Here is a 115343-nt window from a genome sequence, read left to right on the forward strand (position 1 = left end):
CTCTTTTTTTCAAAAACGTTTTTTTATATTCGGTAAATTAGCAGTAATAGACTTACCTTTGATCAAACATGTTTATAAACCAACATAATGTACAGGAAATCGACTTTTCTCTTGTCGAAATTTACTTAGCATACAGTGGTCATATATTTTCAAGAATAACGGAAGAATATATAGAAAATGCTACATAAACGTGAAGTTTGATCAACTTAGGGGGGACAACCTTGTTCAATCACATAGTAAAAGCTGTACCCAATTTATTTACGATTGGAAATTTATTGTGCGGTGTTTTTTCAATTACCATGAATATGAGTGACTATTTGGAAGTAGCCTCCATTTTTATTTTCTTTTCAGCTGTTTTAGATCTCCTTGATGGAAGAATTGCGAGAAAATTAAAAGTGAACAGTGAGTTTGGTGTACAATTGGATTCCTTAGCTGATATTGTTAGTTTCGGAGTTGCGCCTGCACTTCTATTTCATTCGATAGCAACACCATCTATTTTAACTTCTTTGGCATTTATCCTTTTCCCAACGATGGGTGCTTTAAGATTAGCTAAATTTAGTGTAAAACCAACCATTGGATATTTTAAGGGATTACCTATTCCAGCTGCTGGATTACCATTGGCCTGTATGGGATTGTTTTCATATAGCAATGCATGGATTACATTGATCCTCGCTCTCTTAATGGTAAGTCCAATTAGGTTTAAAAAACTTTAATTGGGATCCCACCTATCGCTTTAATTTCATTTGTGAAACGGTTCGCTAACATCCATCAAGTTGAGGGGGATTGATGTTATTCATCATTTTACGGATTCAGCGATGGGACAGACTTTAAAGAGCTTACCTATTTAATCATAATAGATTGTGAAATTGAATAGCCTCCAGTTTTTGAGACTATTGTTTATATTTCTGATATGTATTTTCACCTCTATATTGAACGAATCCATTTTTCTTCTCTAATACCTCAAACGATAAAAATGCACTTCGTTGCTATAAAAGGCAAAATTTTTTCGTTTTGTGGGTTATCTATTTTCTTAACTTGATAGCGATGTGGTGGTACCTGTTTAAAAGAACTCCTACCTCCCAAAATACTTAGTTACGCCCAAATAACATGACAAAAAGATTAGGAAATCACTCCTAATCTTTTTGTTTATTACTATTCCATTGCCCCAGCAACATCATAATCATTTAAATCTAATTCAATCGGTTGCCCTAACGCAAGTTTCGCAAGTTCTGATCCTAGGTATGGACCTGCTGTTAATCCTGAAGCACCTAATCCGTTTGCAATGAGTATGCCTTCAAAATTAGGTAGTGGCCCAATAACAGGTAAGAACCCTGGTGTAAACGGTCTAAAGCCAACTCTTGTTTCAACCATTGTACCATCTTCTAAACCAGGCGCTACTGTTAACGCTTTATGGAATACTTCATGTAAACCACCTGCAGTTACACGGTGATCGAAACCAGTATCATTCTCATGCGTTGCACCAATTACGACATGGCCATTGTCAAATGTCAAAATATATTGATCGTTCGGCGGCATAACAACTGGCATATTTTCTGTTGCTGTATTTTCCATTTGTAAATGAACAATTTGTCCTTTTTGGAACGTAACTAAGAAATTAATTCCTAATGGGTTCAAGATTTCGTTCGCCCATGCGCCTGCAGTTACCATTACCTTTTCCGCTACAATTGTTTCGTCATTTACTTTAACTCCCGTAATATGATTCCCTTCACGGACTAATACTGCATCACCTTTTATGAAAGTTGCACCATGCTTTTTCGCAGCGCTTATTAATGCGTTGCGTAATAATCTTCCATTTACTCGTGCAGCGCCACTAATATGAACAGAACTATATTCTTCCGATAATGCTGGGAATAATTTTTTCGTTTCTTCAGCTGATAAGCGAGTGATTTCACCAATCTCTGGTGCATCTTCACGGCGTTTATACGCTCGCTCTTCCATTTGATCCAGTTTTTTCTCATCAGTATGTAAACTAATTGCGCCTACACGGTTATAACCTGTATCCGTTTCACCGTCTTCTTCTAATTGCTGAATTAACGAAGAATAGTAACGCGCACCGCCTTTAACGATTTTATACCATGCTTTATTACGACGTTGCGACAGCCACGGACAGACAATACCTGCTGCTGCGTCAGTTGCTTGACCTAAATCTTGACGATCTACAATAGTAACCTTCGCACCAGACTTAGCAAGATGATAGGCAGTAGATGCCCCTAAAATTCCAGATCCAACTACAATATACGATTTCATTTCAAACACCTTTTCTCTTTTGCTAATTATTTAAATATAAGAACATACTTTAGTATACTGAAAGGAATCCTCTTTTCAATGTACTCTTTGCAATTAATTGTTGCATCATTGTGACGTTCCTAATTATTATTTTTTCTTCTTACGGAATAATTCAATTGTTTTATAGCCTTGTGAAAGGATTTCAATCATTTTCTCAAGACGTTTATTGCGTGTTTTTTCTTGTTTCACAGAAAATAAATTACGTGCCCAATCTTTTTGATAACCAGGAGTTAAACTTTGATAAAACTTAAGTTCAACTGGATGATTAGCCAATAATGCTTCGACATCTTGAATACGATCTGCATAATCAGCAACACATTGACTCATAGCAGGCGTTTTCGTCGCTTTTTTCTTTTCGCGCTTTAAGCCTACAACAGTAAAGACGTCATCCATACTTACCATTCTTGCAAATTTAATATCGCTCTGTCCTACATACCCATCTTCACCAACGCTTAATGCAGGAAACATTTCATCACGGTGAATAAACGTACTGTAACGAGAATTACCTTTTTTCGGATATGCGAAGAATATATAGCCTTTTTCAATTAGTAATTCTTCATTACTAATAATAAAATTCGTTTGTTTCACCATTTCATCAAGTGTTTCTACAAAAATAAAAATAGCATCGTGATCTTTGGAAAATGCAGTTTCTTTCCCTGTAAAAATGTCATAATCACTAGGTTCATTAATTACGACCATATTTGTATACTTATTAAGTTTCAATTTATCAATAATTGACATAAAAATCTTCCTTTACATTCAAAATTCATTTTATATACTTCTTTATACTGTTCTAGTGTATTATATCTATTAAGAAAATTAAACTTGAAATCGTATCATTCTGTTTCAATAGACCATAATTTTTTACTATAAGGAGTGGTTTTATGCCGTATGTAATCCGAGATGAAAGGCTAGTTTTGCACGGAGATAATGGAAAAGAGCCAGTTTTTCATACATATGAAGAAGCTGAGGAAACGTTAAAAACATTAACTATACCGCAGTTTCCGAAACATATTAGACGAAAACCATTTAAACCAAAAATAATAAAAATAGCCGATTCTGAGTAAGAACCGGCTATTTTTATATTCACAACTCAATAGCAAATAAAGTATATAAAAGCTCTCTATATTGCTCTTCTGTAACCTCACGCTTAGTTTTTGCTCCATAAATAATTTCAGTTACACTATTATTCGTTAAAGAGACATGGCCAGAGTCCGTCAATTTCACTGCAATTGGTCCCTTATTAAAGATAGATTTCTCATCTTCTATCACTCTTCTTTGAACGTCGTTTACTACTATCTCATCAATAATATGTTTATAAAAAGCATGACAAACTTTCCATTCACCATCAGCATCTATTCTTTCTAGAACATAGTTTCCTTTACTCGTATCTTTTTGTCTTACTCGATACGAACCATTTTTAGAAGAAACAAGTTCGCCAGTAAACGGTACTGGCACAAGAGGTACTAATGAAGCAATACCTACATCAATTAAGTACCTTACGTTTTCGTAATTTAAAATAATTGTTATATGCCCATCTTCAAGTGCCCAAGCGTTTATATCATTTTTATATACGGTACCTAGTGCGAGTTGTACATCATAACCACTATCTTTTAAAAAATAGTAAAAAAGAGTATTTAATTCATAACAAAGCCCACCGCGGGATCTAGTTAAAATTTTTTCTTGTAAGTTTTCCATAGAAATTGTATTCGCATTACTTGTTATTACATCTAAATTCTCAAACGGGATTGTGTGGGCAAATGCAAAGAGTATTGTACTTAATTCTTCAAATTTTATTTCAGTACGTTTTTCAAGGTTTAATCTTGTAAAAAGTTGATCTTGTAACTTTGTCATATTCAGCACCCCTTAATAAGTTATAAGTTAAAACAATATATGCTGATTGTAAATTTGAAGGGATATTGTAACAATGTACATTTGCAGTTACTGTACCGGTACAAAATTTAAATTTGAAAAACATTTTTATATAAAAATACAAATAAGAGGCACCATCACGGATGCCTCTTTCGAAATACATTTTATATCTTTATTTCAATGAGCTTAACTTTTCAATTGCCTGTTGCTCAGTTGCTATGAAAAAAATATCCTTACCTTTATTACATTCATAAATGAAATCTTTTAAGCTTTTACTAGCATACATAGAAAAATCCCCGACGATAGCAATTTTCACGCTGTAATTAATAAACTTTTGAAGAATATCACCGGCAAGACGTGTTTTTAAGTCAAAGAAACTTTCACTTATTAATGATTTATTGATAACAATCCACTTTGAATCCGCTTCATATTGAACTGTTGCCATGAAATCTAATGCAGATTGAACGTCGGATATTAATACTGTATCGTTTCTGACGACCGCAATATTTATTCCGTCAATTACTACTTTCTTTATTTCCATAGTCTCACTCCTCTATAATTAATAAAGTATATATTAAACATACTGTGTAGATCTTCATTAACACACATAAATGATTTGCCCCTGGCTCAATATCATCGTAAGTAAATATTTTTTTAAAACTTCTAATACGGTCAATGAAATTATGGGTAATCTATCTTTTTACTATTTTTGAAAATTTATCTCTCCACAATAACTTAATAAGTTATCAAAAGAAGTAATCTCGGCATATGGTTTTATGTCGGTATTATTCTTAATCATATTAGGATTGAACCATATGCCCTTTATATTTGCATTTTGACAACCAGCAATATCCTTTTCTAAGTCATCTCCAACAAATAGTACATCTTCTGATTGTACATTTAGCTTATTTAATGCTAATTCGAATATACGTTTATCTGGTTTACTAAGTCCCACTTCTTCAGAGATAATGATAGTATCAAAGTAACCGTTTAAATTTGTGTTAATTATTTTAGCCGTTTGCCTTTGAGTTGAGCCATTTGTAATAATACCAACCTTAATATGCATCTTGATACTATTTAAGAAATTGATAGTATTTTGATTTATAGAAAAACATTTAGGGAAATTATTATTCCAAAAATCTTGAATGTAATTGCATTGCAATCTATACTTCGGCGGGAATTCATCAAACAATGATTCCAAAACTATCGTTTTATTACTTATGCCGTATTCCCTTTTATCGTATTCTTTGAATTTCTGTAACATATTGTTTTTGACTGTATCACTAACATCCTCATAACACTTTTCTAAAACAAATAAAAACAATTTATCTACTGCCTTATCCCTATCAAGTAACGTATCATCTAAATCAAACAGTATCGCTTTATAACTCATCAAATAATTTCACAACCTTTCTCACATGATTTAAATAATCCCTAGTTCGCACCTTAGGCCTTTACTAAATTAGCAAAAAAACTCCAAAGTTTGTGGCGTACGCTCTAGAATTTCGCTAGCTTCTTTTATATTTAAATTCATCTCCCTTTCTCCCTTCTAGTAAAGTATCGAAAGTATATTTTCAAACAGTTTAAAAAACTACATGCAATTTACATTATTATACATTAATTTTTCGTAAATATTAATCGTTCAGCTTTTTATATGATAAGTTTTTTCAAACACACAAATATTTCTCCATAAAAAAGGAATATGGGTAATAATACTTTTTTATGGAGAATACACAATCTTGAAAATGGAGCTAATACGTTAATCGTCCCACTGTTTCTCCACATAAACTCCAGATAGTAAGGCTATAATGACTACCAGAGGTGATATTATGAGGAGCTATCATATTCTCGTGGTAGAGGACGATCAAGAAATTCAGGAATTAATTAAACAATTTTTAATGACACAACAGTATACAGTGGTAGTCGCATCAGATGGATTAGAGGGTATGACACAATTTAATAAGCAATCATTTGATTTAATTCTTCTAGATGTAATGATGCCCAATCTGAATGGATTTGAAGTTTCCAAGATGATTCGAAGCCAATCAAATGTACCAATTATTGTGCTAACTGCGTTAGAAGAGGAAGAAGATCAAATGAAAGGGTTTGATCTTGGAATCGATGATTATATAACAAAACCCTTTTCGTTTCATGTTTTGATTAGACGAGTCGAAGCGGTATTGAGAAGGAGTTATGATAAAAATGTAAATAATCATTTGGTATTTAAAGAAGTACGTATCGATGTTGATGCATATAGAGTATATGTAAATGACGTTGAAATTTTATTAACGACAAAAGAGTTTGAAATTCTACAACTACTATTTCAAAATGAGAGAAAAGTACTCACAAGAGAAAATATCGTAGAAAAAGTTTGGGGGTACGATTATTTTGGAGAAACACGAATAATTGATACACATATTAAAAACCTACGGAAAAAGTTAGCTATCCCTTATATTAAAACAATAAAGGGTATTGGTTATAAAATTGATGAATAGTATTGTGAAAATCATGAAGATGAAGCAAATTACTTATAAACTCTTTATGACTACCTCTCTCATTTTGTTATCCTTTGCAGTATTGATTTATTTAACTTTATACTTCTTTCTCCCTACGTTTTATGAGCAATACAAAACAGATCAACTTCAAACAGGGATAAAAGAAATCATTGATAAGTCTAAAAATCTTACGTTTCAAGATGCGATACCACTTTTTGATGAATATGCAAAAAAAAATAATGCGATGCTTTATCTTCAAAATAATGAGGGAATAATTAAATACTCTCCTTCATTTTCTTTTACTCAAAGTGGTTCGCAAACAACAGTAGTTACTAGAGCGACACGGTTCGAGAATGCAGGTACCCTTAGCAATTCATATAACGTTACGAAACCAATTCAATTCCAAGATGGTAGTTTAACGCTTATAGTCTTTGCTACATTTCAACCAATTGATGAAGCTTCACAGGTTTTAGTACGCTTTCTCCCCTATATTAGTATCATTGTACTCGTAATTGGTGTAGGGAGTGCTTATTTCTATTCCAGGTTTATTACAAAACCACTTATTTATATTAATGAGGGTGCACAAAAGATGGCAAATTTAGATTTCTCCGAAAAAATTGAGGTTCGCTCTACAGATGAGTTAGGAGAATTATCTAATAGTTTGAATGACATGTCTATTAACTTACAACAAGCTATGTTTGATTTAAAAAAAGCAAATCAACAATTAAAAAATGATATTGAAAAAGAACGAGAAATAGAAACAAAACGCAGAGAGTTTTTTGCGATTGTAGCACATGAATTAAAGACCCCTCTTACTGTAATGAAAGGATACTTAGAAGGGATGATATACAATATTGGCCCTTATCAAAATCGTGATCAATATTTAAAGAAAAATCATCAAATTATTGAAAGTATGGAACAATTAGTTCGTGAAATTTTAAGCATGTCGAAATTAGAACAACACACCTTTAAACTAAAAGTAGAAGAAGTTAATCTTTCGAAGTTAATAGATACAATCACAAAAGATCTCGAATTTTTTGCTTCTCAAAAAAGCATCCAAATAATAAAAGAAATTGATTCTGACCTTTCTGTTTATACAGATCGTGTTCTTTTTGAAAAAGCATGTAAAAATATTATCCATAATGCGGTTATGTATTCACCATATAATGAAAAAGTCTATATAAAGTTAAGTGAGGATTCTGAACAAGGTCAAATCAAAATGCAAATTATGAATACAGGTGTCAATATTAAAGAAGGAGATATACAACAAATTTTCAAACCATTTTATCGAATTGAAAAATCAAGGAATCGAAATACTGGAGGAAGTGGTTTAGGTTTATATATTGTTAAACAAATTTTCGAAACGCTAGATATAAAATATTCTATAAAAAATATGGAACATAGTGTACAATTTTGCATGAACATTCCATTATCTAAACAAAAAACAAACAAACTCCCCTCTCAGTAGGACGAGTTTGTTTGTTTTTGTAGTAAGTATAAACTTATTAAGAATCAATTGGCTGGATTTTCGTTTTATGACGTATGCTATTTTCCAAATGGCGACCGTAATAAGTAGCGATAACAATTAAGGCTCCCTCAATCCATTGTATCCAACTTAAATATTCTCCCCCTACTTAAGTTGACTCGCTCATTTGTTGCGTATGATCTATTAAGAAAAAGCGCCCTGTACAGGGCGCTTCATTTTTATCTAATGACTAATATTAGCAGTTGGGTATAACGTTGTTCCTCCAATTGAAACCTTTATTTCATTTGTTAATGGAACGTTTTGTTCATTAATAATTGTTCTCCACCATTCCCATGCAAGACCAGTACATTCTCTCGCTACGACTTTTACATTTTTTGAATTCGGTGGAAGCGGTATAACGGTAGAGTAATGAGCCGTTTTGTCTTTGCCGCTTCCATCCCATGTTTTATGTGTTAGTACTTCTTTCCCATTTTCATCATATGAGAATTCATCCCAAGATACATCAAATTGAGCAACATATGCACCGTAATGATCAAGCGTCATTTTAGCACTTGAATATTCTGTAGTTGTAGTCTCAATATAATCTGTATTGTTATGAACAGCAGCCGTTGCATTATCTTTTAAGAAAGTGCTTGTATATGAAATTGGGTATGCTGGATTTTTAAGACTTAATTCCGCATTATCTTTAATAATATTTCGGATTTCATCAAAATCTTTTGTAACAACCTTGTTATGCTCTTTCGCATCTCCGCCTAATACTACAGCAGTAAAGGTACTTTCTTCAAAAATATCTTTATACTGTCCACTCGTTTCGACGCTATTATTCTTAAGTAAAGCTTTAAAGGCAGCTTGTACATCTTTGCTCTTAGACGTTGTTTCTAATTTCACATAAATTGTTCTACCATACGCTACATTTGACACCATAACAGGCGGGGCCACATTACTTACCCCTTTACGAGTTAACTCATCAAAAGTAACACTATTATCAAAAAGATCGGATGGATTGTTAGGTAGTTCAGCACTTACGGTATAAAATATTTGCTTATATGCCGCAACCATCACTTTTTTCTCTCCATTTGCAACCGCATTAAAATCAATGTTCAGCCCATTATCAAGATATTTAGCGTTAACATTAAGAGCACTTGCGATTTGTGATTTACTATACACCATAGATTCTGTATACTGCATTCTTGCAGGTAACGAATGTGTTGATGCATACTTTTCATTCCAAGTAGATACTAAATCATCTACTGCTCCAGCCACATTGCCGTATGTCGGATTTTGGACAGTTACTGTATTTTCTTTTCTCATGCCAGGTAAGTCTATACTAATAATCAAAGGTTTTCTCTTAGCCACTAATAAACTAGGCTGATTATCTGCAAAAGCTTTATTTGCAAGTTGTACGGCTCCTGGATAAGTACGATTAGCCACAGAATCAATAATCGAAATATCGACTGGTGAAGTTGTAAGTGATTTTTTCTCACGTTCAACTACTACAAATTTACCATTTGAATTGATACTTTCTTTCGGAACAAAACTCTCTACTTTATCACCATTTACTGCTAAAATATCTCTACTATCATACTTTAAATTTGCTATGCCAGTATTAATGTCACTAGCATTTTTTGTTGCATCAGTAGCATTATTACCTGTATGTGTTTCCGCGAAAGAAATAGATGAATAATTAATAGTGCATAAACTAACTAATAAACATGCTAGGAATTTTATTCCTTTACTACCTTTTTTAATTTTCAGAAAAATCACTCCATTCTCTTTTATATTAAGATATGATAATGATTGCTAATTAATAAACTTACATAAATGCTTTTAAAAGTTCTTGAACTAATGGAATTACTCCACCTAAAAATTTCAAAACTGCCATTGCGATTTCCATATTACTTCCTCCTCTTTGTTGTATTAAGATGTGTTGAATATTTATGTTTTCATTATAATAAGCTTTTACATTTGCATCAATTCGTTTTCATATGCAATGTTGCATATGAAAATACAGCCAGTTCCCCTAGTTTCTGAATCGTATATATTTTAAATCCCTCCCATTAGGGATCACCATACATGCCTACCAAGTGGAACTTTTCTGCTAATTTGATTATATTGTAGTAAAGTTTTTTCTCCTACTTGACTAAGCCAATTTTTATTGGGAGGATTTAAAAAGTGTTCGATTATTTCATACTCATGATTTCCTTTCAAAAAAGTGGCAAGTGATATGGGTACTGACATACTCGTGACCATAATATGAATGGTACCCCTTTAGTTTTTTAATTGATCTAACACTTCACATAACATAAAAAACCGAGATGCGATTACATCTCGGTTTTTTACGCCCTTTATTTTTACTATCCACCTTATGTTACTTAGAGCGTGGACAAACTAAAAGCTACAATTAAATATTTGTGGTACTCCATTTTTTAGTACCGATATTTTTTGAGATACTTTTTAAGCAATATTGGGATTAGCCTTTTTACCAATCCACATACCTAAGCCCACCATGCCAAGCCAACAGCAAATTGCTAACATAAACATCAATTGTCGTACGGATAACCCTTCAATCTGCATTTGACTCTTCCCTACAATTGTTTGGAAAAGTTGCGACCATTTGACATCATAAAACACCCCTACTCCCACAATCACAATCAATATAAAAAATTGTAAAAATATATTCCCCATATTTCTCCATGTTGTGTAAATGAGTAAAGAAAGTTCTCTATGTGTAGCATTCACCATATATACTTTCATATTATTTTGAGAAGAAATACTATTAATGGCATAGCTCCCAAATGTAACGCTAATGACTATAAATAGTGGAGAATAAAACCCGAATATCATGATTAAAGTACTTACTAAAAACAAATGGATTGGATTAACTTTTTTAGCAGCTTTGATATCTAAAAATATGGACATCAAAACCCCTAATAGGTATGGGGCAACTACAATGAAAATACAGGTTAACATGTTATAGAAAGTAAAACTATAAAAAATACCCATCAAAAATAAATATCCATTTCCTAATCCGAGTAAAAATGATTCTGCCTTTAATCGAATTGGTAAAGAAGATGAAAGTTTATGAAAGAACTTTTCTTTCAACAAACTCAAAAACATGAAACAAATAAGCGCTATAGAGAATAGAAAAAAACAGAAAATATATTGTTCATTATTTATGTTACGACTTGTTCGTATCAAAAGAATAAGCATTGAGACAAAAAGAAACTTTCCTACTACCGATACGATGGAGATAGGTAAAAACCCTTTGGCTAACTCGGTTCTCGGCATCTTTTTTATAGCAAAAAGGATACTGATTAAACAAATCCCATATATGCATGTTATCAGCGGCGGCGATAGAAAACTAATCGCTAACAATATGATGATCAGTAAAAGAAAAACGATACCAATAATAATCGCTTGTTGATTCTTATTATAAATCTTTCCCCCACCTTCAACATGTAGAAACAATAAAGTACTCGTCATGGTAGAAATTGTACTAACTGCAAAACCAGAAACTAACGCACTTATTTCTAGCCATTTTGAACTCCATCCAAAGAAAGTAACACTAAGTAATGATACTATCAGTATAGAAACAGCCCAATATAAGGAGCGTTGAATTCCAGCCTTATTCACAATAGGTATCCAGATAAACACACCCGTCATATAAGTTGTATAAAACAAGATTGATGGCCAGTATCCCTCAAAGCCTTTCGAGATCTGTAATCCATAAACAATGTAAATAAGCATAGGTGTAAAGATAGTCGTTATTAGTAGACTAAATGTAGTTATACTTTGCACCACAAGTCTTTTTTGTTTTGTCGTATGTATCATATAACACCTCACTTAAAATGAAATCAGTAGTTGTTATTACCTATTCTATCCGAAACAAGGTTGTTATATATGCGCCATCCAATTGATATTCCCGTTACGAGGGAAACTTAATCTAAATCCACATAAAATTAAGTAGAGTTCAAAAAAGGAGGATTTTGTGATTCTTATAAAATTAATGGATATATTTAAAACCTTAATCATAAATGGAACAAATGCGTTACTTAGATTGTCTATTACGTATAAAAAAGGTGTTCTTGGTAGTTCTCTCATTTTGTAATGCAAGAAATACAAGAGGAGTGCTATCCTGTACATTTGTTAATTGTATCGGCATGTAAAATACCGATACAAAATCCATAAATTCTTGAAAGAGGTTGAAAATGTATGATAGTTTCAAAGAAGTTTTTTCACATTGCACATTATAAAAAGATGCTACCTGTAGTATTACTTTCATGTGTAACGCTTATAGGCTGTTCCAATAGTAATATTCAATCCGAACCACCGAAACAAACCAAACAAGAACATATAAGTAATCAATCTTTTGTTAAACTTGAAAAAGAATATGATGCTAAACTTGGTATTTATGCATTGGACACAGGTACGAATCAAACTGTTACTTATCGTTCAGATGAACGGTTTGCATACGCATCTACCCACAAAGCACTTGCTGTTGGAGCACTGTTACAAAAGAAATCAATAGAAGATTTAGATCAAAGAATTAAGTATACTAGCAAAGATCTTGTGAATTACAATCCAATTACTGAAAAATATGTAGATACAGGTATGACTCTGAAAGAGCTTGCGGATGCTTCCATTCGATATAGCGATAATACTGCACAAAATCTTATTCTTAAGCAATTAGGTGGGCCAAATGAATTCAAAAAATCACTGAGAGAAATAGGAGATACTGTCACAAATCCTGAACGTTTTGAACCAGAATTAAACGAAGTGCAGCCAGGAGACACTCGTGATACTAGTACCCCAAAGGCATTAGCTACTAGTCTTCAAGCTTACGCGCTAGGCGATATACTTTCAATCGAGAAACGGAACTTTTTAATAGATTTGATGAAAAGAAATACTACGGGGGACAACTTAATTCGTGCTGGAGTTCCAGGAGAATGGGAAGTAGCCGATAAGACTGGCTCTGGGTCTTATGGAACAAGGAATGATATCGCAATCATTTGGCCACCAAATAAGAAGCCAATTGTTCTTGCGATACTTTCTAATCATGCAAAAGAGGATGCGAAATACGATGATAAACTTATTGCAGACGCAACCAAAATAGTGTTAGATGCTTTAAAAGTAACGAATAAATAATAATAGTCATGAATGTAAGCTGCTCCTACTTTACAGTACATATAGTCTGAAAGACATATACGTATCTAAACGCTAAGAAGTATTATTGAATGTATTTAAATTATTCAATACCCAATAATAAGCATCTCTTGTTAAAAGGTTTACTATGTTTTAAATGAGCAAACACTTTAGTATATATAGCTTTTGAGTAATCAAATTTTAGTTTTTTTGAAATTTAGTATGCAGCACTGGAAAACAGATTAATTCACTATAATTGTCGAATATTCTGTGCTTAGTTATCTCCAGGCTGATATACTATAAACACAATCGTTCTAAAAGGGTGATGATATTATGTATGAACAACAAAATAATAGGGATAGAGATCAAAAAATGATGTTTTCTATGCAAGGAGTTCCCACAAATAAAGTTAACATGAATCAATTACCTAAATGGATTAGAATTTTCGGCTATTGTGCGTTTGGTTGGATGATAATATTTAGTTTAATTATGATTGTAGGTTTAATTCTTCAATAACTATACAGATAAACAATTAAACAGTTAAACGGGACAGTATTTAGATCATACATCTAGGTAATGTCCCGTTTTTCATATGTAATTCCTCAATGATATAGGTAACCGATCATAACAAAAAAACCTGTAGAATATACTACAAGTTCTTTTCTAAATATTGTTAAAAAATGGAACAACAAACTATCTTAACATTCAATACAGGGAGACCATTTTGATTATGGCTTGGTTTTATTGTATATCAAATATTAATATTTGAAGGAATAAATTTTCGAAAATTATGTGAATTAAAAAGTTAGTGTGTTTATATTAGATTTCGTTTACTACCAACTTCTTATTACTTAAATAAACTGCACGATCTGATTTTTTAGCAACTTCCTGTGAGTGCGTCACAACAATAATACATTTATTTTCTTTATGTGCAAGTTCTTGAAACAGTTCTATTATATCCATTGCCGTTTCTTCGTCGAGGTTTCCTGTCGGCTCATCCGCAATCAGTAAATCAACATTACAAGATAATGCTCGAGCGATTGCTACACGCTGCTGTTGCCCGCCACTTAGTTGCAGAACGTTTCGTTTCGCTTCTACTTCTGTAAGTCCTACTTTCTCTAATAATTCTAACGCCCTTGCCGTTTTATTTTGCACTTTAACACCTGTAATTTCCATTGCTGTTAAGACATTTTGAAGAGCAGTCATATAGGTAATCAAATTATAAGATTGGAAAATTACAGATACATTTTGATTGCGGTATCGATCCAAACCAATTTTTCGAATATCTTTTCCATTATACAGTACATAACCATTTTTAGGGACATCCAGTCCACAACCTAAGCTCAGAGTTGTGGTTTTACCAGATCCAGATGGTCCTAAAATCGTGTAGAAATGCCCTTTTTGAAAAGAAAAATTAACATTATCTAGTATCGCTACATTTTTCCCATTACTTTCATAATAATAGTCCAAATTTTTAAATTGTAAAATCGTTTCCATATCGAGCCTCCTTATTCATCTTTTAAAAGAATTTGTTTTGGATTTAAACGCAGAATAGATAATGCTGGAAGAAGCGTTGCTAATATAGCAATAGCTAGTCCAATCCCTCCCATTTTCCCTACATCTTCTCCTGTTACACTTACATCAATTTTATCAATCGGATCTTCTTTTTGATTTTGTACAGTTCCACCAGGTCCAGACATCATTACAGTACCATTTTGCGAGGTGTCTGTTTCTTCGCTTGCTGTAGCGACTTCACTTGAAAGTAAATTATCCCCTATATATTGAGAAACTTTAGCTCCTGTTGTTATGGATAATCCAAATGCTAAAATAGCGACACATACTACTTCTACTACGAATTGTGCCATCAATTTCCATTTCTTCTCTCCAATAGATAACAAAATTCCCATTTCCTTACGACGTCCTTTAATTGATAGCATAATGATTAACCCTAAAATGATCGCACCTGCAATCGATACAATATAAATAATCATTTTAGAAGTAGAAGAGATATTTTCGATAGGACCAATCATTTGTTTGTACAATGAATCATGTGCATCTAATTTATAATAATTAAAATTAATATTAGATTTTTCCGCTTCTTTTTTAAATGCTTCAATGTTTTGTGGATCTTTCAAGAAATACACGACTTGAACGCTACTTATACCTTGATCTACTTCTAATTTTTTCATAGTTGAATGCGGCATATATAGTTTATTAGCTGGATCCATTATAGGAGGGGCCTGTTGACCCATTGCTTGCTCATTCGTTTCGTAAATACCGATAATTTCAACCTCGAGGGTTTCCTTCTTATCACCTGATTGCACTTTAACTTTGTCTCCTACTTTCAAATTGTTTAATTCCGCTAATCGTTTTTCCATTAAAGCTACATTTTGATTTTTCATCTGTTCTGTAATTGGTTTCCCATCAATGATTTTACTTTTTCCATTCTTAAAGCTTTCTTGTAATGTAGTCTTACGAACTCCCTCAATCATAAAAGAAGCATTCATATCTATTTCTGTACCAGAGCTTGAACCGCCTCGTACAGCCGCCATTCCCGCTTTACCTTTTCCTTCTTCTTCTCCTTCTGAAGCTCCTACTAGTTTAAGTCCATCCGAAATTCCGAAAGTATTGCTTATGTAATTATAGTCTTTTACATACTTTGACTTCGCTAATTGATCTGCTTCTTTTGTATTAAGCTTTGGCGGATTAGGCATCTCTCCAGTTTCCCTAGCTTGCTGACCTAATTTGTCAAAATCAAGACTTAAAGTAACATCTGCGCCGAGTTTTTTTCTTGCTGCATCAGCAGCTTTTTTTGATGCATTTTGGATTGTGAATCCTGCCAACACTAAATTTGTAACAATTAGGAAGACTGCCATCAAAATTAATGATGTTCCTACTCTTTTTTTCATACTGAGAATTGCTCGTTTCATAAAGTTCATTTTTTCTTACCTCCTTGATAACTTATATTCTATATAGGTTATCTAGAGTCTATATGGAGCTAATCGGTAGTTTATCTAGAGATATAAGGAGTTTATGTGTAGTTATTCAATAAGCTGGTCAAGAAAAACCGGAACACTAATCCAAAAACGTAATCGTTTTTGAATATTGATAAAGAGGCAGTCCTTAGAGTTAGGGTTAAGATTCATTGAATGAGAGCATACAAATCAATGCTTATGTAATTTCTATGCAACAAATAAAAAGCACCCTATTTGAATGGTTATATGTGTGTTTGTTAAATATGAAAATCCATTAATGAATATGGAGTTTTATTGAAGTTGGTCGGATTTTCTAATAATAATATTGTGTTAAAAAGCCTAACTTATAATTTTATAAGTTAGGCTTTTATGCTATCTATAAGAAAAAGCTATAGAGACTCATAATATTTTATAATTTAACCTATTGTATTTAAACAAGTAAAATAAAAGTAACAAGTGCATACATTAAGGAGGGTTTTTGATAGTGACAGAGACTATAACATTTAGGATTGCAACGGTAGATGATTTAGATGAAATTGTAAAAATGCTTGCTGATGATGTTTTAGGAAATAAAAGAGAACGCTATGAAACACCACTTCCTGATAGTTATATAAAAGCATTTCATGCTATTGATTGTGATCCAAATAACGAGTTGATTGTAGCATGTGATGGGACAGAGGTTATTGGTCTTCAACAAATTACATTTACGCCTTACATTGCACGTCAAGGGGGTTGGAGAGCTACAATTGAGGGTGTACGGACAGCCTCATCAAAACGTGGTAAAGGTATAGGAAGTAAACTTATTAAATGGGCTATTCAACGTGCTAAATTACGGGGGTGTCATTTAGTACAGTTAACAACAGATAAAGAACGACAAGAAGCTTTGCAATTTTATAAGAAATTAGGGTTTAGAGATTCTCATGAAGGATTAAAACTCCTTCTCTAATGAATATAGCTATTTATACACCAGAAAGACGCATTTTGTAAGGATAATTGACTATCGGCTTCGAAAATTATGATAACTACAACTGTACAAGGTATACAAAATACCAATTGACAAATTGTCTTTCATAGAAATCACGTCACTTCAAAAGGTGCACCTTTTGAGATATAAAAACCCAATTCATTTATCAATGATCTCCTTGTATATGAATAGAATATAAAAAAGGAAATCGAAATGATTTCCTTTTTCACTTTGTAAGCTGTAAAGTTTTCATATAATCATCCTTTTTCTCAAAGGCCCTTTTTGCCTCTTCAGCCGTTAATACATAATCTACTGCAATATTTTGTAATAAACTCTTATTAGCATTTGGCAGCTGAATCGTTATGTCTTCCACACTACTCTTATTATTTTCAATTGTTTTATTAAATTCCTGAATACTTCTTGCAAGCTCCGCTAATTTTTCCATATGTGCAGGATTGTTTAAATCCAAAAAAATATTACTTCTAAAAACTGCTGTAGCATAAAACTTAGGATGTTTCCTTACTATTTCTTTCTCATACTTTTTATCGAAAACAACTTCTCCCGTCTGCATTTGATCAAGCGTAAATATATCGCTATGCCCTTTTTCTTTATAAAATGTATTAAATTTCCTTTGTAAATCATTCGCTTCTTTTTTTATTTTATAGTTATCATTATTTACTTTTGGAGAGATTCGTCCATCGAAATATAATTGAAATTGCAAATATGGTTCATCTACTTGCTGTACAGAAGCTGTTCGTGTGTCTGGGCCTGAAAAAACCTTACCTTGGTCAGGTATTTCAACTTGGTTTAGTTTAACAGAAAAACCATATTCCGATTTTGTATAATTTTGTGCTTTTTGTTCAATTTCATCATTTGATATATCGCATGATGTTAATAGCAATAAACTAAACATCATGCTATATGTTATTTTTGTTCTTTTTATGCGAAAATTACAGAGTAATAAACCGATTACTAAAGATAAAAATATATAACTTTTTAACATCTTTTTTATTATTTTCATTATAAATAGATTCCTTAACTTATTAATAATATAGTTTCATAGTTTGAAAAACACTTATTGAGTTTTCGTAACCATAATAATTAATAGATATAAACTGAATCAGGTACAGACATTAAATAATAGAAAAAAGCCCCTAATATTCCAGTAATAAAAATAATAAATCCCATATTGCGTATGCTCTTAATTTTTGCTTGTAGTCCATTGAATCCTGCTAATAACCCACTTAAAGGGAATAGGGTAAAGTATGGGACGGGTGAAAGAAGATATTCTGCATCAATCCCCATACCCCAACACACAAAAGGTAGTACGACAAGGGAAAGACTAAGTAATCCCATTACACTTACGAGTAATTTACGATTTTCAATCCCTGCAATAATTAAATAAATCCCACCAATAAATCCACATAACCAGAAAATGGGCATAAAGTAAATCCAAAGAAAGCTCAAGATGATCATATATAATTTTCTCCTAGTTGATAAGTTGTATTTCAACAATTGTGAAATGATACATAATAATAGAAAAAAGCTATGCATCCTACTTCATAGGAACAATAAGACTTTTTAATTGCATAACATAGTCCGTTTAAGAACATGAGTGGTGTTTCCACACATTCCAACGTACAGCAAATTAATTGAGTAATAAATTTATTCTATGTGTAATCATTACTGTAAGCCCAAAGAAAAAGAGAACCCTTCTAATGTAGGTATATATTCCCCTTTCTTCAGTTTTAAGAAATTATTTAATTTTCCGGATCCCCTGTTAATTTATCAAGTTGATCTAGTGCTTTTTCTAAATCAAACGAATTAAACCAACGGTAATCATGTTTGTCTAAAATACGATAATGCTTACTAATCAGATTTTGTTGTAAGCGAAAGTCCCCTTTTTCTTGAATTTGTTTCCACCAGACTTTTCCTCCCAATGTTTTTTCTTTGAAGTTGTTAATACTTTTATGGGCTATTGTTTCGATTACTATTAACGGATCATCTCCTAGAGTGGACTGTAAAACCTCACTATCCCTAAATAATGCACAAATAGCAACGGTATTGGTCCAACCCGTATTAGATCTTCCCTTCTCGATTTGAACAAGTGTTTTCTTTGAAATGCCGAGAACTTCAGCCATTTTATCCTGCGTATACCCTTTTTCAGTACGAATTAACTTTATTTTCGTTGAAATGAGTTCAGTTATAATCTCCTTATTCACTTTCTCTCCCTCCTCCAAAAAGTAACTTATGTATCATTTAGTGTAATTTTACACTTTCTCTCATCTTTTTTCAACTCGATTTTTTTCCTAGACCTGGGAAGGAAAAATCAGCAGTCATCCAATATTTTAATATATGCATATCATCTTCTAATGAAAACACCCCTTTTAATTACGAACAACGTAATGTAGCACAGAAATTGTTTGTAATTAACGAGGGTGGAATTTGGTAGAGGAATATAAATAAAGCAAGAAAAAAGACCACCAGGGTGAGCTGTGTGGTCTTTTTCACAGATGGGAAATTTTGTACATGTAATAACTTAATTAAAACTCAAAATAAGTATAACCTTATGGTGTACCTTTTGATACGAAAATAAGCAGGATAATGTTCTCTTATATTAATGAGGATATTAACTTACTTTTTAGATTTTAGTATAAATTATTTATGGTTTTATTTTATTGCTAGCTTTATAATATAATATACAAATTTATCACCTATTTTTATAATTCAAGCACCTAATATTAGGCAAAAAGAATATTTGATAAATTGGTATTCTTCTAGAAATACATTATTGATTATTCATGATGAATAATCAATAATCCTTTTAATATTTTATAATTAATTTACAGCATAAATAAAACATAAATTTTGTCCATGCTTTAAACAATATGTATTTTGGAGGAGGTTAATTTGATTTTTTCAAAACTCATTGATCGATACGCCTTGTATGATTTGCACAAAAAAAGAAGTGTAGAGTTTCAGTATACTTCTCTTTCTAACACCTTACTAAATATAAAAGACATAGAATTTTTTTATAAAGTACAACCATTTGATATTCATTTTAACATTAAGCATTCAAAACAGGAAAAGGAATACATGGTTGGACAATTCGAATATAAAAGCTCGGTTCAATCTGGTGATTCACACAACGACTCTGTAACTGGGGAATTATTCTTACATAAAAATGAAGATGCACCTCATGTCATCTTTGTTCATGGTTGGAGAATGGATTCTAACGAACGTGTAAAAAAAATATTTCACGACCATATGACCAACTTGAGGTGGAATATGTATTATTTCACTCTACCATATCATTTTGAAAGAAAACCCAACCAATCCTTATTCAGTGGAGAGTACATGGTAAGTGCCAATATTGAACGAACTGTACAAGCAACTAGACAAGCGGTAGCTGATTTACGAACTTTGATCAAATGGATTAAAGCAAATAAAAATGGTCCCCTGATTCTAGTAGGAATCAGTTTAGGTGGGGTTATTACTAACCTAACATCTCTTGTTGAACCAGAAATTGATGTATTAGCATCCATTTTCTACGCGAATCGACTTTCTTATTCAATTTGGGAGACAAATCCAGGTAAATTTATTAGAGAAGACTTGGAACATCATGGTGTAACGTATGATGATTTAATAAATTATTGGAAAATCACTGAACCAAGTCAAGCATTACCAAAAGTGAAAAAAGAAAATATTTTATTAATTTCAGGTAAGCACGATCTATATGTGCATTCTGAGGATACGGACTACTTGTGGGAATCCTGGGAAAGACCTACGCGATATATTTATACATGTGGGCATGCCGGGATTGTTCTTAAACGTAAAAAAATTGCAACTGATACTATCAATTTTATTCGGAATCGATTGAACTCCCCTCACTTACCCAATGTCATGCCTTAATGCGAGAGATTACTAAGTACAGAATCTTATACCTGCAATGTTTCATTTTTTAACAAGCTCATTTTTAAATCTTCTTTTTTTCTGTCATCTCCTTAACTTTACATCATTAGAAAATGATATAGAATTTAGGAAGTAACTATGAAACAAACTCGCCATATGGAAAAGCGCTACTTACCATTTCATCAGTGGCTCCTTTTTATGAAAAGAAATTATTGTTGTTTACCCTTCTTATGCAATATTACATATAAAATCCTTTATTTGTTCTGTTATAATTTAAAGAGTAAATTATTCATCCATTAATTTACACCATCCATATCTACAGTTATGGAAACCCTAATTACACATAAAAAAGAGAAGAACATTGGTGAGTTCTTCTCTTTTTTTTATATTTTTAAGGTTACTATCCAAAATAATTATTGCAATTACTTTAAGTTGGCTTTTGAAATATAAATTCTGATTTTCATACTTCTTCATGAGTCTAGATAAGGAAAAAAGAATCTCCTCCTTTTCTAGCTAACTAAAAGGAATTTTTTTGAAACATTTATTTTAATTTGTACTGTTCTCCTATATTAATGCCTGCGCATGAGCATTTCCCTGAATTATATATTAAGGAATAAAAATGTATTAATCCTTTCCGAGTATGAATTCGAACAGGTATCACTTGCAATATGTCATTAAAATAAAACGGATCACCTCTTGGTTCAATTAGAAAACTAAGTGTAAATAAATACAACGACATGAAAACACTTTGCTCCTAAATCAACTACTTGTATTATTGGTTTCATGAAACTCCTTCTTGAGAAAGGTTTTAATTTCCGAATATTCTGTTGACTATTAAGACATATCCAATTTACAATTTAATTGTGATATTTTATCACAATTAAACTACTTAGAATACACTTCATTTATTTGAAAACAATTACAAATAGAGGTGCTAAAATGAAAACAAGAGTAAATCCAGAGTTATTACAAGGGTTAGAGATGTTTCCAGATCTCGATTTACGCCCGGAAAACTTGCAAGCAATCAGAGAAGGAATAGCTCAAATGAGACCACCTACAGTTGTTGATGAATCCCTTTCGTTAACAGATGAAATCATTGTTGGACCAGATGCTAATCCGTTACCATTAAGAATTTATCGTCCAAAATCAAATAATGAATCTTTACCTGTCTTATTATGGATACATGGTGGTGGTTATATCTTAGGGTCTATAGATGATAACGATGATACTTGTATGAGGTTTGCAAAAGAAGCTGGCTGTGTGGTCGTGTCTGTAGACTACCGCTTAGCTCCTGAACATCCTTATCCAGCACCAATTGAAGATTGTTATTCAGCTTTAAAATGGATTGCTGATAATGCAAATTCATTAAAAATTGATTCGAATCGAATTGGGGTTGCAGGAGTAAGTGCTGGCGGTGGACTAACAGCAGCATTATCATTATTAGCCCGAGATCGAAAATATCCTTCGATTTGTTTACAAATGCCACTCTATCCAATGATTGATGACCGAAATAATACACCTTCAACGAATGAAATTAAAGAGGGATTTGTTTGGAATCAAAAGGCAAATGAAGCTGGTTGGAAAATGTATTTAGGAGAAATGTATGGAACGGATCAAATCCCTGCCTATGCAGCGCCTTCCCGAGCTGAGGATTATAGTGACTTACCATATACTTACACATTTGTTGGTCAATTAGATCCATTTCGCAGTGAAACATTAACCTATGTAAGCAAACTAGCGCAAGCTGGTGTTGATGTCGAATTTCATTTATATCCAAATGCCTATCACTGGTTTGAAGGGTTAAATCCAAATGCCGCTGTATCTATTTATGCTGTAAACGAAATGGTACAAGCAGTAAAGACTGGTTTCAAAAGAGTCTCTAAGGTTGAGGCTTAATCCATTTACAAGAAAAACACTCGTAACTCGTAAATAGTATAAAAATAGCCGATTCTCATTTAGAATCGGCTATTAATATGTAAAATTCACCTAATATATCAAGGTTGAGAAACAGATATAAGATGTTTAGACGATGTGTTTATTTCCTCTGCCAATGCTTTTATGTTCATCATGATTTGAAGTATTTCTTCTATTGTTGTCCTCGGGTTGATAGAGCAAAGTCGAATTACTACTTTTTCTTTTAATTTAGTCGTACTTAGCATAGTAAATCCTCTTTGATTAATTTCTTCCACCAGTTTTTTGTTTATTTCATGAATTGTATCTGTAGATGTTAGCTCACAAGGAATATAACGAAAAGTAACAATTCCTAACTGGGCAGGTGTTACCACTTCCCAATCTTTTTCTTTCCTTAAAAACTCTTCAACTTGTTCAGCCAACATAATGCCATGATCAATTGCCTCGCGAAAAGCTGTGACTCCAAATACTTTAAAAGAAAGCCATACTTTTAATGCCCTAAATCTACGAGAAAGTTCAATTCCACGCTCCCCAAAATTCACTTTCTCTTCTATATTAGTTTCCGTATCCTTAATATACTCTGGGATCATACGGAACGTTTTACTTAAATATTGGCTATTTCGAATAAGTACACAACCAACATCATAAGGCTGAAAAAGCCATTTGTGCGGGTCTAACGTCAAAGAATCGGCACGATGTATTCCGCTTAACAACACACTTCCTTTTTCACTGAGAATTGCTGCAGCCCCATAAGCCCCATCCGCGTGCAGCCATATGTCTTCATCATTACAAAGATCAGCCAATTCATCGAGGGAATCAACCGCCCCAGAATTCGTTGTCCCTGCATTAGCGATAACACAGAATGGTTTTTTTCCTTTTAATCGATCTTCTTTTATTTGCTTTCTTAAAGTACTAACTGAAATTCTTAAATCTTCATCTGTTTCAATTCGGCAAATTTGATGATGTTTAAACCCTAATACTTTAAGTGCTCGATCTACAGAAAAATGAGTTTGGTTAGAAAAATACACAACCGCATTTTCTATGTCATTATTCAGCTTGACCTGTCTCGCTACAGTAAGTGCAGTCAAATTAGCCATGGAACCGCCACTGACAAATAGCCCTTCAGCTGAATCAGGGAATCCTAGCATTGATTTTAACCAGTTGATTGTCGTTAATTCAATTTGTTCAGCACCTGCACCTACTATCCAAGCTGTAGGAAATACATTAAACCCACTTGCTAAAAAATCTGCTACTACACCAACATAATTATTAGGACCTGGCACAAAAGCCATAAAATGAGGATGATCCACATGAGTAATTTGATTAAACACATTGTTATTAAGAAAATGAAGTAACTCTTTCGGATTGGAGCCGTTTTCTGGAATCGTTTCAATTAGCCTGTCTCTAAAAATATTACTATCAATTGTTTCCGAAACTGGTTTACTTTTTAAATGATTCATATGATCAACAATCAAGTCCACCGCTTGATATCCTAACTGACGCATCTCTTCGGCTGATAACTGCAAGTTTTTTGTCATTTGGTTTACTCCTATTCTATTTAAAAAGGCGAGTTCTTGCTCGCCTTTTTATTTTTTATAATTTGTAATCACCGATTGCCTGTATTGGATTTTGAAGAATCGTGTTGATTAACTGATGGATGTGATTCAATATTTCCTGTATTTTCTCCGCTTCATATATGGTTTGATCATATCCAAACTTTATTGTAAGTTTCTCTTCAGGGAAGCACATAATTCCATACTTTACATGCGGTTCATCAACAACTTCTTGATCTGTGATGGCAAAATTTCTGCTTTCATTTGAAGAAAAGATAGCTGAGTTAGTTGGATAGTTTTCAAAAACCCAAAGATGGTCAGTCAACTGATTTTTTAATTCACTTTGTTTTTGTATATCAACAAATGAATAGTATGCATACTCATTACATTTCAATGTTTCTAGTTGTACTTTTTGCAGGAAGTCCACAAAAGATTGCGTTTCTGTCCATGCTAGTCGGATAGGCAAAATATTTGTGAACAGACCGAACATATTTTCAATCCCTTCTACTTCGGGAGGTCTGACTGATACTAGATTAGGTAATACTACTTCTCTCATTCCGTTGTATTTGCCAAGCAATATTCCCCATACAGCTAGTAATGCCGAATTCATAGTTATATTGTTTTTAGTTACAAATGTCTGTAACTGATTAGTCAAATCCTTATCTAATGTTAAATCCATAAATGTGAAATTTAACCCTTCACTTTGAGTTGGTACTTTCTTTTTAGGAATACTAATTTTTCGATTGTATCCTGATAAATAATCCCGCCAAAAATGACGTGCTTTCTCATGATCTTGTGCTAAAGTCCAATCTATGAATGTTTCAAAAGGTTTTACCATAGGTAACGCCGCCGTAGTTCCCGCATTTATTGTTTCATAGAGATGGAATAATTCGTCTATCAAAATGCTGACGCTCCAACCATCACATAATAGATGATGGGAACTCCAAACCACCTTATGCTCATTATTACCTAGTTGGAATATACAGAGGCGGTTCATAAATTCATCATTTTTGAATCCTTGATTTAAATTTTCATTCATCCATTGGTCTAAGAATTTTTGCTGTTCTTGTTTCGTCATCTCAATCAAGTTTTTTATCTCTGAAATCATTTGAACATCATGTAGAACAGCTTGCCAAGGTTTTGCTTGTTCATCTTGCACTATTATCGTTCTTAAAGAATCATGGCGATCAACTAATTGTTGGAAACACTGAATAAAGAGATTAATATCCAGCTCTCCCTCAAGTGCCCAAATTATTTGTTCAAAATATGCATTTGTATCATGTTCAGTCACAGCATGTTCATAAATAACTTCCTGGAAAGGTGCCAATGGGTAAATACGTTCTATTTTTATATCTGGCATTTTTTCTTGTATTTTGGTAAGTGTATGTTGATTAAGTTGTTTATCTTTAACATTTAGTGATGTAACTTTATTATCGTTCATTTTGTTTACATCACTTGTTTGCGAATTTGAAAAATGGTGTAGCTTTTTAACAAATTGAACCATGTCTCCTAATATAGGAAATGAAAATAGATTTTTTGGCTCTAGCTCAAATCCTTGTCTATACAGTCTGACCGAAACTTGAATCGCTTTTATCGAATCTCCACCTAAGGCAAAGAAATGATCATTTACTCCAACCCGATCTACTTTGAGTACTTCTTGCCAAACACTAGTTAATATTTTTTCCATTTCAGTTTTTGGAGCAATAAATATTTCATTTTTTTGTTTCTCTGGAGCAGGGAGCGCTTTTCTATCTAATTTCCCGTTTGGAGTCAAAGGCAATTGTTCCAAATAAACAAAATAAGAAGGAATCATGTAATCTGGCAAGTGGTCTCGCAAATGCTTTCGTAGTTCTGTTGTACTAATATTTTGCTCAGTTACCACATATGCGACTAAAAATCTTATACCATTCTCATCTGTCTGATCAATCACAACAGCGTGTTCGACTTGTTTGTAAGTGAGAAGACAATGGGAGATTTCTTCTAACTCTACTCGATATCCTTGAATTTTGACTTGATAATCTTGGCGGCCTAAAAATTCAATATATCCCTCAGGATGCATTTTGCCACAGTCTCCTGTCTTGTAAATAAGGCCAAAGTCCGGATGTGACACAAATGCTTCATTCGTTTTCTGTTCATCATTTAAATATCCTTTAGCAAGTCCCACTCCCCCGATATATAAATCTCCAATTACACCAACAGGGCACATTTTCTTTTCATAATTCAACACATAATACGTTTGGTTTGCTAAAGGCAGCCCATATGGAATACTATTCCAATGTGATTCCACCTGTTTGACCGGATAATAAATTGACCATATCGATGCTTCTGTTGCTCCTCCTAGTGAAACTACTTCTGCCATCGGGAAATGTCGTTTTATTTTTTCTGGTAAAGAAAGTGGAATCCAATCTCCACTATGTAAAACTAAACGCAAGGAAGAATGTTCAAAATGAGAACCTACTTGCTCCAATGCCAAATCCATGATTGCAGGAACTGTATTCCAAATTGTAATTCCTCTACGTTCGACGGTACGGATTAATTCTTGCATGTCTCTTGGGTCACGAATCATTACCAACATTGCACCTGTGCTTAACGTTCCAAAAATATCGTATACAGATAAGTCAAAACACATGGAAGAAATACCAATAATACGATCATCTTCATTTACCTGATATTTTTGATTAATATCTTGAATAGTATTTGTAACCGCTTGGTGAGTAATAATTACTCCTTTCGGTTTTCCTGTACTTCCTGAAGTGTAGATAATATAGGCAAGATCTTCCGGACCAGCAATAGCAGGCATATCTTCTGTTGTATATAATGACAAATGGTTTTCTTCATAAAGACTAGCTTCTAATAAAAGTTTGCATGAGCTATTTTCTAAAATATATGTTTGGCGATCTAAAGGATGATCGGGATCAATCGGAACATATGCGGCACCTGCTTTTAAAATACCTATCATATTAGCAATGGTCTCAACTCGTCTTTGTGCTAAAAGGCCAACTTTGTCACCTAGACCGATTCCTTGTTCTTTTAAGAAGTGCGCAACTTGATTGGAGCGTTTATGAAGCTCTGAGTATGTTAACCAATCTTTTTCAAAAACTACTGCTACTTCATCCGGTGTGCGTTTTACTTGGTCTGTAAATAATTGATACAGAGTAGTTGAAAGTATTTTTTCCGTTGTCTCATTGTATTGCTCAATTAAAGTTTGATCCGATTCTTTCATCTGCAACGAGGTTACGTCACTTTTTTTCACCAATTGTTCCAATAAGTCAACAAATTGGGAAAACATTGCTTCTATCACATCAACATCAAACAATTCTTCAACATAGTTCCAGCTAATTAATAACTCTCCATTTTTTTCAATTACCACATTATCCAAATACACTTGTGGAGTCCGAGCATGAATATGGCGAAGTGAACCAAGCTGTTCCCAAGCAAAAGCCCCCGCACCTGCTAGCATCGAGGTGAAAACAATTGGCATAACTGCTTTTGGCGTCATTTGATGATATCGAGTGAAATCTCGAATAAAATTAACTCCATCGTAATGACGATGTTCAAGGCCATCTAATAAAGTAGATTGCGTTTCTTTTACTCTAGTAAAGAAAGATTGATCTGGATTCACATCAACATCCAACAAGATGAGTGAAGTGAAATCTCCCACAATTTGCTCTACTTCTTCATGAACAGGATTACGGTTAAATACAGTCAAATTAATTGCCAATCGGCGTTGATTACTCCAGTATGCCAACACATCACCATATATTGTACAAAGCAGAGCCGAAGGAGTTACTTCTTTCTCTTGTGCTAACTTTCGTAGCTTTGTCCATTTTTCATTGTCCAGGATCTTAGTAAGTGATTGGAATTTAGGAGTAGCAATCTCTACCGGATCTTTTTTTAACAGCAAAGAAGGCGCAAACGGAAAGTCCGGAAGCTTACTTGTCCAATAATCTTTTGCTGTTTTATATTCTGAGCTTTGTTCCATTTCATCATAGATAAACATGTAATCTTGAAAATCAAAAGATAGAGGTTCTAATCTTTGCTCTGGTTTATAATAATAATGAAACAAATCATGTCCAACGATGTTCATGCTTGCTCCGTCCATTAATAAAGCATCGTATCGAAAACATAATAAATACGTATCTTCTTTTAAAAGAAAGGCTTTTAATTCAAACAAAGGCCATTGCCCTAAAGGAAATACATGATTAGTCATTCGAGAACGTTCTTCTTGTAAGCGAGCATTTTGATTCCTATCATCTAAATCTATAAGACTCACTATTTCAATCTCGTAATCAGGAACGCTTTGTAATATTTGCTGTTCTCCCTCTGGTAAAATTACAGCTCGTAACATCGGATGACGTTGAATTACCTTTTGAAAACTTTTTGAAAGACGATTGATATTCAATTTTGTTTCATATTCAAAATAAGTTTGAGGTGAAATACCACTTAATTCAAACTGTGAATTCCGTCCTAACATGTACGCTGTCTGAACCTCTGTTAAGGGAAATGGCTTAGACAAATCTTTAACATGGGTTGGTCTATTTTCAAAGTTTTCCGTTTTATGCTCTAACTTTACACAAGTACTAAGTTGAGCAATCGTGGGATGCTTAAAAAAATCTGTTGTACTTATTTTTAAGCAGTCTTTTCTTAATAAATTAATTACCTGAAGTGCTTTAATCGATTCTCCTTTTAAAGCAAAAAAATTATCATGAATACCGATTCCCTCAATCTCCATAACTTTTTCCCATGCATGCACCAATTTTTGTTCAATTTCATTGCGCGGGGCAACGTATGGAATTGATACATAATCTGTTTGTGTTATATCTAATAACCTTTTCCTATCTACTTTCCCATTTGGATTCAACGGAATCTCTTCCACCTGAATCATTTTTTCAGGAATCATAAACTCAGGTAATTTATCACTTAAATATTTTCTGATTTCATCAAAAGAGACCTTATTATCCGATACATAGTACGCAGCTAATAATTTCCTATTTCCATATACTTGATCAACAACGATAGCTTGGTTTATTTCTGGATATTCCCTTAACTGGCTTTCGATTTCTCTTAATTCAATCCGATATCCCCGAATTTTTACTTGATGATCCATTCGACCTAGATATTCAAGTTCTCCATTAGGCAACCAACGAACGAGATCACCCGTATGATACATCATTTCTCCTGCCGTAAAAGGACTCGGTACAAACTTTTCATCTGTCAGTTTAGATTTCCCAAGATACCCTCGTGCTACCGCCACGCCACCAATGCAGAGTTCACCCGGAATTCCAAATGGTTGTAATTGACCATACTTATTCAATATATAGGAATGATAATTCGGGTTGGGACTTCCAATCGTAACTTCTTTGGCAGAGCTCAAATCCTTTACTGTTGCACAAATGGTTGTTTCTGTAGGACCATAAATATTTAAAATTGTCGCTTCACTGATGCATCGAATTTTTTCAACCAAATCAATGGAAAATGCTTCTCCTGCTAACAAAATAGATTTTAAATATTTCAGAAAATTCGCCCCTTCTGGATCACTCAAAATCACTTCCATTCGCGATGGCGTTGATTCCCATAAATCCACCTTATGTTCTTTGACCAAATAAGCCAATTCTTTTGTTGCAAACTGGTCCTCTGTAGCAATGACTACTTTCGAACCTTGCGTTAAAGGAAGACATATTTCTAACAAGGAAATATCAAAAGATACACTAGCAAGAAACAAGAATGACTGATTATCTTTTACTTTTTCTCTCATTACACTTAAAAAATGGACAAGTGATTTCTGTTCCACCATTACCCCTTTTGGATTTCCTGTCGATCCTGATGTGTAAATAACATAAGCCAAATCATTAGGATCACTTTCTCGAACTAAGTTACTTTCCTCACCTTGGAAGAGATATTCCTCATCAAGATACAGCACTTCACCCGCAAATTGCGGCAATTCTACTTCTGTTCGCTTGCTCAGTAAACATTTTGCTTGACTATCTTGTAACATATATTCAATTCGTTCATTTGGATAGTTAGGATCGATTGGTAAATACGCTGCTCCTGCTTTTAAAATCCCCACCATGCCAATGATCATTTCCAATGACCGATCTACCATAACCCCAATAATACTTTCTTTCGATACACCTTTACTTTGAAGAATAGAAGCTAATTGATTTGCTTTCTTATTCAATTCTCTATATGTCAAAGATTGATCATTACAAACAACAGCAATTTGATCTGGGGTTTTTAACGCTTGTTCTTCAAACAAATCTTGAAATGATTGAGACAATTCTATGTCCGTCTGACCTTGATTCAATTCTTCTAGCAACTCTTTCTCTTCTTCTGAAATGATACAAATATCTTTCACAGCCAAATTCGAATTTCTTGACACTTGCTTTAAAACATAAAGGTACGAATTTGCAAACTGTTGCAAAGAAGAGAATGAATGAGATTTAAAAGAAATTTGAAATTCAAATTCATTATGTATTTCATTCCATTTTTTTCGTATCCATATGGCTAAATTATTCTCTGCGTATTTTTCTATCGAATTTTTATTATGTAATCCTTCCATCCCAATAACAATTTGAAAAGGAGTTAAATGGTGTTTCGCTAATAATTCAGAGAGTGGATAACTCTGATTGTCATACCCGAATAAAGTCGATTGTTCAATCTGATTTACTACTTGTTTAAAGCTGTGATGCGGATGGATTTCACTTCCTAAAGGAATCAACTTATTAAGATTCTCGCTTTGTTCAAGATTTTTTTCGATTACAGGAATACCAATAGTAATTCTTTCTTGATCTGTATAGTGTGCCAAACAAATCCTTAATGCGGCCTGTAACCAGCTAAATAATAATAAATCTTGAGACTTACTTACTTTTTGTATACTTTTACTAAACTCTACATTCATTATGACTTGAACGTGTTCGCAAGGATTTTCTTTATTTAGTTGGTAACCGCTATTGAATACAGAAAAATCGAGAACCTCGGAAGATAATTGCTCCTTCCAAAACGCCTCTACCCCTTTATTCTCATGAATCGAACTTCGATCTTTAATGTGCATTTTTATCTTTATCCCCCTAATATTCATTTCATCTATTCGTTAATTTTCAAGCCAACTTCAAGTCCATGGAGAAATACTTGATGGTTATCCAAACATAAAAATTGCTGAATCTCTTCAAATTTCATATGACCAACTGAACAAACGCCTAAATTCAATGTCTCAGCCACCATATTTAAGGTAGCAGTGATAATACCAGACTCAATACAAGCAAATAAATATCCATCTGAACCGTATTTCGGGATGGAAGCGTTCGCATTATAAACCAAATAAACTGAAAAGGCAGACTGAGTAAATAAATCTTGGTTAATTAACTCATGATCACTTTTGATTACTTGATCAATATTATTTACAATTACAAGACAGTTTTTTGATGGGTTATAATAATAAAATCCAGCTTTCATACCTTCTATACGTTTTGGTTTTATGTAAATAAAGATATCAATAGGGTAGAGTCCGCCTGCACTTGCGTAATGATAGTATATTTTTTCTTCCCCAACCTGTTTTAGAGTTGATATGAATTGGGAAAATTCTAAAAAACTAATATGTTTTTTCATATCAAATTGGCGACAAGACCTACGTTCCTTGATTATAGTGGGTAGCTCATTTGTTGTTTCAAGTTGAATTTCGGTTGACCGCGTAGCAACGTGCGTTCGATTCAATTGTTCACTCATATACATATCTAAATCTTCTTTAGAAAAGCGAATCTGGTCGCTATATGGATTTGGAAAAATCTTTTCTTGTGTGGAAAATACTTCTCTTGGGTGTAATATGTTACTTACTAACACACGATTTTTTATCATAAGCTCTATTGTTTTTTGTGTCTCTTCTACATTTCCTAACGAAAAGCGCTCTACTAGTTCACTAATTTTCACACCTTTTTGAGTCAAAAAATAAAACTCAGGAAACCACTCAGACAGAATACCTGTAAATCGCATTTCCCCTACCAAAACTTCATTATGCAACTTCTCCCAATGCTTAATAGGAGACCAGTAATAAGTTTTCTCGCTCATATAACCCTCCATAAACTTTTAACTTAATTTTTAAATACACTTTTCTAATCTCTAAAAATAATTTTTAGATTCTTCCCCTTGTCTCGTAGTGATTATAAATACATGTACTTCAACAAAGCTTGAGAATAATAAAATAACTTTTTCTTCATTAAAATTTTTTATTTCATCATAAAAAATGATTTTTTATTAGACATTTCACATCCTTTCCCATAGTAATCCTATAAGGTATAAACCATTTAGAACATTGAGAATATTCATGTATTTCCAATGTGAAATTATTGTAATGGATTGGAAAGCAGATGGATATAGTTATTAAACACAATAATATTGAGAAAGTTTTATTTGTTATAGCGATAAAATTTTCTAATGAGATTTATTACACTTAGATTAAGTAAAGAATTTAATATTCTTCTTTTGAAGTTAGTGTAAAAATGCAACTTACTTTTACATACAAGTGAGCTACTAACATATCGTATTTAAAATAGAGAAAAGACACCATTTAAGGTGTCTTTTCTCTATTTTAATTCCATATACTTTTGCATCTTTGCTATTTTTTAAACGATTTGTAGGAATTAATACAACTCGAACATCTAGCCCGTTAGATGTTCGAATATATAATAAAAATTATATAAATTAAGAATGTGCTTCAGATAATTTTATAAATAAATACAAAGATTTCTTCTCCTCCTACTGTTACAATAGCAATAATCTCTTGTCTATTTTCTTTATTAAATTGTAATATAATTACAGTATGTGAAATTATATTAATTTAACTTTAAAAGCGAAGTGAAAATAACCGTCACTTCGCTTTTTGCATTCACAATCCTTATTTAATTTGCTCAATTCAGTATACACTTTTACATGATTTGCTTTTTATTTAATCGGCTTTTCTGTTTTTAAAACAAATGAACTTAATGCAGGAACCTTGATTTTATTGTCATGGACTACATAAAGTGTTTTACTTCCCGCCTGCTTACCGTCTACTAGTACTTTCCAAGGACCTTTCGATGGAAGCGTTATGTCAACGTCTTCTCTATTTGCATTGTGAACCACCATAAAGTATTCGTTTTTATTCCCATTGCCTTTCCCATCTATTGTATAAGCTACAACATTTTTTGGAGCATCAATAAAAGATACATGCTTTTTAATTTGCTCTGCAGATGTCATTCGAAAAGCTGAGTACTTTTTGCGTAAATCTATTAAGCCCTTCATATAATCTACTTCATTATTAAATGCCGCACGGCGTAACCAGTCCATCTGGTTAATTGAATCAGGAGATTTGTAACTGTTATGATCACCATATTTTGTGCGCATAAACTCTTGTCCTGCATGTAAGAATGGAATACCTTGTGATGTTAATAAAATAGAAGAAGACAATTTGTGCATTTGTTTTCGCACTTCTTCACTTTCACCCTGATTAGTCAACTCCAGTTTATCCCATAATGTATGATTATCATGTGCTTCCACATAAGTTAACACCTGCTCTGGATCTTGATAGGTAGACGAATTTGTATCATAGTCAATACCTGCCGTAATGCCTTTTTTAATACGGTCTTCCATGTTTTGCTTTCCATTTACAAAACCATTTTCTTTCTCCTCAAATACACTGCCTTTCAATCCATCACGTATATTATCGTTAAAATGAGCAATCCCTTTCATTTTCTCTGCATTTTTTTGGTTTGCTTTCAACTCAGTTGCAAGAGGTGTATTTAAATCCCAGCCTTCTCCATGCAGAATAATAGAAGGATCAATTTGATTAACCCCTTTACGTATTTCATTCATCGTTTCATAATCATGAATACCCATTAAATCAAAACGGAATCCATCTAAATTATATTCTTTTGCCCAGTACGTGACGGAATCCACCATAAATTTCCTCATCATTTTTCGTTCTGAAGCGGTATCATTTCCTACACCAGTTCCATTTGCAAGTGTTCCATCTTCATTGTAACGATAATAATAACCTGGGACTAACTTATGAAAATTAGATTCAGCGGCATTATACATATGGTTATATACTACGTCCATTACAACACGAAGATTATTATCATGCAGTGTTTGAATCATTTGCTTTAATTCAGTTATTCGAACAGTTGGCTCATAAGGATTTGTAGAATAGGAGCCCTCTGGGACGTTGAAATTTTTCGGGTCATATCCCCAGTTATATTGTGGTTCATTTAAAGTTTCTTCATTTACCGAGGCATAATCAAATATCGGTAAAAACTGAACGTGTGTAACACCAAGATCTTTCATATGATCAAGTCCTGTTTTAACACCTTCAGGACCTTTTGTTCCTTTTTCTATTACACCTAAATATTTCCCTTTCTGCTTAATACCACTTTCAGGTTGGATGGAAAGATCGCGTACATGCAATTCATAAATAATAGCATCTTCCGGATTTTTAAATTTCGGTTTTTTGTTTGCTTTCCATTTTTTCGGATTTGTTTCTTTTAAATCAACGACTACACCTTTATCTCCATTTACGGAAGCAGCACGCACATACGGATCAACCGCTTCAGTCCACTTATCACCAATTTTTACTTTATACGTATAAAAGAGACCTTTTTGGTTCCCTTTAAGTTCTGCTATCCATGTTCCCTTTTCACCTTGTTGCATGTTTATTTCAGTACCTATTTTATCGCTCCAATTTTTATATGAAACTAACTTCGCTTCACTCGCAGTAGGAGCCCATAAACGGAACTTTGTATGTTGCGGAGTATATATATTCCCTAAATCATTACCACCATAATAAAATAAATTATCAAATTCCTCGCTACGAATGACTTTACCGATTTCAGTATTCGCATCAGCTAAGTTTGCTATTTTAACTTTGTATGTTTGTTTTAAATCAATTTTCTGTTCCGTAATTACTTTAACCTTATTAGTAATATCTCCACTATTTTTATCATAAGGACTAATTCCCTTAATTTTAACGCCTTCAATTTCAATTTTCTGTTCCTTAATATTAAACGGAATATTAGTATTTATAGTGATTTCATTAAAACTATCAATAGTAGCTTTTTGAATAGAGAGATCAGAAGAAGGCTTAGAATCATATACTTTTTCATCACCCGAAAGGATCCATACTTCAGCACGACCATCCCTTATATGTTCAACCCAGTGATCACCTCCATCTTTTTCCCATTCATTGGTACGAACTATAAATCCTACCCGATTATAGTCACCATCTATTTTTATCTTAGCGTATTTTCCAAAATCATCTTCACCAGTAAATTCATAGGATTTACCGTTTGCATTTTCTCCCCATACCCAAAGATTCCAGTCTTTTGTATTTCCAAATTTCTCTTTGTAATGAATGATAATTTCAGTAGCTTTCGAATTTGAAACTGCCTTCACGCTCTGAAAAGAGAAAACAGATGATAACATAACGATTATGGTAAGTAATAAAAACGATTTGTTAATTAATTTTTTTGTAATTTGCACCCCATACACCCTTTCTTTAAATATTACGAACAATTTATTATGCTCATACTACGAAACACGGTTTAAATTAATCTAGGAATCTCTTTTACTTCACCTCCATATTGGCTATTTTTACGTATGTATTTCAATGATCTTTTTAATACGAAAACGTTTGCATTAAACATTAAAAAAATAGATTTGTTTATTCCTTCTTATATTTGTAAATACTAAAAGATCAAGGAAATCATTTTAAAGCAATCGTTTGTTATCGCTTTCATTCTATAGCACTTACTATTAAGAGGTCAATATATTATTAATTTTCTGTTTTTATACACTTTACATCTTATATATTTGTCACAACTTATTAAAGATAGACAGCGTGAATATTACTTAATAAGTTTATTTTCATAAATACCTTGCTACGTTACAAAAAAACAGCTAATATCTTAAAATGATAATAGCTGTTTTTTATAACGTATTAATATATGAATAAAAACTATATTTCTAACTTACTTAATTTTTGCTGCATCAAATGCCTTTTGAACTGCTTGAACTTCAGCTGTATTCGCCCCATATTTATTAGTTGCCACTCGAATACATGCTGATTTCAGTTCCTTGAAATTAGAAGTCATGTTTAATTCATCTGTATTTGCATAATAGAAAATATCAAACATTTTATCCTCACCAATTCCTTTAACAGTTACCCCGTTATGAGTTCCACCTTTTGCAATGAGATACGCAACTTTATTAATAATGCTTGAATTAAAATGAACGCCACCTTGATCCCAGCCATTAAAATCGTTAAATTCACTGTAATCATCTGGATAAGGTACTCCAAGTGAAGATGGCACAGAAGCTGGGTTTTCCATATCACGGAAAACAGATCCGGTTTGTTCTCCCATTGTCCAGTTAAATGTTCCATTATTTACGTATTTCTCAATAGATGTTCCCATAATATCAGATAGTGCCTCATTGATTGCACCAGATTCACCGTAATATTCAAGATTAGATTCGCTAGAAGTAACAGCATGTGTAAATTCATGTCCAGCTACGTCATATGCTTTAACGATAGGATCGCCATATACAAGCATACTTCCATTATTAGCACTTAATGCATTCTGCCAATTTTTCGGATCGTTCGTATCTTCAGAATCCCAAGCGTGTACAACTGAAACTACCTTTTGTCCCTTATTATCAAAACTATTACGCTTGTATTTATCTTTATAAAAATCAAATACCTTTGTTGCTAAGTAATGAGCACTTACTGCTTTTGGATCGTTAAATGTTGTTGAAGTACTAGTTGCTAATGTACCAGGATAATAGCTTTCTTCTTTAGTAATATCTTTGTAATTCACATCATAAGTTTCAATTCCTTGCCCTCTTGTATAATCAGCAAGTGCATATTTTCCATTACTTTGTTTAGAAATACCAAATGAACGAGAAATTCCTAAATCATCTTTTCCTGTTCCAGTTAATGATGTAAGACTGCTTTTTTTACTTTCCTTTAAGGCTCCAACTAGTTTTTCACTTGCTTTTAAATTAGATTCTTGTACCATATTTTTTAACATATCGCCATTTTGCGCATTTACTAAATAAGTTCCAGAAACATAGTTTGGTGTTGCAGCTTCAAATGTAACTTGGTATGCATTGCTAGCTTGTCCATTATTTTCATCAACAAAAATAACTTCCTTAACTTCTGGCTCAGAAATAAACTTGATATCGTTCCCGTACTTCGTATAAATATATTGTTTTGCTTCATCTTTTGATAGATTTATAGGTTTTTTCAATTCTTCTTGTTTTAAATTTTGCGCGCTATCGCCTGAAACACTTTTAATAACACCCTTATTATCTACGTGTGCAGTTAATTGATGGCCATATACTTCTTTTCCTTCATATGTTTGCTGCATACGTACGAGTGTAGTCCCATCATATGAATCACGTTTTTGAAGAACCTTATAATCTACTCCTGTTTCTCCATTGACTTGTTTTTGGGACAGAGCTTGTTCTGTTTTCTCTTTAAGAGCATCTTTTACTACATTTTCTGGTGCCTTTTGTGACGGTTGTGTAAGTTCACCTGAACGGAAAGATTCCTCCTGAATTTGAACTTGTAGTTGATCTGTTTCCTCTGCATGACCTATTCCATATGGTGCCACAGCTGTTAAAGCTAATCCTGTTGTTAATGCTACCTTAGTTAATGTCTTTGTGTTTTTCATTTTTTCACCTCGTATAATTTTTGAAATAGAAAGCTTGTACAAAGTATACTTTCTATAATTGTCGAAAAAAAGGGAAAATACTAAATTTGTGTAACATTATGCAAAATTACATAATTTAAGATCGGTGATATAAATATAGAACAGCTCATATAAGTTCATTAAACTCAATAAAAAAAGAGCCCCTAAGGTGCTCATCCGATACGATTATAAATCACAAATGCATTATGTCAGTTATGGTATATGCTCGTCTCATCCAATCGTTTACTTGCTTATTATGTGATTTCTCTGCACAATAAACTTTTAAAACTTCTTCATCTAATAAATTAAAATTCTCAGTGATTATTTAACTTCAATTTATTTTATTTACTAGTTAAACTTATAAACTTAATTAGTAAATAAAAGATACAGTTAAAATAATATAAGAAATAAGCATAATTAAAGCAAGGCAACAGATAAAGATAGCACTCGACATGCATTGTTTTATTCTTTTTTTCATTTTAATTTGTTTTATTTTTTAATTTTGCAGGATCAATTTGAATTTGACCTTTCCAGGATCCAGCTACTTTTCCAATTTTATTTATGTTTACATTTAAAGTAAGTAGTTGTTTAAAAGATCCTTTTCCTTCAAGACCTTCAACAAATGTAATGACACCTTCTGGTCTGTCTTTATCTCGAATGCCTACATGCTCTAATTTTATTCCTTCTGCCATTAATTCAAATGGTAGACTATCTGTACCTTGGATAAACGCTAACTGCGAGAACATACCATTCTTCGTGTTATATTCAGGATTTTCTTCTTGTTGTCCGTTTATTTTCCCATCACTTTTCATATCTAACCCAGCTGTATCAAATTTAAACGGTACTAAAGTCCCATCAGCTTTTTCAATTCTATAATGTACAGATATACGTGCATCTGCTACATATAATTCTTTGAAATGTACGGTAATATCCTGATCTGTTATTTTTTCATCAATAGGTATATATTGCCCATTCAGCATCCCCTCTTGCTTTACCCCGTTTTCGTCTGTCATTCCCTCATTTACGACATTATCATTTGAAACTTCATTAGCAAGGTAAGAAGCGATATTAGTAGCTGCGACTTGTACTTGTGGAATCATTGCTGTTGCAAAAAGTCCTGCCGCTGCTATTACTGTATACATTAAGCGTTTTGATTTTTTATTCATGTTTGTAAAAATACCTTTCTTCTGATCCATTTTATGATTTATATTTGGCACATTTTCTAACTGGGAATTACTTTCGAATGTTTTCCACGCTTGTTCTACATCTATATCTATTTCTATTTCTTGTTTTGACTGTATACATTCCTCAGCAAGTGTTGAATTTTCCCATTGATTTAATTTAGTAATTTCTATTAATAATTTTTGACACTTTTCACATGTGTCCAGATGTTTTATAAATTGCTTTCTTTCATTACGAGACAGCTCGCCATCTATATATGCTTGAATGAACCCCATATTATAACAAGTCATTTAGTATTCCCCCATCTGTTCATAAATTTTGCGGAATTTCAGTTTGGCTCGTACTAATAATGTTCCAATAGAAGATACGTCGATTTGAAGAACTTGTGCGATTTCTTTATATTGAAACCCTGAGAATTTCATTAACAAAATTGTTCGATCTTGTTCCTTCATTTTTCTTAATACTATTTGTACTTTTGTAATCTCTTCTTTTCTTATCCATTGATCATCCAATGATGAATCATTTTGAATTTCTTGATACTGGATTTCTTTATCAACCCTTGCCTGATGTCTCTTTTCAGAACGTATATAGTTATAGGCTACATAAGTAGATGATTTAATAAGCCATCCACGTAAGTTTTCAACTTCTTTCCAATCTGTACGGTACAGTTGTAAAAACACTTCTTGCGCTAATTCCTCAGCGATTGTTTGTTTTTTAATAATCCATAATATTTGTTTAACAATATAAACATAGTTTTATTTAAACAACTCTTCAAATGTTATATCTGAAACATTCCTCTCTTCACTTTTTATATTTAACATGTAAGTAAAACCTCGCTCTCATTTGATGCCTGTATTATAGAGAAACCAGAAAATCAATTTTTGTGACAATTTTTTTTATGTGCTAAAAAATACATTTGTTTTGTCTTTGTATAAATGTCAAAATCAAGGTCAAATATAAATACTAATTTTATCCGTAAAAAAAAGACCTATGTAGAGGTCCTTTTTTGTTTATTTAATGTATGTTATTAAATACAGCAGTTAACTCTATTTTGGTAAGTTTATTTCCTTCCACTCAAAATCATTGCATTTCCAAGTACTTTTTTGTTCAACAAGATCTTCGGTAATTTTATTTCTTCAGCAAGTTCATTACTATTCAGTTCAGATACGCCAAGTTTCTCCAGGTCATTTAAGAGCTCTTTTTCATCCCCAAATATTTTTTCATCCATAAACAAATCTATGAAGACAAATTCACCACCAGGTTTTAACACTCTTAATGACTCTTTAATTACTTCAGATTTATTCTCTCTATCTTTTACTTCATGAAATGTTAGACAACTTACAATCCTATCAAATTCACCATCATTGAAAGGGAGTTCTGCAGCACTTGCTTTCAAAAAAACAATTCTATCAGAGACCCCTTCTATTTCAGCATTCTGTTGGCATTGAGCTTTTGAATATTCCCAATTCCCGCCCCAATAATCAATTCCAGTTAAAAAGGACTTAGGAAAAGTCTTTGCCAATTTAATAATCAGTGAACCACTGCCGGTTCCTATATCTAGTATTTTTCCTTCTCCATCCCAATTTACCTTGGTAACAATTAAATCATGTATTTTCGACTGATAATTCCCTCCAAATACTGAGAATTGGTAAACAGAATAAGAAAGTATAAATGCTATATAAATAAACGGCAATGCTATCATCCCTGACAAGGCTCGCACATAAAAATCAATAGGCAATAATGCTATTAAGAGAAGCACGAGTGAAATTACTAAAAAAATAAATAGTTTGTAAATCCGAATCCAAGTTTGATATTTAGCTTTTGTTTTCAAGTTATCTGCCTTCCTTATAAAATCTATTTTTATCTATTATAAATGAAATTAATGACGTTTACTTATATTTTGTATATTGCATATGCTGAAACTCTCACGGTAATGAATTGGTAATCTCAGAAACACGGATTGCTATTTTATTAGACTCTCCTGAAAATATACTTGTCATTTTGGGTGCGATTCCTTTATATCAATTCACAAAAAAATCAACCGAAAAAAAAACATCTATTTAGATGTGTTTTTTGTTGACTTAAAATGAATTCCGATTAATATTTACGACATATGAAACAACTGTGCAAGCTGTAAATGTAATGATTTCCATACCAGCTTTCCTGATGAATTATTTTTATTTATGTAATAATACGGTTTAAATACTGTAAAAAAAATTATTCTTTTCATGCATATGTATGTACATTTTTTTATTTATTAGTTATATTATGGGTATTGAATGATTACGAAGATAATCTATCGCTTATATAAACACTTGTATATTTATATCCGTGAAAACTACAAAATGTATAAAATTCCATTTGTCAAATGAATTTAATGCGGAAGGAGGTTTGTGGTTACTTCATCGGGATATAATAATCGGTTTTATTGAACTGATAAAAATACAGGAGGCGACATGATGTTTCGTACGATTTCAAACTTTATGAGAGTAGCTGAGATAAGAAACAAAATTCTTTTTACACTAGCGATGTTAATTGTTTTTCGAATTGGCACGTTTATTCCGGTTCCTCATACTAACGCAGAGGTATTAAAAGTACAAGATCAAGCTAACGTTTTAGGCATGCTGAACGTATTTGGCGGAGGAGCACTGCAACACTTCTCAATCTTTGCTGTAGGTATCACACCATATATTACAGCTTCTATCATTGTACAATTACTACAAATGGACGTTGTACCTAAATTTACAGAATGGGCAAAGCAAGGAGAAATGGGCCGCAAGAAATCAGCTCAATTTACTCGATACTTTACAATCATTCTCGCATTCATACAAGCCATTGGGATGTCTTATGGCTTTAATAATATAGCAGGCGGACAATTAATAACAGATCCAAGCTGGACTACATACTTATTTATTGCGACAGTATTAACTGCTGGTACTGCATTTTTACTTTGGTTAGGTGAACAAATCACCGCTAATGGCGTTGGTAATGGAATCTCAATGATTATCTTCGCAGGACTTGTTGCAGCTATTCCAAATGTTGCAAATCAAATTTATTTACAACAATTCCAAAACGCAGGCGATCAATTATTTATGCACATTATAAAAATGGTCTTAATTGGGCTTGTTATTTTAGCGATTGTTGTTGGTGTTATTTACATCCAACAAGCAGTTCGAAAAATACCGATTCAATATGCAAAAGCTGTTTCAGGAAACAATCAATATCAAGGAGCAAAAAATACTCATTTACCTCTTAAAGTAAATAGTGCAGGTGTAATTCCTGTTATCTTTGCTTCTGCCTTTTTAATGACGCCGCGTACAATTGCGCAGCTCTTCCCTGATTCAAGCGTATCTAAATGGATAATTGCAAATCTTGATTTTGCACATCCATTTGGAATGACACTTTATGTGGGTCTTATCGTTGCTTTCACATATTTCTATGCATTCATTCAAGTGAACCCTGAACAAATGGCTGAGAATTTGAAAAAGCAAAATGGATACGTACCTGGTATTCGTCCAGGTAAATCTACAGAACAGTATGTAACAAAGATTTTATATCGCTTAACATTTATCGGTGCCATTTTCTTAGGCGCAATTTCAATATTACCGCTCGTATTCACGAAAATCGCAACATTACCACCTTCTGCCCAAATCGGTGGCACAAGCTTACTTATCATCGTAGGTGTAGCATTAGAAACGATGAAGACGCTCGAAAGTCAGCTTGTGAAACGTCATTATAAAGGTTTTATTAAAAAAGCAAATTAATTATGAAAACACACTAGAAGTCCCAATCTCGACCTAGTGTGTTTTTATTATAAAAACTTATTATTATGGAGGTTTTGTCTTATGAGTCAAAGAATTGCCTACTATGATATTTCGCCTGATGGTATGAAAATTATGATGGATATGGAGAAATACACGAAGAAATCCTCAATTAATCGTGCTGTTAGAGAGCTTATAAAAATTAGAGTCTCTCAAATTAATGGTTGTGCTTATTGTATCGATATGCATACTTCTGACGCCCGAAAATTAGGTGAAACCGAGCAAAGAATTTATTGCTTAAATGCTTGGGATGATTGTGATTTTTATACTCCTGAAGAAAAAGTTGCTCTGGAACTATCGGAGCATATTACTCTCATTCCTACTAAAAGAGTTCCTGAAAATCTATACAACCGAGTACGTGAATACTTTGACGAAAAACAATATGTTGATCTTGTGTTAATCATTAATCAAATAAACAGTTGGAATCGAATTTCTATTTCGATGGGCAATACCGTAATAAAAAAATAACATTCATCCACCAAACAATATGCGATCGATTTAGTTAAGTGTAAAATTAAATATAGCCTATATAAAAACACAGTTGGTTATTTCCCCCACTGTGTTTTTGATTTTACTATCTCTAATCTGTATTCTAATGTGTTAATTATTTTCTTCTAAAGTTTGAATACGTTTTCCGCTGTTTTCCACATCATTAAACTTTAACTACATCTCTTTTTTTAACAACCTTCCTTGCTTGAAATAAACTCCAAGTGTAGTACGATTTGCTAAAAATACACCAATCATGATTAAACAAGCACCTATTCCCATTGTAGGATTTAATGGTTCTCCCAATACAAAATGCCCTACAATAACAGCGATTAACGGAGATACATATAACCACGTTGATGGAAATACAGGATTTGTTTTTGATAAAAGCCAGTAATATAAACCGTGTCCACCAATAGACCCTACAAATATAAGATATAAAATTGGCCATTGTACATTCCAAGATGTTAGGATTGTTAGATTAGGCTGTTCCATTACGATAGATACAATTAACAGTAACATTCCTCCATAAAACATTTGAATACCGTTAATGAGAAATGGTGATACATCAGGTAAATCTGAAAGTATTTCTTTTGAACGAATAGAACCTATTCCATAAAACAACTCTCCTACTAATATAACAAGGCAAGCGATACTCCATATTAATGTAAGTTCTTGATGCATTCCAGGTAAAGAAATACAAAAAACGCCTATAAGTGCTATAACTAAAGCAACAAGTTGTTCTTTTTGCAATTTTGTTTTGTTTCGCCTTGATTGTAATATTAAGATCATCATTGGGCCTGTAGCAGATAGAACTGCTGCTAATCCAGAAGAAATATATTGTTCAGCCCAGTAAAGGGTTGCGAATGTCATAAATGTTAAACAAAAACCAGCATATATAATACGTTTTGATAATAAGTACGGCATAATATCCTTTCTCTTTAATTTAAAAGTAATAATGAGAATAAGGCCCGCCAAAAAGAAACGAATTCCAGCTGAAAATAATGGTGGTGCACCCGCTTCTATTCCAATTTTTATCGTTAAAAATGTCGTTCCAAAAATAATACATACTAAAATATAATTTATAATGACCATTTTGTTTCCTCCTCTTCACTCTTGAAATGAGTATAGAGGATATGGTGTATAACAGTGTATCAATGCATATAACAGTTGAATAAAAATATAGTTGATTGCCAGAATGTTTTTCGCTTTAATTAAATTAAAAAGAAAAACAGGTGATTCTATGAAGATAGTACTGCGTAAAGAATCTAACATACCATATTACCAACAAATATATATGCAAATTGTTGAGAGAATTCAAAGCGGGATGCTTTCACATGGCGATTACCTCCCTTCTTTACGTTCTATGGCCGATGATTTGCAAATTAGTTTATTAACTGTTCGTAAAGCTTATAAACAGTTAGAAACGAAAAATTATATACGGATCGAGCAAGGAAAAGGTGCCTATATTCATAAACGTGTGAATAAAGATTTCAAACCAATTCCGTATCAATGGCAACAAACGAAATCCATTAATGTTATGCGTTCTCAATATGTAATGAACCAACACCGTAAATATTTCGATTTTTCACAGGCGGTTCTTTATCCACGTTTATTACCAAATCCGTTTCTTTCAGATGAAATGCACAAATTACTTAATAAGGATCAAATGATATTAGCAACTTACGGACCTGTTCAAGGTGATAAAGAACTTAGAGTAGAAATAACAAACTACTTAAAAGAACACCAACAATTAGATACAGATCCATCTCAATTATTAATTACAAGTGGTGCCCAGCAAGGAATTGATTTAATCGCTCAAACATTATTAAAGCCGGGAGACTTAGTGTTAGTAGAAAGTCCATGTTATGGAGCGGCGCTTGATGTATTTGTTAATAAAGGCGTTCAGATTATCCCTGTTAGTCTTGACAACAACGGTATTCGCTCAGATTTAATCGATGATATTTGTCAAAGAAAGAATCCTGTTTTATTATATGTGAATCCTACTTTTCAGAATCCAACGGGTACAGTAATGAGTAAAGAACGAAGAATAGAACTTGTAGAACTAGCAGAGCTTTATAACTTCTTCATTATTGAGGATGACTCTTTCGGAGAAATTTATTTCGAGGATGCTATAGTACCTCCCACGATAAAAAGCTTTGATACAAATGGTCATGTTATATATTTAAAAGGATTTAGTAAAACGTTAGCACCAGGTCTTCGCATTGCAGCGCTTGTAGCTGAAGGACATATCTTCGAATGGTTATATGCAGTGAAAGCCTCGATGGATATTGGTAGCCCTTTATTAACGCAGAAAGCACTGCTTCCTTTTTTACGAGCGGAACGAATGAAAAATCATTTAGAAAAATTACGTACAGCTTTACAAATTAGACGTGATTTAACAATTGATATATTATCTCCATTAAAAGAATTAGAATTTGAAATACCTAATGGTGGATTTAACTTATGGGTTACACTCCCTCGGTCAATCGATCCTTTTACATTATTACAAAAAGCGAATGAAGTAGATGTTTCTTTTTTACCCGGAACGGCTTGTCTATTAAACCATGAAACTCAATATAATCACTTGCGAATTAGTTATTCAATGTTAAATGAAAAAGATATGTTGATTGGATTAGAAAGATTACATGATACAATTGCCAAGTTTAAATCAATGATTTAAACTCCAAAACAACAACGAATAATTTTTTATTTATTTACAAACTAATTTCTGCTGCTGTGAAAGTAATTGGGCCATTTACAAAAAGTTCTGCAGTTGGAGAGTTAGTGCGCACTGTTAAAATATATGATACTTCATCTTGCGAAGAGCCGATTTGATCAACGTGTTGTGCCACTACTTGTGTTACGTCATCATGAAATTCGGCATCAATTTCAATAATAGATTGATATATAAGCTTTCTATTGAAACCACTTACACGATAAATTGCAGTTATAAGATCACTTGGTGTTACACTATTATTATTTATGTGGAAAAGACCATTCAACCACACTAAATCCCCAGCTTTAACATGTTGTAAAATTACTTCTGCAACTGTAGTTAATTCTTCTGAAACGACAATACTATTACTTAGTGGTAAATTGATGATTGAAGAAGATGTATCATAAGCGAATCCTACTAGTTTGCTTTTTTTCTTGTTACTATCACAATCAGTGTTGCATCCTTCATCTTTTTTGTTACCATTATAATACTTACTTTTTCCTTTACAGCACTTGTGATTTTTCTCTTCATAGCTATCGCAATATTTACAGTAATAATACAATGAAATCTCCCTTTCTAAATCGAAGTAATAATATATAATATTATTACTTCGATTTAGAAAAGATTGGACAAACTAGAATTTTATATACAGCATTACATAAAAAGAGCTCTTGCTTCCGAAAGCACTCTTTTTGGGGATTTTGAGGTTCTCCATTAACGAAAATTCACGTTAAAATAGTTAATTGGATATCAATAGTATATGCTTGTCCTTTTTATTTGTGCATTTTTTAATACCAATTAGTTTTAATACACCAATTGACTGAACCGTAATATTTTTCATATGCACTCTATTTTTATAAAGTATCTCCACATTCTTTTCAATAAAAACCTACTATATTTCCTAAAAATATATAATACTCGCATTTAATATTCAGTTAAATGACTAAATTTTTATGTATATTATTTCAAGTTATATTAGCTACACATGTACAAGAGATATAACAATGATTTTTTTGGTCAAGTATACAAACAATATAACATTCGCGTAATAGAATATATTATATTACATGAAAGGAAATAGAGATGTTTGGAATTAACAAAATTTGTTGATCCCCTTCCGATTCCCTCCGCAATAAAACCAATAGGAACATATAAAGGTAAGCCGTTTTATGATGTACGTATGATTGAAACGCTACACAAGTTTCATAGTGATTTACCTAAGACGAAAGTATGGGGTTATAATGGAATGGTACCAGGTCCAACGTTTGAGGTTAAAAAAGATCATCCTGTATATGTGAGATGGTCAAACGATTTACCTAAAAAACATTTCTTACCGGTTGATAAAACCGTTCACGGGGCCCATGATAATCCAGAAGTACGAACTGTTGTACATTTACATGGAAGCCCCAGTGAACCAGATAGCGATGGTCATCCTGAAGCATGGTTTACGAAAAACTTTCAACAAACAGGACCTAGTTTCGTAAAAGAGATTTATCATTATACGAATCGAGAACGAGCAACCACCCTTTGGTATCATGATCATGCACTTGGGATTACTCGTTTAAATGTATATGCGGGTCTTGCAGGACTTTACTTGATTCGTGATAAAGAAGAAAAATCACTACCTCTTCCTAAAGGAAAATACGAAATACCGCTTATCGTTCAAGATAAATCCTTTAATCCGGATGGTTCCCTATTTTATCCTGCTCAACCAGAAGACCCACCACCAGGTTTACCATACCCTTCTATTGTTCCACTATTTTTAGGAAATACAATTGCAGTTAACGGGAAAGTATGGCCATTTTTAAAAGTGGAGCCCCGCAAATATAGATTTCGTTTATTAAACGCTTCCAATACTCGCACATACAAGTTCCAATTAAGTGACCTTAGTTCATTCTTTTTAATAGGAACTGATGGAGGCCTTCTTAAACGGCCGATTAAAGTACAAAGTTTAGATGTTTCACCAGCTGAACGTATTGATGTTATTATTGATTTTTCAAGGTTTGAAGGAAAAAAAGTAGTATTACAAAATGGAATTGATTTAGATAATCCAACTGGTGAGATAATGGAGTTCCAAGTAACGAAACCATTATCCTGCCCAGATAAAAGTAAAATCCCATGCACATTAAGTAACATTAACTTTATTCCATTAGAAAAAGTAAAGAAAGTAAGACGATTAACATTAAATGACTCAGAAGATGAATTTGGGCGTCTTATGCTTTTATTAGATGATAAAGAATGGGACGATCCAGTGACAGAAACACCTTTACTTAATTCTGTTGAAATATGGGAGTTAGTAAATTTGACCGTTGGTATTCATCCTATTCATATACATCTAGTTAATTTTCGAATTCTTGATCGTCATGACTTGAATGGAAACTTATTAGCCCCTCTTCCAGCGGATTTCGGTTTAAAAGATACCGTGCTAGTAGCAGGTGAACAGACCGTCCGAATCATAATGAAGTTTGAGCCCTATTCTGGAGATTATGTATGGCATTGTCATCGTTTAGAGCATGAAGACCATGATATGATGAGACCGTTAAAAATCATACCTTCCAATCTTAATAGACACAAATTAAATTGATAGATACATTAAATAACACGAAAGTCCCTTCAGGATTACTGAAGGGACTTTTACATATTTGTGAAAAGTGTCTTTATGTACAAGAAGCGTTTTTCAGTCTACAACTATTTTTTAAGATTGTATTGCTCTAATAGCTTCTCTAGCATTTCCAAAGTAACTGGTTGTGCCTTAGTAGTTAGTTGATACCCAATCCGTCCATTCGTTTCTACAGTTGCTTGTTGTAAATTCTTGATTTCATGTATACCTTTTTCTCTCAGATGCATAAATAATTGTTGTTCTGACATTTTTGCACGTAATAAATTCTTTTTTAAAACTTCTCCGTTTTCTATAACAATAATGCTAGTTCCATTTAGAAACTTTTCTACTTTTCGTGATTTCAATTCAATAAAATGAATGATAAGTAAAACACCCGCAAAAATAAACGCAGCAAAAATAGATGGGACTACTTTCCTACTTAATATAGGTTCTACAATAATACGACCTATAGAAACAACAATAATAATTTCAGCTCTCGTCATTTGGCTAACAGATTTACTACCTGTCAATTTTAAAACAATAATTCCAGTGAGGATTAAAATAATGCTTTCAAAAAGTATATTCATTACAGCCCAATCCTTTAATAGTGAATGTTACTAGTATTCCCATTAAAGGATTTTTATGATATTTCACACACTCATCAAACCATGAAGGATGTAAAGGTATCCATCCATACTCTTTATGTGTTTTATTATTTGAAACCCCTCTCTCCCGGCTATTACTGGTATAGCACCAACTTTCTTTATTGCTTCTACTTGCGACTCATTACGAATCATTGCAAACACCATATGACCTTCTCTTATTAACATTAGCAATAAAGAACGTCCTATTACACCAGTTGCACCTGCGATTGTTTTAACGATAATTTCATCATCCTGTATGGGCCTAATTTCACCCGTTTCCCACTTTAACTGTTTAGATCCTTCTAAAACTAATTTATATTGTTCCATTGAAATCCTCTCACTTTATAAAAATATATTCACACTAAACTTTAAGCTATAATAATCAATATGAAAGATTCATCCAAAATTAAAGCTATAATCTTGGCTAGCACTCAACAGTGATAACATGATAATTGAATTTGATGGATATGGAATTAATGAGTATGTTATTGGTCATAACTGTTCTATCAGTAAGTTGAAAAAAATGTATTTTAACGTAAAAAATGAAGAGTTATCTAATGAGGATCTTGTAAGTTTATTTTGTGTACGATATCATTTTGACAACATTCCAAAGTCATTACAAGAAGATATTACGAGCGATGTCGTCATTGATTTAGACATGGACTATGTTTATATCCCTAATAGATAACAATAACCTAATAAACTAAAATGGTTTAACTTACGATTCAGACAAGAATTTAATAAAATAAGTAATTGCCCAAATGGAAGTCGCGAATTGAGTGACAAAATACATTGTCCATTCTAAAAAAGTCAGTTTTCTCTCTCGTTTAATCTTCTTTAAGTATCTGTAAAATATTAATGTACTCAAAAACATAAGTAACAAAGATAATTGTTGTAAATCATCGACTATACGTACCGCCATAGACTCCATCACCCTCCTATACAAAATAAAAACTATAACTTTAAGGATATCATTAATTTGGTAATTATTTCCTATTTATTTAATGGAATTTAAATAATATTTCATGCGATATATGTGTAGAGATAATAAAGTTGTTTAATTTTGTTCTTAGAAATACAATAATCGCCCACTCACAAATTTGATGGGCGATTATTATTTTTGTTTAATAATTGCTTTATTTCACACCATTTTCAAAATACTTTTATTCAATCAAGATATCAATAATAGGTTTTGGTGTAAATGACTCTTGCAAAGAATCTCCTAATCTTGGACTTACTGATTTGGAAAAATAATATTATTATGTCCGTCTTAATTACCATTATTTTGGAGAACAATGTGCTATTATATATTCATAATTAGCAGAAAATAAGAAAGAAGGGGTTGTTGTGGAAACAAAAATTATAGGAACAGAGAAGAAAATTGATTCAAAATCTCTTTTAGCTTTGGGATTATTAATTATTTCCGGGATTGTATATCAACTTTTCGCAGTTTTAGGGGGAAATATACCTGAAGTATTGGGAATGATTCTTGAAACTTTATGGAATGTTGTATTATGTGCAATTATTGGATACTATTTTTTAGGGAAAATATCGTTAGAGCAATTTAAACATTTTAATTTTAAGACATTACTTTTGGGTGTGCCTTTAACAATTATCGTAGGTATGGCTTCCAGCTTAATATTCAGTTACATTTTTGAACCTGCAACTAAAAATTCCGTTGCTGAAGTAATAAGTATTTCTATGATTTTATTCCGTGTGCCCTTTATGTTAATGGGTGAAGAGTTGATTTGCACTAATATAATTATCGCATTACAAAAATTAGGATTTAAATTTGGCACGGCATCATTAATATGTAGCGTGTTGTTCGCTTTGTGGCATATTCCAGCTTATGGTTTTGTGCCAATACAGTTATTAATAACTATAATCCCAGTTAGATTAGCACTAAATTATTTATGGAAAAATTCAAAAAGTATTTGGGTAAGTTGGATTTGTCACTTTATTTTTGACTGTATTTCATTTGTACCAATGCTTTTTAAATAACTATTTTATTTTTAAAAGGACTTTATTATTTGCGTACTGTATAAAGAACAAGAGCACTCAGCTATGGAGTGCTCTAAAAACATTAATTTTGATTTAAAACATTTTCTTCGAAGTATTTTCCCCAATCTGGTCGTCTTCCATCCATATCTGTAAATCCATACTCCCTTCCTAATTCCCATGAACTTAGCGCTCGTCCAGTTTTTTCATGAATATTTGGATCACCTGCTAAAGCTGCTACTGCTCTCCCAACGAAGAAAGGCGTTTCCGATGCGATAAAATGAGGATCTTGTTTTGCTCCGTCTCGCCAATTCCCCTCTGTTACACCAAATATATCTAACATTGCTTCTGAACGAAGGAATCCTGGACTAACTGCAACCGCTGTAATATTGTGTTGTTCTAAATCTTTCGCCATTGCTTCTGCTAAATGAATTGTTGAGATTTTTGCTAAACTATAGTATAAATTGCCACAGTATTGATAGTCGACACCGCCTGTAATTTCAATTACAAGTCCCTTTTTATTTTTCACCATTAATGGTACACCGTAATGGCTTGTCATTATATGAGAATGTACAGCTCTTTGTTGCATAAGTAGTCCGTTATGTAAGTTGTGTTCCCAGAAAGGTTTCTCCCATTCTGTTAAAGGATCGCCGCCCCAAACATCGTTTACTAAAATATCAAGCTGTCCATTTTGTTCTTCCTGAATCTTTGTAAATAATGCTTTAATATCTTCTTCTATTGTGTGGTCAACACGGACTGCGATTCCTTTTCCGCCTTGCTTTGTAACAAGCTCTGCAGTCTCTTCAATCGTTTCAGTTCTCCCCATACAGGATGAATTCCCTTTTATACTTCTTCCTGTTACATATACAGTTGCACCGGCTTCTCCAAGCATCATCGCAATACCTCTTCCAGCACCTCTTGTTGCCCCTGCTACAACTGCTACTTTACCTTGTAATGGTTTCATGTAGTTCTCCTTATTTGTTATGATCAAGTTTAATTATTTTTGGCACACTCTAACTATCATAATTCTTAATAATACTTTCCCCATCTAGAGTAATACATTTTAAAGTAAATTTACCAGAAACTCCACTATTAAATTGAAACTCGACTAGCCTTTTATGTAAAAGTTTAAATTCAACAAAACAAAAAGAATCCTAAATAAGATTCTTTTTGTTTTGTTGAATTTTATTTATCTTGATTCACCAGTTCATTTGAGGGTGATTTGTTTAGGAATCTTCACAGTTACCTTTCTTGGTTATCATAATATGTTTTATCTGCGTATTTTTTATCCTTTCCTTTTAGATAAGCTAAGATTACTTTTGGATTTTTAAGTAAAGCCCAGTCTCCATATTTATCAAATCTTCTGCATGAAGTTATCATTCCATTTTTAATTGTACCGAATTTCTTATTATTTTGCTTTCCCCATTTTTTTAATCGTTTAGCGAAATCTGCATCTTCGGCCATAAGCATGTTTTCATTAAATCCGTTGATTGCTATAAAGTCTTTTCTATAGCACCAAAAAATCCCTACAGATATAGCTCCATACTTAAAAAGTAAGGGAATTATTATTAACATTGCGGAAACGAATATTCCTAAAGATATTCTTTCAAACTTCCCAGTTACCCCACCACCAATGTATTTACCTGAAGCTAAATATTTGTCTACATTAGATAACATAAACTCTGTCATTTGGGTATCAGCATCTATAGTAATGATTATTTCTCCACTAGCTATTTTGGCCCCTGCATTTCGGATTTTGGATAAGTTTTTATCGCTATTTTTTAATGTAATACAGTTATAAGACTTTGCTATTTCTTCTGTGTTATCTGTGCAGCGATTTAAAACAACTATGACTTCAGTTTGATCTTTATATGCCTTTGATGCCTTTGCAATTGAATCCAAACATTTTCTAATGTACTTTTCTTCATTGTGTGCAGGAATTATAATAGAAAACTTCACATTTTTTTCTAGATTCCCTGCTAACGATTCATTTGTTTCAGTCATAATATCCCCCTTATTTTATAAAGTGAATATCTACTATATATATTAATATTTATTAGATTGTATTATAAAAACTGAAGGTAAACTGTTATTTAAAATCTTACTTTGGAGTATTTTTCATTATATATCTTGGAGTTACTTTACGTTTAAGAACCTAAAACAAGCATAACCCCGTTCTGATTTTAAGAAAGGGGTTAAATAATATGAATTAAATTTGATTAGTATTGCGCCCTATGCCTCATCGTGCAACAGCGAGGTTCACGCTTTTTCGTTCGAAATCAGCACATCTAAATAGTGCTGATTGTACATAATGCCTAATATGTTTCCGAAAGGATCAACTACGGAAGCGGTAGTGAATCCCACGCCGCGCTCTGTAGGTGCCTCATATTCTTTCGCTCCCATAGACAACAGCTTATTAAAAGTTGCTGTTACATCATCAACGTGCCAGTACACTATAGCACCAGCTGGACCGGTCACTGTATCAACTGGCGCATAACGACTATCGATTAAACCAAGCTCATGTTGGTAGTCTCCAATGCGAAATTCGGCATATCCTGGACGTTCAAAGTATGGTTCACTTCCTAATAGCTCAGTGTACCACTTCTTTGCAGCAGCTAGATCATTTGTCCAAAAACTAACTGTAGTTAGTCCTCGTAATGTTTGTGTATCGCTCATAATCGATCTCCTCCATTTAGTTTGAGTAATACTTCCTCAAACTAAATGAAATAACCTCCTCTGAATTACCTTTAATTCACATATAAATAACCCATTCTCTTATTCATATTCAAGAAAACTACCTTATTATTGTGACTCAACCAGAGCGGTACATACAAACAAGGCTATTCTATTCAAAGCAAGCCCCCCCTCATAAGCATTATTCTTTTTTAAACTGAAAATCCACACGGTTCATTCGTTTTATTTCCTCAATTACTTTGCCAATCCCTTCTTCAATCTTGTCTTCTTTTACATTAGATACATTTAACTTTAACAATCTCTCTTTCTGAAAGTTATTTAAATAATTTTTATCAATAGAATCTATGCTTATTTGACTCTTGCTTAAATTTTTAATAAATGTATCCGTGACTATATTTCTTTTCAACTGTAAACATGTGTGTATCCCAATTGGATCTACTGTTCTATAAGTAAACAAATGGGGATTTTCATTTTGAACACCTTCTACTACTTCCGCTAGTTTTTTTGACCTATTGTAGTAAGATGCTTTTATTTTATGTTTATGTCGATCAAACATTCCGCTCTTTATGTAAATTTCTAAAGCAGCTTGCGAAATCATAGGACTATCGATATCTAAAATCTTTTTATACTTATAAAAGGCATCTGCAATAGATTGTGGGATGACTGCAACACCGACTCGCAAACCAGGAAAGATGATCTTCGAATAACTTTTTAAATATATAACATGGTTACAATTATCTTGACTGTAAAAAGGATCAACTTTTGAATCAGTTTCTAAATCTGCTAAATAATCATCTTCCACTATAAATACATTATATTTCTTCGCTAGTTGAATAATTTTTTCTCTCTCTTTTTTAGAATACGACGTTCCCAGTGGATGATGAAATCTTGGAGTTGTATAAAAGAATTTGATTTTTTCTGTGCTGAATATCCTCTCTAGTTCATTTAAATCTATCCCTTCATGCGTACGCTTAATTCCGATTATAGGAATGTTATTTGTTTCTACATATTCAATATATAAATGGTAACTTGGCTGTTCAATTAGAATCATATTATGTTCATTCGGAAATGATATAGAAGTTAATATAGCAAGTGCTTGCTGCACACCTGATGTGATAAAGATATTTTCTTCTTTTGTAAAGACTTGATAGTTTGCCAGTTGTTTTTGAATGACTGGAATTAATGATGGTAAACCCTTCGGTGTTCCGTATACAAACAAATCATTTTTATATGTATCAATTGCCTTATTAATACAATGTTGAAAATCTAAGTATGGAAAAACATCTGGATCTGGTGCTGAGGAAGCAAAATCAATCATCTCGTTATTTTCTATATAACTCCCAGATTTCTTAACAACGTAGTATCCACTTTGAGGTACAGAATAAATAATATGGCGCTTTTCTAATTCATGCAACGCTCGTATCACTGTGGCCTTATTACATTCATATTGCGTGACGAGTGACCGTATAGACGGTAATTTCTTTCCTTCTTTTATCTCTCCATTTTGAATCATACTTTCTATATCGTTTAAAACATGTAAATACTTATACATCATTACCACCCCAATATTTAATTTGTACCGGCACAGTTTGTATTTGTTCACATTGTAGCACTAGATCAGAAAGATTACTATATACGTATACTGGCCAGTAAGAAATCAACTACTATGAGGTGGAATTATGAAAAATACAACAAAAGCATATATATCAGCATTACTCTATTCATTTATTATTGGATTTTCATTTATGTTTGTGAAACTAGCACTAACCATTACAACCCCTCTTGATACTCTGGCTCATCGTTTTACAATTGCTTTCATAGCTGCAAGCATTCCGGTTATTTTCGGTTTTGTAAAGTTAAATATATCATTCAAAAACATACTTGCCCTTTTACCACTCGCAATATTTTATCCAGCATTATTCTTTGCTTTCCAAGCATTTGGCTTAGTATATACAAGTTCTTCTGAAGCTGGAATTATACAGGCTGCTATTCCTATATTTACAATGATACTCGCTTCCTATTTTTTAAAAGAGTATACGAATACATGGCAAAAAACATCTGTATTTATTTCTGTCGTCGGTGTCATATATATATTTATCATGAATGGTATAGGGACTCATGAAACGAACTTCATCGGCGTTATTCTCATTTTATTATCGGCATTATCATCTGCTTGCTACAATGTATTAGCTCGAAAAATGACAAAGAAATTCAAGCTAATGGATTTAACATACACAATGACAGCAATCGGTTTTATTAGTTTTAATTTCATCGCAATCGCCAGCCATATAAACAAAGGCACAATAACTGTATACTTTAAGCCATTTACAAACGGAACATTTCTTATATCCATTTTATATTTAGGATTACTATCATCCTTACTAACAGCCTTATTATTAAACTATTCATTATCTTATGTTGAAGCAGCTAAAATAAGTGTTTTTAGCAACTTATCTACACTTATTACCATTATCGCAGGCGTTGTATTCTTACACGAGCAAATCGCCTACTATCATATTGTCGGTACACTTATGATTGTTCTTGGAGTAATAGGCACAAATTTTCTAGGCAAAAAAGGAATCATAGCGAAAAAGAAGAATATCTCCTTGAGTAAATAAAAAGTGAGGGGTAAATAATGCAGAACTCTAATACGATTGATATTCGTAATTTACATGAGCTTGAAAAAGAACTGTCTACTTTATTAAGTACGTCTATTTCTTCTGGAGAAGATTTAGAAAACTGGCTAAAAGCTCAGTCAAAATTAATATCTGAAATCGAAGAACAATTAAGATCACACTATATTGCTTTTCAATGTAATACAGATAACAAAGAAATAAAAGATACGTTTGAATATGATCAACAATATGTAAGGCCTCTTTTGAAACGTTATCAAAATTCCTTTGATAATACATATTTAGAGTCACCATTTCGAATGCAACTTGATCCAAAAACTTATAGCTTACTAGATAAAAAAATAAAAAATGCGCAAACATTATTTTGTGAAAAGAACATTGATTTAGAAGTAAAAGAAGATAAATTAGTAACCGAGTACTTCGAAATTACAGGCAGTTTGACTGCGCCATGGAATGGCGAAGAAAAAACAATTACTGAACTACAATCTTACTTACAAGATCCGAATCGTGATATACGAAAAAAAGCAAAAACACTTATCTCTGAACGGTACTTATTTGTTGAAAAGGAACTACAAACCATTTTAAATGAGTTAATCACAATCCGTCATCAAAAGGCAAAAAACATTCAATTACATAATTATCGTGATTATATGTTTAAAAAATATGAACGTTTTGATTATACCGCTGATGATTGCTATGAACTTGCAGAATCCGTTCGTAAATACGTTGTGCCACTTATTGATAATATATTTAATGAGAAAAAAGCTGAACTTCAAGTAGATATACTTCGCCCGTGGGATCTAAAAGCAGCCGCACCAAATCAAAAAGTATTAAAACCTATTGAAGACGAGAGTGATTTAATCGAAAAAAGTTCTCATATTTTACAAAAACTAGACCCAGAATTTTCTGCATTATTAAGCCGTATGCATAAAAATGATTGCTTAGATTTAGAAAGTCGTAAAGGAAAAGCACCTGGAGGATTTTGCGAACACTTACCAGCTTCTCAATTATCTTTTATTTTTATGAATCTCAATCATACACATTATGATGTTACTACTTTCCTCCATGAAATGGGCCATAGTATTCATAATGAATGTATGAAGCAGCTAGAGCTACAAAAATATTTAGAAATCCCTTCAGAATCAGCTGAGCTAGCCAGCATGACAATGGAATTGTTTTCGATGGAGTATTGGGATACATTTTATGAGAATACAGAAGAATTTATAAAAGCAAAATTAGATTTCTTTAAAGATATTGTTAAGTATTTACCACAAATGCTTATCGTTGATCAATTCCAACATTGGATGTATGAAAATCCTAATCATACTGCTAAAGAAAGAAATGAAAAATATTTAGAATTACATAACACTTATCAATCGAATGTGGTAAATATTGAGGGTTATGAAAACTGGATAGCAACTGGCTGGTTACCTATACTACACATTTTCGAAATACCATTCTATTATATCGAATATGCAATCGCGCAACTTGGTGCATTGCAAATGTATAAACAATATAAAGAGAATCCTAAACAAGCACTACAAAATTATAAAAAAGCATTATCTCTAGGTAGCTCTAAATCCTTAACAGAAGTATATGAGGCAGCTGGAATTCGTTTTGATTTTTCTAGTGAGACAATAAAAGAATTAATGGCATTTGTAGAAAAGGAAGTGGAATTACTTAAACAAATATAAATAAAAAAATGCATCTGTCCTTATAGGTGCATTTTTTATTGTTTTTTTATTCACATCAAATTGAATCTTTATCTCGCTTTATTAATAAGCTCTATATATTGTAGGTCCCCATATCCTATTGTTGGAAAAAGATTAAACAACCTTTTTAATAACTCTTGTGTTGGTAAATCTTTATTTTTGGAGATATACTTTACTACTACATTTTTTTCTTTTAGCATTTCTAAATATAAATCTATCGCCTGATACATTACAGGTAGTACCTCATGAGATGGCTTTTTATGATTTACTAGAACTTCATTGTAAACAGAAAAATAGTTCCCTAATTCAAGTTCAATTTGACTTACTTTAAATTCATCCTCTCTGAAGCTATTTAAGTATACTTTCCCCTTATAACCAGACTGTTCAAGGTAAGAAAGTACTGTAAGTAGATTCATTTGGCAAAACATATCTTCACCGAACCATAAAACAGTACATTTATACTCTTTCTTAAAAAGATCCCCTAAAGGATGAATAACCTTTTTCGTATAATTTTCTACAGTACCTTGGTGTCCTTCTGCCCTTGTTTTAATAAACTCATCATCAAAAATCTGTGCAGTAGTCGTATTTACACACATAGCTTCATTAAATGGAGCGTAATCAGATTCCCCCATTAGTTTTTCACTTTTAAATTCTTCATACATAAATTGACCATTTAATATGTTTAGTACATCTTTATCAAACAGCTCACTCTTCGCATTTCGTAACTGATCAACCTGTATTTTTCTAGAAATATTTATTTTAAACTCTCCTTCTATATTTAATTTATATTGAGTTTAACAAATGATTGAATAGGCATTTTGTTAAGTTGAAATTCTCTTGGGCTAATTCCAAAAACATTCTTGAAAGCTCGACTATATGCTTCTTGCGAAGAATATTCGTAGTCAAAAACAACATCAATTATTTTTCTATGTTTCTTTAAATCCTCAGTAGATAAATACAGCCTTCTAAGAAGAATATAACGCCTAATACTTATACCTGTTACTTGATGAAACTTAAAAGAACAATAGTAAGGAGAATACCCCATATAACGAGATAATTCATCTAATGAAAATTCCTTTTTTAAATGGGCCTCAATCCAATCAATCATTCGCTGTATATGTTCATTCATTTACCTCACTCCTTACTAAACATTATAAAAGGTATCCGTTTCTTTCTTTTGATATTTCTTGTGATTTATAATCATTAACGCCCCAGAACCTTTAAATACCATAGATAATTATTCATTTCATATTTTTTTAGCTATCCTATTTTGTCATACATTTACTTAACTTTCCAATAAAGTGAAACTTTAATCAGTGAGGTCTTGTTCATCCTCCACTAATTATTAGTTAAACCAATCGGGCGTTTACGGGCAGTTGATCTCCCACCTAACTGCTTTGCTCCAGCCGCATTTTGAGGTGGGAGTCTTACTGCCCGCAAATAGCGGGATAAAATTAAACCTTAATCTGTGTGAGATATACTTTTTATAGAGGGTTCTATAAAATAAAACACGAATTTTGTAAGTTAAGAAACTAGTAAGCTTGTGAGTGAAAAATTCATGTTTGGAAAGGAATTTAAAATGAAGAATGTAGAAAAAGAGATACTCAAACTAATTAATAAACTATATCCATTGGAGTTTGTTGAAATTACACCAGTAACAAATGAAATGTATCAATGTCTCGCAGCACAAGGCACTTACTTCGTTAGAATTACAAATTATAAAACATATGAAGAACAGTTAGAAGAAGTTACATATACGAACTTTTTATATCAAAAGGGCTTAGGAGTCCCTCCCATAATACCTTCTTTAAAGGAGAATTTAGTAGAGAAAATAACATTAGACAAAGAGCTTTTTACTGTATTATATAAAGCTGCTCCTGGTATACATTTACCAAGAAGCGAATGGAATTCTAATGTATTTAAAAAGCTTGGTCAACAAATTGGCAAATTACATTGTATATCTAAAAACTTTGAAAGTATTAAACCAGTAAAACATATAAACGACTGGTATGAAAATGAAGAGTATAATTTTCTTAACTATATCCCTAAAGAAGAGACTATTATTAGAGAAATTGCATCTGATATTTTAACTTCCATAAAAAATCTATCAAAAAACCCTACCAACTACGGCTTAATTCATGGAGATTTATGGTTAGAAAACATTTTAGTTGAAATTAATTCAAACTTAACAATGATTGATTTTCAAGACTGCGAAAAACATTTTTACATATTCGATTTAGCAGTTCCTATTTATAGTGCGATAGAATATTCTTTTGCTGGAAATGGCAATATTGTTGACTATGTGAATTCTATTACAAAAGCAATACTTGATGGGTATCAAGAGGAAAATGAACTACCTAAAGAGATGATAGACAAGTTTCCGTTGTTTATTAAATTAAAGGAGATTTTTGAATATAGTTTAATGCATATGTATTGGGATAAAGAAGAATTAACTGAGGAACAAGTACGGATAATGAATCTTTATAGAATAAAGATCGAAAATAAGTATACCTATATCAATATGTAAAACGGATGTTGTTCAACTCCAAGGAAACTTTATTTGAACAACATCATTTATCAGTTGATTACTTACTAGACGACATTTGTTTTTCACTTACAAATACTGATTCAATAATCTGTTTAAATAGTCTTCGTTTTGCGGAGATACTTTTTCAGAAAATCTAGCTGCAATAATAATAGGAGCCCACTGAAAAATTTCTTCTCTTGATAAACCTGTATTTTTACAGTATATATGTAAATACATTTCAGCTAATTCTATTGAAGATTGTGAGTATAATAAGTATGTTCGAAACACATCTGCCCGAATATCACCTGAACTAGCATCTACCCAATCTATAATTTTCACATTATTATTACTCAAAATGAGATTAAATGGATGAAAATCTCCATGGCAGAGTCTAGGCTCAAATACAATCAAATCTAATTTTTTCAATATATTCCTCTTTTGGTTTTCATCCAGTTTATGTACAGATTTTATTTGACGCTTTAACCTTTCTCTCATTGATTCCATTTCATCTGTATTCACACATATAGCATGAATTTTTTGTTGTTCACTAACACATATACTTATGTAATGCTCCGCTTTACTTAAATTATTAAGCAAAAGCTCACCAACACTTTCTCCTTCTACATATTCCATAATAATAGCTTGTCTACCTTGTATCTCTGTAACTTCAAATACTTTAGGAACGTGTAAACCACATGAATATGTATACTTTTGTTTTTGTGCTTCGTATAGAGATTCTATATTAGGGAGGTATTCTTTAAACAATTTCACAACTTTATTATCACAAAGATAAATTTCAGCCGTATTTCCTTTGGCTATCGGATTTCCTAGATTCAATTCATTTCTCTCCTTACAGTAAATTAGAATAACGCCTTATAGTCCTCTATAAATTCAGTGTAATTATACTGAAACCCTTCTTCATGAAAATGAAAAAAACTTTCCCCTCCCTATAACTATATAGAAAGTGGTAAGTTTAATTTTCTAGGAATATCGGAATGAAACTCCGGTGTATGCAAAACAGAAAATGAATACCCTTGTTGAATAAACAATACTTCAGTATGTTTACTTTCAAATGGAACACCATTTTTCTTAAAGTTATTTTGGATTTTTTGTAAAAATGCTTGATCTGTTGTTCCAAATGAAACATGTACTTTCGGTGTTAAAGCTTTCATCGCGATTGGAATCCACGGTCGCTGCCACCAAGTTGCAACGATATATGCAGTGCCACCTATAACAAAGTTAAAAATATCCCCATCTTCCTTCGTTTTCATGTCCAGATTTGATTTCAACCATTCCGTAAATACAGGTACACTTTTAACCGGAAGACCAATTTCCCTTACGTATAAAATGTTTAACGGTGAATGCGGGACTAATACCTCCTCTTTAATATAACTATGTGCGATAATTTCGAGAAGATTTCCATCACCGTCTTTAAAGTATAAATTGAATAGACCGTTCTCCTCACCAATTGTATTTCCATCTTTCCATTTCACAATGAGTAATCCAGAACCTTCAAGCCATCTTACTGTTTCATGAAATTTTGAATATGGAATCTCAAAGGCGAAATGCGCAGGTGCAATTGGTTCATATACTTCTTGAAAACTAATTGTTGTATACGGTGTTACTTCAAATTGAATAAATGATGCGGTTTCTGTTTTTATCGGAAAAGATAATATGTCTTTATAAACTTGTTTTACCCCTTCTATAGAAACCGTTTGTAGTTTTATATCTGATATATGTGTAATCACTTTACATTCCCCCTTGTTTCTTATTATCTATTCTTATTGTATTACACTTATAAATAGATAAAATCAAACCGAAGGATGGATTTTTTTATATAAAAACTACAACTTTAGTATGAATATGTTAGCTCCAATTACTTTTTATTTCCTCTATAACAACTTCTGGTTTATCCCAATGCAACAAATGTACGTTTATTTTTTCGTTGTTAATATAGTAACGTTTCAAAACAATTATCCCCCATATTTCGATTTTTTGATTAATACTTTACCTATTTCTATGATTTTCAAATTTTCCCTGCATTCTTTTCCACAAAAAAAGCTGATTTTCTTTAAAAGAAAATCAGCTTTTACGTTAAAATACACTATGATTTAACAGCAATAATCATAAACCTTTTCGAATTCGTACGAATACCTTTTTCAGAGCTATTAGTATCAATGAACTTTTGTAAAATATTAAAATCCTCTTCCACTTCTCCAAATCTAGGAATAATAGGAGTATGTTTTAATAAGAATATGAGATCTTCAGGCGTACTGTAATAATCAGTAACATCATATTCACGTACTTGTACGAGTTCAAATCCTGCACTAATAAGTTCACCCATATACTTATCTTTTAACGTACCATCTCTTTCATCTAAACATTGCCCTCTTCCAAATGCTTCTTTTAAATTTAATTTATCATGTTCACTAACTTGTTGTGTTAAGAAAAAAGCACCTTTTTTTATTACCTTTGCCAATTCAGATGCTACAAACGGCGCATGACAACTTGAAGCAATATCAAAATGAGCATGCGGAAACGTTAAAGCTTCAGAATCCATTTGAAGAAATTCAACGTTTTGTACACCTGCTTTATTCAAATTAGAATGTGCTTTTTTGATCATTCCATTAGAATTATCTATTCCAATCAGTGATGCAGCTGAAGATGCTATTTTAAGTACATTCTCTCCCCCACCTGTACCAACATCAAGTAGAATATGTGATGGTTTACATCTTTCTTTCACTTCGCTATAAAAGTCCCAAGTGTCTCCTACAGTCTCACATTTCAGCTTACTAAAATCCCAGCCGTTTGTACTTCCCACTTTATCATAAAAGTTTTTATACTCTAATTCGTTCATTTTTTCTTTCCCCTTTGCAAAAATGTATTAAATGTTTATGATGATCCTCGAAATAGACTCAAAGTTGATATTTTCGTAAATCTTCTTTTATATCTGGTACGCATTTTTTCAGCCCCGAACAACTAGTTACTTTGAACGATACGCCATTCCATCTATCCCAACTCATATGGAAGATTATATGTATAAAAGCCTTTAATATTATTTAATTATATATTATAAAAAATAAATTATTAAAACAACATGTTTCTACACATCACATTTAGTTTACATAATAATATTATAGTTTGTTTTTATCGATATATTCTAAATGTGCTCTTCCCCAACCACACATACTATCTAAAACAGTACTGACTGTTTTGCCATGTTCAGATAAGCTATATTCAACTTTAGGTGGTATTTCTTGATAAATTTCACGTTTTATTAGTTGATCTTGTTCTAATTCACGAAGCTGCTTCGCTAATGTTCCTTGGGATATGTCTGGTATTAATTGCCTTAATTCACCAAACCGTTTTGTTCCATCTGTTAATAATATAAATAAAATGAGTGGTTTCCATTTACCACCGATTATTTGTAATGTTGCTATTACCCCTTTTAATTTTGGTTCTTGTAAATCCATTTTTCTCACCTCTTCCTCAAATCATAATGAGTAATTTTTCATATTATTTATCCATATGATAAGCGATTAGTACGAAATTTGCGACTATGTACATATAAAGTGCGTACTTTTCACTTGCTATCTTTTAATGAATAATAGAAGCATAGCAGTTTTATTTTAAAGTTTTTATTAAAGGAGGGGCTAAAATATGTCTATTACTACATTAAAAGATAGTCGTATCGTTATCATTGGCGGGAGTTCGGGTATTGGATTAGCTGCGGCGAAACAAGCAATTGAACAAGGGGCACATGTTATTATTGCAGGGCGCTCGGAAGAAAAGTTAAAGGCTGCTCGAGAATTAATAAATAACAACAATCTTCAAACTTATATAGTGGATAATCAAAATAAGAAACAGTTACAAGATTTTTTCAAGAAAGTTGGTAATTTTGATCATTTGTTCACACCAGGTGCCTCTTATACACTTGGGCCAATAACTGCTACAGATGAAATTGCTGAAAGCAGCTTTATCGGAAAGTTTTGGCCACAATATTACGCAGTAAAATATGCGATTCCTTTTCTTTCAAACTCTGGATCCATTGTGTTAATGTCCGGTGCATTTAGTCAAAGACCACTTAAAGGTGCGCCTGCTTATGGCGCTTGTAATGGGGCTATTGAAAGTTTGGGAAAAGCTTTAGCTGTTGAATTAGCACCGATTAGAGTTAATGTTGTTTCTCCTGGAACGATACGAAGAGAGAATGAACAAAATGAGAAAAGACTAGCTGCTTATAAAGATTATAAATCTCTTTCTCTTGTACAGAGACCTGGACATAATGATGAAATTGCACATACCGTCCTGTATTTAATGCAAAATAGCTTTACTACAGGCAATATATTGTTTCCTGATGGAGGATACACATATCATTAATTTATAAAAATTTTATGCCTTCTTAGATTAACTAATATTAAGGAGGCTATTATTATTAATTTAGAAAGTGATCTAGTAATGTAGGATCTTCTTTTAAAAGCTCTGCTAAAAATATAAGCTGTGGAAAAGGTTGTAAGACTAACTCTTTATTCATTTTTTCTTTAAAAATAGTAACTCCACCTTGATTTATAAAATCATTTAATGTTATTTCTCCGGTGCAAATTAACTCTATATCCTTTAATGAAAGTAATATTTCAGAAGAGGGTTTAGCTTGAATCTCTGAGTAGGCAACATACATAATAGATAAACTTTCATCCTCTTCCTTTATTTGAGCACTACGATTTTCAAATTGTGACTTTATTACTTCAATATTTTCACTATCTACTAATTCTTTAATAGTGGCAATATTAAATCCCATATCTTTTAACACTTGAATTTGATTTACTTTCTTTAATTGGGCTGCTGAGCAAAATCGATAACCACTTTGCTCATCGACTTTTACTGGTTGTAATAATTCCACTTTATCGTAATGTCTCAACATACGTATACTAATGGAAGATAGTCTTGAACCCCCCCTATTTAAACATCATTTCCTCCTATAAATTACATCTTAAACAATGACCATTGTGTGAGAGTCAACTATTTATAACCGTTTAAACAATTATTTAATGTATTATATTTATATAATTAAAAGCCCTTACAACTTATTTACCAATTCACTTTTCAACGCAATATATATTGATATTAATCCATTTACATTCAATAAAGTAACTATAATACTAATGAGCAACGCTACATCTGCAGAAAACATTTTAATCGTCTGCCACGGTGAATTTGTACTATAAATAAGAAGTGGAATTAAAGTAATAGATAATATTAGAAATAAACTCCCTAGAAAAAGCCAGGTCATTTTTTTACAAATTTTCTTACGTTTATACTTTATTATTAACATAATTGCTGTAATGAAAAGTGCGAATATTAATATCGACATAACAATTTGAACTATTGGTATATTTTTTGGTATCTCAACCGGTTCTTCACCATTCAAAATATTAATAATCCCTTTTTTAAATTCTGGTAGTGATGCTTCTTCTAAAACATGATTTTTATTCGTTAAAATCACAACACCCCAGCCAGTTTCATTTAAAATAAATATTTCTGCATGTGAATCAGGAGTTGAGCCTGAATGCCAAACCATCTTTTCGTTTCCATTTATATTTGTTTTCCTCAGTCCAAAACCATAATATTTCGCTGAATCTATTTTATATAATGGAGATAAATAAAGATCCATACTATCTTTATTTAAAAATTGTGTATGCTCTTGGCGATTCAAAAACATAATATATTGAATCATATCTTCTAAATTTGCAGTAATATAACCATACGGTGCCCCAGCATTATCATAGGACACTACACTTTTTCTTGGTATACCGAACCAAGATTGGTAGCCTGTTAAATATCCTTTTTCATATGCACTATCTTTATTTGCCGCTGCTCCATTCATCCTTAATGGCTGAAAAATTTGCTTCTCCATATAAGTAGAGTATGTCTCTTTTGAAACTTCCTCAATAAGTGCACCAAGAACGAGATAATTTGCATTACTATATTGATATTTTTGTCCTGGGGGAGCAGTTACTGCTACATTCGACAGTTTCATTACATTTTCTTTTATAGCCATAGTGGTCTTTGATTGCTTATCTGATAATGCTAAACCTTCATAGGTACTCATTCCACTTGTATGTGTTAGTAGATGTTGGATTGTTATATTTGAGGCCGATTGATTATCTTTTACTTTAAACCAAGGAAGATGTTGTTGAACTGAATCCTCTAAATTTATTTTTTTATTTTCTATTAGCTTCACTATAGCTAGACCAGTTAAAGATTTACTTATTGATCCAATTGCAAATGGTGTTTTACTAGTTATCTTTTTTTCAGATTCTCCAGTAACCCCCCATAATTTTGTGTAAAATATATCTCTATTATGTACAATAGCTACTGAAGCTCCTGGAATTTTATGTTCCTTTAAAAATTTTTCAATATAAATATCTAAAGTAACTCTAATATTTTGCTGAGCGTAAACTTTTGAATGTACAATACATAACATTAATACATTACAAACTATACAAATTAGAAATAATTTATATTTCGATATCTTCATCTTAATGTACTTCGGATAACTTTCTTTTTTTATAAATTACTAAAATTATAGATATTAATAAAGAAACCATTAAACTAATCATTATTAATATAGAGTTCCACCATTGATTTTCTGCTATTCGATATAAAAGATTAAAATTAAAATTACTTTCACTGTTGGTCGGATTAAGGGATTCAGTTAAAAATATTGAAAGTGTAGTTTGTGAAATGAGGTACGTAATAAATGCGAAGAATATGCCAATTATGATTAATGTATTAGATTTTTTATTTACATTTTGAAGTTGTTTCATTTTCACTCGCAGATCAATTTCATTTATCTCCAAAAAGTCTTGAACAAATAATTGAGGCGTTCCTAGGTCATTTATACTTTCCTCACCATGTTCACGACATTCTTGGATATGCTCTAAAATTTGTTGTTTAATATTTTCCCTTTCTTCTATACTTATATCGTATTGCTTTAATTCTTTAAGTACGTCAGTTAAAAATTGCTTTTCCTTACCGTTTAATTTATTCCTCATTTCAGAAGGTCTCCTTTCAAACCGCTTTTTAATAATGTTTGAATATCAGATTGCAATTCTAACCATTCATTAATTTTCTTCTCAAGACGTATTTTTCCGCTGTCATTAATTTCATAATAAATTCTAACTTTGCCACTGTCTGTTACTTCTTGATATGTATTAACCCATTCTTGATTTTTCAGTTTAGTTAAAATGGGATAAATACTTCCTACTCCTTTCAATTTTAAATTATGTACTTCGAGTTCTTTCATAATTTCATAACCATAACTTTTCTTTGTAGACAAAATAGACAATACACACATTTCTAAATTCCCTTTAATTAAACTTGTTCTGTCCATAGGATAAATTTAACAGAAGTATATACTTCATTCAAGTATATATTTCTGTTAAATTTTAAAAATCAGAAAAACTTCAGATTCTTTTCATCTAATCAGATATAGATATCCAGAGTTTTATTTATCATCCCGAAAAAACATTTTTATACAATAATAATTATATAATAAATTATTATTATTAAAGCGTTAACACTCCATCTCACCGATGTAGCTTAGTAAAAACATATTTAATCATGTTTGCCCACCTGCTATATCTTTCAACTTATAATTTACAAATAAATTCTTTAAGTATTACAAGTGACTTTTTTTAAATCTTTCGTCAAATTAAATTTAAATTTTAAAACCAACAAGTTCTTCTCCAAACAAAAACTCACTTGCAAATTATTGCAAATGAGTTTTTAATCACTTACTGACCACTATTTTTTATTCTTAATTTAATTATTTTTCTCAAGACATTCATAAACTGCCATCATTTCTCGCTTATTCAACTCACGAATTCGATTAAATATTAGAATGTCTGCAACATCCTCAGTTCGTAAGCTTTCATCTACAACATCACTAACTTTTCCAGTTAACCATGTTTCTACGTCTATGTCATCGACGATTTCTTTACGTCCTTCATCGTTAATACCACTTGCATTACAAGTTACACACGGAATTGTTAATTTGAACACGCCGTCATGCAGGTTATCTTCTGTTATTACTTTCTTTCCGTTACAGAATGGACATGGGTTACTTTTTTTAATTTTATTAATTTGGGTAATTAATTTTTTGTAACCAAATGCTTCATACACATATGTTAATTTTTTGTATTTTCCATTTGTGAAATACTTATCTATGATAGTTTCTCTTGTTTCATTGATATTTTGGAAATCACAAATAGTCACCTTATTATGATTGCTGATTGATTCGACATTACCTTTAATTTCGCCCCAGAATGGTAATACATTTTGTAATACCATTTCATAGTTTGAAAAGCTTGCTTGTTCTAATTCAAACATTTTCAGTGCAACTTGTGTTTCTCTAGGTAGTAACGAAACGTCTTCTGTTAAAATCATCTCGTCACCTAAAATGGATTTTAATTTAACGAGTGCAGGTAAATCACCTACTATTTTTAATACTACTTCAAGCGGCTGATTGATAATTTCACGAACATCTTTATCTCCAAACTTAAGCGATTTATGGTGGTTTAATACAGTCCCCTCACAAATTGGACATGTCATCATTTCTTTAGAAGTCTTAATATCTTCTTTAATAGCTGCTTTTGAAATAACAATATACCCGCCAATAATTGTATTAAATCCTACCCATGTTCTACGTGTCTTTCCTTTCTTATCATAAAAGGACTTATCAAAATAGCCGTACCAAAATGTATGTTTCTCTTCCTCAGACATATCATTATAGCTCTTCGTCAAATCGTGACCTAACTCATTTTTAATTTCTTCAAATAGAAATTCTATTTTTTCATATTGATAAAACTTTAATACTTTCATGATTTCCGGATAGAATAGACCATCCCAAAATGGAATATTTTTATCTTGAATTACAATTTCCTTATCAAAGATTTCTATCTTAAGACGTCCTGAACATGATGGGCAATGATTATCCTGAGAATAGAAATCGAAACTTCTCGTATCTTTATTAGTCGGATGAGCAGCTACAATATGATTGATCAATCCACCAATTTCATATAAGAAACTATATTGACTATACAAATGTCTTTCGAGATCAATAGCAACAACCGGTGCAATTGTATCAGATTCGTATTCACCGTAAATTAAACGAGCCATTGATGACAAGCTTTTTAATATTCCACCCTTGTAGATGTTTTCTGCATTTTTAAAATAATCAATATGATTTTCTTCTAAGTAGTTAATTCCATTTTGTTGATTCAGAGTTGAAGAAATTTGTAATGGAGTAACTTCATCCATATCATTTTTTTGACGATAATACTCATCATGACTCACAACATCAAGATGTTCTACAGATTCAAGCTGTCTTTTCCCAAAATCAACGATATAATCAGAGCTTTCAAGCATGTAACTATTATGTTCAATCATTACGATAGAGACTGATTCATCTTGTAAAATCCCCCTGACACTATCGATAAATTGATTTAATATATTTTGTGATAAACCTTTTGAAGGCTCGTCAAAAATAAATAGTGTATGTGGGTTTCTTGATTTTGCAAATAGCTCCGAAACTAAATGAAGACATTGAAATTCACCAGTTGATAATGTTTGTGTTTTTCGTTCTAATGTCAAATAACCAAGTCCAAGTTTGATTAATAGACTCAAACGTTTATAAGCGATATCTTCATTAGGAAGTTCATCAATGATATCCTCAATCGAGCGTTCAAAAATATCATCTATATCTTCACTATATTTAGTAAGTTTCTTTTTAATATCAAGAAAAGTCGCAACGGTTGATCGACTTGTAATTGATTGATTTCGATCTTGTCCTACCATAACTAGTTTATCTTTTGGATATCGTGTCAGGAAATCTTTGGATATGCATTCATTAACAAGTGTTGATTTACCACATCCAGATTCACCTGTAACAGTTACAAGTCTATTCTTAGGAATCTGAAATTCAATCATTTGGATGTTACGGCAATATAAATCATGGAATGCATAATATTCTGTTGGTATTTCATGATTTACTTCCCAAATTATTGGCTCTGGCCTTGGTGATTCTTCAACAATTGTTCCACCATATTTCCCGCTACCTGGCCCAAAGAACAATTGCTCATCAGTTGTATCAAGTACTGTGTCTGAATGATCAATAAGCCAAATTTGATTCCTACATCCTAATTGTTTAATCTCTTCTAAAATTTTCAATAGTGTTTTATGATCAAGCCCTACTGAAATTTCATCAATAATGATTACAGTATTTTCACTTACTGCCATAAATTCTGCCAAGTACAGTCGTGTAATTTCTCCACCTGACAATGTACCCATAATCCGATTTAATGTTAAATAACCAATATTCATATTAACAATGTTTTGAAGAATATGTTGTTTCGCTTCACTAATATTTAAAACTGCGGCTAACGAAAGAATAGATTCTACACTTAAATCATTAATATCTGAAATTGTATGTGGTTTATACAGTAATTCAATTGTATATTGTTCAATTTCTTTACTATATCTTCTTCCTTCGCATTTTTTACACTCAATATTTTTAGTAGTGCCGCGTCCTTTACAACCAGGACACCAACCTAACTGGTTATTGAATGAAAAGACCTCAGGAGAAAGATTATATTTTTCAGCAAGCTTTTCACGTATCTCTTTAAAAACACCTGTATGAGTACCAATCGTTGAACGTGGATTAGAAGAAATAGACGATTTCCCTAGAAAAAGTACTAAAGGCATTTCTTCCATCTTAATAGCACTGAAATTAGTTTCCATAATATTAGGAAATAAATACTGATATTCAGCCTTTGGTAATAAGGAAACAAGGCGCTTCTTGGATTCTTCACCAATTGTTTGACAAAAAGTTGTTTTACCAGATCCAGACAATCCAGCAATTCCAAATGATTGATTTACCGGTATTTCTGTGTCTAATTTATTTATATTGTTCGCAATTAATTGATTTACTTTCATATTAACCTCTATTCTTATTGTTTTTAAAAAACGTTTTTATAAGATAATAATTACACAATAAATATCAATTATATAATCAATATCCTTTCAACTCATCGGTCTTAACCTTATATTTGTCAAACCAATATTCCCAATCATCTTTTGAAAATTCTTTTGCTTCCCCTTCTAAAACTGAAGAAAAAAGATCTAAACAAATATGCCAACCTGCTATATCTTTCGGAGTATGATCTGTTAATTCATGAATGAATTCTTTAAGTAATAATAGGGATCCATTTTCTTTTTTATGTATTTCAAATCGGACACGATCTTTATTCCATGTGAATTCTAAAACTGAATTCATTTGACATTCTAAGATATCAATATTTATAAATGTACCATCCATCATATCAAATTTTATAATTCCACCTGTCTTAAGGTCTTCTATTTGTAAGTTAGACATCCACTTTTTAAGCTTGCTGTTTTCAGTTAAAACAGACCAAACTTCCTCTATTATATAAGGAAATTGGCGTTCAAATTTTATAATATAGCCATCAGTTTGTTTCTCTATTTGAGCTAACATATTTATTGCCCCCCACTCTCATGTAGAATGTATGTTCTTGTTTTATTTTACACGAATTTATGTATAAAAGAAATCTCTATGGCAATGAAATATTAATTTAATGTGTGAATGGTAATTTGAACATTGATTTATTATATATTCTCCCCATATGTTTATTACCATAGGCGTACCTCAACATTTTCACAAAAAAAATCAACATGAGAAAACGTTGTTTTATTTACTTCATATGATATTTCCATTAAATATTTGCAAGCAATTTCCTTTAAGATAAATGTTGTTAATAAGAGCTAATATAGTATTCAAATCAAGTTATGTAATGTTCAAAATCACTTATTATGTATGTCTAATTCCTTGCTAAACGTAGGTTTACAAAACAAATAAAAAAAGCCGCATTTGCGACTCATGAACTGATAGAACTAACACCTATTTTAGGTGAATGACTTACCTTTTAATCGCGTCAACAATTAGCGATGGAAAACCAAGTTTATCGCCTCTATTTCTAGAATCATACCTTTTCGAACGGAAAATAACGCCGTCATTCGCATCCCATTCTGTGTAATAAAATTGACCATTTTCATCACAATATTCAAGTAAAACTACCTCAAATCCAGCAATTTCAAACATTTTCGTTAATGTTTTATAATTATGTACGATTTTATGGCTTGCAGCTGGGTGGTCTTTCGGGCCAGGGCCGCCTATTTGAACTATATTTTGGTAGGTTTCCTCTCGGAAAAATGCATCAGGAACTCCGCACCGAATATGACCTGATGGCTTTAAAAATTTATAACAAATTTCAGCTGCTTTTACACCTTCTTCAAAAGTAAGATGTTCCCATACATGCTCAGCTAAAATAGCTGAAATGGAATTGTATTCAAATCTTTCTTCCCAAGTGGTATTGTCTAGTAAATTAAGTTCATCTTCTTGCGTTTGAACCCAACCTGGATTATTATTAAATACTCCAGCTCCGACTACTACTTTAATTTCGTCTTGCTTAATTGCCATCACTTTCACCTCATAAATCTTTTAACGTATTAATATATTCTATGTTTACTATATATTTTCCTTCTTCAACTAAAGTGCCAGTTAGCTCAATAAGATAGATAACAAAACTTCTGTTGTTTTTACTTATCCTCCCACATACAGTAAAAACGTTTATAGTACAAAATAAAAAGCGAATAGAATAATTCCTTCCGCTTTTTATAGCAATAAATACATTTCATATTGTGCTAAAGAATTCTTTTCAAATCTAGATTTCTTTAAAAACCCTTCCAGTAAATAGTTGTTTGGAAACCCAATTGATAAACTTGATAACTTTAATTCTTCACTTGCTATCTGTAATAATTTCGTCCCAACACCGATATTTCTATAGTCTTTGTCTACAAATATAAAGCTAATTTTCCCTTGTTCATTTACACATATAGAGCCTTTTAAATCAGTATCAACATATGCACCGTAAAATATATTATTTGTTTTTTCGATATAATCCATATCATTTTGCCAATTTATATGGAAGTTAAGCCATTTCTGAATTTCAACTTTAAATGTTGGAAATTCTAATTGTTTTACTTCAATATTTTTATTACCTTTATTCATTATTTTCATTAAATCATTTAAATTATAATAAGAAAGATCATATACCTTTTCATAACCTAATTTGTTATAAAAATGAATTGCCCGATCGTTTCCTACAATAACTTCAAGAAAAAGTTGCTTACATCTATTTTGTATCGCTTCTTCTTTATGTAGCTCAAATAACTTTTGACTTACACCAATGCCGCGATACTCTGGATGAACGGCTAATGTTCCGCAGCGCATTGTTTTTATACTTTCATATACCTTAATACCACCAAGTATTACACCAACACATTTGTCACCGTCTAAAGCAAGAAAGGAGTGTTCTAGCGAATTCCCTTCTGGCCCAAAAAATCTTTTAATAAAATCTTCTTTTGAAACTTCCATTTTAATAATATAATCTAAAAATCCATCCTTAAACGCTTCATACACTACGTCTATACTTACTTCATTACACCTCTTGTATTGAATAATCATAAAAGTATAACCCTCCGCATTGACATGTTATATACTGCATTCAAATACATGAAATGAATTACCTTCACCATACCCATCCTTTATTTCATGAACAACAATTTGATTAAATCCATTAGTAATAAGTATATTTTCAAATTCTTTTAAATCATATAGTCTTATAGGAAAATCCATAACCTCAGTTTCTACTATTTTCTCATCATGAATGATTTCATATTTTAATTTAATATTTAAAAGCTTTTGCGCCTCATCATATGATACTTTTCTATATTCAACAATTAATTCATTGTTAATTTCTTTTCTATTTGTCTCTATCCAATCTAGAATTTGTTCTGTTTCACTTCCGCCTTGTACAACAGTAAGAAGTAATTTTCCATTTTCCTTTAAGTTGTTTTTCATATTTTTAAGACTAATGTCTACTAAATTATTTGGTAAAAGTGAAAATGAACCTATAGGAATCATAATAAGATCGTATTTTTTATCACTATAGTATTTTTCTATTCTTCCTTGTGACACAACCGGTTTTAAGTTTAATTTTTCTGCTTTATCTTTACAAACTTTAAGCATATCTTTCGAAATATCGAACCCTTCTATATTCACACCATTTTGCATAAAGGGAATTAACATTCTACCATTTCCGCACATTGGTTCTAGCACTTGTATATTTTTATCTTTTGCAAAAGAAAGATAAAAATCCAATTCTTTTCCGGCTGCAATTGATTTATCACTTTCATATATCTTTGTACAAAGTTCTCCATAATACGTATGCAATTATAATTCACCTCTTAATTTGAAATGAGTGGGATATTCCCCCTCTTGTTATCTATTGTTAACTACAGTAATCTCATAAACACGTAAAAAAGTAATTAAATGCTCACATGCTCGTTCACATGCTAACATTTTAAAAACCTTTTGTTCTTCTTTCGTTTTGTCATTCGCTTGATCTGAGGCAGCTTTTAAACATAGGAATGGTTTTTTATTTACATGACATACATAAGCAAATGCTGCCACTTCTTGATCAACGGCCAAAGCACCGTATACAGTATGTAGTAAATATCTCATTTCTGAACTTCGAATACGTTGATCTCCAGATAGAAATGTACCAAAATGGACCGGGTCATACGAACGCAATTTCTTCATCCGTTTTACAAGTGATTTAGTTGTTTCAATGGGTGCTGTTCTACCATCATATAGATTAAAACTATCTTCTCCTGATCCAGCCGCTGTAACATCATGCTGCAAAGTATTAAGAGCTACAACAATGTGTCCATTTTTCACCTTATCTGATAAACTCCCGCAAATTCCTGTCATAAATAACTGGTCTGGCTGGAATTCACTTATTAATAGTTGTACACAACTAGCACAACTTACTTTACCGACACCAGTTACAACTGAAATAACTTCTAATTCATTAATAGAATGAAAATGAAATTCCCAAGCTGCTATTTTTTCTATACGCTCACTTGGATAATGTTGATGCAAATACGTAAGCTCTGGTTCCCATGCAGATACAATTGCGATCCTTTTCATTACACACTTCACTTCCTCCTATTTTCATGTAAATAAGTCATCTATACTCTCTCGTTCATATTCTGGTATCCACTCTTTATACTTCTCATATAAATCCCGTATCTTTTCTTTATTCTTCGCAATTACTTCACATCCTCTATCATCATAAATAAACATGATAATATCCTTTGTTACATTTATAAAAAATACATCTGGATATGAAATTTCTTTTTTTCGCCCTAGACGTGGACGTAGGTCAGGGAAATCTTCATGATTAGCTGCTTGAATAAGCGGTTCATATTTAATATCTTCAGCAAGACATTTTAAAGAAAATTGATATGTACAATATAAGTCAGCTTCTTCATCTTCAAATAGAAAAGGTAATGTTTCTTGTCTAATATGAAACTTTAAACCGCTCTTTTTAATAAATCTATTATATACATTTATTTTCTGCAGATTTTTTATATTTTCCTGTTTAAATCGATAAACATTTGTGATTAAAAAGACGGTATCTTCTTTTGAAAATATATCTTTAAATAGATTTTTATTATAACTATATAGTTGTGTGAAATATTCCATATTATAAGTGTTACCATCTTCTTTAAATTGATATTTATCTTTCCCAAAATCAAAATGTAGATGATTTTCCCACTGAGAGTATATGTACGGTACTAACGTGACTCCTGGAAATGTTTGATTCATATATTCTTTAAATTGCATTTTTATACCCTTTCTACTCTACAATTTCTTTTAAATGCCAATATGCTTCTTCTAGCCACGGATGTATGACTTTTAATGTATCTTTTCTTTCCCACAAATATGAAATATATACAAAAGCAGCATGTTCCAAAGATTTTTCCAATCCTTTTTTTACCTCAATTAAATATGACGGTGTCCCTATTTGATCCCATTCTAATTTATCAGCAATAAATAATACTAAATCCATCTTCGTTGCATGTTTATGCAAAGTAGTGTGGCAACTGATTGCATTTAAAACTTCTTCATCCTCTATTTTAAATATCTCTTTTGTAATTACACTCGATAATTTTTGATGAATAATCATTGGAAACTCTCGTTCTTCTTGTAATATTTCTATGCCAAATTCTTCAGCAACTGCAATCCGCTCCTCATTCGGAAAGATTGCACTAATATCATGTAAACACCCTGCAATCGCTACTTTTTCTTCATCTTCATAAAATATTCCCGCAATTTTTCTCGCCTCATTTGCTACACGAATTGAATGTTTATATGTACATTCCTTATTGTATTTTAATAGAAAAGCTTTAATATCATTTTCTATTTTTCCAGTTGGAATAAATGAATATATATCATTATATAACATAGCAAGTCCCCCTTATAACTATCTTTCAGTATAATGTGGAGTTTAAATATCCTTCTTATTTTATATTCGTTATGAATGTTTTAATTCCTTTTTAATACGATACATGAAATTTTATGTAGAAACATTACTACAAAATACATAAATGTTTGATATTATAGTAATGTTGACTAATTGTAAGGAAAGGAACTAACTATATAATGAATAAAAACATATTAATTATTGATGATGATAAAGATATTGTAGAATTACTCGCTGTTTATTTACGAAATGAAGGCTATAACATTTATAAAGCTTATGATGGTGATGAAGCATTACAAATGATATCTACATATGAAGTTGACCTTATGATTTTGGATATTATGATGCCCAAACGAAACGGATTAGAAGTTTGTCAAGAAGTACGTGAAAATAATACTGTACCTATCCTTATGCTTAGTGCAAAGGCTGAAGATATGGATAAAATTTTAGGACTTATGACAGGCGCAGATGATTATATGATTAAACCGTTTAATCCACTAGAATTAGTTGCTAGAGTGAAAGCTTTGTTACGAAGATCCTCTTTCCAAAACGCTGCTACACCAAAGAATGAAGATGGTATCATTCGTATTCGTACAGTTGAAATACATAAACATAATCATACCGTTAAAGTAAATGGTGAATATATTAAGCTGACCTCTATTGAATTTGATATTTTATATTTACTTGCGAGTAATACTGGAAGAGTATTTAGTTCTGAAGAAATATTCGAACGTGTTTGGAATGAAGATGGTTATGGTTCTAATAAAACGGTAATGGTCCATATTAGTAATTTACGGGATAAACTTGAAACAGTAATGAATGGTGAAAAACTGATTCATACAGTTTGGGGAGTAGGCTATAAAATTGAGAAATGAAGCATTTGATATATTAAAAGATATTCCAAAGTGGAAGATTATTTTTTGGCTTGTATTAGCTATCACTCTTACACCTATTACCGAATTAATTATATATCGCCTCGTAACGAGTGTAATTGAGAGTTCACTTACTCTAAGCGAACTAGGTAAAGAATTCATTCGAATTTTTGGTTATGAAAAGTATAGAGGGATAAAGGAATCTTTATGGATGATGATCGTTTCTTATTTGTTTTTATTTTCTATTTTCTCATCCTATCTTTACATTTTTTATCGTCATGAAAGAAAGCTTTACTATGAAACTTGTATTAAAAAAATGATTGAAGAAATTCGATATGTTGCAAGTGGAAACTTTAATCATAAAGTATCTATTGTACACCATAATTATTTAGAAGAATTAGCAACTGGCGTTAATCAAATTGTTGAACAGTTAAAAGTATCAATTGATGAAGAAAGACAGGCGGAACAAGCAAAAAGTGAACTTATTACGAATGTATCACATGACTTACGAACTCCTCTTACATCTATAGTTGGATATGTGAATTTAATCCATCATGATAATTATAGAGATGAAGTAGAATTGCGTCATTACATACAAGTCATTTACGATAAAGTAACCCGTCTCAACGCATTAATGAATGATTTGTTTGAATATACACGTGTTCAAAATAAAGAGTTAAGTTTAAATTCTGTTCCCATTGATATTGTAGAATTACTTGGACAATTAACTGTCCAATTTCGGATACAGCTTCAAGAAGCTAATATTGAATGTCGCCCTTCTTTCCCATCTCAAAAGCTAATGGTACTAGCTGATGGGGATAAATTAGTACGTGTGTTTGAAAACCTAATCATAAACGCTATTACTTATGGAAATGATGGAGATCATATTGATATTACCGCTTATGAAAGTAATACTACGATCGCAATTGATATAACAAATTACGGACATGCTATTCCAAGTACTGATTTACCTCATATTTTTGAACGTTTTTATCGCGTAGAGAAATCACGATCGACAAACACCGGTGGATCCGGGCTCGGATTAGCAATTGCAAAAAGTATTGTCGAACTGCATAAAGGAACAATTGAAGTATATAGTGATGATGAAAAAACAACTTTCACTGTAAAATTACTTCCATACAAATGTTAATAAGACATATTTTTAGGTTCAATTTCTTATCTAATAAGAAATTGAACCTTTAATTTTCCATCAAAATCCAAAATTAAAGAATTCCTTAAAATTCTTTAGAAATTCTTTACCTTTTCTTTCTTCCTAATTAAGCATTCCTTCTTACAATAATATTATTGATTAGTAGGAGGATCGCTTATGCAATTCTTTAAAAAAATAACAATTTTATTATTATCTTTTCTTATTACTGCACTTATCGTTTTATATTTTTATCTTTATGTAAATGGTCCAATTATTCAAGCTAAATCAGCTATTTTAATAGATACTAATTCTGGTGAGATTGTTTATAAAAAAAATGAACGTACTCCTATTCAGTCGGCCACTTTATCTAAATTAATGACAGAGTATATTGTGATGGAACATCTTCATGATGGCAAAATACAATTAGATGAATCTGTAAAAATAAGTAACGACGTTTTTCAAACCGAAACGAGTCCTATACATGTAACATCGAATGATAAAACAACCGTTCGTGATTTACTAAATACATTGCTTTTAACCGGAAATAATCGTTCTGCACTTGAACTAGCAGAACACATTGCTGGAAATGAAGATAATTTCACATCGTTAATGAATGAAAAAGCAAAACAACTAAAGTTATCACAACAATCTCCATTTTTAAATTCCACTGGAATAAATAGTGAGAAGAATAAACACTCGATTACAACAGCAATAGACGCAGCTGAAATAGCTGCACAATTAATAAAAGACTATCCAGATGTATTAAATATAACAAAACTAACCTCTTACCCATTTACCTTCAAAGATTTTCAAGTTCTCAACACAAATAAAATGATTTATTCTCTTGATAAAAACATTAAACTAAAAGGTGTTGATGGCTTGCAAACTAGTTTGTCAACTAACGGTAATTATAGTTTTGTTGGTACAGCAAAACAAGGAGATACAAGGTTTATTTCTGTAGTATTAGACGCCAATGAAGAAAACACGGCTTTTGTTGAAACAAAAAAGTTACTTCAATACGGTTTTGAACCTACCTCATATTCTGCACTCCAAGCTTTCAAAGACGCTATTACATCTTGGACCATTTTACTTCAGTTTAAAAATTTAATTATACAGACGATTATAATCTTTTTAATCATTACCACCTTAATGTTTTTACATATACGTCAGAAAAAATCAGAGGATTTCAACTAAGAAATCTTCTTATATATATAAACCGACTTGTATTTGCAATACAAGTCGGTTACTAAGTTCATACTCCCCTTCCAATTACATTTGCTGAAACAGGTTGAAGATTTAATTCTCTCGACCATATTGATAGCTGACCAATGTGATGGATTTCATGTACAATTACATGTCGTAACATTTCACCAATTTCTTTTGAATTAAAATTTTTTTATTAAACATCACACTATATAAAATGGAGTATTGGCATTTTATATGAGGTCAACGTCAAGAAACATTAGAAAAAGCAGGGCAATAATATTATATTTTCTGCCATTCGCCGCATGAATTTAAGCCTTGCACTTATGAATATTTGGTTGAGCGATCGATATGTTTTGCTGAAAAGTCAATATACCTTAAAAAGGAGCTCTCTTTATCAAGAGAGCTCCTTTTCTTATTTCTTCTTCTTTTCTGTCGGTTGGCTTTGTTTAGCAAAATTAGATGAATTATCGAAATTCGGTTGCTTTTTACCAGCATTATTACTTCTACCTTTTCCCATATGTAATGCACCTCCCTCACCCTTACTATTCCCAATAAAAAAATCCTCTTGCATCCAAGATAATTTTTTATTGGGCTCTTATTAATAATGCCCAACTGTGCCCGTGGTACTTCCAACACTTCCAGCCCTGCCATACCATATTGGATGCTGTTGATCATGAATTAGTCATGTATAATATGTATCATCTCTTATTTTTTATGGCTTTTTACGATTTAGGTCTTGATAACGAATGGCCAATATGCCGGAACAATACGAAGGAATTAGAGAAATACTGAATGATTTGAATAAAGTACCGAAACCAATTGTAACTGAAGACATGAAAGAACAACTGCAAATATGACTTGTGCAATCACTATAAAACAAAGAGGACATATTGATTTCATACTATCGTGACGGGATGGTCCACGACTTGTACATAAATGTATTACATATCGAGCCGATGACGAGAACTGTGTATTGTACGGATGCATTTGGTTTGAATACCGAGTTTAAGGTTTTATGTTAAAATAAATTTATTCAGAGAATAGGAGGGTACATATATGTATGAACCGAAGATGAAAGAAACTAAAAATAGTGTAATTGAATTTATTGAAAGTGTGGAAAATGAGAAGAAGAAGGCAGATGCCTATCAGTTATTAGAAATTTTTGAAGGAGTAACTGGTTACGACGCTAAAATGTGGGGCCCTAGTATTATTGGCTTTGGTAGCTATCACTATAAGTATGCATCAGGACGTGAAGGGGATGCGCCTTTAGTGGGTTTTTCACCAAGAAAGGCGAAAATCAGTCTTTATTTGACCTATGAAAGTGAGGAAAGAGAAAAACTATTAGAAAACTTTGGTAAACACACGAAGAGTAAGGCTTGTATTTATGTTAATAAATTAGCTAATATCGATATTGATGTTTTAAAGGATTTAATTAAACATACAGTAAAAACATATCAGAATCTTTATCCGAACGAATAAAGTTATTGCTTGATTTTAAGGGGCTGTGAACAGTTGGTCTAATTCCATTTTGATTCCAAAATTCTTTAAGGTTCTGACTTTATCGATTTCCCTCTATTTGTTTGTGAAGCAAATTATATTAAATTAACGGGTAGTGTTAGTTCAATTAGGTTGATAACATATTACGCTAAAAATCTGAGCGTTTTCTCTTACCATTTATATTGCTAATTTACTTTTAAAATCTAAACTAATTAAGTTGTTCACACCATTTAAACCAATCATCTCTTACTTGCCAATTATTTTGAAATAAAGTGTACAAACTTATCTCTCCCCTACCCCAATAATCCACTTAACAGCATCTATAATATAATGTGGCTCATCCTTTTGTACATATTCCTCTATACATTTAACCATTCACAATCACTTTTCTTCGATTAAGTTCCTCTAGTGTACGATCAATTATTTCTTTTACAGATAAAGATCCATCCAAGACAATATCTGAATTTGGTTTAACAGTATGAATTGCCTCTAAATAAGCTTTTCTTGCATTTGTCATGTAATGTTTCAAATCATTATGTATTTCATTCATTGTATCTTCCTTAAAATCTCGCAAAATTCTTCTAGCCATCGCAATATCTAAAGGTGTGTCGATAAATATAGTTACATCAATTAATTCTCCCATTTCTCTATTTAAGTATGCAAAAGGATAATCTACAATAATATAGTCCAAATTACTATCTCGTATAAGATGTTGAATATCCTGGACTAATGGTGTAAGTAGCCATTCATCATAATTCGCTCCATCATCAATCCATTTACAAATATTAGCAGGGCCGTTATCAAATTTATAACTATCAAAATATAGCGCTTTAGAATTCGTTAACTCGTGAGTTAAACTTTCTGTAATAGTAGTTTTACCTCCCCCTGAAACAGCTGCAATTGAAATTACTTTAGCTTTTTTAACCATGATTCCCACCAAACCCCTTTTAGTTAACATAACAAAATTATAATAGACTATTGTTTTTTATTGTTCCATTCATATTCTAACATACTCATTTCCCATAAACTCCAATACGTTTCTCCTACTTTTTTTGCCTCTCTTAATAAACCTTCTTTTACAAATCCTATTTTTTCATAACATGAAATGGCCGATGTATTAAAATCATACACGCCTAGAGTTACTCTATGTAGTTTTAATTCTTCAAACGCAATATGAAGTACTGCTTTCATCATATGTTTTCCTATTGAACGCCCTCTCATTTTCGTATTACCAACTAACACTTTTCCAATTCTCGCAGACTTATTTATATCGTCTATTTGACCAAGTGAAATATGACCAATTACTTCTTCAGTCTTTTTATCTATTACTTTGAAAGCGAGTGTATTTGCACTTCCTATATACTTCTCTAATTGCTGTTCGTTTAAAGGATATGTAAATGCATTTCCTGACCATTGTATTAAGAATTCTTCGGAATCGATCCAATTAATTAATTGTTTAAAATCAGTTCTTGTAAATTGTTTCAGCTTGATCACTCTCAGTCTCCTTTCACACAAGCTTTTATACACCTTCAAATTTATTTCTATATGAAAAATATATTCCCTTTTAAATAAAAAGCCATTCATAAGAATGGCTTAGCATAAATACAGCATAATTACTCTTTATTTGCTACGTCAACACCGTTAAAATCAAACTCATCAGCAACAGTTGTAGCAGGTGGTAAAATTGCTTCAATTTTACAAAGAGATATAATTGCTGCAAATGAACCAGGAATAGCAGCTAGCTTAACAACATCGCAAGTTACAGAAGAAACAGTACCTATATAAGTACGTCCTTCAGTGTTAATTCGCACTGTTTTATTAATTAATTTTTTAAGCTCATCTCTAATTCCTTGTACACAAGAATTATCACATTTCTCATGCTGTTCTTTTTTGCACTCTTCAAAAATGTCCCAACAATCATCATGTTTACACGTACATTTTTTTCTACAATTATTAAATCGAGAACCCAAAACCTCACCCCCTAATCCTTTCTATTAGTAAAGTATGTCCACTAGCTTAAAAGTGTACGAGGCAAAAGCATAGAAAGAAAAAAACAAGCACTTGTACTAAATTTATATATATTAAAAACGAATATACTACTGTATGAATACTCAATTCAAATACTCCAAATATGTAGCATTATTAGTATAAATGTGCTTTCAACGACAATAAACATTCTTTTCTTTATTAATAATAAAACGGGCCTCTAACAATTAAAGATCTGTTTAATGAGTGGCCTTGGATTTAATTCTGCTGAATTTAAAATTTAGACAACCTCTTTCTCAAACGAATCTTTTTTCTTTTAATAAGCCGGCTCCTTTAAGAGGGACCAGCTTTTCCTATTACTTCACATATACATAGGCTTTGTTTGCAGTAATATAGTATGTTTTTCCTTTGCTGTTGTGAAATATACATTCAGAAAAGCGTACTCCAAAATAAGATATTATTTAAAATCAGAACGTTTTCTTCAACAATTGTTTGTTGATCAATATCATAACCAGTAGTTCTCTCCACTACCTCTTGAAAATTAAACATAGTTTGTATGAATTCTATATCTAGTAGAAAGCACTCTATCATATAAAGGTAAAATAATAGGTTTATAAACAAGCCATTTCTTCACTAAAACATAGAATAATAGTAATCCTATTGAAGGGAGGTATAAAAGAATGTCCTGGAAAAATGATTGCTGGAGTTCTAAGAAACAACATTGTTGTGATGACTGGTGGAAATCTAAAGAAAAGCATCACTGTGATGATGATTGGAGTTCTAAGGAAAAACATTGTAATGATGATTGGTGGAAGTCTAAAGAAAAGCATCATTGTGATGATGATTGGAGTTCTAAGCGAAATAAGTGTCGTTGTAAATGTTTCTTTATTTGTTGTCATTGTAAAAGAAAAAATTGGTAAGATTTTCAATTTCAACTTAACAGAAAGAATATGTCTTTTGGGACCGATAAATACTAGAATATAATATACAAAAGGCTGACTGAATATAGTCAGCTTTTTGTATATTAACACGTAGAGATTTAAACTAGCATCTATAGTTACACAATACATTAACAATGAGTATCTATAAATTAGCATCCGTGTCATTCTTCTCTGTCTATCACATGAGCTCTCCTATGTAACTAAAAAATACACCGTAAATGAGTGACCTTTTTACAAGTACCAATTTTTCTTTTATGCAATTGAACAAAAAGATTACATTATCCCTCCAAATGTAATTGTTCCTAGTAAGCCTAATAAAACAAATCCTGTCAAACAAACAAAATCAGCAAGACAAATTGAAGACTGTGCTAACGGAACAAATGACCTACTTGTATTAGATCCATAATGTTTAATTTTCTCATAATTTATTTCTAGCATTAAGTGTAGACATGATACACAATCTTCAGTTGTTTGAATAGATTCATCTTCTAATCGCTCTAATAACCTACTATTAAGAGTAAACGGAAGAGGATACTGCTTGTCTAATTTCATATTTTGGTAAATTAATTGTAAACGAGATAACATATTATTTTTCTTTTTCTCAGATTTCGCTTTACTTTTCATATTATTAAATTCATTTAATAACATCGTCAATTCGTCTCTGCTGCCGTATAAATCTCTAGCTATTCTTCTTTTTAGTTTGTACGAATGAATAATAGATTTAATTTCAATCATTTTATTACACTTCCTAATTAAATTTTATTTACCCTAATATTTTATAAACAAACAGTACTTTTAAATCCTATTAAAAATACACTTAAGTATCTTGATTTACTATCGATTAATATTATATTAACCTTACACAGTTGTAATAATTTCTTCAAAATCTCTTCTAAACGAATCTGCATTTCTTTCCGCTCAATTTTAGGTAAGAAAATTAATTGCATCATTTATAAAAACCCCCCTAAACTATTTTGTTAATAAAAAATAAAAAAGCGGACACCAAACTACAGAGCAATATAATAACGCCCTTTTTAGTTTGATGTCCATGGATTCTTCCAGTAGGACTAAATTTATAATTAGTATTATAGCCTTTTCTCATATTTTAGTATATTTCTCATTAGAAAAAGATTATTTTATATAGATTACTATAAGCATCCATAAAGCCAAAGCGCCAATGATAGCGAGCGCTATACGTGTAGATAGTATCCTTAATTCAAAATCAGTTTTCTTGGAGGGTTCAGGATATGCAATTATGTAAATTCCCTTTAATAATGCAAGCCATGAAATAACCGTTAGGAACCCCTGCCAGTTGAATACCCATACATTATGTAGGATCACAGTACCTAGCCCTAGGAAAATCGACAAAAAACCGTACATAATACCAAACCCTCTGTCTTCAACCACTAATTTTTTCAATTCACGTAGTACCGATGGACGTACGAAAAGTATTCCCGATACGATAACCGTTATCCATCCCCAAAACAATCCTAAAAAAGTGCTAGTTTCCATTTTTAGTTCACTCCCCTCAATTATTTATATTTCAGATATTCCCCCCTTTAGAACAATTCCAGCATCTATATATAAGCTAAATTCTGCTCTTTATTCATACAAATATGGCATATTCAATACCTATCCTTAATCACCTCATTTCTCTACGAGATGAAATTTTTATATCATTCTTTGTCATCATCTATCCGAATCAACCGAAGTCGCTTTGTACTATTACCACACACTTTTTCATAGCTTGGAGCTAACATGCATCGAAGCCAATATAATGATTTATTTGCCTTTTTCACTAACCTCTACAATTGCGCCCTATTAAAATAGCGTTTTTGTTTCAAATGATGCCCTCATTAATTCGGACGGATTCCCTAGTGTTTTTTACCAAAAATTCATGATATCGTTAATTAGTCGAGTACGTCATTACTTGATGATTACCCTTAGGAGCCTCGCGGACAATCGGTGTTTCTTTTATGTAAATAAGGATTTTGTTTAAACTTTACGATATGCAACTATATTAAAATATCTTCTAAAATTCCCATTGAACATTTATAATACTTTTAAATGGTTTAAATTCTACAATTAGTAATGGAGGCATTTTAATGGGAAACATCCCAAAAGTATCATCACACCAATCAAATCCCAATATACCCTCACAGCAAGTGAACCCTAATACCCAACAAGGTAATATTAAAAAAACAAGACGCCGTATTATAACTACTTTGGCTATTATATTACCTATAATTTTTGTCCTTCAATATTCTCTGAATAACCAACAAGAAATGATTAAAGAAAAACAAATCACGCTGAATACGGAGCAACAAAAATTATCTTCTGTAAAGAAGGATGGTCATTCCCTTAAGAATGATGTTAAAGCTTTAACAAGTAGTGAAGAAGAAATTTTAAAATTCGCAAGGAAACTGTATGGATTCTCTAAACCGAATGAAACTATATTTCAAATAACTGAATAAAATTACACTGCATTACCCAAAAGGCGATTTGAAGATAATCGCCTTTTTATATTTAATTTCTAAAGAAATCATACTAATTTCTCTTTCTATCATATAACTATTTTATTTAATTTGTTAAAATACAACCGCTTGTCCATTTCACTTTGCTCTGTCATTACATTTACTATTAGTAATACGATTTTTAGAGGTGATAAATAATGGACGAGTTTTTATCTTTTGTTGCACTTAATCCGGGTTCTATTGGACCTACACTTCCACCTGTTCAACCTTTTCAATTCCCTACTGGTCCCACCGGTTCTACAGGAGCTACTGGTGCTACCGGTTCAACTGGACCAACCGGACCAACTGGACCAACTGGACCAACTGGACCAACCGGACCAACCGGATCAACCGGACCAACTGGACCAACTGGACCAACTGGACCAACTGGATTTAATCTTCCTGCTGGGCCTGCATCTATTACCTTGACTTCTAACGAAACCACAGCATGTGTATCCACTCAAGGAAATAATACTTTATTTTTTTCGGGTCAAGTATTAGTAAACGGTAGTCCTACTCCAGGAGTAGTGGTCAGTTTTTCATTCAGTAACCCTTCTCTTGCTTTCATGGTTCCTCTTGCGGTCATTACCAATGCTTCAGGTAACTTTACCGCTGTATTTCTAGCCGCTAATGGGCCTGGAACAGTAACCGTTACTGCTTCACTTCTTGATTCTCCTGGAACAATGGCTAGCGTCACTATTACCATTGTGAATTGTCCGTAATGGTTTTATTTTTAAGAACTAAGTAATATCTAATAAGATGAGCACTGATTTACAGTGCTCTTTTTTATCATTGGGATGTTCCTTTCAAATGAAATTTCGTAACACCCTACTAAAATAACGCTTTTATTAAGAACTAATGATCTTTATATTTCTTAAGCTTGTCATCACAAGTAATTTTTATAATTAGTTAAATTCTCAATATAGTTTGTGTATATAATTCCATTCAAAGATACATAATACCCACGTAACTATTTAAAAGCACTTCGTTTTTATATCTAAGTTCAAAAAGGAGCTACATAACATGGATAAAAAAGATTTATTAAGTCAACAACTTGATCCTGTGTCATTAGATGCGCTGAATACTCCTAGTAAGGCCCAAGAACAACTGCAAGAAACATCTCAGGAGGCACATAATTCAAACAAAAAGGACAGTACTAAATCTTTACATGTTGAAGATTTACCAAATTAAGACGTATATAGAACAACGAACAAATAGTAAATTTTAAGGGGGAAAATCTTAAGAACGAGTAAACGTAATTCCCCCTTTTCTTATCTAAATAATACTTTAATATGAAATCCGTACACATTTTTGACACATTCACTATCACAATCTCCTGAAAATACGTGATAATATTAATTTGTCGAATACGCCAAATTTCGACATTGAACGACAATGATATCTCCCTTATTGAATCCCTGTCCCCCAGGGATTTCTCCTTTTATTCATTACTTTTTTCTTCACTAAATTTTCATTCTTAACAAAATTCAATCACTCCATTGAATAGACAGCCACAGTATCCTATTTTGATAAAAACTAAAAACAAACATACTTAACACTAATAGTAGATTTTTTAACTCCAAATTTACTTTTTCTCTCTTATCTTTTTGTAAACATTAAAAATGAGCTCTATTTACATAGAGCTCATTCGTAATTTTATAGTTTGCTAGACTGTAGTCCTTGAATAAAGGGTACTACTTCAGGATTTACAAGTGATGATAAATCTCCTAATTCTTTTCCTAAGTAAGCAGCTTTAATGACGCGTCGCATTACTTTAGAATTACGTGTTTTCGGTAAATCTTCTACAACATGAATATCTTTTGGACATAATGCTTTTCCAATATGTGAGTTTACTAAACTCATTAATTCTTTCTTTAACTCTCCAGAGAATACTACACCGTCTCGTAATACAACAAAACAATGACAAACTTCACCTTTTACATCGTCAGGTACACCAATTGCAGCTGCTTCTATTACATTATTATGTTTCACAAGAATAGATTCATATTCAGCAGGCCCAATACGTTTTCCAGCAATGTTTAACGTATCATCTGAACGCCCCGTAATAATATATTGCTCACCGTCATAAATAACCCAATCACCATGAATCCACTTATTTTCAAAACGTGACCAGTATGTGTTTACATAACGCTCATCGTCTTCCCAGAAACTTTTCGTCATACCTACCCACGGTTTTTCTAAACATAATTCTCCGACTTCATCACGAATCGGTTTACCTCGATCATCAAGTACAACCGCTGCCATTCCTGGTAAAGATGCGTTAAAACTAATCGGTGCAATTGGTTTAATAAGAACGTTTCCGAAAATCCCACCAGAAATTTCAGTTCCTCCTGAATAGTTACAAATTGGTACTTTACCTTTACCGACTGTATTAAATAACCACATCCATGGATCTGGATTCCAAGGTTCTCCTGTTGATGCGAATACTTCTAAACTCTTTAAAGAATGTTTATTCACATACTCATCACCTTTTGCCATTAATGCACGGATTAACGTTGGCGAAATACCGAGATGAGTAATTTCATATTTATCAACTGTCTCCCATAAGCGATCTGCTTCTGGGAAGTCTGGAACACCTTCGTACATAACCATTGTTGCGCCATTAATTAAAGAGCCGAATAGTAAAAATGGTCCCATCATCCAGCCCATATCAGTTACCCATAATACGCGGTCGCCTTGTTTTATATTCATTCCAAATCCTGCATCAAATGCAGATTTTAGCGGGAAACCAGCATGTGTGTGTACTGTCCCCTTCGGCTTACCAGTCGTTCCAGATGTATATATAAGCATTAATGGATCATCACTGTTCATTTCTTCAGCATGTATAAATGGTTTTTCTTTTTCTAACGTACTCCATGAAAAATCATAATTATGCGGTGTAAAATCATTTCCTGCATGACGAACAATTACCACCTTTTCAACAGTTGGACAATGTTCACAAGCTTTATCTACTTCATCTTTTAATGAAACAATTTTCCCACGGCGTGAAAAGCCATCTGCGGTAATAACCATTTTTGAACCAGCTGCTTGTACACGTGTCATTACTGCATCAGCAGCAAAACCTGAGAATATTGGTGAAATAATCGCTCCAATTTTCATTACCGCTAACATAGCAACAACTGTTTCAGGAATCATTGGCATGTAAATTGTTACACGATCACCTTTTTCAATACCAGCATGTTTCAAACCGTTGGCAACACGGCTTACCCAGCTATCAAGCTCTTCATATGTAAATGATTTCGAAGTTCCGTTTTCCCCTTCATACATAAGTGCTGCTTGTGTTTTCGTTTTATCATCTGCAAGCCAACGAGATAAAGCAGATTCTACAACGTTACAAGTTCCCTCAGTATACCACTGTGCAAACGGTGTACCATTTTCTAAATCTAACACTTCTGTATATGGTTTCATCCACTGATAGCCAACTGCTCTCTCAGCTTCTCCCCAAAACCAAGCTGTTTCTTCAATTGACTTATTATAAAAAGCTTCGTAATCTTCATAGCCTAATGATTTCATCCAACCAAATAAACGCGTTTTTTCTTTATATTCTTCTGTTGGAAACCAAACTGCTTGTTTCATGTTTTCCCCTCCTTGACTTTTTGAGCAAGAAAGCCCTAAATAGGGCTTTTAAACTGGATATACAGGATGTTTACGATCCGTGAATACTTGATATTTACTCATATACATTTCGAATCGTCCTTTTAACTCTTCACGTAAATTGTTTGGATGAACAATACCATCAATCACCATCTCAGATGCTAAACGGTAAATATCAATATCTTTCTTATACTCTTCTCGTTTTTCAGCAATAAAACTTGCACGCTCTTCTTCTGGTAAAGCTGCAATCTTATTTGCATATACCGCATTAACCGCTGCTTCTGGACCCATTACTGCAATAGAAGCTGTTGGTAATGCTAAGCAGCAGTCTGGTTCAAACGCTGGACCTGCCATTGCATATAAGCCAGCTCCATATGCTTTTCGAACGACGATAGAAATTTTCGGTACAGTTGCTTCACTCATTGCAGAGATCATTTTTGCACCGTGACGAATAATTCCGGCACGCTCTACTTTTGTACCAATCATAAATCCAGGTACATCTGCAAGGAATAATAATGGAATATGGTATGCATCGCATAAATTTATAAACTTCGCTGCTTTATCAGCTGAATCATGGAATAATACGCCGCCCTTCATACGCGGCTGATTTGCAATAATGCCAATTGGCTTACCATCAATGCGTGCTAAACCTGTAATTAGTTCTTGAGCAAATAATTTTTTCACTTCAAAGAAAGAACCTTCATCAATAATTCTATTAATGAGATCTTTCATATTGAAAGGAGCATTTTGATTTTCTGGAATGATTTCTTCTAACGTTTTATCGAACTGTTTCGGTTCTTGAGGTGTAATCAAGGGAGTCTTTTCTAAATAGTTACTTGGAAAGTAAGAAATATATTGTCTTGCTTGCGTAATTGCATCTTCTTCTGTTTTACATAAAACATCTCCGCATCCTGATACTGAGCAATGCATACGTGCTCCGCCCATTTCTTCTAAAGTTACCTTCTCACCGATAACCATTTCAGCCATACGCGGAGACCCTAAATACATTGAAGCATTTCCTTCAACCATCATAACAACGTCACAAAATGCTGGAATATACGCACCACCAGCCGCTGAAGGTCCAAATAATAAACAAATTTGTGGCACTTTACCAGATAATTTCACTTGGTTATAAAAGATTCTTCCTGCACCGCGGCGTCCAGGGAACATTTCAACTTGATCTGTAATACGCGCTCCAGCAGAATCAACTAAATAAAATAACGGTACACGTAATTTTTCTGCTGTTTCTTGAATACGTAGAATTTTTTCAACTGTACGTGCTCCCCATGATCCAGCCTTTACAGTCGAATCATTTGCCATTACGCACGCAGTACGACCATGTATTTTACCAGTCGCAGTTACAACACCATCAGCTGGTAATCCAGTTTGTTCACAATTTGCAAATAATGCATCTTCCACATATTCACCATTATCGAATAAAAGAGCCAAACGATCTCGAACAAAAAGTTTCCCTTTTGCTTTGTTTTGTTCATGATATTTCGGTGCCCCGCCTTGCTTAATTGTTTCAACTCGTTCTTCAAATAAATTAGATTGTTGTTTTTGATCTAACATATTTACTCCCCCTTATACATTGGTTTGCGTTTTTCCTTGAATGCCTGTAATCCTTCTAATCTATCTTTCGTATGGATTACGCCCTCATACGCCTGTTTTTCCATTTGTAAGCCGGTATGTAAATCTACTTGAATACCATTTGAAATTGCTTCTTTTGCTAATCGAACGGCAATTGGACCATTATTAGCAATTCGATCTGCAATTTCAATTGCTTTCTCTTCTAGTAAATCAGCTGGTACTACGAACTCTACTAAACCATACTCTTTCGCTTCTTGCGCCGAAATACGTCTTCCTGTATAAATTAATTCTTTCGCTCTACCAACTCCAATTAATCTAGGTAAGCGCTGAGTACCACCCGCCCCAGGTATAATTGCAAGGGAAGTTTCAGTGAGACCTAGACTTGCAATGTCAGAAGCAATTCTAAAATCACAAGCTAAGCTTAATTCAGTACCTCCACCAAGTGCGATTCCGTTAATAGCAGCAATAACTGGTTGTGGCAATTGTTCAACCATCTCCATAGTAGAACGAATCATACCCACAGCATGGCGAACTTGTTCTTCATTCATGTTGGCACGCTCTTTTAAATCAGCACCAGCGCAAAACGCTTTTTCGCCAGCCCCTGTTAAAATAACAACGCGCGTATTTGATTCTTCGTTTATTTGAGTTAATATAGTTTGTAATTCTTCTAATAATGCCAAAGATAATGAGTTAGCTTGTCTTTCACGATTTAACGAAATCTTTACAACGTAAGGTGTTACATAGTCAACGGAAATATTTTGTAATTGTAGCATCTTCTCACCTACTTATCGTTTTATGTTGAAGCGCTCTATACACATGACTCGGTAATTGGATATTTAACTTACTTTGAATAAATTGACTAGCTCTCAATAACTTTTCTTCGTCTATATTTGTTTGGACACCTAACCTATGGAGCATATGCACTAAATCATCAGTTGCAACATTTCCTGATGCTCCCGGTGCATATGGACATCCCCCGAGTCCACCACAAGAACTATCAAACGTTGTAATACCGTGTTCTAAAGACTTAACTACATTTGCAAGTGCCATCCCATACGTATTATGAAAATGCATTGCAAACTGCGAAGCATCATACTTCTTTAATAGATGTTCTAATACTTGTTCTACTTGTAATGGATTCGCTACACCAATCGTGTCACCGAGAGAAACTTCATAAATGCCGTATGAAAATAGTTGATTACATATTTCATCAACTGCTGTGGCACTTATATCTCCCTCATACGGACATCCAAATACAGTAGAAACATAACCCCTAACCTTTTTCCCTTCGAATATTGCCTGTTTTGTTATATCTTCAATGACAGTTAATGCTTCTTTAATTGATTTATTAATATTACTTTTATTATGAGATTCACTCGCTGATAAAAAAACATTCACCTCATCTACATTTTGCAAAAAAGCTCGTTCCAAACCATTTTGATTTGGAACAAGCGCAGCATATGTAACATTTGGATCCCTTTTTAGCTCAGAAAATACATCACTTGCATCTGCTAATGCAGGAACCCACTTAGGGTGAACGAATGAGGAAACTTCAACGTACGACAATCCCGCTTCTGTAAGTAGTTGAATCCACTTTACTTTATCTTTTGTGCCAACAATCTTTTTTTCATTCTGTAAGCCATCACGTGGCCCGACTTCTTTAATGACAGCAAAATTAGGTAGTTTCAATTCGCTTCCCCCTATATCTCCCTATTCAATTTCTAGTAATACATCTCCTTCATTTACAAAATCGCCTTCTTGAACATTTATTTTCATAACAGTTCCGGCTTCTTCTGCAACGATTGGAATTTCCATTTTCATAGATTCCAAAATGACGACATCCTGCTCTTCCTCTACTGTGTCTCCTACTCCTACAACAATCTTCCAAACATTTCCTGCCATCGATGCATATACTTTCGTCATCATTTTTTCCCCCTTAATATTCATAACACTTATTTTTTAACAAGTTGTTTCGTTACAAAACCTGTTGTATAAATACCACTTTTGAACACATCGTCTTCCAATACTTGTAGTAGCATTGGTGTATTCGTTTTAATACCTTCAACCTTTAACTCCTCTAAAGCATTTTCTAATTTTGAAATTGCTTCTTCACGAGTCTCACCATGAGCAATGACTTTTGCAATCATTGGATCATAGAAAGGTGTAATCGTTACATTACTCTCTAAAAAGTGATCGATACGTATATTTGACGGTAACGTTAAATCTGTAATTTTCCCAGGTGATGGGAAGAATGTTTTCGGATCTTCTGCATAAATACGAGCTTCAATGGCATGACCACTACGTTTTACATCATCCTGTGTAAATGATAACTTCTCACCACTTGCGATAAGGAGTTGTTGTTCTACAAGATCTAATCCAGTAATTTCTTCTGTAACTGGATGTTCTACTTGTAATCTCGTATTCATTTCTAAGAAATAAAAGTTCTTTTGATCATCTACAAGAAACTCAACTGTACCAGCATTTGTATAACCAAGAGCTTTAGCAGCTTGTACAGCAACTTCTCCCATAGCTTTTCGTGTACCTTCATCTAAAAATGGTGACGGCGCTTCTTCAATCACTTTTTGATTTCGGCGCTGCACTGAACATTCGCGTTCCCATAAATACACTGTGTTACCATGTGTATCTGCTAAAAGTTGAATTTCAATATGATGTGCATCTGCTATATAGCGTTCTAAGTACATTTCTCCGTTACCAAAGAAATTTTGCGCTCTTGTTTTATTACTTTCAAATGCTTTGGTGAGCGTTTGCTCAGTTTCCATCAACTGCATTCCAATGCCTCCGCCGCCCGCGGATGCCTTAAGCATTAATGGATAACCAATTTGTTTTGCAATTTCAATTGCTTCTTCAGCAGTTTCTATATTTGTAGTAATGCCTGGAACTACTGGTACATCTGCTGCTTGCATTGCTATACGTGATTCAATTTTACTTCCCATCTTAGTAATGATTTCTTCTGAAGGACCGATAAATACGATTCCTTCTTCTTTACAGCGAATCGGAAAAGATGGATTCTCTGATAATAATCCGTACCCTGGATGGATTGCTTCAGCATTTGTCTTCTTAGCTATTTCTATAATTTTTTCAAGGTTTAAATAGCTTTCTTGGACACGTGGGCCCCCTACTAAGTAAGCTTCATTTGCCAATTTTACATGAAGGGCATTTTCATCAGCCTCAGAATAAATAGCAACGGTACGAATGCCAAGTTTTTGACAAGTTTTCATAATTCGAACTGCGATTTCCCCGCGATTAGCAATTAATATTTTTTGAAACATAGTGACTCCTCCTTTTTATCTACATCCTAAATGTCTTGCAATTACGAGACGTTGAATTTCAGAAGTTCCTTCACCAATTTCTAAAAGTTTTGCATCACGAATATATCGTTCAACTTCATATTCACGCATATAGCCATATCCACCATGAATTTGTACTGCATGATTCGCAATACGACTAGCTGCTTCAGACGCAAACAATTTTGCCATAGCTGCTTCTTTACCGAAAGGTTTATCGTTATCTTTTAACCAAGCTGCTTTATGTACTAAATTACGAGCTAATTCCACTTCAGTCGCCATATCAGCCAATTTAAATTGAATCGCTTGGAAATTAGAAATCGTTTTTCCAAATTGTTGACGTTCTTTCGCATATTGCAATGCACGCTCAAATGCAGATTGTGCAATACCTACTGCTAATGCTGCAATTGAAATACGTCCTCCATCAAGTGTATATAAGAATTGTTTAAATCCTTTATTTACATCACCAAGAATGTTTTCTTTCGGTACACGTACACCATCAAGTACGATTTCACAAGTATTAGAAGCACGAACACCCATCTTATCGTAAGGACTTGAAATCGTTAATCCTTCACTAGTAGTCGGTACGATAAATGCAGAAATACGTTTCCTACCATTGTCTTCAACACCGTTGATAGCGGTTACAATAATTGTATTTGCATACTCTGCATTTGTGATCCAACACTTTTCGCCACTAATAACATATTCATCGCCATCTAATATCGCTTTCGTTTGTGTGCCCCCTGCATCAGATCCAGCGTTTGGCTCTGTTAATCCGAAAGCACCTAATGTTTTCCCTGACGCCATTGGAACTAAATATTTTTGTTTTTGTTCTTCTGTACCGAAATAATAAATTGGAGAAGCACCTAATGAAATTGTTGCAGCATAGCTTAAACCAGTACCACCACAAGCACGACCAATTTCTTCAACTGCTAATGCGTACGATACTGTATCGCCACCTGAACCTCCATACTCTTCTGGGAATGGGATGCCTAATAATCCTAGTTCGCCCATTTTTTGAAATGTTTCATATGGAAACTCTGCAGTTTTGTCATAATACACAGCTTTCGGTGCGATTTCCTTTTCAGCAAAGTCACGTACCATTTCTTTAATCATTTGTTTTTCGCGAGTTAGAGTAAATTCCATTCCGCTACACACCCCTTATCGAATATTGAGTTTCGACAGCGTGCGAGTTTCTACTACAAACATTACTTCTTAAAAGACACGAATATTAGTTGGACAATTGCTATAATTCTGTCATAACTTAATTTTAAAACAGATTCTGTACCAATGCACAAAAAAATTCCTACATTGTTCTACAACAACATAGGAGGTTTTGTGTCGAATTATGTAATTTATTGTTTAATAATCTCTACCTCTTCCCGAATCAGAAATTTCTACTAAAGCTTCAGGATATGGTTCGAAATATGTTTGTCTTAATAAATACTTTTCATCAAATCGAATGGCCCATGTTTTTAAAATTACAAGTAAACTACTAAGTGGGATTTTCTTTTCAGAATACTTCTGTAACAGCTCTAAAAAATGAGCTTTTTCTTGTTTTTTTAGCTTTGTTTTAAAATATCCAAAAATGTGCTCACATACATTTACATTCGATGTATAGCGGGGCGTACGCATGAATAATTCATATAAAGTTTTCTCATAATTGTCAAATACAACTTCAATCGTTTCATTTTTTTGATTTGCAATAATACGCCCTAATTCTTTTTGTTTCACCTGATTATATGCCATAAATAAATACTTATAATCTGATTGAAACGCTACGAGTTCTTTTATGTTTTTAGTATGTTTAATCATTTTGTAATGCGCGATTGTAAACAATCTTGTAAAGAAATGCTCTCTAATAATAAAATTCGACAATCTACCTTCTTCTTCAATTGGAAGATACGAAAATTTTTTTATTACTGCTCCGCCAAATAATCCAGTTCCTTTTCCTTTTACTGGTCCTTTTTCAAAACCAGAATAGATTTTCACATCACGAGTTCCGCAACTTGGCGAACGATTCTTCAAAATAAAACCGTCAACTTCAGGTAATGTTTGTAAAAACGCATTTGAAAATTGCTCCATTTTTTCAGTTACATCTTCTCGTGTTGACGGTTGTACAAGCATATTCGCACCATTTTTTTCTACAATACGTATCGTTTCACGAGGAGTCCCTAAACCTATTTCTACTTCAGGACATACAGGTATAAATGTAACAAATGGCTGTAAGTTTCGAATTGTTATATCTGGAATGACCTCTCCATTATAACGACAGGCATCAAATTCTAAACATTTACTTACAACAATTATTGGTTTAGCAAATTGTCGCATCACATTACCTCCGTGGTGTTAGTCCATACAATATAAATTGAATCGTATTTTCAATTTCCACTTCATCGTCCCATTTCTCTTCCGGCAATAATAAAAACCTCGTTAAGAGTAACCCTAATACAGCTGATAAAGTAAGACGTAATACGGAAGATGGTGGAAGTTCAATAATTTCCCCTTCTTCTTGAAACTTTGCAATCAGCTTTTTAAAACGTACAAGCAGTTCTGTTTCTATTAATTGTTGTATTTCACTTTTTAGTTCGGGCTGAAATGGTACTTCTTGAATTAATATTTTTATCATTGGAAAGTGCTTTTTAGCAAATTCAAATCTATTTTGAATTATTACTCTTAAAAGCACTTCATACGATTCATACTCTGTTTTAAATATTTCTTTTGCAAAGGCTTGTACGAAAAATGGTGCAGCAAACTTTGTTAAGGTCGGCATCACGACTGCAAACAATAAATCTTTTTTCGTTTTATAGTAGCGGAAGATTGTTCCTTCCGCTACACCAGCTCGCTTTGCAATTTCACTCGTTGAAGTTGAAGCGTACCCTTTTTCTCCAAACATATCAACAGCTGCCTCTAGTATACGCATTTGACGTTCATTACGTTTATCAGTATTCGTTGCGGCAACTAATTCTTCCAGCCAATCCTTCTTCATCTATTGTGCTCCTTTTTATCATCATTATATTTTGCGATGTTTCTTTAATGCAAATACATTTCCTACTGCAAATAATAGTGAAAAAAGTAGTAATACAGTAAGATCTAATGCAATCTCTGTAAAGCCTTGATTCCGAATCATTACTTGTCTCATAGCATCAGCACCATATGTGAGTGGAAATAATTTACCTAACATTTGTAACCATGTATTCATGGATTCCATTGGAAACAACCCAGAAAAGAAGACTTGTGGCACGATAACAAGCGGTATAAATTGAATCATTTGAAATTCATTATTTGCGTATGCCGATAAAAATGTGCCTAATGTTAGTGCAGTTAAAGAAAGCATACATGTTATAAGTAGCGTAAGCCATATTGAGCCAGCTACATATAAATCTAAAATATAAACTGAAAAACTTACAATTATAATAGATTGTATAAATGCAAAGATTCCAAAACCAATAATATATCCTACAACTATTTCCCATCTTCTCACTGGTGTGGACAATAATCTCTCTAATGTACCACTTAAACGTTCTCTTACAAAAGATACTCCGGACAATATAAATACAAAGAAAAATGTAAAGAAACCAATTAATACGGGACCAAGCCCATCAAACATCGTAATGTCTTTAGAGCCATGTAAATAATCCACCTCAGGCTTCATCATTGATACATTATTCTTCTCTGTACTCTTCTGCAATACTTGAAGTACCGCGCGGTTTTTTGATGAATCACTGCCTTCTAATAGAAGATTCATTTTTCCATTTTCTAAATGAATTACTGCATCTACCTTTTGCTTTTCTAACTCCGAAATTGCTTTGTCTTTACTATATTCATAAATTGATGCTTCTTGATTTTTGATTGCTTTTACTATAGGAGCAGGCACATCGACTACAGCAATATTCGGTATATAGTCTTTTTGTGTAAATACTAGCGACAATAACCAAAGTAATAACATTGGTGCCCCAAACATCATTGCTAACGAACGCTTATCTCGAAAAAATTGACGAATGATACGGATAACTACACCATTAACTCTCATGATTCAATCACTCCTTCTAACATAAAGACATCTTCAATTCGTCCGGATGACGTTTGTTTTTTCAATTCCTCCGGTGTGCCAATCGCAACTAAATTCCCTTCTCTAATTAGCCCTAGACGTTCGCAAAACTCAGCTTCATCCATAATGTGCGTTGTTACAATAATAGTAGTGCCTTTCTTTTTAAGATCATAAAACTTCTCCCAAATCGATTTTCGAAGAAGAGGATCTATCCCAACTGTTGGCTCATCTAAAATTAATATTTCTGGCTCATGAAGGAGTGCTATCGCTAATGATAAACGCTTTTTCATTCCACCTGAAAAGTGCTGTACTTGCTTTTTCATATGCTCTGATAATTGTACAAGTTCAAAAACTTCTTCAATTCTCTCTTTCTTACGCTTACCTTTTAACCCATACATCGTTGCAATAAAATCTGCATTTTCATATGCCGATAGTTCTTCGTATAGTGCATCAGCCTGAGCCATATAACCAATTCTTTTCATTTCATTTAGATTAGGCATGTTTGTATTAAAAACAATTACATCCCCTGTAGTTGACTCATTAATACCTGCAATCATTTTAATGAGTGTTGTTTTCCCTGACCCGGAAGGTCCAACCAATCCAAAAATTTCTGCTTTTTCTATTTGCAACGAAAGGTTATGCAAAACTTCTTTTTTTCCAAATTTTTTTGATACATCTCGTAAAATAATTGAAGATTGTTGCACTAAAAATCCCCCTTTTCTTCAAAATGAGTGAGTACTCACTTTTATTTTACTCTTGCGTAATTATATGTCAAACTTCATTGATTAGTATTTATTTTCCATCAACAATATTAAGCAATGAAACAGAGTCGACATTAGAATATTTTTTCTTAAAGTCGACTCTGTTTCATTGTAAATTATTCGATTTTTGTTATGTTTTTAAATTTAAATACCTTCTAATTCTAGCAACATCTAAAGAATATTCGATAACTATTTGCTGTATTGGTAATATAACCGTTTCCGGATATAAATGTGCATATTGTAACGTTTCTGCATACTTTTCCAACCGTTGTTCTAAATACTTTACAATTTGCTCAGGATGACTTACTAATAAAGACGTACTATAATAATGAATTTGTTCCTCAATCGCCGTATATTCTTCAATTTCAAATTCTTTATGCATTTGTACACCCCTTTATATTTTTAATATCGTTTAATAATAACTATTTTAACTCGACTAATTTTTAAGTTTTTTGATTATTTACACTATAACAAACTCAATAGGTCAAATTTTGTTACTTTATGTAACGTTGAAAAATTTTAACAAAATTGTAATGGAAACTTGTACTGAAAAAAACTACCTTTAAATTATTCCCCTGAACAAAAAAGCCGTACAGATTAATTTAACTGCACGACTACAATCTCAGGTCTATTAAAAATTCTTTGCGGAATGATACTATTGCCTAATCCTCTACTAACTATCATAGACGTATTTTGTTTTTCATATAGGCCTGCTGTATATTTAGGTAAAACACCTTGATTTGGAGCAACTAATCCTCCAATAAACGGTAACCTAACTTGCCCACCATGAGCATGCCCTGACAAAACTAAATCTATTTGCTCGTCAGCATACTCCTCAATAAATTCAGGCCTATGGGATAATAATACATTATATCTATCTGGCTGCATTTCAATTTTCGCTTTTATAATTTCATCCTTTACAATATCTCCTTCAGTACGGTTTCCAATAACAAATTCCGGATCATCAATACCTAGCAAGTTTATTTCTTGCTCACCTTTTCGAATGCTTACATGTTCATTCCTTAAAACAGTAACATGGTGTTTCTTCAATTCTTTCTCTAAACTGTTATATTTTCCCGACCACTTTTCATGATTTCCTGTCACAAAATATATAGGATACTCTTTTACAAGTTTTCGTATTACTTGCAGACTAATTTCTGCATCGTACGATTTACTATCTATTAAATCACCAGTAATAACAATGATGTCAGGATTCGAATTTTTCACTTTTTTGATTAATACGTCCTGATTATCACCAAATTTTTTATTATGTAAATCTGAAATTTGTAGTATTTTATATCCTTTAAAAGAAGAGGGAATTTTACTAGAGGTTATTTTAACCTCAGTTATACTTATTAAATTGTTTTGTAAATATAAAAAGATACTAATGCCTACTAATATACCAATAATTAATATGATTCTTTTAGTCTTCTTGTTCATATTTCCTCCTAAAATCTTGATCAGTACTACAGTTCAAAATAAATATTACGTGCCCTTCGCATTCAGAATAACTGAAATTTTTTAATTGATTTGTAGTATTTGTTATAGTTTTATACGCCACTAATAAAATTTTTCAATCTCATTCGTATTAGCTCATTCGCTATAAAGTGGAGCTTTGGTATCCTAGTTTTCGTGCATGAGTGTATGATGTCATGCTCATTTTTTAGTGAATTTATAGCGAATCACTGGAAGCTCTTCATCATATTATTATTTTATCTTACTTAGTTTGATAACGATATAACGATAATTCCTATAGTTTTTTATAAAAAAATTGTGTACTTTTCTCGAATTATATACGACATTTGCTTGCAAATATATTATTACCACTCCGATTTTAATTTGTTTAAAACGTACATAGAGAGAATTGAAACACTAAATTACCTTATGAAAAGTTATTATTGCACTATTTGTTAGAAAATTGAAAAAACATGTGTAGATAGATATCATTGTAAATGAATATATAATTAATTTTGATTTTCTGACATAATTCTTAACCTAGTTTTTTGCGTGCATTACGAAATAAAATATTGCACCATGTCAGTCTTTAAAAGATTATATATCATAACTTTAAGAGAGGAAGGAAAACTATGAAGATGAAAAGAAAAATCATGATGACAACAGCACTTGCAGCTACATTAGCTACAGGTGCACTACCGACTACATCGGTGTTTGCTGCAGAAAAAGAGGCTCCTATCCAACAAAAAGAGGCACAAATGAGTATTCAACCATTCGCACAAAATAATTTGGAAACAGCGGTTAAGGCTGCCTTAAATGGTCCAGAAGTTAAAAAAATTAAAGTATTTGAGCATGAATTTAATGTAAAACCAATTGAAGTAGTAAATTTAGGTGGTGGTAAAACATATGTTAAGGGACAAATTTCTCATCATTTAAGTTTTCGTCCAGATGATCAATTTTATTATGAGTTTACAGTACAAGATGGAAAGGTACTAGATAAACCTGTATTTAATATTGATAGAGGTGGTTGGACACCATTTGCTGCTCCACTTTTATCAATTCTTGCTGCGTATAATGGAATTCCAGTTAATCCAAATGATTTAAATGCACTTGGTCAGCAGATTGGTAAAGTTATAGATGGAAGCTGGGAACATGCAGCCCAATCAATTGCAACTGTAGTTAGTCTAAGTTTTAATGAGTAGAATTTTTCAATTTTTATTAGCAGTGTAGAGATCCGCTTTTTGTAATCAGCCTTGTTATAAGAGATTCTAAAACAGCTATTAATAAATTTTTACCACTCAATCACATTATCTTGATTTGTTTACCACCTTATCATTCATTATATGTCACAAAATAGAAGTCTTTTTTAGGACTTCTGTTTTGTTTGTATTCAATACGATAAACAGTTGTTTTTTGGAGGCTATACTTCGATTTTTCAAGAATCCGTTTGGCTATTAGGGACAATTTATAATAAAAAATTATTAAAGTCTCAAATAACTTACTCCCCCTATTGTTAATTATTTTCAAATACAAAAATTTATTATCTTAAGAATGAAAAACAATAAATATAGTAAAAAATCATCTAACAATTGTTTAAAGGTCAGGAGAGAAAAAATGAACAAAATAAAAATGAGAAATTTCTTTAAAATTAGCATCCTTACTTGTATTACACTAGCAAGTTTAAGTACACCATCTACTATTTTAGCTGATAGTCATCCAGGTTACTCCTATGAATCCAATATAGGGTATCAAAATCCATCGTGGATGTCGAAAATAGAAGATTCAACAAAAATAAGTGAAATATCTATTCCAGGGACTCACGGTACAATGGCTTTACATGGAGCGAGTTTTCTTGATGAAAATTTGACAAGAAATCAAACTATGAGTTTATCCCAACAATTAAATTCCGGAATTCGATATGTAGATATGCGTGTTAAACGTGTAAAAGATTCTTTTGCAATGTATCATGGCGTTGTAAATCAAAAATCTGTGTTTGAAGATGTATTAAAAGAGACCATTCAATTTTTAAAAGATCATCCAACAGAAACAATATTAATGCGCTTAAAAGAAGAAACTACTCCTGAAAGTGGATCTCTATCATTTGAGGAGATATTTTTAAAATATAAAAACGTTAATGCTTCATATTTTTGGGATCCTAATTCCGTACCAACTTCAGATAGAAATAACCCTAATTTAGGAGATACCCGCGGGAAAATTGTAATCTTACAAAACTTTACATCCGCTCAATTGTACGGGATTGATTACGAAAGTTTGAACATACAAGATAAATTTGAAATTGGAAGCGGACCAGACGAAATATATACAAAATGGATTGCGATAAAAAACCATCTACAAAATACAAATACTAACTTTAATAATGGAAAAATTTATCTCAACCATTTTAGTGGTACGGGAGGCGCAGCCGCATTTTTAAATAATGTATATCCTTGGTTTGTTGCAAGCGGAAAAGAGAGCAGAAATACTGACAGTAGTCCTAAATTGATTCAAACGAATTCCACTAATGCGTGGAGTGATTTCCCTCGCGATAGAAACGGACAAGTATACTATGGGGGGATGAATACACTTGGGACCGAACTCTTACAACAAGGCGCAATTAAACATTCTGGTATCATCGCAGCTGATTTTCCTGGTCCAGGTTTAATTGATAGTATCATTAAATTAAATGGTATACATTCAAATGAAAAAGAAATATTAATTTCACAAATATCATCTGAATCTAGTCCTTTATCAGGGCAACAAAATCGATCCAGCCAAAACTTTAAAATTGATAGTTTACCTGTAGGTACCAAAGAATTAAAATGGGTTATTGAGCCTTCAGAAAAAGATTATCCTTCTACTATTTCTTTCAATGTAATGATTGATGTTTCCCTAGGAATAGATTCCACTCGTTGGAAAAATATTTCACATGAATCTAGGACTGAAGCTTACACAAATACTAAATATTATATTGCAAATCCAATTGGTGCCACTAGCAAATTCACAGTGAAAATATACGCTATTACAAATTAGAAAAAAAAGAATCCCAATGGAATACCATTGGGATTCTTTTTTAATTTCATTTCGTAAACATTAGGATGGCGATTAAATTTTATCCCGCATTAACGGGCAGTAAGACCCCCACCTCAAAATTCAGCGGAAGCAAAGAAGTTAGGTGGGGGGCGGGCTGCCCGTAAAAGCTCGATTGGTGAGGGCTGATAATCAGTGGGGGATGAACAAAACCCCCACTGATTAAAGTTTCACTTTATTAACCATTTAATCCATTAGATAATTATATTTGGAACGGCCCTTAATTTTTAAAGAGAAATCCAAAATTGTTAACTACCTTTTTCAGCTTATCATTTATTCAAAACTGGCTTCCAAAGCGATAAGGCAAAAATCCAATTTGAGTCGCCATTTCCTTGATGATCTTGAACCGCTTCATACACTTTCCCCTCATGTACTACTCTATCACCTTTAGTATATACTTTTCTTGCATCCCATTTTTCGTATGTGGAATCCTCTAACTTAGTAGTTACATTCAAAACATCACTTCTACTAGATTCATTTCCAGCTAAATCAACCGCCGTCACTACATACTTATACGATGTATTAGCCTTCAAATCTTTATCCATAAAGGATGTATTATCAGCTGCCCCAATTTTATTCATAACCCCAGCGCTTTCTCTATATACAATATAATGGTCAACACCTACATTATCTTCAGACGGACTCCACATCAAATCAACAGTTGTCGCTGTTGTACCCATACTATGTAATCCTTTTGGTTGAGTCGGAGCCTCTTTATCTGGAATTTCATTTGTTGTCTTAGCCTTTAGTTTTTCACTTTCTTTTGATATGTTTCCAGCAGCGTCTAATGCCTTTATTGTATAGGTATATTCCGTATTTGCTTTTAGTTTTTTATCAATAAAAGTTGTACCTGGTACCGTACCAATTACTTCTCCATTACGTAACACTTGATATTCTTTTACGCCTATATTATCAGTAGAGGCCTTCCATGTTAGTTCAACACTATTGGCAGAAACTTTAGACGCATTTAATCCCGTTGGTTGACTTGGAGCTACTGTGTCGGGAGTTTCATTATTTACTAAATTTACATCAATTACGTTATAAAACGCATTTGACGTATCTGCTACATCCCATACAGCTAAAATAACATGATAACCATTGCGATCAGTGGGTACATTAATTGTATGTGTTAAATTATTTGATGCTGCCGAACCGTCATGGTTCACAGTTCCAATTGGTTCTAATTCAGCACGTGTTAATGGTTTATTAGGATCCCATCCCTTTTTTGTAATGTAATAATGCCATTTACTTGTAGAATGTGCCGCTGTGTATTTCCATGTAAATGTATTTGCTCCCCCCTTTATTGTGTTTTTGAACCAGCGATTTGATGTTTGTTGGTCAAGAATCCCTCCAAACAATCCTCCTGCCGAAGCAATTTTCCCATCAATCGGTCCACCATCTGGGAATCCTTTAGGTGCTTCTAGACTTTGAGGTTCGTACATTACATTTCCACAATTTAAATTTAATGCTCCATAATTCTGACTACATAAAGCAGCACGACTACTCGGCTTTTCAACAAACCCATGTGCATATGCACTTTGAGGAATCATTGTAATTGCCGTCACCCCTGCAGCTAAAACACAAGCACCAATTCCTTTTTTACTTTTTCTTAATCTTTCTAACTTAGATGTTAATTTCAAATTCATACTTGTCCCCCCAATATATTGTTTACGCTAATATAATAGCAATATAGGGATAAACGAACAAATCACCTACTAATATATTAATAGTTCAATAACATAAACACATTTAGTTTATTTATTAACCTGATATGGTGCTAAATTAAGCAAATTAATTCTATTTTGTAACATTATGTAGTAAAGAGTTTATAAAAAACCAATAAAGATTCACAAAAAATCCAAATATCGATTACTTAGTTTTTTACAACCACACCCCACACGATAACTACATTATTAAGCAGGTTTCATGATTTATTACATTCTCTCACCACCTGACAAAATCAGATCAAAAACATATCTCTGCATATTATCAATTAGTTTAACCACATCTGGATTTTTATCGTTGCTCAGCGACCAATTAATTGACACCATTGCGTTTGCTGTATACAACTGAGCTACAAAGTCAATCGGCACACTTACTTCCACTTGCTGCTCTTTCAAATAGGAATAACAGGCATTATATAAAATAGATTCTAACTCTAAACGTAAATCCGCTGTGGGAACATGTACATGGAGTAAAGTAGCAACCTCTTTTTTTCGCGCTGAGACCTTATCGGTTATCATATTAATAACTTGAGCCACATTTCCATTCTCTATTAATGCGAAACGTAATTCGATTTCTTCCTTGAACCAGCAGACATAATTTTGCACTAATTTTTCCAAAAGATCATATTTATCTGCAAAATGGCTGTAAAATGTGGACTTACTCACCAAAGCATGTATGCAAATATCTTTAGTTGTAATTCGACCAAACTCTTTTTCGTTCAAGAGGGTAATAAGTGTATTAGAAATATTTTTCTTCGTTTTATAAACGCGAACATCCTCTCCCATTATTAATCAACCTCCTTCCCAAAGTTGCTTATCGAACCGTTTATATCCTTATGGTTCGATTTCGTACTTCTTATCCTTTCCTGCTTGTTGTTTCTTTAATATACTTCGCTTACCCTTACCTTGTAGTCAAATATAAGGAGGGATTTTATGTTTAAACAGTATGTAAACAACGAACAGTTCAATTTGCAAATTAACCGTTTTTTCAACGATTTCTATCAAGACGATGAGCGGGCAAATCAGGATCTACAAGCCGTCATCCCAAGACTTACAGACACGGACAGCTGGTATAACACTTGGATAGAATATGCAGCGATGCGGGAGCACCATAAAGACTTTGATCTAGCTTCGGTTTATTATCAGGCTGCCGAGTTTTATATGGAATCATCCGATCCAAAAAAAGAAAAAGTGTACCAAAAATACCGTGAAACTTTTTATAAGGGCTTTCATGATTTTGAGTATGAAACCTATCAAATTCCTTATGAAGATTCCTATCTTCCTGCAATCAAATTCATGACACCAGGCGCATGTAATACACTACTTTTCTTTGGAGGCTACGATTCCTACATGGAGGAAATGATGAAGATGATGAACTACCTCATAGGAATCAATTATAATATTATAGTTTTTGATGGACCTGGACAAGGAACAGCACTGAAAAACGGCTTAAAATTCATCCACAACTGGGAGAAGCCCGTTTCCACAGTCATTGACTATTTCAAACTTGACCGTGTTAGTATTCTCGGAGCTTCTTGGGGCGGCTACTTGGCAATGCGTGCCGCCGCTTTTGAAAAACGAATCGACAAAGTCATTGCCTTTAATATTTTTTATAGTGGCCTTGATGCACTCAAGATGCGCATGCCGGATAATATCTGGAATAAATTGACCACGCTTCTGGCTACTAATGAAGCTGACAAAATTAATACCATGTTTAAACAAATGATGGCCACCAGCATCGACCTGAACTGGAAAGTTAAAAAGGGTATGGAAAATACAGGTGAAAAAACGCCATTTAACTTACTTAAAAACTTTGAAAAGCATACGATGGCAGGAATCGGTCAGTTTATAAATCAAGAAGTATTGCTCCTGGCTGGTGAAGACGATCAGTACGTTCCAATTAGCCGATTACCGCAAATCGAATCGGAGCTATGTAATGCAGCCTCCATCACTTCTGTAGTTTTCACTAAGAAAACTGGTGGTGAACAACATTGTCAGGCTGGTCATCGTCACTTAGCTTTTGATGAAATTAAAAGATTTTTGTGACATAAATTATATTGAGAAATATGAAGCGTTTTAGCACTTTCAAAATTTTTCTTTTACTAGCACATTAGAACATGGTGACACTCTTGCCCTTCTTATAGTGCTCATGGTGACCATCGTGTCACTCCTCAAAAAGACTGACATTATTTTCATAAAAGAAATCCCCCACGTATTTGTGGGGGATTATTCTGCGTTTTACTTATAATGAAATGTATGAAGTTTTGTTTATTTACAAACCTAAAATTCCAACAATCTGACTCGCCTTTAGATTAGTAATATAATAGTACATCTCTAAACCCTTTTTTTCAGCCTTTAGCACCTTACCCCTCATTTTTGATAAATGTTGGGAAACAGTGGATTGTGGAATTTTTAAAAGCTTCGTCAATTGTGTAACATTACATTTTTTATACTGAATTAACTCGTTTATAATTATTCTTACTAAATCTAACAAAAAAATTTGAGTAGCCCCCAATTTATTGCACTAATTATAACTAGAGCTAGCCCTTTCCTTTTCTTTAAATTCCTACTTTAACTAGAACATACGGACGTTAAGTGATATGAGTTCATTTTATAATGGGGGAATTTCCCACCTTTTCTAAACAACTTATTATATTATTTTTATCTAATAAGGCACAGAAACAAATTAAAAAACTTTAGTGCTCCTGAGAAAATCTCTTGAGGAAAAACGTTTTTAGGGTAAAACGTTTTTCAGGGTAATTTTATACTGACTCTTTTCCTTAAAATGTTTCTGTACCTAATATTTAAATTAACTTATGTCAAAATATTTCGCAATACAAGTGCTAAATGCTACATGGATATATAGAAAATGACACTTTTTATGAGCATACCCCATCAAATACTTATATTAAATATAGAAAAGTCACCTTAATATTATTAAATTTGTTAAATTAAATAATGAAAATGGAGAATACTAACTTTATAATTGTCACAATTTAATTTATATATCTACTCTTTTATTACTCGTAAAAATCATTTGATAATTCCTTCAATATTAATTTATGAAATGCAGAGACCATCTAAAGCAACAATTTTCTTACATTAGATTGTTTTTCTATCTAATTTATTTTGTCGAAAAAAGTCGATATTTTCATATTTTTTTCATTTAATTATTGTACATTTGCACATTTAATGTTAGGATTATGCCTATTCAAATTAGATCCTATTGATTCCTCTTTAAGATTTCTTTATTTTATTTTTGAAAATTAGTTACTTTCTAGTAAATTCCCAACAATAATACAGCAAACTACACTAATAATAATTCTAAAATTATATTTTCATCTCGTAAATTCATAAAAAGGAATTAAAGTCAAACTATATTTTCTATCTGTGTATATTCATTCTTTATTCAAACATGATTAATTATAAGTTCTAACTCGTTAATCAAATTTAAATAACAATTTTGATTCTAAAATAAGTTCAAAATCAAAATAAATATATTGTTATTTCAAAATAATGTTGTAAACTATCTTTAGAATGGAAAGATTTATGTAACAGCATGTTAAGGGGTTACAGGGGGAATAAAAATGAGAAATTTTTTCGATGACAAGTATAAAAATATTGAATTAAAAAGGAGACTATTAAATATAATCAGTGAAATTAGTGAATTAAAAGGAAAATTAGCTGCTTATCAGGAACAAAATCCTGATATATTTACTAGCTTAGAAAAAACCATACCACTTCATTACATAAAAAACTTTACTACTACCTATGAAGATATAAAAGTCCCAAATAAAAGATTAAAAGAACTTATTTTAGATGATATATTACCTCAAAATATCTCGGAAGATGCTATCTTTTGTTTTTACCAAACACTTACTTTTGTACATAAGAATTCCTGTGATTTATTAATCAATCCAGAAACTATACAGGAATTACATTTTCAATTAATACATTACATTACCTCTGACAGTGCCAAATGGCGCGAAAAACCGTTTACTATTCCAGGTATTCCTGAAAACGGAATGCACTTAAATAGTTACCGCATTCTTCCACATGAGCTTATTCCACAAGTAATGGAACAATTATGTGATCAATATAACTCATTAAATTCTAGTAAGGGCCATCATTCACTTTTATTAATAGCTCGTTTTATATTTAATTTTTATTGCATAGTCCCTTTTAATCAGGGTAACGGCAGATTGGCACTTATGTTAATGCAATTGCTATTAATTAAAAGTGGAAATACATTTGTAAAATATGTATGTCTGGATAAATACATTAAGAAAAATGAATCTGAATATTACAATTCGATTTATAAATCTTCGGTAAATTGGTACTGCGAGGAACATAATAGTAGCTTTTGGTTAAAAACGTTTTTAACTATTATATTAGAGGCGTACAAAGATCTTCATAATACAGTTCTAGATTCTATATGTAAGCATACTAAAGTGGAGAGAATTCAGGATTTTATACTTAAACAAAAACAACCCTTTACTAAGGAGTGTATTCGTAACACATATCCAGACATAGCAGAGAGTACAATCAGTAAGGCTTTAAATTCCTTGCAATTGTTTGGCCATATTAAGCTATTGACAAAAGGAAGAAATGCTAGTTGGATTAAAGTTTAACTATACTTGTAAAACACTTACAGTTCAAAAAAGAAAATTATAACTTTATCATTTAAATTCATGCCTTTGGACTCTTATTCATTGAATTTCATTTTAATATATTAAGCTATTATTACTAATTTAGTTATTTCTAATTCCTACAAAACATTTTATAGGAATATTTGTCGAAAAAAGTCGTACTTTAATATTTTTTCTTTATTTTCTGATTGTAAACGTTTCATTTTCGTGTTACCATCTTAATCAAACAATAGATGGTAATAAAAATGAAAATATTTCTTTCCCTTAGAAACATATAAACGTACGGTCATATCAAGAAAATAAGGCCAAAGAAATATTTGATACCTATCCAAATTACCAATAGGAATTTTGCCGCATTAACTTTCTGTTATTTCAGAATAAAACTTCACATTTTGTCCCTAAACAAAATTTGTTAGCGTGCAAAATTCAAATACACTAAAACACCCAAATAAATGAAATGTCCTTTTTTATTGAGCATTGAGGTATGAAAAAATAGTTCTTCCTACAAAATTCAGCTGAGTAACATAAAGACATCTAAATTACTACCTTTATCGCCATCTATTGTTGACAACATATTTACCAACTATTAAAAAGAACCTATCAAGGGTTCTTTTTTATTATAATCATTCAAATTTCACTTCTATCTTGATACTTAGATTTCTACACAAATTACATCTACTTTTTTTACGCTCAATTATTGAATTTATAATATAGTACTTCAATTTTAGTTATTCTTGATCTTAATCCGTTTAAATTAGTGAATAAAATTCAAACATATAAAAATAATAACTACAACTAATCGTTATATATTAAAGAGGTGTCAATTTTGTCCTTAAATGAAAAGACCCTAGAAACAAAGACAGATAAAACCATTGAAAAAATCCAAACAAGTAACTTAAAAGAACTTAAAAATACATTAGATAACATCTTTAATATTAGTGCAGATTTGATTGAACATCCTTTGCAATTAAAAACAAACACGAATATTTTACTATATTATTTTGAAGGCCTTACAGATGGTGTTGCATTAAAAGGAAATGTTGTTACACCATTATTACAAGAAGTGAATGAAGACGGTCAAATATTTAATTCTAATATTATTGCTACTCATACCAAAATAGTATATACGTGGAATGAAATTAAAGAAGGATTACTTGAGGGACAATGTGTACTGTTTATGGAAGGAGAAAAGAGGTCCCTTCTAATAAATACAAAAGGTTGGGCAGAGAGAGCGATTCAAGAACCCATTTCAGAAGTTACTATTAAAGGCTCACATGATGGGTTTATTGAGAATGCCACAAAAAACATAGGCTTAATTCGTCGATATATTCCTTCTACTGAATTGAAAATTAAAAAATTGACAATTGGAGAACGCGCCACTTCTTTAGTCTATTTAATTTACTTAGGGGATGTAGCAAACGAAGATGTGGTCCAAGAAATAGAAACTAGAATCTGTAAAATTAAAACGGATGCGGTATTGAGCATTGGAGAACTATCTAATTTTACAAAGGATCAAAATTGGACTCCTTTTCCACAGGCTTATTTAAGTGAACGCCCAGATGCCATTTCTAATCATATACTTGATGGAAAAGTAGCGGTGTTAATTGATAGATCTCCTGGTGCGATGATTGTCCCAATGAATTTAATTGGATTTTTTCAGACTCCAGATGATTATAATATACATTGGCTCATTGCATCATTTTTTCGCTTATTACGATTTGCAGGATTTATTATAGCTATTTTTTTACCTGCAATTTATATTGCTATAGTCTCTTTTCATTTTGAAATCATTCCTTTAGATCTATACACTTCTATTGCAACGTCAAGAGTTAAAGTCCCTTTCTCTCCTTTATTGGAAGCTTTCATAATGGAAATCACACTAGAAATGCTACGTGAAGCTGGTATTCGCTTACCACAACCAATTGGACAAACAATTGGAATTGTTGGAGGGATTGTAATTGGGCAGGCGGCTGTTCAAGCTGGTCTTGTGAGTAACGTTATGGTTATTATCGTATCTATTACCGCCATTGCATCATTTATTGTTTCTAATTATGATTTATCAAGTTGTATTCGGCTTATTCGTTTTCCAATGATGTTATTGGCCTATTTTTATGGGATTGTAGGTATTGTTAGTGGATTAATGCTCTTATTTGCTCATTTTGTTTCATTAACTTCCTATGGTTCACCATATGGACTGCCAATTGCACCATTTCGTCTCCAAGAGTTAAAAGATTCTTTTGTAAGATTTCCTATTTCCATGATCACCACCCGCTCGAGTACAGGACAACCGAAACAAAGAAAGAAAAAAGAAGGTGGTTCGCATGGGAAATCTTAAATTCCAAAACATAACTTTATTTGAATTTATTGTTTTCATCCATTCACTGCAACTAGCATCAGGAATGTTAATTATGCCAAGCCCTCTTGCCACTACCGCTGGTACAGACGGATGGATTTCTATCATTTCGGGATGGATAATTACTTCTATAATTGGCATATTTATTATATTAATGTTACAAAAAAATCCTAACAAAAGCTTCTCTCAGATCTTAAAAACATACTTTGGTAAATGGCTTGGGACAATTTTTCTTCTTTTATATGCCTTTTATCTATTCTTTGCTGGTTTTAATACTTTATTAAAGGCAACTGATATTGTAAAAGTGTGGATATTCCCTTCCACTCCTGCTTATCAAATCGCCATATTATTACTATTGCCTTTTATTATTTTAGCCCTGAGTGGGTTAAGGGCTCTTACTAGTTATTCTATGCTTGTTTTCTTCTTCACTACTTGGATGCCACTTTTTCTTCTTTTTTCACTAAAGAGTAACTACAATCCTTTACACCTACTACCTATTTTTAAAGATGGCCTATACCCTATTTTAAAAGCAACAAAAGAAACCATTACCCCTTATGCTGGCTTAGAAATTGCGTATTTTATTTATCCGTTCTTACAAAAAAAACAAAAAGCCATAAAAGGAATACTAATAGCGAATACTGGAACCATGTTTTTCTATCTATATGTGACTATTCTTTCTTATATATACTTTAGTCCGGAGGGGATAAAAGACGTAATTTGGCCAGTATTTCATCTGTTAAAAGGGGTTCGTTTTTCTTTCATAGAACGATTAGAA

At 32.4% G+C, this 115343-nt stretch carries 100 protein-coding genes and 11 pseudogenes (1 of these 111 running past the window's edge); 35 read left to right on the forward strand and 76 right to left on the reverse strand.

Going from position 1 to position 115343, the window contains the following annotated elements; all coding sequences use genetic code 11:
- Positions 1-221 precede the first annotated feature (221 nt).
- On the forward strand, positions 222-713 hold the full coding sequence (gene pssA / locus QCI75_RS14035) for a CDP-diacylglycerol--serine O-phosphatidyltransferase (protein ID WP_353760703.1): 492 nt from the start codon (positions 222-224) through the stop codon (positions 711-713).
- 439 nt (positions 714-1152) lie between these two features.
- Here pssA and QCI75_RS14040 read toward each other — a convergent pair whose 3' ends face one another.
- Both QCI75_RS14040 and QCI75_RS14045 read right to left on the reverse strand, forming a co-directional pair.
- Positions 1153-2268, reverse strand: a complete 1116-nt coding sequence (locus QCI75_RS14040) for an NAD(P)/FAD-dependent oxidoreductase (RefSeq protein WP_353760704.1) — start codon at positions 2266-2268, stop codon at positions 1153-1155.
- 126 nt (positions 2269-2394) lie between these two features.
- Entirely contained in the window at positions 2395-3048 is a 654-nt protein-coding gene (locus tag QCI75_RS14045) for a YdeI/OmpD-associated family protein (RefSeq protein ID WP_353760705.1), read from the reverse strand.
- A gap of 143 nt (positions 3049-3191) precedes the next feature.
- On the opposite strand from QCI75_RS14045, the gene QCI75_RS14050 reads away from it, so the two are divergent.
- Positions 3192-3374, forward strand: a complete 183-nt coding sequence (locus tag QCI75_RS14050; protein WP_353760706.1) for a hypothetical protein — start codon at positions 3192-3194, stop codon at positions 3372-3374.
- A 19-nt stretch (positions 3375-3393) separates the two neighbouring features.
- Here the strand turns inward: QCI75_RS14050 and QCI75_RS14055 are convergent, their stop codons facing one another.
- The 3 genes from QCI75_RS14055 to QCI75_RS14065 form a co-directional block, all read right to left on the reverse strand.
- Positions 3394-4161 (reverse strand): arylamine N-acetyltransferase family protein, encoded by a 768-nt coding sequence (locus QCI75_RS14055; protein ID WP_353760708.1) that lies wholly within the window; start codon positions 4159-4161, stop codon positions 3394-3396.
- A gap of 190 nt (positions 4162-4351) precedes the next feature.
- Positions 4352-4720 (reverse strand): DUF4180 domain-containing protein, encoded by a 369-nt coding sequence (locus QCI75_RS14060; protein WP_098767829.1) that lies wholly within the window; start codon positions 4718-4720, stop codon positions 4352-4354.
- A 162-nt stretch (positions 4721-4882) separates the two neighbouring features.
- Entirely contained in the window at positions 4883-5557 is a 675-nt protein-coding gene (locus tag QCI75_RS14065; protein WP_353761534.1) for an HAD family hydrolase, read from the reverse strand.
- Positions 5558-6008: 451 nt separating this feature from the next.
- Here QCI75_RS14065 and QCI75_RS14070 point away from each other — a divergent pair, with 451 nt between their 5' ends.
- Positions 6009-6674, forward strand: a complete 666-nt coding sequence (locus QCI75_RS14070) for a response regulator transcription factor (RefSeq protein ID WP_353760709.1) — start codon at positions 6009-6011, stop codon at positions 6672-6674.
- Positions 6667-8142 carry a sensor histidine kinase gene (locus tag QCI75_RS14075; protein WP_353761535.1) on the forward strand — a complete coding sequence of 492 codons (1476 nt, stop codon included), beginning with the start codon at positions 6667-6669 and terminating at the stop codon, positions 8140-8142. Before QCI75_RS14070 ends, QCI75_RS14075 begins: the two co-directional genes overlap by 8 nt.
- Positions 8143-8382: 240 nt before the next feature.
- On the opposite strand, the gene QCI75_RS14080 is transcribed toward QCI75_RS14075, so the two are convergent.
- Both QCI75_RS14080 and QCI75_RS14085 read right to left on the reverse strand, forming a co-directional pair.
- Complete coding sequence (locus QCI75_RS14080; RefSeq protein WP_353760710.1) at positions 8383-9924, reverse strand: thiol-activated cytolysin family protein; 1542 nt, start codon at positions 9922-9924, stop codon at positions 8383-8385.
- 690 nt (positions 9925-10614) lie between these two features.
- Entirely contained in the window at positions 10615-11907 is a 1293-nt protein-coding gene (locus QCI75_RS14085) for a hypothetical protein (RefSeq protein WP_144508586.1), read from the reverse strand.
- Between the two features lie 465 nt (positions 11908-12372).
- Between QCI75_RS14085 and bla the strand changes: the two genes are divergently transcribed.
- Positions 12373-13305: a class A beta-lactamase gene (gene bla, locus QCI75_RS14090; RefSeq protein WP_144508585.1), complete on the forward strand. Its 933-nt coding sequence runs from the start codon at positions 12373-12375 to the stop codon at positions 13303-13305.
- Between the two features lie 330 nt (positions 13306-13635).
- Positions 13636-13818 (forward strand): hypothetical protein, encoded by a 183-nt coding sequence (locus tag QCI75_RS14095; protein ID WP_144508584.1) that lies wholly within the window; start codon positions 13636-13638, stop codon positions 13816-13818.
- Positions 13819-14121: 303 nt separating this feature from the next.
- Here the strand turns inward: QCI75_RS14095 and QCI75_RS14100 are convergent, their stop codons facing one another.
- Together QCI75_RS14100 and QCI75_RS14105 are read right to left on the reverse strand one after the other, a co-directional pair.
- Positions 14122-14799 (reverse strand): ABC transporter ATP-binding protein, encoded by a 678-nt coding sequence (locus tag QCI75_RS14100; protein ID WP_144508583.1) that lies wholly within the window; start codon positions 14797-14799, stop codon positions 14122-14124.
- 11 nt (positions 14800-14810) lie between these two features.
- Positions 14811-16241, reverse strand: a complete 1431-nt coding sequence (locus QCI75_RS14105; protein WP_353760711.1) for an ABC transporter permease — start codon at positions 16239-16241, stop codon at positions 14811-14813.
- A gap of 520 nt (positions 16242-16761) precedes the next feature.
- On the opposite strand from QCI75_RS14105, the gene QCI75_RS14110 reads away from it, so the two are divergent.
- Complete coding sequence (locus tag QCI75_RS14110) at positions 16762-17223, forward strand: GNAT family N-acetyltransferase (RefSeq protein WP_353760712.1); 462 nt, start codon at positions 16762-16764, stop codon at positions 17221-17223.
- A gap of 244 nt (positions 17224-17467) precedes the next feature.
- Here QCI75_RS14110 and QCI75_RS14115 read toward each other — a convergent pair whose 3' ends face one another.
- The 3 genes from QCI75_RS14115 to QCI75_RS14125 form a co-directional block, all read right to left on the reverse strand.
- Complete coding sequence (locus QCI75_RS14115) at positions 17468-18184, reverse strand: hypothetical protein (RefSeq protein WP_353761537.1); 717 nt, start codon at positions 18182-18184, stop codon at positions 17468-17470.
- A 158-nt stretch (positions 18185-18342) separates the two neighbouring features.
- Complete coding sequence (locus QCI75_RS14120; protein WP_002110102.1) at positions 18343-18717, reverse strand: hypothetical protein; 375 nt, start codon at positions 18715-18717, stop codon at positions 18343-18345.
- Between the two features lie 284 nt (positions 18718-19001).
- On the reverse strand, positions 19002-19463 hold the full coding sequence (locus QCI75_RS14125) for a helix-turn-helix transcriptional regulator (protein ID WP_002110101.1): 462 nt from the start codon (positions 19461-19463) through the stop codon (positions 19002-19004).
- A gap of 688 nt (positions 19464-20151) precedes the next feature.
- Between QCI75_RS14125 and QCI75_RS14130 the strand changes: the two genes are divergently transcribed.
- Complete coding sequence (locus tag QCI75_RS14130) at positions 20152-21153, forward strand: alpha/beta hydrolase (protein WP_002110100.1); 1002 nt, start codon at positions 20152-20154, stop codon at positions 21151-21153.
- A gap of 333 nt (positions 21154-21486) precedes the next feature.
- On the opposite strand, the gene QCI75_RS14135 is transcribed toward QCI75_RS14130, so the two are convergent.
- A complete protein-coding gene (locus QCI75_RS14135; protein ID WP_171902683.1) occupies positions 21487-21627 on the reverse strand; it encodes a hypothetical protein in 141 nt (46 codons plus the stop codon).
- Positions 21628-22092: 465 nt separating this feature from the next.
- Between QCI75_RS14135 and QCI75_RS14140 the strand changes: the two genes are divergently transcribed.
- A complete protein-coding gene (locus QCI75_RS14140; protein ID WP_144508128.1) occupies positions 22093-23049 on the forward strand; it encodes an alpha/beta hydrolase in 957 nt (318 codons plus the stop codon).
- A 98-nt stretch (positions 23050-23147) separates the two neighbouring features.
- On the opposite strand, the gene QCI75_RS14145 is transcribed toward QCI75_RS14140, so the two are convergent.
- From QCI75_RS14145 to QCI75_RS14180, 9 genes and pseudogenes are all read right to left on the reverse strand, one after another.
- Positions 23148-24602, reverse strand: a complete 1455-nt coding sequence (locus QCI75_RS14145) for a pyridoxal phosphate-dependent decarboxylase family protein (RefSeq protein WP_353760713.1) — start codon at positions 24600-24602, stop codon at positions 23148-23150.
- Positions 24603-24657: 55 nt separating this feature from the next.
- Positions 24658-31668 carry an amino acid adenylation domain-containing protein gene (locus QCI75_RS14150; RefSeq protein ID WP_353760714.1) on the reverse strand — a complete coding sequence of 2337 codons (7011 nt, stop codon included), beginning with the start codon at positions 31666-31668 and terminating at the stop codon, positions 24658-24660.
- Between the two features lie 32 nt (positions 31669-31700).
- On the reverse strand, positions 31701-32678 hold the full coding sequence (locus tag QCI75_RS14155) for a SagB/ThcOx family dehydrogenase (protein ID WP_070128404.1): 978 nt from the start codon (positions 32676-32678) through the stop codon (positions 31701-31703).
- A gap of 528 nt (positions 32679-33206) precedes the next feature.
- A pseudogene (locus tag QCI75_RS30545) lies at positions 33207-33284 on the reverse strand (DM13 domain-containing protein); the annotation flags it as partial.
- A 267-nt stretch (positions 33285-33551) separates the two neighbouring features.
- On the reverse strand, positions 33552-36122 hold the full coding sequence (gene pulA / locus QCI75_RS14160; protein WP_353760715.1) for a type I pullulanase: 2571 nt from the start codon (positions 36120-36122) through the stop codon (positions 33552-33554).
- A 488-nt stretch (positions 36123-36610) separates the two neighbouring features.
- Entirely contained in the window at positions 36611-38314 is a 1704-nt protein-coding gene (locus QCI75_RS14165; RefSeq protein WP_000799181.1) for a M4 family metallopeptidase, read from the reverse strand.
- A gap of 497 nt (positions 38315-38811) precedes the next feature.
- Positions 38812-39804, reverse strand: a complete 993-nt coding sequence (locus QCI75_RS14170) for a DUF4179 domain-containing protein (protein ID WP_353760716.1) — start codon at positions 39802-39804, stop codon at positions 38812-38814.
- Positions 39805-40335: pseudogene (locus QCI75_RS14175) on the reverse strand (RNA polymerase sigma factor SigX).
- Positions 40336-40574: 239 nt separating this feature from the next.
- The gene (locus tag QCI75_RS14180; RefSeq protein ID WP_353760717.1) at positions 40575-41345 is read right to left on the reverse strand and encodes a class I SAM-dependent methyltransferase; all 771 of its coding nucleotides are present in this window, start codon (positions 41343-41345) and stop codon (positions 40575-40577) included.
- 107 nt (positions 41346-41452) lie between these two features.
- Here QCI75_RS14180 and QCI75_RS14185 point away from each other — a divergent pair, with 107 nt between their 5' ends.
- From QCI75_RS14185 to QCI75_RS14195, 3 genes are all read left to right on the forward strand, one after another.
- Positions 41453-41578: a DUF3937 family protein gene (locus tag QCI75_RS14185; RefSeq protein WP_483299464.1), complete on the forward strand. Its 126-nt coding sequence runs from the start codon at positions 41453-41455 to the stop codon at positions 41576-41578.
- A gap of 395 nt (positions 41579-41973) precedes the next feature.
- Positions 41974-43278: a preprotein translocase subunit SecY gene (gene secY, locus QCI75_RS14190; RefSeq protein WP_289359246.1), complete on the forward strand. Its 1305-nt coding sequence runs from the start codon at positions 41974-41976 to the stop codon at positions 43276-43278.
- Between the two features lie 81 nt (positions 43279-43359).
- On the forward strand, positions 43360-43803 hold the full coding sequence (locus QCI75_RS14195; RefSeq protein WP_002119650.1) for a carboxymuconolactone decarboxylase family protein: 444 nt from the start codon (positions 43360-43362) through the stop codon (positions 43801-43803).
- Between the two features lie 195 nt (positions 43804-43998).
- On the opposite strand, the gene QCI75_RS14200 is transcribed toward QCI75_RS14195, so the two are convergent.
- The gene (locus tag QCI75_RS14200) at positions 43999-44916 is read right to left on the reverse strand and encodes a DMT family transporter (protein ID WP_353760718.1); all 918 of its coding nucleotides are present in this window, start codon (positions 44914-44916) and stop codon (positions 43999-44001) included.
- A gap of 148 nt (positions 44917-45064) precedes the next feature.
- Here QCI75_RS14200 and pdxR point away from each other — a divergent pair, with 148 nt between their 5' ends.
- Positions 45065-46504 carry a MocR-like pyridoxine biosynthesis transcription factor PdxR gene (pdxR, locus tag QCI75_RS14205; protein ID WP_353760719.1) on the forward strand — a complete coding sequence of 480 codons (1440 nt, stop codon included), beginning with the start codon at positions 45065-45067 and terminating at the stop codon, positions 46502-46504.
- Between the two features lie 34 nt (positions 46505-46538).
- Here pdxR and QCI75_RS14210 read toward each other — a convergent pair whose 3' ends face one another.
- Complete coding sequence (locus QCI75_RS14210) at positions 46539-47102, reverse strand: hypothetical protein (protein ID WP_098778317.1); 564 nt, start codon at positions 47100-47102, stop codon at positions 46539-46541.
- Positions 47103-47627: 525 nt separating this feature from the next.
- Between QCI75_RS14210 and QCI75_RS14215 the strand changes: the two genes are divergently transcribed.
- Complete coding sequence (locus QCI75_RS14215; RefSeq protein ID WP_144507300.1) at positions 47628-49124, forward strand: multicopper oxidase family protein; 1497 nt, start codon at positions 47628-47630, stop codon at positions 49122-49124.
- A 104-nt stretch (positions 49125-49228) separates the two neighbouring features.
- Here the strand turns inward: QCI75_RS14215 and QCI75_RS14220 are convergent, their stop codons facing one another.
- Together QCI75_RS14220 and QCI75_RS30550 are read right to left on the reverse strand one after the other, a co-directional pair.
- A complete protein-coding gene (locus tag QCI75_RS14220; protein ID WP_144507301.1) occupies positions 49229-49726 on the reverse strand; it encodes a DUF421 domain-containing protein in 498 nt (165 codons plus the stop codon).
- A 147-nt stretch (positions 49727-49873) separates the two neighbouring features.
- Positions 49874-49969, reverse strand: a pseudogene (locus QCI75_RS30550) (NmrA family NAD(P)-binding protein); the annotation flags it as partial.
- Between the two features lie 259 nt (positions 49970-50228).
- On the opposite strand from QCI75_RS30550, the gene QCI75_RS14230 reads away from it, so the two are divergent.
- A complete protein-coding gene (locus QCI75_RS14230; protein ID WP_353760720.1) occupies positions 50229-50471 on the forward strand; it encodes a hypothetical protein in 243 nt (80 codons plus the stop codon).
- A gap of 30 nt (positions 50472-50501) precedes the next feature.
- On the opposite strand, the gene QCI75_RS14235 is transcribed toward QCI75_RS14230, so the two are convergent.
- Positions 50502-50705: a hypothetical protein gene (locus tag QCI75_RS14235; protein ID WP_144507303.1), complete on the reverse strand. Its 204-nt coding sequence runs from the start codon at positions 50703-50705 to the stop codon at positions 50502-50504.
- 425 nt (positions 50706-51130) lie between these two features.
- On the opposite strand from QCI75_RS14235, the gene QCI75_RS14240 reads away from it, so the two are divergent.
- A complete protein-coding gene (locus QCI75_RS14240; RefSeq protein ID WP_353760721.1) occupies positions 51131-51784 on the forward strand; it encodes a CPBP family intramembrane glutamic endopeptidase in 654 nt (217 codons plus the stop codon).
- Between the two features lie 82 nt (positions 51785-51866).
- On the opposite strand, the gene QCI75_RS14245 is transcribed toward QCI75_RS14240, so the two are convergent.
- From QCI75_RS14245 to QCI75_RS14260, 4 genes are all read right to left on the reverse strand, one after another.
- Positions 51867-52745, reverse strand: coding sequence for an SDR family oxidoreductase (locus QCI75_RS14245; RefSeq protein ID WP_353760722.1), 879 nt, complete (start codon positions 52743-52745; stop codon positions 51867-51869).
- 278 nt (positions 52746-53023) lie between these two features.
- Positions 53024-53785 carry a glycosyltransferase gene (locus QCI75_RS14250; protein ID WP_353760724.1) on the reverse strand — a complete coding sequence of 254 codons (762 nt, stop codon included), beginning with the start codon at positions 53783-53785 and terminating at the stop codon, positions 53024-53026.
- Positions 53786-54040: 255 nt separating this feature from the next.
- On the reverse strand, positions 54041-54457 hold the full coding sequence (locus tag QCI75_RS14255) for a VOC family protein (RefSeq protein WP_144508793.1): 417 nt from the start codon (positions 54455-54457) through the stop codon (positions 54041-54043).
- Positions 54458-54656: 199 nt separating this feature from the next.
- Complete coding sequence (locus QCI75_RS14260) at positions 54657-56027, reverse strand: aminotransferase-like domain-containing protein (RefSeq protein WP_144508792.1); 1371 nt, start codon at positions 56025-56027, stop codon at positions 54657-54659.
- Between the two features lie 127 nt (positions 56028-56154).
- Between QCI75_RS14260 and QCI75_RS14265 the strand changes: the two genes are divergently transcribed.
- Together QCI75_RS14265 and QCI75_RS14270 are read left to right on the forward strand one after the other, a co-directional pair.
- Entirely contained in the window at positions 56155-57093 is a 939-nt protein-coding gene (locus QCI75_RS14265; RefSeq protein WP_353760725.1) for a DMT family transporter, read from the forward strand.
- A 17-nt stretch (positions 57094-57110) separates the two neighbouring features.
- Entirely contained in the window at positions 57111-58802 is a 1692-nt protein-coding gene (locus QCI75_RS14270) for a M3 family oligoendopeptidase (RefSeq protein ID WP_144506850.1), read from the forward strand.
- Between the two features lie 68 nt (positions 58803-58870).
- Here QCI75_RS14270 and QCI75_RS14275 read toward each other — a convergent pair.
- Positions 58871-59949: pseudogene (locus QCI75_RS14275) on the reverse strand (helix-turn-helix domain-containing protein).
- Between the two features lie 450 nt (positions 59950-60399).
- Here QCI75_RS14275 and QCI75_RS14280 point away from each other — a divergent pair.
- Positions 60400-61347, forward strand: coding sequence for a phosphotransferase enzyme family protein (locus QCI75_RS14280; protein ID WP_353760727.1), 948 nt, complete (start codon positions 60400-60402; stop codon positions 61345-61347).
- An 87-nt stretch (positions 61348-61434) separates the two neighbouring features.
- Here the strand turns inward: QCI75_RS14280 and QCI75_RS14285 are convergent, their stop codons facing one another.
- The 4 genes from QCI75_RS14285 to QCI75_RS14300 form a co-directional block, all read right to left on the reverse strand.
- Positions 61435-62184 carry an aminoglycoside phosphotransferase family protein gene (locus tag QCI75_RS14285; RefSeq protein WP_353760728.1) on the reverse strand — a complete coding sequence of 250 codons (750 nt, stop codon included), beginning with the start codon at positions 62182-62184 and terminating at the stop codon, positions 61435-61437.
- Between the two features lie 116 nt (positions 62185-62300).
- The gene (locus QCI75_RS14290) at positions 62301-63095 is read right to left on the reverse strand and encodes a VOC family protein (protein ID WP_144506847.1); all 795 of its coding nucleotides are present in this window, start codon (positions 63093-63095) and stop codon (positions 62301-62303) included.
- A gap of 356 nt (positions 63096-63451) precedes the next feature.
- Positions 63452-64204, reverse strand: a complete 753-nt coding sequence (locus tag QCI75_RS14295) for a class I SAM-dependent methyltransferase (protein WP_144506846.1) — start codon at positions 64202-64204, stop codon at positions 63452-63454.
- 277 nt (positions 64205-64481) lie between these two features.
- Positions 64482-64820, reverse strand: a complete 339-nt coding sequence (locus tag QCI75_RS14300) for a winged helix-turn-helix transcriptional regulator (RefSeq protein WP_144506845.1) — start codon at positions 64818-64820, stop codon at positions 64482-64484.
- A 187-nt stretch (positions 64821-65007) separates the two neighbouring features.
- On the opposite strand from QCI75_RS14300, the gene QCI75_RS14305 reads away from it, so the two are divergent.
- Complete coding sequence (locus tag QCI75_RS14305) at positions 65008-65724, forward strand: SDR family oxidoreductase (protein ID WP_144506844.1); 717 nt, start codon at positions 65008-65010, stop codon at positions 65722-65724.
- A gap of 55 nt (positions 65725-65779) precedes the next feature.
- Here QCI75_RS14305 and QCI75_RS14310 read toward each other — a convergent pair.
- The 13 genes and pseudogenes from QCI75_RS14310 to yqeK all read right to left on the reverse strand — a co-directional run.
- Positions 65780-66052: pseudogene (locus QCI75_RS14310) on the reverse strand (NUDIX hydrolase); the annotation flags it as partial.
- A pseudogene (locus QCI75_RS14315) lies at positions 66029-66292 on the reverse strand (MerR family transcriptional regulator); the annotation flags it as partial. The pseudogenes QCI75_RS14310 and QCI75_RS14315, both read right to left, overlap by 24 nt.
- 129 nt (positions 66293-66421) lie before the next feature.
- Positions 66422-67882 carry a serine hydrolase domain-containing protein gene (locus QCI75_RS14320; RefSeq protein WP_353760729.1) on the reverse strand — a complete coding sequence of 487 codons (1461 nt, stop codon included), beginning with the start codon at positions 67880-67882 and terminating at the stop codon, positions 66422-66424.
- A 1-nt stretch (position 67883) separates the two neighbouring features.
- Positions 67884-68399, reverse strand: coding sequence for a hypothetical protein (locus QCI75_RS14325; protein WP_353760730.1), 516 nt, complete (start codon positions 68397-68399; stop codon positions 67884-67886).
- A complete protein-coding gene (locus tag QCI75_RS14330; RefSeq protein ID WP_144506840.1) occupies positions 68396-68737 on the reverse strand; it encodes a PadR family transcriptional regulator in 342 nt (113 codons plus the stop codon). Before QCI75_RS14330 ends, QCI75_RS14325 begins: the two co-directional genes overlap by 4 nt.
- A gap of 431 nt (positions 68738-69168) precedes the next feature.
- A complete protein-coding gene (locus QCI75_RS14335) occupies positions 69169-72339 on the reverse strand; it encodes an ATP-binding cassette domain-containing protein (RefSeq protein ID WP_353760731.1) in 3171 nt (1056 codons plus the stop codon).
- A 76-nt stretch (positions 72340-72415) separates the two neighbouring features.
- Positions 72416-72898, reverse strand: a complete 483-nt coding sequence (locus QCI75_RS14340; RefSeq protein ID WP_353760732.1) for an SRPBCC family protein — start codon at positions 72896-72898, stop codon at positions 72416-72418.
- A 441-nt stretch (positions 72899-73339) separates the two neighbouring features.
- Positions 73340-73903 (reverse strand): class I SAM-dependent methyltransferase, encoded by a 564-nt coding sequence (locus QCI75_RS14345; RefSeq protein WP_353760733.1) that lies wholly within the window; start codon positions 73901-73903, stop codon positions 73340-73342.
- A gap of 192 nt (positions 73904-74095) precedes the next feature.
- Complete coding sequence (locus QCI75_RS14350; protein WP_353761539.1) at positions 74096-74944, reverse strand: GNAT family N-acetyltransferase; 849 nt, start codon at positions 74942-74944, stop codon at positions 74096-74098.
- A 30-nt stretch (positions 74945-74974) separates the two neighbouring features.
- Complete coding sequence (locus QCI75_RS14355; protein ID WP_353760734.1) at positions 74975-75715, reverse strand: class I SAM-dependent methyltransferase; 741 nt, start codon at positions 75713-75715, stop codon at positions 74975-74977.
- A gap of 48 nt (positions 75716-75763) precedes the next feature.
- On the reverse strand, positions 75764-76474 hold the full coding sequence (gene mtnN / locus QCI75_RS14360) for a 5'-methylthioadenosine/S-adenosylhomocysteine nucleosidase (protein ID WP_144506836.1): 711 nt from the start codon (positions 76472-76474) through the stop codon (positions 75764-75766).
- Between the two features lie 24 nt (positions 76475-76498).
- The gene (locus tag QCI75_RS14365) at positions 76499-77173 is read right to left on the reverse strand and encodes a DUF3885 domain-containing protein (RefSeq protein ID WP_144506835.1); all 675 of its coding nucleotides are present in this window, start codon (positions 77171-77173) and stop codon (positions 76499-76501) included.
- Positions 77174-77186: 13 nt separating this feature from the next.
- Positions 77187-77795: a bis(5'-nucleosyl)-tetraphosphatase (symmetrical) YqeK gene (gene yqeK / locus QCI75_RS14370; protein ID WP_353760735.1), complete on the reverse strand. Its 609-nt coding sequence runs from the start codon at positions 77793-77795 to the stop codon at positions 77187-77189.
- Positions 77796-77992: 197 nt separating this feature from the next.
- Here yqeK and QCI75_RS14375 point away from each other — a divergent pair, with 197 nt between their 5' ends.
- The 3 genes from QCI75_RS14375 to QCI75_RS14385 all read left to right on the forward strand — a co-directional run bounded on the left by QCI75_RS14375 (position 77993) and on the right by QCI75_RS14385 (position 81029).
- On the forward strand, positions 77993-78688 hold the full coding sequence (locus QCI75_RS14375) for a response regulator transcription factor (RefSeq protein WP_033656750.1): 696 nt from the start codon (positions 77993-77995) through the stop codon (positions 78686-78688).
- Positions 78678-79835 (forward strand): sensor histidine kinase, encoded by a 1158-nt coding sequence (locus QCI75_RS14380; protein ID WP_144506833.1) that lies wholly within the window; start codon positions 78678-78680, stop codon positions 79833-79835. The genes QCI75_RS14375 and QCI75_RS14380 overlap by 11 nt, the downstream gene beginning before the upstream one ends.
- A 177-nt stretch (positions 79836-80012) precedes the next feature.
- Positions 80013-81029, forward strand: a complete 1017-nt coding sequence (locus QCI75_RS14385; RefSeq protein WP_144506832.1) for a D-alanyl-D-alanine carboxypeptidase family protein — start codon at positions 80013-80015, stop codon at positions 81027-81029.
- Between the two features lie 58 nt (positions 81030-81087).
- On the opposite strand, the pseudogene QCI75_RS14390 reads toward QCI75_RS14385, so the two are convergent.
- Positions 81088-81207: pseudogene (locus QCI75_RS14390) on the reverse strand (DinB family protein); the annotation flags it as partial.
- Between the two features lie 580 nt (positions 81208-81787).
- Between QCI75_RS14390 and QCI75_RS14395 the strand changes: the two are divergent.
- Together QCI75_RS14395 and QCI75_RS14400 are read left to right on the forward strand one after the other, a co-directional pair.
- Positions 81788-82063: pseudogene (locus QCI75_RS14395) on the forward strand (YolD-like family protein).
- Positions 82064-82097: 34 nt separating this feature from the next.
- Positions 82098-82520 carry a DUF1801 domain-containing protein gene (locus tag QCI75_RS14400; RefSeq protein ID WP_353760736.1) on the forward strand — a complete coding sequence of 141 codons (423 nt, stop codon included), beginning with the start codon at positions 82098-82100 and terminating at the stop codon, positions 82518-82520.
- Between the two features lie 229 nt (positions 82521-82749).
- On the opposite strand, the pseudogene QCI75_RS14405 reads toward QCI75_RS14400, so the two are convergent.
- The 5 genes and pseudogenes from QCI75_RS14405 to QCI75_RS14425 form a co-directional block, all read right to left on the reverse strand.
- Positions 82750-82818 (reverse strand): annotated as a pseudogene (locus QCI75_RS14405) (DinB family protein); the annotation flags it as partial.
- Between the two features lie 2 nt (positions 82819-82820).
- A pseudogene (locus QCI75_RS14410) lies at positions 82821-82892 on the reverse strand (alpha/beta hydrolase); the annotation flags it as partial.
- 13 nt (positions 82893-82905) lie between these two features.
- On the reverse strand, positions 82906-83466 hold the full coding sequence (locus tag QCI75_RS14415; RefSeq protein ID WP_353761540.1) for a nucleoside/nucleotide kinase family protein: 561 nt from the start codon (positions 83464-83466) through the stop codon (positions 82906-82908).
- A 47-nt stretch (positions 83467-83513) separates the two neighbouring features.
- Complete coding sequence (locus QCI75_RS14420; RefSeq protein ID WP_144507247.1) at positions 83514-84053, reverse strand: GNAT family N-acetyltransferase; 540 nt, start codon at positions 84051-84053, stop codon at positions 83514-83516.
- 98 nt (positions 84054-84151) lie between these two features.
- Complete coding sequence (locus tag QCI75_RS14425) at positions 84152-84508, reverse strand: hypothetical protein (RefSeq protein WP_098778540.1); 357 nt, start codon at positions 84506-84508, stop codon at positions 84152-84154.
- Positions 84509-85184: 676 nt separating this feature from the next.
- Here QCI75_RS14425 and QCI75_RS14430 point away from each other — a divergent pair.
- The gene (locus QCI75_RS14430) at positions 85185-85508 is read left to right on the forward strand and encodes a hypothetical protein (RefSeq protein WP_353760737.1); all 324 of its coding nucleotides are present in this window, start codon (positions 85185-85187) and stop codon (positions 85506-85508) included.
- Positions 85509-85738: 230 nt separating this feature from the next.
- On the opposite strand, the gene QCI75_RS14435 is transcribed toward QCI75_RS14430, so the two are convergent.
- The 3 genes from QCI75_RS14435 to QCI75_RS14445 all read right to left on the reverse strand — a co-directional run bounded on the left by QCI75_RS14435 (position 85739) and on the right by QCI75_RS14445 (position 86977).
- On the reverse strand, positions 85739-86200 hold the full coding sequence (locus QCI75_RS14435) for a homoserine dehydrogenase (protein WP_353760738.1): 462 nt from the start codon (positions 86198-86200) through the stop codon (positions 85739-85741).
- Between the two features lie 41 nt (positions 86201-86241).
- Positions 86242-86415 carry a hypothetical protein gene (locus QCI75_RS14440; RefSeq protein ID WP_186320942.1) on the reverse strand — a complete coding sequence of 58 codons (174 nt, stop codon included), beginning with the start codon at positions 86413-86415 and terminating at the stop codon, positions 86242-86244.
- A 181-nt stretch (positions 86416-86596) separates the two neighbouring features.
- Positions 86597-86977 (reverse strand): hypothetical protein, encoded by a 381-nt coding sequence (locus QCI75_RS14445; protein ID WP_144507249.1) that lies wholly within the window; start codon positions 86975-86977, stop codon positions 86597-86599.
- Between the two features lie 593 nt (positions 86978-87570).
- Here QCI75_RS14445 and QCI75_RS14450 point away from each other — a divergent pair.
- Entirely contained in the window at positions 87571-87939 is a 369-nt protein-coding gene (locus QCI75_RS14450; protein ID WP_144507250.1) for an FtsB family cell division protein, read from the forward strand.
- A 197-nt stretch (positions 87940-88136) separates the two neighbouring features.
- A pseudogene (locus QCI75_RS14455) lies at positions 88137-88193 on the forward strand (exosporium leader peptide-containing protein); the annotation flags it as partial.
- Positions 88194-88210: 17 nt separating this feature from the next.
- On the opposite strand, the gene QCI75_RS14460 reads toward QCI75_RS14455, so the two are convergent.
- Positions 88211-88423: a hypothetical protein gene (locus tag QCI75_RS14460; protein WP_353761542.1), complete on the reverse strand. Its 213-nt coding sequence runs from the start codon at positions 88421-88423 to the stop codon at positions 88211-88213.
- Positions 88424-88468: 45 nt separating this feature from the next.
- Positions 88469-88684, reverse strand: a complete 216-nt coding sequence (locus QCI75_RS14465; protein WP_002085442.1) for a hypothetical protein — start codon at positions 88682-88684, stop codon at positions 88469-88471.
- A gap of 317 nt (positions 88685-89001) precedes the next feature.
- On the opposite strand from QCI75_RS14465, the gene QCI75_RS14470 reads away from it, so the two are divergent.
- Positions 89002-89169 (forward strand): hypothetical protein, encoded by a 168-nt coding sequence (locus QCI75_RS14470; protein ID WP_186320943.1) that lies wholly within the window; start codon positions 89002-89004, stop codon positions 89167-89169.
- A 465-nt stretch (positions 89170-89634) separates the two neighbouring features.
- Here the strand turns inward: QCI75_RS14470 and QCI75_RS14475 are convergent, their stop codons facing one another.
- The 13 genes from QCI75_RS14475 to QCI75_RS14535 form a co-directional block, all read right to left on the reverse strand.
- Positions 89635-91575, reverse strand: coding sequence for an AMP-binding protein (locus tag QCI75_RS14475; RefSeq protein ID WP_144507252.1), 1941 nt, complete (start codon positions 91573-91575; stop codon positions 89635-89637).
- Positions 91576-91623: 48 nt separating this feature from the next.
- Complete coding sequence (locus tag QCI75_RS14480; RefSeq protein WP_144507253.1) at positions 91624-93165, reverse strand: acyl-CoA carboxylase subunit beta; 1542 nt, start codon at positions 93163-93165, stop codon at positions 91624-91626.
- 2 nt (positions 93166-93167) lie between these two features.
- Positions 93168-93956: an enoyl-CoA hydratase gene (locus QCI75_RS14485; RefSeq protein ID WP_144507254.1), complete on the reverse strand. Its 789-nt coding sequence runs from the start codon at positions 93954-93956 to the stop codon at positions 93168-93170.
- A 4-nt stretch (positions 93957-93960) separates the two neighbouring features.
- Positions 93961-94872, reverse strand: a complete 912-nt coding sequence (mvaB, locus tag QCI75_RS14490; protein WP_353760739.1) for a hydroxymethylglutaryl-CoA lyase — start codon at positions 94870-94872, stop codon at positions 93961-93963.
- Positions 94873-94893: 21 nt separating this feature from the next.
- Positions 94894-95109, reverse strand: a complete 216-nt coding sequence (locus QCI75_RS14495) for an acetyl-CoA carboxylase biotin carboxyl carrier protein subunit (RefSeq protein ID WP_144507256.1) — start codon at positions 95107-95109, stop codon at positions 94894-94896.
- A 26-nt stretch (positions 95110-95135) separates the two neighbouring features.
- Entirely contained in the window at positions 95136-96473 is a 1338-nt protein-coding gene (locus QCI75_RS14500; protein WP_144507257.1) for an acetyl-CoA carboxylase biotin carboxylase subunit, read from the reverse strand.
- A gap of 15 nt (positions 96474-96488) precedes the next feature.
- Positions 96489-97634: an acyl-CoA dehydrogenase gene (locus QCI75_RS14505; RefSeq protein WP_002110003.1), complete on the reverse strand. Its 1146-nt coding sequence runs from the start codon at positions 97632-97634 to the stop codon at positions 96489-96491.
- Between the two features lie 216 nt (positions 97635-97850).
- Positions 97851-98819 carry a YbgA family protein gene (locus QCI75_RS14510; RefSeq protein WP_353760740.1) on the reverse strand — a complete coding sequence of 323 codons (969 nt, stop codon included), beginning with the start codon at positions 98817-98819 and terminating at the stop codon, positions 97851-97853.
- Between the two features lie 4 nt (positions 98820-98823).
- Positions 98824-99477, reverse strand: a complete 654-nt coding sequence (locus tag QCI75_RS14515; protein WP_144507259.1) for a TetR/AcrR family transcriptional regulator — start codon at positions 99475-99477, stop codon at positions 98824-98826.
- A 24-nt stretch (positions 99478-99501) separates the two neighbouring features.
- Positions 99502-100521 carry an ABC transporter permease gene (locus tag QCI75_RS14520; RefSeq protein WP_144507260.1) on the reverse strand — a complete coding sequence of 340 codons (1020 nt, stop codon included), beginning with the start codon at positions 100519-100521 and terminating at the stop codon, positions 99502-99504.
- Positions 100518-101243, reverse strand: coding sequence for an ABC transporter ATP-binding protein (locus QCI75_RS14525; RefSeq protein WP_002065516.1), 726 nt, complete (start codon positions 101241-101243; stop codon positions 100518-100520). The genes QCI75_RS14520 and QCI75_RS14525 overlap by 4 nt, the downstream gene beginning before the upstream one ends.
- A 187-nt stretch (positions 101244-101430) precedes the next feature.
- Complete coding sequence (locus tag QCI75_RS14530) at positions 101431-101682, reverse strand: hypothetical protein (protein WP_002065514.1); 252 nt, start codon at positions 101680-101682, stop codon at positions 101431-101433.
- Between the two features lie 215 nt (positions 101683-101897).
- Complete coding sequence (locus QCI75_RS14535) at positions 101898-102740, reverse strand: metallophosphoesterase (RefSeq protein WP_353760741.1); 843 nt, start codon at positions 102738-102740, stop codon at positions 101898-101900.
- A gap of 647 nt (positions 102741-103387) precedes the next feature.
- On the opposite strand from QCI75_RS14535, the gene QCI75_RS14540 reads away from it, so the two are divergent.
- Together QCI75_RS14540 and QCI75_RS14545 are read left to right on the forward strand one after the other, a co-directional pair.
- Complete coding sequence (locus QCI75_RS14540; protein WP_144509000.1) at positions 103388-103957, forward strand: methyltransferase; 570 nt, start codon at positions 103388-103390, stop codon at positions 103955-103957.
- 412 nt (positions 103958-104369) lie between these two features.
- On the forward strand, positions 104370-105785 hold the full coding sequence (locus QCI75_RS14545; RefSeq protein WP_144508998.1) for a phosphatidylinositol-specific phospholipase C: 1416 nt from the start codon (positions 104370-104372) through the stop codon (positions 105783-105785).
- Between the two features lie 326 nt (positions 105786-106111).
- Here QCI75_RS14545 and QCI75_RS14550 read toward each other — a convergent pair whose 3' ends face one another.
- Together QCI75_RS14550 and QCI75_RS14555 are read right to left on the reverse strand one after the other, a co-directional pair.
- Positions 106112-107488 carry a lytic polysaccharide monooxygenase gene (locus tag QCI75_RS14550; protein WP_353760742.1) on the reverse strand — a complete coding sequence of 459 codons (1377 nt, stop codon included), beginning with the start codon at positions 107486-107488 and terminating at the stop codon, positions 106112-106114.
- Between the two features lie 288 nt (positions 107489-107776).
- Positions 107777-108352, reverse strand: coding sequence for a TetR/AcrR family transcriptional regulator (locus tag QCI75_RS14555; protein WP_144508872.1), 576 nt, complete (start codon positions 108350-108352; stop codon positions 107777-107779).
- A 147-nt stretch (positions 108353-108499) separates the two neighbouring features.
- Here QCI75_RS14555 and QCI75_RS14560 point away from each other — a divergent pair, with 147 nt between their 5' ends.
- On the forward strand, positions 108500-109612 hold the full coding sequence (locus tag QCI75_RS14560) for an alpha/beta fold hydrolase (RefSeq protein WP_144508873.1): 1113 nt from the start codon (positions 108500-108502) through the stop codon (positions 109610-109612).
- A gap of 226 nt (positions 109613-109838) precedes the next feature.
- Here QCI75_RS14560 and QCI75_RS14565 read toward each other — a convergent pair whose 3' ends face one another.
- Positions 109839-110081, reverse strand: coding sequence for an ArsR family transcriptional regulator (locus QCI75_RS14565; protein ID WP_235676440.1), 243 nt, complete (start codon positions 110079-110081; stop codon positions 109839-109841).
- 1072 nt (positions 110082-111153) lie between these two features.
- Between QCI75_RS14565 and QCI75_RS14570 the strand changes: the two genes are divergently transcribed.
- The 3 genes from QCI75_RS14570 to QCI75_RS14580 all read left to right on the forward strand — a co-directional run.
- Positions 111154-112197, forward strand: a complete 1044-nt coding sequence (locus QCI75_RS14570) for a Fic family protein (RefSeq protein WP_144506513.1) — start codon at positions 111154-111156, stop codon at positions 112195-112197.
- 844 nt (positions 112198-113041) lie between these two features.
- On the forward strand, positions 113042-114550 hold the full coding sequence (locus tag QCI75_RS14575) for a spore germination protein (RefSeq protein WP_353760743.1): 1509 nt from the start codon (positions 113042-113044) through the stop codon (positions 114548-114550).
- Positions 114537-115343, forward strand: the 5' portion of a protein-coding gene (locus tag QCI75_RS14580) for a GerAB/ArcD/ProY family transporter (protein ID WP_353760744.1). The gene runs 297 nt beyond the window's last position; 807 of the gene's 1104 nt are visible here — the first part of the coding sequence; the start codon lies at positions 114537-114539; its stop codon lies beyond the right edge, outside the window. Before QCI75_RS14575 ends, QCI75_RS14580 begins: the two co-directional genes overlap by 14 nt.

Origin of the sequence: Bacillus cereus group sp. RP43, from assembly GCF_040459645.1 — a bacterium.
Lineage (GTDB): Bacteria > Bacillota > Bacilli > Bacillales > Bacillaceae_G > Bacillus_A > Bacillus_A mycoides_C.

What these genes read in the sequence shown, in the direction of transcription:
- QCI75_RS14040 (WP_353760704.1), bottom strand. Translation starts at nt 2,268, where the DNA reads ATGAAATCGTATATTGTAGTTGGATCTGGAATTTTAGGGGCATCTACT.
- QCI75_RS14045 (WP_353760705.1), bottom strand. Translation starts at nt 3,048, where the DNA reads ATGTCAATTATTGATAAATTGAAACTTAATAAGTATACAAATATGGTC.
- QCI75_RS14050 (WP_353760706.1), top strand. Translation starts at nt 3,192, where the DNA reads ATGCCGTATGTAATCCGAGATGAAAGGCTAGTTTTGCACGGAGATAAT.
- QCI75_RS14055 (WP_353760708.1), bottom strand. Translation starts at nt 4,161, where the DNA reads ATGACAAAGTTACAAGATCAACTTTTTACAAGATTAAACCTTGAAAAA.
- QCI75_RS14060 (WP_098767829.1), bottom strand. Translation starts at nt 4,720, where the DNA reads ATGGAAATAAAGAAAGTAGTAATTGACGGAATAAATATTGCGGTCGTC.
- QCI75_RS14070 (WP_353760709.1), top strand. Translation starts at nt 6,009, where the DNA reads ATGAGGAGCTATCATATTCTCGTGGTAGAGGACGATCAAGAAATTCAG.
- QCI75_RS14075 (WP_353761535.1), top strand. Translation starts at nt 6,667, where the DNA reads ATGAATAGTATTGTGAAAATCATGAAGATGAAGCAAATTACTTATAAA.
- QCI75_RS14085 (WP_144508586.1), bottom strand. Translation starts at nt 11,907, where the DNA reads ATGCTTATTTACATTGTTTATGGATTACAGATCTCGAAAGGCTTTGAG.
- bla (WP_144508585.1), top strand. Translation starts at nt 12,373, where the DNA reads ATGATAGTTTCAAAGAAGTTTTTTCACATTGCACATTATAAAAAGATG.
- QCI75_RS14095 (WP_144508584.1), top strand. Translation starts at nt 13,636, where the DNA reads ATGTATGAACAACAAAATAATAGGGATAGAGATCAAAAAATGATGTTT.
- QCI75_RS14100 (WP_144508583.1), bottom strand. Translation starts at nt 14,799, where the DNA reads ATGGAAACGATTTTACAATTTAAAAATTTGGACTATTATTATGAAAGT.
- QCI75_RS14105 (WP_353760711.1), bottom strand. Translation starts at nt 16,241, where the DNA reads ATGAACTTTATGAAACGAGCAATTCTCAGTATGAAAAAAAGAGTAGGA.
- QCI75_RS14120 (WP_002110102.1), bottom strand. Translation starts at nt 18,717, where the DNA reads ATGATCATCTTGAGCTTTCTTTGGATTTACTTTATGCCCATTTTCTGG.
- QCI75_RS14135 (WP_171902683.1), bottom strand. Translation starts at nt 21,627, where the DNA reads ATGAAGAAGTATGAAAATCAGAATTTATATTTCAAAAGCCAACTTAAA.
- QCI75_RS14140 (WP_144508128.1), top strand. Translation starts at nt 22,093, where the DNA reads ATGAAAACAAGAGTAAATCCAGAGTTATTACAAGGGTTAGAGATGTTT.
- QCI75_RS14145 (WP_353760713.1), bottom strand. Translation starts at nt 24,602, where the DNA reads ATGACAAAAAACTTGCAGTTATCAGCCGAAGAGATGCGTCAGTTAGGA.
- QCI75_RS14150 (WP_353760714.1), bottom strand. Translation starts at nt 31,668, where the DNA reads ATGCACATTAAAGATCGAAGTTCGATTCATGAGAATAAAGGGGTAGAG.
- QCI75_RS14155 (WP_070128404.1), bottom strand. Translation starts at nt 32,678, where the DNA reads ATGAGCGAGAAAACTTATTACTGGTCTCCTATTAAGCATTGGGAGAAG.
- QCI75_RS14165 (WP_000799181.1), bottom strand. Translation starts at nt 38,314, where the DNA reads ATGAAAAACACAAAGACATTAACTAAGGTAGCATTAACAACAGGATTA.
- QCI75_RS14170 (WP_353760716.1), bottom strand. Translation starts at nt 39,804, where the DNA reads ATGACTTGTTATAATATGGGGTTCATTCAAGCATATATAGATGGCGAG.
- secY (WP_289359246.1), top strand. Translation starts at nt 41,974, where the DNA reads ATGTTTCGTACGATTTCAAACTTTATGAGAGTAGCTGAGATAAGAAAC.
- QCI75_RS14195 (WP_002119650.1), top strand. Translation starts at nt 43,360, where the DNA reads ATGAGTCAAAGAATTGCCTACTATGATATTTCGCCTGATGGTATGAAA.
- QCI75_RS14200 (WP_353760718.1), bottom strand. Translation starts at nt 44,916, where the DNA reads ATGGTCATTATAAATTATATTTTAGTATGTATTATTTTTGGAACGACA.
- pdxR (WP_353760719.1), top strand. Translation starts at nt 45,065, where the DNA reads ATGAAGATAGTACTGCGTAAAGAATCTAACATACCATATTACCAACAA.
- QCI75_RS14220 (WP_144507301.1), bottom strand. Translation starts at nt 49,726, where the DNA reads ATGAATATACTTTTTGAAAGCATTATTTTAATCCTCACTGGAATTATT.
- QCI75_RS14230 (WP_353760720.1), top strand. Translation starts at nt 50,229, where the DNA reads ATGATAATTGAATTTGATGGATATGGAATTAATGAGTATGTTATTGGT.
- QCI75_RS14235 (WP_144507303.1), bottom strand. Translation starts at nt 50,705, where the DNA reads ATGGCGGTACGTATAGTCGATGATTTACAACAATTATCTTTGTTACTT.
- QCI75_RS14245 (WP_353760722.1), bottom strand. Translation starts at nt 52,745, where the DNA reads ATGAAACCATTACAAGGTAAAGTAGCAGTTGTAGCAGGGGCAACAAGA.
- QCI75_RS14250 (WP_353760724.1), bottom strand. Translation starts at nt 53,785, where the DNA reads ATGACTGAAACAAATGAATCGTTAGCAGGGAATCTAGAAAAAAATGTG.
- QCI75_RS14255 (WP_144508793.1), bottom strand. Translation starts at nt 54,457, where the DNA reads ATGAGCGATACACAAACATTACGAGGACTAACTACAGTTAGTTTTTGG.
- QCI75_RS14260 (WP_144508792.1), bottom strand. Translation starts at nt 56,027, where the DNA reads ATGTATAAGTATTTACATGTTTTAAACGATATAGAAAGTATGATTCAA.
- QCI75_RS14265 (WP_353760725.1), top strand. Translation starts at nt 56,155, where the DNA reads ATGAAAAATACAACAAAAGCATATATATCAGCATTACTCTATTCATTT.
- QCI75_RS14270 (WP_144506850.1), top strand. Translation starts at nt 57,111, where the DNA reads ATGCAGAACTCTAATACGATTGATATTCGTAATTTACATGAGCTTGAA.
- QCI75_RS14280 (WP_353760727.1), top strand. Translation starts at nt 60,400, where the DNA reads ATGAAGAATGTAGAAAAAGAGATACTCAAACTAATTAATAAACTATAT.
- QCI75_RS14295 (WP_144506846.1), bottom strand. Translation starts at nt 64,204, where the DNA reads ATGAACGAATTAGAGTATAAAAACTTTTATGATAAAGTGGGAAGTACA.
- QCI75_RS14300 (WP_144506845.1), bottom strand. Translation starts at nt 64,820, where the DNA reads ATGGATTTACAAGAACCAAAATTAAAAGGGGTAATAGCAACATTACAA.
- QCI75_RS14305 (WP_144506844.1), top strand. Translation starts at nt 65,008, where the DNA reads ATGTCTATTACTACATTAAAAGATAGTCGTATCGTTATCATTGGCGGG.
- QCI75_RS14320 (WP_353760729.1), bottom strand. Translation starts at nt 67,882, where the DNA reads ATGAAGATATCGAAATATAAATTATTTCTAATTTGTATAGTTTGTAAT.
- QCI75_RS14325 (WP_353760730.1), bottom strand. Translation starts at nt 68,399, where the DNA reads ATGAGGAATAAATTAAACGGTAAGGAAAAGCAATTTTTAACTGACGTA.
- QCI75_RS14330 (WP_144506840.1), bottom strand. Translation starts at nt 68,737, where the DNA reads ATGGACAGAACAAGTTTAATTAAAGGGAATTTAGAAATGTGTGTATTG.
- QCI75_RS14335 (WP_353760731.1), bottom strand. Translation starts at nt 72,339, where the DNA reads ATGAAAGTAAATCAATTAATTGCGAACAATATAAATAAATTAGACACA.
- QCI75_RS14340 (WP_353760732.1), bottom strand. Translation starts at nt 72,898, where the DNA reads ATGTTAGCTCAAATAGAGAAACAAACTGATGGCTATATTATAAAATTT.
- mtnN (WP_144506836.1), bottom strand. Translation starts at nt 76,474, where the DNA reads ATGAAAAGGATCGCAATTGTATCTGCATGGGAACCAGAGCTTACGTAT.
- QCI75_RS14365 (WP_144506835.1), bottom strand. Translation starts at nt 77,173, where the DNA reads ATGCAATTTAAAGAATATATGAATCAAACATTTCCAGGAGTCACGTTA.
- yqeK (WP_353760735.1), bottom strand. Translation starts at nt 77,795, where the DNA reads ATGTTATATAATGATATATATTCATTTATTCCAACTGGAAAAATAGAA.
- QCI75_RS14375 (WP_033656750.1), top strand. Translation starts at nt 77,993, where the DNA reads ATGAATAAAAACATATTAATTATTGATGATGATAAAGATATTGTAGAA.
- QCI75_RS14385 (WP_144506832.1), top strand. Translation starts at nt 80,013, where the DNA reads ATGCAATTCTTTAAAAAAATAACAATTTTATTATTATCTTTTCTTATT.
- QCI75_RS14400 (WP_353760736.1), top strand. Translation starts at nt 82,098, where the DNA reads ATGTATGAACCGAAGATGAAAGAAACTAAAAATAGTGTAATTGAATTT.
- QCI75_RS14415 (WP_353761540.1), bottom strand. Translation starts at nt 83,466, where the DNA reads ATGGTTAAAAAAGCTAAAGTAATTTCAATTGCAGCTGTTTCAGGGGGA.
- QCI75_RS14435 (WP_353760738.1), bottom strand. Translation starts at nt 86,200, where the DNA reads ATGATTGAAATTAAATCTATTATTCATTCGTACAAACTAAAAAGAAGA.
- QCI75_RS14440 (WP_186320942.1), bottom strand. Translation starts at nt 86,415, where the DNA reads ATGATGCAATTAATTTTCTTACCTAAAATTGAGCGGAAAGAAATGCAG.
- QCI75_RS14445 (WP_144507249.1), bottom strand. Translation starts at nt 86,977, where the DNA reads ATGGAAACTAGCACTTTTTTAGGATTGTTTTGGGGATGGATAACGGTT.
- QCI75_RS14450 (WP_144507250.1), top strand. Translation starts at nt 87,571, where the DNA reads ATGGGAAACATCCCAAAAGTATCATCACACCAATCAAATCCCAATATA.
- QCI75_RS14465 (WP_002085442.1), bottom strand. Translation starts at nt 88,684, where the DNA reads ATGGTAATAGTGACGCTAGCCATTGTTCCAGGAGAATCAAGAAGTGAA.
- QCI75_RS14470 (WP_186320943.1), top strand. Translation starts at nt 89,002, where the DNA reads ATGGATAAAAAAGATTTATTAAGTCAACAACTTGATCCTGTGTCATTA.
- QCI75_RS14475 (WP_144507252.1), bottom strand. Translation starts at nt 91,575, where the DNA reads ATGAAACAAGCAGTTTGGTTTCCAACAGAAGAATATAAAGAAAAAACG.
- QCI75_RS14480 (WP_144507253.1), bottom strand. Translation starts at nt 93,165, where the DNA reads ATGTTAGATCAAAAACAACAATCTAATTTATTTGAAGAACGAGTTGAA.
- QCI75_RS14485 (WP_144507254.1), bottom strand. Translation starts at nt 93,956, where the DNA reads ATGCTACAATTACAAAATATTTCCGTTGACTATGTAACACCTTACGTT.
- QCI75_RS14495 (WP_144507256.1), bottom strand. Translation starts at nt 95,109, where the DNA reads ATGATGACGAAAGTATATGCATCGATGGCAGGAAATGTTTGGAAGATT.
- QCI75_RS14500 (WP_144507257.1), bottom strand. Translation starts at nt 96,473, where the DNA reads ATGTTTCAAAAAATATTAATTGCTAATCGCGGGGAAATCGCAGTTCGA.
- QCI75_RS14505 (WP_002110003.1), bottom strand. Translation starts at nt 97,634, where the DNA reads ATGGAATTTACTCTAACTCGCGAAAAACAAATGATTAAAGAAATGGTA.
- QCI75_RS14510 (WP_353760740.1), bottom strand. Translation starts at nt 98,819, where the DNA reads ATGCGACAATTTGCTAAACCAATAATTGTTGTAAGTAAATGTTTAGAA.
- QCI75_RS14515 (WP_144507259.1), bottom strand. Translation starts at nt 99,477, where the DNA reads ATGAAGAAGGATTGGCTGGAAGAATTAGTTGCCGCAACGAATACTGAT.
- QCI75_RS14520 (WP_144507260.1), bottom strand. Translation starts at nt 100,521, where the DNA reads ATGAGAGTTAATGGTGTAGTTATCCGTATCATTCGTCAATTTTTTCGA.
- QCI75_RS14530 (WP_002065514.1), bottom strand. Translation starts at nt 101,682, where the DNA reads ATGCATAAAGAATTTGAAATTGAAGAATATACGGCGATTGAGGAACAA.
- QCI75_RS14535 (WP_353760741.1), bottom strand. Translation starts at nt 102,740, where the DNA reads ATGAACAAGAAGACTAAAAGAATCATATTAATTATTGGTATATTAGTA.
- QCI75_RS14540 (WP_144509000.1), top strand. Translation starts at nt 103,388, where the DNA reads ATGAAGATGAAAAGAAAAATCATGATGACAACAGCACTTGCAGCTACA.
- QCI75_RS14545 (WP_144508998.1), top strand. Translation starts at nt 104,370, where the DNA reads ATGAACAAAATAAAAATGAGAAATTTCTTTAAAATTAGCATCCTTACT.
- QCI75_RS14550 (WP_353760742.1), bottom strand. Translation starts at nt 107,488, where the DNA reads ATGAATTTGAAATTAACATCTAAGTTAGAAAGATTAAGAAAAAGTAAA.
- QCI75_RS14555 (WP_144508872.1), bottom strand. Translation starts at nt 108,352, where the DNA reads ATGGGAGAGGATGTTCGCGTTTATAAAACGAAGAAAAATATTTCTAAT.
- QCI75_RS14560 (WP_144508873.1), top strand. Translation starts at nt 108,500, where the DNA reads ATGTTTAAACAGTATGTAAACAACGAACAGTTCAATTTGCAAATTAAC.
- QCI75_RS14570 (WP_144506513.1), top strand. Translation starts at nt 111,154, where the DNA reads ATGAGAAATTTTTTCGATGACAAGTATAAAAATATTGAATTAAAAAGG.